General features: G+C 65.5%; 92 protein-coding genes and 3 pseudogenes (2 of these 95 cut by a window edge). 44 read left to right on the top strand and 51 right to left on the bottom strand.

Annotated features, from left to right (window positions below; genetic code table 11):
- The 3 genes from ABC728_RS02820 to ABC728_RS02810 all read right to left on the bottom strand — a co-directional run.
- Nucleotides 1-127, bottom strand: partial view of a PepSY-associated TM helix domain-containing protein gene (locus ABC728_RS02820; RefSeq protein ID WP_416619741.1) — the 5' portion only. 1,274 nt of this gene lie to the left of the window's left edge; only the first 127 of its 1,401 coding nucleotides appear in the window; it begins with the start codon at nt 125-127; its stop codon lies off the left edge, out of view.
- 16 nt (nt 128-143) lie between these two features.
- The gene (locus ABC728_RS02815) at nt 144-2,342 is read right to left on the bottom strand and encodes a TonB-dependent receptor (RefSeq protein ID WP_416619742.1); all 2,199 of its coding nucleotides are present in this window, start codon (nt 2,340-2,342) and stop codon (nt 144-146) included.
- A 125-nt stretch (nt 2,343-2,467) separates the two neighbouring features.
- A complete protein-coding gene (locus ABC728_RS02810; protein ID WP_416619743.1) occupies nt 2,468-2,857 on the bottom strand; it encodes a hypothetical protein in 390 nt (129 codons plus the stop codon).
- Between the two features lie 18 nt (nt 2,858-2,875).
- On the opposite strand from ABC728_RS02810, the gene ABC728_RS02805 reads away from it, so the two are divergent.
- The gene (locus ABC728_RS02805) at nt 2,876-3,142 is read left to right on the top strand and encodes a hypothetical protein (protein WP_416619744.1); all 267 of its coding nucleotides are present in this window, start codon (nt 2,876-2,878) and stop codon (nt 3,140-3,142) included.
- A 409-nt stretch (nt 3,143-3,551) separates the two neighbouring features.
- On the opposite strand, the gene ABC728_RS02800 is transcribed toward ABC728_RS02805, so the two are convergent.
- The 8 genes from ABC728_RS02800 to ABC728_RS02765 form a co-directional block, all read right to left on the bottom strand.
- Nucleotides 3,552-4,139 (bottom strand): NADPH-dependent FMN reductase, encoded by a 588-nt coding sequence (locus ABC728_RS02800; protein WP_416619897.1) that lies wholly within the window; start codon nt 4,137-4,139, stop codon nt 3,552-3,554.
- Between the two features lie 10 nt (nt 4,140-4,149).
- Complete coding sequence (locus ABC728_RS02795; RefSeq protein ID WP_416619896.1) at nt 4,150-5,700, bottom strand: spinster family MFS transporter; 1,551 nt, start codon at nt 5,698-5,700, stop codon at nt 4,150-4,152.
- Between the two features lie 25 nt (nt 5,701-5,725).
- Nucleotides 5,726-6,655 carry an electron transfer flavoprotein subunit alpha/FixB family protein gene (locus ABC728_RS02790; RefSeq protein WP_416619895.1) on the bottom strand — a complete coding sequence of 310 codons (930 nt, stop codon included), beginning with the start codon at nt 6,653-6,655 and terminating at the stop codon, nt 5,726-5,728.
- A gap of 5 nt (nt 6,656-6,660) precedes the next feature.
- Entirely contained in the window at nt 6,661-7,404 is a 744-nt protein-coding gene (locus ABC728_RS02785; protein ID WP_416619894.1) for an electron transfer flavoprotein subunit beta/FixA family protein, read from the bottom strand.
- A gap of 32 nt (nt 7,405-7,436) precedes the next feature.
- The gene (locus tag ABC728_RS02780) at nt 7,437-9,068 is read right to left on the bottom strand and encodes a carboxylesterase/lipase family protein (RefSeq protein ID WP_416619893.1); all 1,632 of its coding nucleotides are present in this window, start codon (nt 9,066-9,068) and stop codon (nt 7,437-7,439) included.
- A 36-nt stretch (nt 9,069-9,104) separates the two neighbouring features.
- Nucleotides 9,105-10,637 carry an MFS transporter gene (locus ABC728_RS02775; RefSeq protein ID WP_416619892.1) on the bottom strand — a complete coding sequence of 511 codons (1,533 nt, stop codon included), beginning with the start codon at nt 10,635-10,637 and terminating at the stop codon, nt 9,105-9,107.
- A gap of 94 nt (nt 10,638-10,731) precedes the next feature.
- Nucleotides 10,732-13,368, bottom strand: coding sequence for a TonB-dependent receptor (locus tag ABC728_RS02770; RefSeq protein ID WP_416619891.1), 2,637 nt, complete (start codon nt 13,366-13,368; stop codon nt 10,732-10,734).
- Nucleotides 13,369-13,745: 377 nt separating this feature from the next.
- Nucleotides 13,746-14,924, bottom strand: coding sequence for an amidohydrolase family protein (locus ABC728_RS02765; protein WP_416619890.1), 1,179 nt, complete (start codon nt 14,922-14,924; stop codon nt 13,746-13,748).
- A 136-nt stretch (nt 14,925-15,060) separates the two neighbouring features.
- Between ABC728_RS02765 and ABC728_RS02760 the strand changes: the two genes are divergently transcribed.
- Nucleotides 15,061-16,440 carry an MFS transporter gene (locus ABC728_RS02760; protein ID WP_416619889.1) on the top strand — a complete coding sequence of 460 codons (1,380 nt, stop codon included), beginning with the start codon at nt 15,061-15,063 and terminating at the stop codon, nt 16,438-16,440.
- Here the strand turns inward: ABC728_RS02760 and ABC728_RS02755 are convergent.
- Genes ABC728_RS02755 through ABC728_RS02745 form a run of 3 tightly spaced genes read right to left on the bottom strand, consistent with a single transcriptional unit; the run spans nt 16,437 to nt 19,226 of the window.
- A complete protein-coding gene (locus tag ABC728_RS02755) occupies nt 16,437-17,309 on the bottom strand; it encodes a crotonase/enoyl-CoA hydratase family protein (protein ID WP_416619888.1) in 873 nt (290 codons plus the stop codon). The genes ABC728_RS02760 and ABC728_RS02755 overlap by 4 nt on opposite strands.
- Nucleotides 17,302-18,234, bottom strand: a complete 933-nt coding sequence (locus tag ABC728_RS02750) for a hypothetical protein (protein ID WP_416619887.1) — start codon at nt 18,232-18,234, stop codon at nt 17,302-17,304. The genes ABC728_RS02755 and ABC728_RS02750 overlap by 8 nt, the downstream gene beginning before the upstream one ends.
- Nucleotides 18,231-19,226, bottom strand: coding sequence for an NAD(P)H-dependent flavin oxidoreductase (locus ABC728_RS02745; protein ID WP_416619886.1), 996 nt, complete (start codon nt 19,224-19,226; stop codon nt 18,231-18,233). The genes ABC728_RS02750 and ABC728_RS02745 overlap by 4 nt, the downstream gene beginning before the upstream one ends.
- Before the next feature lie 261 nt (nt 19,227-19,487).
- On the opposite strand from ABC728_RS02745, the gene ABC728_RS02740 reads away from it, so the two are divergent.
- Entirely contained in the window at nt 19,488-20,393 is a 906-nt protein-coding gene (locus tag ABC728_RS02740) for a TetR/AcrR family transcriptional regulator (RefSeq protein ID WP_416619885.1), read from the top strand.
- On the opposite strand, the gene ABC728_RS02735 is transcribed toward ABC728_RS02740, so the two are convergent.
- From ABC728_RS02735 to ABC728_RS02725, 3 genes are all read right to left on the bottom strand, one after another.
- A complete protein-coding gene (locus tag ABC728_RS02735; RefSeq protein ID WP_416619884.1) occupies nt 20,323-20,958 on the bottom strand; it encodes a TetR/AcrR family transcriptional regulator in 636 nt (211 codons plus the stop codon). The two genes, ABC728_RS02740 and ABC728_RS02735, sit on opposite strands and share 71 nt — an antisense overlap.
- A gap of 81 nt (nt 20,959-21,039) precedes the next feature.
- Nucleotides 21,040-22,038 carry an NADPH:quinone oxidoreductase family protein gene (locus ABC728_RS02730; RefSeq protein WP_445376322.1) on the bottom strand — a complete coding sequence of 333 codons (999 nt, stop codon included), beginning with the start codon at nt 22,036-22,038 and terminating at the stop codon, nt 21,040-21,042.
- Entirely contained in the window at nt 22,038-22,829 is a 792-nt protein-coding gene (locus ABC728_RS02725; protein ID WP_416619882.1) for a tyrosine-protein phosphatase, read from the bottom strand. The genes ABC728_RS02730 and ABC728_RS02725 overlap by 1 nt, the downstream gene beginning before the upstream one ends.
- Before the next feature lie 52 nt (nt 22,830-22,881).
- Between ABC728_RS02725 and ABC728_RS02720 the strand changes: the two genes are divergently transcribed.
- Nucleotides 22,882-23,751, top strand: coding sequence for an acyl-CoA thioesterase (locus ABC728_RS02720; RefSeq protein WP_416619881.1), 870 nt, complete (start codon nt 22,882-22,884; stop codon nt 23,749-23,751).
- Nucleotides 23,752-23,915: 164 nt separating this feature from the next.
- Here ABC728_RS02720 and ABC728_RS02715 read toward each other — a convergent pair.
- Nucleotides 23,916-24,389 (bottom strand): annotated as a pseudogene (locus tag ABC728_RS02715) (MaoC family dehydratase).
- Between the two features lie 226 nt (nt 24,390-24,615).
- Complete coding sequence (locus ABC728_RS02710; protein WP_416619880.1) at nt 24,616-25,986, bottom strand: TetR/AcrR family transcriptional regulator; 1,371 nt, start codon at nt 25,984-25,986, stop codon at nt 24,616-24,618.
- Nucleotides 25,987-26,167: 181 nt separating this feature from the next.
- Between ABC728_RS02710 and ABC728_RS02705 the strand changes: the two genes are divergently transcribed.
- The 3 genes and pseudogenes from ABC728_RS02705 to ABC728_RS02695 all read left to right on the top strand — a co-directional run bounded on the left by ABC728_RS02705 (nt 26,168) and on the right by ABC728_RS02695 (nt 28,780).
- Nucleotides 26,168-27,190, top strand: coding sequence for a phosphotransferase family protein (locus ABC728_RS02705; protein ID WP_445376321.1), 1,023 nt, complete (start codon nt 26,168-26,170; stop codon nt 27,188-27,190).
- Between the two features lie 24 nt (nt 27,191-27,214).
- Nucleotides 27,215-27,979, top strand: coding sequence for an SDR family NAD(P)-dependent oxidoreductase (locus ABC728_RS02700; protein WP_416619878.1), 765 nt, complete (start codon nt 27,215-27,217; stop codon nt 27,977-27,979).
- Nucleotides 27,976-28,780, top strand: a pseudogene (locus ABC728_RS02695) (SDR family NAD(P)-dependent oxidoreductase). Before ABC728_RS02700 ends, ABC728_RS02695 begins: the two are co-directional and overlap by 4 nt.
- Nucleotides 28,781-28,842: 62 nt before the next feature.
- On the opposite strand, the gene ABC728_RS02690 reads toward ABC728_RS02695, so the two are convergent.
- A complete protein-coding gene (locus ABC728_RS02690) occupies nt 28,843-30,597 on the bottom strand; it encodes a class I adenylate-forming enzyme family protein (RefSeq protein WP_416619876.1) in 1,755 nt (584 codons plus the stop codon).
- 191 nt (nt 30,598-30,788) lie between these two features.
- Between ABC728_RS02690 and ABC728_RS02685 the strand changes: the two genes are divergently transcribed.
- Genes ABC728_RS02685 through ABC728_RS02670 form a run of 4 tightly spaced genes read left to right on the top strand, consistent with a single transcriptional unit; the run spans nt 30,789 to nt 35,563 of the window.
- Nucleotides 30,789-32,840, top strand: a complete 2,052-nt coding sequence (locus ABC728_RS02685) for a 3-hydroxyacyl-CoA dehydrogenase NAD-binding domain-containing protein (RefSeq protein ID WP_416619875.1) — start codon at nt 30,789-30,791, stop codon at nt 32,838-32,840.
- Nucleotides 32,833-33,240 carry a VOC family protein gene (locus tag ABC728_RS02680; RefSeq protein ID WP_416619874.1) on the top strand — a complete coding sequence of 136 codons (408 nt, stop codon included), beginning with the start codon at nt 32,833-32,835 and terminating at the stop codon, nt 33,238-33,240. Before ABC728_RS02685 ends, ABC728_RS02680 begins: the two co-directional genes overlap by 8 nt.
- The gene (locus ABC728_RS02675) at nt 33,240-34,424 is read left to right on the top strand and encodes an acyl-CoA dehydrogenase family protein (RefSeq protein ID WP_416619873.1); all 1,185 of its coding nucleotides are present in this window, start codon (nt 33,240-33,242) and stop codon (nt 34,422-34,424) included. Before ABC728_RS02680 ends, ABC728_RS02675 begins: the two co-directional genes overlap by 1 nt.
- A gap of 2 nt (nt 34,425-34,426) precedes the next feature.
- Nucleotides 34,427-35,563, top strand: coding sequence for an acyl-CoA dehydrogenase family protein (locus ABC728_RS02670; RefSeq protein WP_416619872.1), 1,137 nt, complete (start codon nt 34,427-34,429; stop codon nt 35,561-35,563).
- Between the two features lie 75 nt (nt 35,564-35,638).
- On the opposite strand, the gene ABC728_RS02665 is transcribed toward ABC728_RS02670, so the two are convergent.
- From ABC728_RS02665 to ABC728_RS02650, 4 genes are read right to left on the bottom strand one after another with little or no spacing between them, the layout of a single operon-like run.
- Nucleotides 35,639-36,718, bottom strand: a complete 1,080-nt coding sequence (locus ABC728_RS02665; protein WP_416619871.1) for an acyl-CoA dehydrogenase family protein — start codon at nt 36,716-36,718, stop codon at nt 35,639-35,641.
- A gap of 3 nt (nt 36,719-36,721) precedes the next feature.
- Nucleotides 36,722-37,918 (bottom strand): acyl-CoA dehydrogenase family protein, encoded by a 1,197-nt coding sequence (locus ABC728_RS02660; protein ID WP_416619870.1) that lies wholly within the window; start codon nt 37,916-37,918, stop codon nt 36,722-36,724.
- 17 nt (nt 37,919-37,935) lie between these two features.
- Complete coding sequence (locus ABC728_RS02655; RefSeq protein WP_416619869.1) at nt 37,936-39,141, bottom strand: thiolase family protein; 1,206 nt, start codon at nt 39,139-39,141, stop codon at nt 37,936-37,938.
- 30 nt (nt 39,142-39,171) lie between these two features.
- On the bottom strand, nt 39,172-40,437 hold the full coding sequence (locus ABC728_RS02650; RefSeq protein ID WP_416619868.1) for an acyl-CoA dehydrogenase family protein: 1,266 nt from the start codon (nt 40,435-40,437) through the stop codon (nt 39,172-39,174).
- Between the two features lie 189 nt (nt 40,438-40,626).
- Here ABC728_RS02650 and ABC728_RS02645 point away from each other — a divergent pair.
- Nucleotides 40,627-41,708, top strand: a pseudogene (locus tag ABC728_RS02645) (Zn-dependent alcohol dehydrogenase).
- Between the two features lie 19 nt (nt 41,709-41,727).
- The gene (locus ABC728_RS02640) at nt 41,728-43,134 is read left to right on the top strand and encodes an aldehyde dehydrogenase family protein (protein WP_416619865.1); all 1,407 of its coding nucleotides are present in this window, start codon (nt 41,728-41,730) and stop codon (nt 43,132-43,134) included.
- Nucleotides 43,135-43,588: 454 nt separating this feature from the next.
- On the opposite strand, the gene ABC728_RS02635 is transcribed toward ABC728_RS02640, so the two are convergent.
- The 4 genes from ABC728_RS02635 to ABC728_RS02620 all read right to left on the bottom strand — a co-directional run bounded on the left by ABC728_RS02635 (nt 43,589) and on the right by ABC728_RS02620 (nt 51,210).
- On the bottom strand, nt 43,589-44,302 hold the full coding sequence (locus ABC728_RS02635) for an extensin-like domain-containing protein (RefSeq protein WP_416619864.1): 714 nt from the start codon (nt 44,300-44,302) through the stop codon (nt 43,589-43,591).
- A gap of 117 nt (nt 44,303-44,419) precedes the next feature.
- Nucleotides 44,420-47,884, bottom strand: coding sequence for an autotransporter outer membrane beta-barrel domain-containing protein (locus ABC728_RS02630; RefSeq protein WP_416619863.1), 3,465 nt, complete (start codon nt 47,882-47,884; stop codon nt 44,420-44,422).
- A 158-nt stretch (nt 47,885-48,042) separates the two neighbouring features.
- Nucleotides 48,043-49,185 (bottom strand): hypothetical protein, encoded by a 1,143-nt coding sequence (locus ABC728_RS02625; protein ID WP_416619862.1) that lies wholly within the window; start codon nt 49,183-49,185, stop codon nt 48,043-48,045.
- Nucleotides 49,186-49,350: 165 nt separating this feature from the next.
- Nucleotides 49,351-51,210, bottom strand: a complete 1,860-nt coding sequence (locus ABC728_RS02620) for an ATP-binding protein (RefSeq protein WP_416619861.1) — start codon at nt 51,208-51,210, stop codon at nt 49,351-49,353.
- Nucleotides 51,211-51,649: 439 nt separating this feature from the next.
- Here ABC728_RS02620 and ABC728_RS02615 point away from each other — a divergent pair, with 439 nt between their 5' ends.
- Entirely contained in the window at nt 51,650-52,381 is a 732-nt protein-coding gene (locus ABC728_RS02615) for a fimbria/pilus periplasmic chaperone (protein WP_416619860.1), read from the top strand.
- A 6-nt stretch (nt 52,382-52,387) separates the two neighbouring features.
- The gene (locus tag ABC728_RS02610) at nt 52,388-54,967 is read left to right on the top strand and encodes a fimbria/pilus outer membrane usher protein (protein ID WP_445376255.1); all 2,580 of its coding nucleotides are present in this window, start codon (nt 52,388-52,390) and stop codon (nt 54,965-54,967) included.
- On the opposite strand, the gene ABC728_RS02605 is transcribed toward ABC728_RS02610, so the two are convergent.
- The 3 genes from ABC728_RS02605 to ABC728_RS02595 form a co-directional block, all read right to left on the bottom strand.
- Nucleotides 54,933-56,333 carry an amidase gene (locus tag ABC728_RS02605; RefSeq protein WP_416619858.1) on the bottom strand — a complete coding sequence of 467 codons (1,401 nt, stop codon included), beginning with the start codon at nt 56,331-56,333 and terminating at the stop codon, nt 54,933-54,935. The genes ABC728_RS02610 and ABC728_RS02605 overlap by 35 nt on opposite strands.
- A gap of 78 nt (nt 56,334-56,411) precedes the next feature.
- Nucleotides 56,412-58,013 carry an MBL fold metallo-hydrolase gene (locus ABC728_RS02600; protein WP_416619857.1) on the bottom strand — a complete coding sequence of 534 codons (1,602 nt, stop codon included), beginning with the start codon at nt 58,011-58,013 and terminating at the stop codon, nt 56,412-56,414.
- On the bottom strand, nt 58,010-59,542 hold the full coding sequence (locus ABC728_RS02595) for a thymidine phosphorylase family protein (protein ID WP_416619856.1): 1,533 nt from the start codon (nt 59,540-59,542) through the stop codon (nt 58,010-58,012). Before ABC728_RS02595 ends, ABC728_RS02600 begins: the two co-directional genes overlap by 4 nt.
- 378 nt (nt 59,543-59,920) lie before the next feature.
- On the opposite strand from ABC728_RS02595, the gene ABC728_RS02590 reads away from it, so the two are divergent.
- The 3 genes from ABC728_RS02590 (at nt 59,921) to ABC728_RS02580 (ending at nt 65,405) form a co-directional block, all read left to right on the top strand.
- Entirely contained in the window at nt 59,921-62,944 is a 3,024-nt protein-coding gene (locus ABC728_RS02590) for a ligand-binding sensor domain-containing diguanylate cyclase (protein WP_416619855.1), read from the top strand.
- A gap of 161 nt (nt 62,945-63,105) precedes the next feature.
- Nucleotides 63,106-64,281 carry an alpha/beta hydrolase gene (locus tag ABC728_RS02585; protein ID WP_416619854.1) on the top strand — a complete coding sequence of 392 codons (1,176 nt, stop codon included), beginning with the start codon at nt 63,106-63,108 and terminating at the stop codon, nt 64,279-64,281.
- 206 nt (nt 64,282-64,487) lie between these two features.
- Nucleotides 64,488-65,405: a LysR family transcriptional regulator gene (locus ABC728_RS02580; RefSeq protein ID WP_445376254.1), complete on the top strand. Its 918-nt coding sequence runs from the start codon at nt 64,488-64,490 to the stop codon at nt 65,403-65,405.
- A 65-nt stretch (nt 65,406-65,470) separates the two neighbouring features.
- Here ABC728_RS02580 and ABC728_RS02575 read toward each other — a convergent pair whose 3' ends face one another.
- The 7 genes from ABC728_RS02575 to ABC728_RS02545 form a co-directional block, all read right to left on the bottom strand.
- Nucleotides 65,471-65,665, bottom strand: a complete 195-nt coding sequence (locus ABC728_RS02575; protein ID WP_416619852.1) for a hypothetical protein — start codon at nt 65,663-65,665, stop codon at nt 65,471-65,473.
- A 308-nt stretch (nt 65,666-65,973) separates the two neighbouring features.
- The gene (locus ABC728_RS02570; protein WP_416619851.1) at nt 65,974-66,468 is read right to left on the bottom strand and encodes a YciE/YciF ferroxidase family protein; all 495 of its coding nucleotides are present in this window, start codon (nt 66,466-66,468) and stop codon (nt 65,974-65,976) included.
- Nucleotides 66,469-67,090: 622 nt separating this feature from the next.
- Entirely contained in the window at nt 67,091-67,582 is a 492-nt protein-coding gene (locus ABC728_RS02565) for a ferritin-like domain-containing protein (RefSeq protein ID WP_416619850.1), read from the bottom strand.
- Between the two features lie 174 nt (nt 67,583-67,756).
- The gene (locus ABC728_RS02560) at nt 67,757-68,656 is read right to left on the bottom strand and encodes a manganese catalase family protein (RefSeq protein WP_416619849.1); all 900 of its coding nucleotides are present in this window, start codon (nt 68,654-68,656) and stop codon (nt 67,757-67,759) included.
- 280 nt (nt 68,657-68,936) lie between these two features.
- The gene (locus tag ABC728_RS02555; RefSeq protein ID WP_416619848.1) at nt 68,937-70,088 is read right to left on the bottom strand and encodes an esterase-like activity of phytase family protein; all 1,152 of its coding nucleotides are present in this window, start codon (nt 70,086-70,088) and stop codon (nt 68,937-68,939) included.
- Nucleotides 70,085-71,089 carry a LacI family DNA-binding transcriptional regulator gene (locus ABC728_RS02550; protein ID WP_416619847.1) on the bottom strand — a complete coding sequence of 335 codons (1,005 nt, stop codon included), beginning with the start codon at nt 71,087-71,089 and terminating at the stop codon, nt 70,085-70,087. The genes ABC728_RS02555 and ABC728_RS02550 overlap by 4 nt, the downstream gene beginning before the upstream one ends.
- Before the next feature lie 97 nt (nt 71,090-71,186).
- Nucleotides 71,187-73,556: a TonB-dependent receptor gene (locus ABC728_RS02545; protein WP_416619846.1), complete on the bottom strand. Its 2,370-nt coding sequence runs from the start codon at nt 73,554-73,556 to the stop codon at nt 71,187-71,189.
- 330 nt (nt 73,557-73,886) lie between these two features.
- Between ABC728_RS02545 and ABC728_RS02540 the strand changes: the two genes are divergently transcribed.
- Nucleotides 73,887-75,140, top strand: coding sequence for a NupC/NupG family nucleoside CNT transporter (locus ABC728_RS02540; RefSeq protein WP_416619845.1), 1,254 nt, complete (start codon nt 73,887-73,889; stop codon nt 75,138-75,140).
- Here ABC728_RS02540 and ABC728_RS02535 read toward each other — a convergent pair.
- Entirely contained in the window at nt 75,118-75,987 is an 870-nt protein-coding gene (locus tag ABC728_RS02535; RefSeq protein WP_416619844.1) for a carbohydrate kinase family protein, read from the bottom strand. The two genes, ABC728_RS02540 and ABC728_RS02535, sit on opposite strands and share 23 nt — an antisense overlap.
- A 128-nt stretch (nt 75,988-76,115) precedes the next feature.
- On the opposite strand from ABC728_RS02535, the gene ABC728_RS02530 reads away from it, so the two are divergent.
- From ABC728_RS02530 to ABC728_RS02495, 8 genes are all read left to right on the top strand, one after another.
- Nucleotides 76,116-76,766: a hypothetical protein gene (locus tag ABC728_RS02530; protein WP_416619843.1), complete on the top strand. Its 651-nt coding sequence runs from the start codon at nt 76,116-76,118 to the stop codon at nt 76,764-76,766.
- A gap of 10 nt (nt 76,767-76,776) precedes the next feature.
- Nucleotides 76,777-77,718, top strand: coding sequence for a nucleoside hydrolase (locus tag ABC728_RS02525; protein WP_416619842.1), 942 nt, complete (start codon nt 76,777-76,779; stop codon nt 77,716-77,718).
- A 51-nt stretch (nt 77,719-77,769) separates the two neighbouring features.
- Nucleotides 77,770-80,379, top strand: a complete 2,610-nt coding sequence (locus ABC728_RS02520) for a LuxR C-terminal-related transcriptional regulator (RefSeq protein WP_416619841.1) — start codon at nt 77,770-77,772, stop codon at nt 80,377-80,379.
- 205 nt (nt 80,380-80,584) lie between these two features.
- The gene (locus tag ABC728_RS02515) at nt 80,585-81,661 is read left to right on the top strand and encodes a Rieske 2Fe-2S domain-containing protein (protein ID WP_416619840.1); all 1,077 of its coding nucleotides are present in this window, start codon (nt 80,585-80,587) and stop codon (nt 81,659-81,661) included.
- 78 nt (nt 81,662-81,739) lie between these two features.
- Nucleotides 81,740-83,815 (top strand): TonB-dependent receptor, encoded by a 2,076-nt coding sequence (locus ABC728_RS02510; protein ID WP_416619839.1) that lies wholly within the window; start codon nt 81,740-81,742, stop codon nt 83,813-83,815.
- 72 nt (nt 83,816-83,887) lie between these two features.
- Nucleotides 83,888-84,463 (top strand): DJ-1/PfpI family protein, encoded by a 576-nt coding sequence (locus ABC728_RS02505; RefSeq protein ID WP_416619838.1) that lies wholly within the window; start codon nt 83,888-83,890, stop codon nt 84,461-84,463.
- Nucleotide 84,464: 1 nt separating this feature from the next.
- Nucleotides 84,465-84,905 carry an SRPBCC family protein gene (locus ABC728_RS02500; RefSeq protein WP_416619837.1) on the top strand — a complete coding sequence of 147 codons (441 nt, stop codon included), beginning with the start codon at nt 84,465-84,467 and terminating at the stop codon, nt 84,903-84,905.
- A gap of 24 nt (nt 84,906-84,929) precedes the next feature.
- Nucleotides 84,930-85,241, top strand: a complete 312-nt coding sequence (locus ABC728_RS02495; RefSeq protein WP_416619836.1) for a 2Fe-2S iron-sulfur cluster-binding protein — start codon at nt 84,930-84,932, stop codon at nt 85,239-85,241.
- A gap of 5 nt (nt 85,242-85,246) precedes the next feature.
- On the opposite strand, the gene ABC728_RS02490 is transcribed toward ABC728_RS02495, so the two are convergent.
- Nucleotides 85,247-85,873: a LysE family translocator gene (locus ABC728_RS02490; RefSeq protein WP_416619835.1), complete on the bottom strand. Its 627-nt coding sequence runs from the start codon at nt 85,871-85,873 to the stop codon at nt 85,247-85,249.
- Nucleotides 85,874-85,930: 57 nt separating this feature from the next.
- Between ABC728_RS02490 and ABC728_RS02485 the strand changes: the two genes are divergently transcribed.
- Both ABC728_RS02485 and yddG read left to right on the top strand, forming a co-directional pair.
- Nucleotides 85,931-86,404 carry an Lrp/AsnC family transcriptional regulator gene (locus tag ABC728_RS02485; RefSeq protein ID WP_416619834.1) on the top strand — a complete coding sequence of 158 codons (474 nt, stop codon included), beginning with the start codon at nt 85,931-85,933 and terminating at the stop codon, nt 86,402-86,404.
- Complete coding sequence (yddG, locus tag ABC728_RS02480; protein ID WP_416619833.1) at nt 86,401-87,303, top strand: aromatic amino acid exporter YddG; 903 nt, start codon at nt 86,401-86,403, stop codon at nt 87,301-87,303. The genes ABC728_RS02485 and yddG overlap by 4 nt, the downstream gene beginning before the upstream one ends.
- A 12-nt stretch (nt 87,304-87,315) precedes the next feature.
- On the opposite strand, the gene ABC728_RS02475 is transcribed toward yddG, so the two are convergent.
- Nucleotides 87,316-88,101 carry an FAD binding domain-containing protein gene (locus tag ABC728_RS02475; RefSeq protein WP_416619832.1) on the bottom strand — a complete coding sequence of 262 codons (786 nt, stop codon included), beginning with the start codon at nt 88,099-88,101 and terminating at the stop codon, nt 87,316-87,318.
- A gap of 4 nt (nt 88,102-88,105) precedes the next feature.
- Nucleotides 88,106-88,582: a (2Fe-2S)-binding protein gene (locus tag ABC728_RS02470; RefSeq protein ID WP_416619899.1), complete on the bottom strand. Its 477-nt coding sequence runs from the start codon at nt 88,580-88,582 to the stop codon at nt 88,106-88,108.
- 274 nt (nt 88,583-88,856) lie between these two features.
- Between ABC728_RS02470 and ABC728_RS02465 the strand changes: the two genes are divergently transcribed.
- Nucleotides 88,857-90,911, top strand: a complete 2,055-nt coding sequence (locus tag ABC728_RS02465) for a S9 family peptidase (RefSeq protein ID WP_416619831.1) — start codon at nt 88,857-88,859, stop codon at nt 90,909-90,911.
- Nucleotides 90,912-90,956: 45 nt separating this feature from the next.
- Here the strand turns inward: ABC728_RS02465 and ABC728_RS02460 are convergent, their stop codons facing one another.
- The 3 genes from ABC728_RS02460 to ABC728_RS02450 all read right to left on the bottom strand — a co-directional run bounded on the left by ABC728_RS02460 (nt 90,957) and on the right by ABC728_RS02450 (nt 96,315).
- A complete protein-coding gene (locus ABC728_RS02460) occupies nt 90,957-92,246 on the bottom strand; it encodes an MgtC/SapB family protein (protein WP_416619830.1) in 1,290 nt (429 codons plus the stop codon).
- Between the two features lie 349 nt (nt 92,247-92,595).
- Nucleotides 92,596-92,934: a PilZ domain-containing protein gene (locus tag ABC728_RS02455; protein WP_416619898.1), complete on the bottom strand. Its 339-nt coding sequence runs from the start codon at nt 92,932-92,934 to the stop codon at nt 92,596-92,598.
- A gap of 159 nt (nt 92,935-93,093) precedes the next feature.
- Complete coding sequence (locus tag ABC728_RS02450; protein ID WP_445376253.1) at nt 93,094-96,315, bottom strand: TonB-dependent receptor; 3,222 nt, start codon at nt 96,313-96,315, stop codon at nt 93,094-93,096.
- 282 nt (nt 96,316-96,597) lie between these two features.
- On the opposite strand from ABC728_RS02450, the gene ABC728_RS02445 reads away from it, so the two are divergent.
- Genes ABC728_RS02445 through ABC728_RS02435 form a run of 3 tightly spaced genes read left to right on the top strand, consistent with a single transcriptional unit; the run spans nt 96,598 to nt 99,106 of the window.
- Entirely contained in the window at nt 96,598-97,368 is a 771-nt protein-coding gene (locus ABC728_RS02445) for a metallophosphoesterase (RefSeq protein ID WP_445376252.1), read from the top strand.
- Between the two features lie 26 nt (nt 97,369-97,394).
- Nucleotides 97,395-98,567 (top strand): 5'-nucleotidase C-terminal domain-containing protein, encoded by a 1,173-nt coding sequence (locus ABC728_RS02440; protein WP_445376251.1) that lies wholly within the window; start codon nt 97,395-97,397, stop codon nt 98,565-98,567.
- Complete coding sequence (locus tag ABC728_RS02435) at nt 98,564-99,106, top strand: nucleoside 2-deoxyribosyltransferase (RefSeq protein WP_416619827.1); 543 nt, start codon at nt 98,564-98,566, stop codon at nt 99,104-99,106. The genes ABC728_RS02440 and ABC728_RS02435 overlap by 4 nt, the downstream gene beginning before the upstream one ends.
- Nucleotides 99,107-99,226: 120 nt before the next feature.
- Here ABC728_RS02435 and ABC728_RS02430 read toward each other — a convergent pair whose 3' ends face one another.
- Nucleotides 99,227-99,454, bottom strand: coding sequence for a hypothetical protein (locus ABC728_RS02430; protein ID WP_416619826.1), 228 nt, complete (start codon nt 99,452-99,454; stop codon nt 99,227-99,229).
- A gap of 347 nt (nt 99,455-99,801) precedes the next feature.
- Here ABC728_RS02430 and ABC728_RS02425 point away from each other — a divergent pair, with 347 nt between their 5' ends.
- The gene (locus ABC728_RS02425; RefSeq protein ID WP_416619825.1) at nt 99,802-100,419 is read left to right on the top strand and encodes a DedA family protein; all 618 of its coding nucleotides are present in this window, start codon (nt 99,802-99,804) and stop codon (nt 100,417-100,419) included.
- Between the two features lie 98 nt (nt 100,420-100,517).
- On the opposite strand, the gene ABC728_RS02420 is transcribed toward ABC728_RS02425, so the two are convergent.
- Together ABC728_RS02420 and ABC728_RS02415 are read right to left on the bottom strand one after the other, a co-directional pair.
- Entirely contained in the window at nt 100,518-100,727 is a 210-nt protein-coding gene (locus tag ABC728_RS02420) for a hypothetical protein (RefSeq protein ID WP_416619824.1), read from the bottom strand.
- A gap of 166 nt (nt 100,728-100,893) precedes the next feature.
- Nucleotides 100,894-101,346, bottom strand: coding sequence for a MaoC family dehydratase (locus tag ABC728_RS02415; protein ID WP_416619823.1), 453 nt, complete (start codon nt 101,344-101,346; stop codon nt 100,894-100,896).
- Nucleotides 101,347-101,549: 203 nt separating this feature from the next.
- Here ABC728_RS02415 and bfr point away from each other — a divergent pair, with 203 nt between their 5' ends.
- From bfr to ABC728_RS02375, 8 genes are all read left to right on the top strand, one after another.
- Nucleotides 101,550-102,023, top strand: coding sequence for a bacterioferritin (gene bfr, locus ABC728_RS02410; protein ID WP_445376250.1), 474 nt, complete (start codon nt 101,550-101,552; stop codon nt 102,021-102,023).
- 133 nt (nt 102,024-102,156) lie between these two features.
- Nucleotides 102,157-103,164: a glycosyltransferase family 2 protein gene (locus ABC728_RS02405; RefSeq protein WP_416619821.1), complete on the top strand. Its 1,008-nt coding sequence runs from the start codon at nt 102,157-102,159 to the stop codon at nt 103,162-103,164.
- A 223-nt stretch (nt 103,165-103,387) separates the two neighbouring features.
- Nucleotides 103,388-103,942 carry a dTDP-4-dehydrorhamnose 3,5-epimerase gene (rfbC, locus tag ABC728_RS02400; RefSeq protein WP_416619820.1) on the top strand — a complete coding sequence of 185 codons (555 nt, stop codon included), beginning with the start codon at nt 103,388-103,390 and terminating at the stop codon, nt 103,940-103,942.
- A 29-nt stretch (nt 103,943-103,971) separates the two neighbouring features.
- Nucleotides 103,972-105,036, top strand: coding sequence for a dTDP-glucose 4,6-dehydratase (gene rfbB, locus ABC728_RS02395; RefSeq protein ID WP_416619819.1), 1,065 nt, complete (start codon nt 103,972-103,974; stop codon nt 105,034-105,036).
- Entirely contained in the window at nt 105,036-105,926 is an 891-nt protein-coding gene (gene rfbA / locus ABC728_RS02390) for a glucose-1-phosphate thymidylyltransferase RfbA (protein WP_416619818.1), read from the top strand. The genes rfbB and rfbA overlap by 1 nt, the downstream gene beginning before the upstream one ends.
- Nucleotides 105,927-105,930: 4 nt before the next feature.
- On the top strand, nt 105,931-106,809 hold the full coding sequence (gene rfbD / locus ABC728_RS02385) for a dTDP-4-dehydrorhamnose reductase (RefSeq protein WP_416619817.1): 879 nt from the start codon (nt 105,931-105,933) through the stop codon (nt 106,807-106,809).
- 5 nt (nt 106,810-106,814) lie between these two features.
- A complete protein-coding gene (locus ABC728_RS02380) occupies nt 106,815-107,930 on the top strand; it encodes a glycosyltransferase family 4 protein (RefSeq protein ID WP_416619816.1) in 1,116 nt (371 codons plus the stop codon).
- Nucleotides 107,931-108,004: 74 nt separating this feature from the next.
- Nucleotides 108,005-108,898, top strand: coding sequence for a Wzz/FepE/Etk N-terminal domain-containing protein (locus ABC728_RS02375; RefSeq protein ID WP_416619815.1), 894 nt, complete (start codon nt 108,005-108,007; stop codon nt 108,896-108,898).
- 36 nt (nt 108,899-108,934) lie between these two features.
- Here ABC728_RS02375 and ABC728_RS02370 read toward each other — a convergent pair whose 3' ends face one another.
- Entirely contained in the window at nt 108,935-110,248 is a 1,314-nt protein-coding gene (locus tag ABC728_RS02370) for an MFS transporter (RefSeq protein WP_416619814.1), read from the bottom strand.
- Between the two features lie 110 nt (nt 110,249-110,358).
- Here ABC728_RS02370 and ABC728_RS02365 point away from each other — a divergent pair, with 110 nt between their 5' ends.
- Complete coding sequence (locus ABC728_RS02365; protein WP_416619813.1) at nt 110,359-110,925, top strand: TetR/AcrR family transcriptional regulator; 567 nt, start codon at nt 110,359-110,361, stop codon at nt 110,923-110,925.
- Between the two features lie 33 nt (nt 110,926-110,958).
- Here ABC728_RS02365 and ABC728_RS02360 read toward each other — a convergent pair whose 3' ends face one another.
- Nucleotides 110,959-111,825: a universal stress protein gene (locus ABC728_RS02360; protein WP_416619812.1), complete on the bottom strand. Its 867-nt coding sequence runs from the start codon at nt 111,823-111,825 to the stop codon at nt 110,959-110,961.
- Between the two features lie 153 nt (nt 111,826-111,978).
- Nucleotides 111,979-113,607 carry a bifunctional aminoglycoside phosphotransferase/ATP-binding protein gene (locus ABC728_RS02355; protein WP_416619811.1) on the bottom strand — a complete coding sequence of 543 codons (1,629 nt, stop codon included), beginning with the start codon at nt 113,605-113,607 and terminating at the stop codon, nt 111,979-111,981.
- A gap of 209 nt (nt 113,608-113,816) precedes the next feature.
- Between ABC728_RS02355 and ABC728_RS02350 the strand changes: the two genes are divergently transcribed.
- Nucleotides 113,817-115,343, top strand: partial view of a phosphoenolpyruvate carboxylase gene (locus tag ABC728_RS02350; protein ID WP_416619810.1) — the 5' portion only. It continues 1,509 nt past the right edge of the window; 1,527 of the gene's 3,036 nt are visible here — the first part of the coding sequence; the start codon lies at nt 113,817-113,819; its stop codon lies beyond the right edge, outside the window.

Below are 115,343 nucleotides of genomic sequence, written 5' to 3'. Positions count from 1 at the left end.
ACAGATAGATCGCCCCGGTGATCGCCAGGATCAGCAGGAAAGGCGCCGTGACCAGCCCGGCATAGAAATGCCAGCGCCAGACGGCGCGGTAGAGCGGACCATAGGGTCTGTTATCCACCTTGGCCATGACGCCCTCCCCGCGCTCAGAACCTGGCCGTCAGGGTGACATCCACCCCACGCGGCGCGCCGATATAGACATTGGTGCTGGCATAGCCCGAATATTCACCATAGAAGGCGTCGGTCAGGTTGCGCCCGCGCACCGACAGGCTGACCTCCTCGGTCAGGCGATAGGTGACGGATGCATCCAGCAGCCAATGGCCGCGCACGAAGATGCTGTTTGCCGTGTCGGTGTAGAAGCCGCTGGCATGGCGGACGAAGGCGCCGAAACTGACCGGCAGCCCTTCTAGGCTATAGAGTGCCGATGCATTGAAGGTCGTGCTGGGAATGTTGGAGGGTCGGTTACCCGCCCGGCTGACCGGCCGGCCGCCGACCAGCTCATTCAGTTCCTCATATTCCGCATCGGTGTAGGAGACACCGGCCGACAGACGCAGTTGGTCAGTGACGGCGGCACTGGCCGTCATTTCCACGCCCTTGGCCGCCAGTTCGCCCCCCTGCACGGCGAGCGACGGGTTGGCGGGATCGCGGGTGACGATGTTCTTCTGGCTGATGCGATAGGCCGATCCGGTCAGGCTGGCCCGGCCTGCCAGCGCGTCGGCCTTGAACCCCGCCTCCACCGATGTGCCCTTGGTCAGCTTGAAGGCGGCATTGGCCAGCGACAGGGTCAGCATGCTGCCCACCGGCTGTGCCGCCGTGGTGTACTGGCCATAGAGCGTGATGCCCGGCGTCACGTCATAGGTGGTGCCCATGCGCCAGGAGAAGGGATCGTAATCGGCATCGGCACCGGTGATGGCGTTGCCGGCATTCAGGTTGGTGATGCCGCGGGCCAGCGCGATCTTCTCGTACCGCGCGCCGGCCAGCAGCAGCCATTGCGGCGTCAGGTTCAGGGCGTTCTCCGCGAAGATCGCCTTGGTGGTCAGGCCGCTGTCGAACACGACATTCTGGCTGGCATAGACGCCGTCACCCGCCGGCACGGCACCCACAATCGGATTGTAGAGATCGACGGCGGAGAGGCCGCCCACCAGGCTCTGCTTGCGCGGATTGATGAAATCCGTGTCGTTATATTCACCGCCGATGGTGAAACGGTTGCGCAGGCCCGCGATCTCCCCCTGATTGGACAGGGCCAGCCGCTCGTTCCAGAATTCATGATCGTGATAGATGGCCTGGAGCGAGCGGGCGAAGCTGCCATTGGGGAAGGTGGCGGTCGGGGCCGTGAAATTCTGATCCCCGCTCAGCACGAAATCGCGGGTCGCTTTGTACCACATCAGGTCATTGGACAGGGTCCAGCCATCGGCAAAGCCGTAATCCACGCGCGAGCGCAAGGTCGTCTCGTCCGCCCCGGAATAGGAACCCTCGGGATTGTAATTCTCCCGGCGCAGCGCCTTGTCGATCACCAGGCCGTTGGCGGCGCGCAGGGCCTTGCTGGGATCGCGGGCCACGGCGGCGGAGACCAGCGGCACCCCCTGATATGAGCTTTCGTACTTGTCATTGTAATGATCGACGGCCAGCAGCACCGACAGGTTCTCCGCCGGCCGGTAGAGCAGGCTGCCGGTCAGGCCGCTGGAACGGGTGCGGTTGTCCTTCACGTCATAGAGGCTGTCCGATGTCATCCGGCTGGCATCAGCGCGCACAGCCACATCATCCGACAACTTGACATTGACGCCACCGGCCAGGGTCAGCGTATCGAAGCTGCCATAAGCGGCCATGGCGTCGACATGGTTTCCATCCAGGCTGGGCTTGCGCGTCACCTTGTTGATGACACCGGCCAAGGCGCCCTCGCCGACCAGCACGGAGGCCGGCCCCTTGATCACCTCAATCCGGTCGAAATGCCAGCTATTGCTGTCGCGCGTGACCATGGTGGAACTGGAAACCCGCACCCCGTCCTGAAGGATGGAGACGGTATTGCCGGAAAAGCCGCGCATGGAGACGACGGCGGGATTGCCCGGCACATTGCCGGCAATGGCGCCCACGACATCGGCAAAGGCCTCACGCGAGGTGCGCAGGCCGCGGACCTGCAGATCCTCCTGGGTCAATACCTCTACTGTTGCCGGCGTCTCGCGCAGGGTCAGGCCCAGGCGGCTGGCGGTCGCGGTGGGCAGGTCCAGCCTGGCCACCTCGCGCTCACCGATGACGACCACAGCGGACTCCTCCGCATCGGTCACGGCCAGAGCGGCGCCGGTTAGGGCCAGGGTGGAGGCACCCGCGACAAGCAATTTCTTCAGCATGACATGATCCTGTGCATCCGCAGGCCGATCAAAGGCGCGGACGATCGCCGTCACCACGGGACGCAGCCCGATGCGCGACGGCGGGACCGGAGATGGTCCCGTTTATGGAAGGAAGCGAAGGTCTGTCAGGCGAAGAATGGCGGCGCCCGGGCTCCGGGCGGTGCGCAAAGCAGAGAGCGGACACGGGGGCCGACGGCGATGGTCCGATGGCGCACGGCACGCGGCGCCAGCCACAGCAGAACCAGCACCAGGGCCAAAAGCGGCACCAAGCCGCCAGCAATGGCGAAGGCGCAGAGCCCGTCCTGCCGCGTGTCGGCCGGCGCCTGCGTATCGTCGGGCAGTGTCAGGTTGCCGCCATTGCCCGAGCAGATGACCAAAAATCCGCGCCCGTCCGCTGGATCAAGATTGGGCATGTAGCCGCCGGGGATCATGCCGCGCAGCAGCAGAGCGCATAGCAATACCCATACGGCGATTTGCCGTACCAGATGGGTGTCTATGCGGGCCTGCTTCGTCATGGGTTTGTTGTGGGCGCAATGCGCAAACGGGTCAAGCATGACGCCTGCGGCCTCAAGCCGCGCCAGCATGAATCACCGGAGGCCGGCAATAGCTGCAAAAGCAAGACCGCCGGCAAGATGCTGATCTTGCCGGGACCTGTGATCGGCCGTCAGGCCGAGAACTCCCGACGAACAATTTCCGCACCCGCACCCAAGGCATTCAGCTTGCCTCTCGCCATGCGGCGGGACAAGGGCGCCATGCCGCATTTGGTGGAAGGCCAAAGCTTGTCGGCACCGACGAACTGAAGTGCCCTGCGCAGGGTATCATACGGATTCGGATTGGATCATTCGGCGGGCCACCGGTTGAATTTGGTATTGGCGGCGAGGATCTGGGGATTTTGGGAGAGGGCGGCACACCGCGCGTCGAGCGGGTCGGACAATTGGTCGAGATGATCGAAAGCCACAGGGTGGAGATATCGCGCGGTACAGGCTGATGCAGGCTCATACCAACTTGCGATGAGTAGAACGCATCGCAAGTTGGTCCGGCGGCGACTGCCACAGCACCGCTCGTGCGGCGTCGCCCGCGCCAACGAATGTTGGCGCCGGCAATTGAGGGCGGTGACCAGAACCAATAGGTTCTGGTCACCGCAAAATAGTATCAGATGCCCCATCCGGAAACGGCCCCCGCTTTCATGCAGCAAAATAGACGGTGATTTCAGGCCGCCGGTCGGGCGAACCGCATCAACTGGACCGCCTGCGCCTTTACCTGCGTCAGAATATCGGCATCCACCAGCATTCCGTCCGCATCAAACGGCTTCTGCGCCATATTGTTGACCGAGATGCCCAAGGGCGTCGGCCATCCCCGCAAGGCATGAATGGTGCCGCGCAGGCCGGTCAGGGTCACGCCACCCGCCTGCCAGCCGGCCGCCACCACGACCAGCCCCACTGCCCGCCCGTCCAGATAGGTGCGGGCATCCATGCGCAGATCATCCAGCAGATCGACGGCGTTCTTCACTAGGCCGGACACCCCGCCATGATAGCTGGGCGATCCGATCACCATACCATCCGCCTGCCGGACGGCGTCCACCAGGGCGAGTTGCCCCGGGGTGCGGCCGGGATGGTCGGGGGCGTAGTGCGGCAGGGCGGCTAAGGCGGCCCCGTCGAACAATCTTGTGTCCGCGCCCAGTTCGGCAGCGGCGGCAAGAACCGCCGCCACCAGCCTTTCACAGGAGGAGCCGGCGCGCGTGGTGCCGCCGATGCCCACGATCAACGGCCGTTTCAGGGACGCTGACTGATCATTCATCGCTGACAATTCACTTACTCTCATCGACCAGGATCACGTTCTTGCGGGCTTCCGCCGCCGGCACCAGGCGCCACGCGAAGAAGCCTGCCAGGCAGGCGATCGGCACCGATGCCAGCAGGGACATCAGACCCACGGCAAGATCGCCCGTCAGGTGCGAGATGCGACCGGCCAGATAGGGCCCCATGGCCAGACCCAGCAAGGTCGTACCGACGAAGAAGATCGCCGTCGCCCCACCCCGCATGCGCGGCAGCACCAGATCTTGGGTCGTTGCCGCTGCGGCGCCCAGGGCACTGCTGGCAGTCATGACGATCAGCACATTCATGACGAAAAACACCGCCGGACTGCCGGTAGTGAAGGCGGATACGATGAAGATCGGCGGTACGATCGAACCGAACAGCAGGACGATGATGCGTCCAGCGGCATGGCGCTGGCGCAGCCAGTCGGCCACCCGGCCGCCCAGCGTCACCCCGACAAAGCCGGCGACCGCCGCCGGCAGCCCGACCAGCAATCCAACCTCGTCGGCGGACAGGCCGAAGGTGCGGCGGGCATAGCTGGGGGCGAAGCCGGAAACGGCATAGCTGATGAAGGCGTTCAGCCCATAAGCAACCACCACACAGACAAAGGCTCGGTTGCCAAAGGTAAGCGCGAAGGTGGTCGGATCGCGGTCGCGCAGGGCACTGGCCCAGGAATAGACCGCATAGAGGCCGATGCCGACCGACGCCCATTGCGCCGGCGGCTCCTGCAAGCCGATGGTCAGCAATGCCACGAGAAACGCGATGATCAGCAGTGCGGCCAGATTGCCCAGCAACGCCCGCCACCCCCGCCGTGCCGCCCCGATCACGGTGAAGGGGGGAATGGTATTGACCAGTTCCTGCATGAAGCCATCGGCGGATGGTGGGGTCTGCGCCACTGTCACGCCTTCCGACTGGCCCCGCAACGGCTCGCGCATCGTGGCGACCAGAATGGCCAGCAACAGGCCCGGCACGCCCACAGCCAGGAACGCCGCCTGCCAGCCCGCCAGCCCCAACGGCCCGCTGCCGGCCGGATATGCCGCGTTCCATTTCTCCACGATCAGCCCGCCGATGAACAGCGACAGACCACCGCCGATATAGATACCCGACGAATAGATGGCCAGTGCGGTCGCCCGCAGGCGGCGGGGAAACCAGTCGGATATCAGGGAATAGGCGGCGGGGCTGGCCGTCGCCTCCCCGATCCCCACGCCGATGCGCGCCGTGGTCAGCGACAATCCTGACCGCGCGAAGCCCGACAGGGCCGTCATTGCCGACCAGAGCGCCAGGCCCAGCGACATCAGCCGGACCCGGCGCCAACTGTCGGCCAGCCGGCCCAAGGGGATGCCGAACAGCGCATAGAACACGCCGAACGCCGTGCCATAGAGAAAGCCGATATCGCCATCGGTCAGGTTCAGGTCGCGTTTTATGTCATCAGCCAGGATCGCCAGGATCTGCCGGTCGATGAAATTCAGCACATAGACCAGGAACAGGATCGCCAGCGCGTAATAGGCATAGAGATCGACCCGTGTATCGTCGGTTTTCGCCGTCATCGGCTTCTCCAGGGCGGCGGAAGGATTAGAGCTTCGCGGTCAGTTCGGGGACGATCTTGAACAGATCGCCAACCAGGCCGATATCGGCAATCTGGAAGATCGGCGCATCCCCATCCTTGTTGATGGCGATGATGGTCTTGCTGTCCTTCATGCCGGCCAGATGCTGGATGGCACCGGAAATGCCGATGGCAAGGTAGATGTCCGGCGCCACGATCTTACCCGTCTGCCCGACCTGATAATCATTGGGCACATAGCCGGCATCGACCGCAGCACGCGAGGCACCTACCGCCGCCCCCAGCCGATCGGCCAGCGGCATGATATGATCGGCAAAGGTCGGCGCATCCTTCAGGGCGCGACCGCCGGAAACAATGATCCGGGCACTGGTCAGTTCCGGCCGTTCCAGTTTGGCGATCTCCGCCCCGACAAAGCGCGACTGACCCCGATCACCCGTGGCCTGGACAGGCTCCACGATCCCCGCCCCGCCTTCGCGCGGGGCCTTGGCGAAGGCGGTACCGCGCACGGTAATCACCTTCTTCGCATCCAGCGCGCGAACGGTGGCGATGACATTGCCGGCATAGATCGGCCGGGTGAAGATGTCGGGTGCCTCCACCGACAGGATGTCGCTGACCTGCATGACGTCCAGCAGGGCCGCGACCCGTGGTGCGATGTTCTTGCCGTGGCTGGTGGCCGGTGCCACAAAGGCATCGTGATCCTGCATCAACGCGACCACCAGCGGCGCCAGATTTTCTGCCAGCCCATGGGCAAACGCGGGATCGTCGGCGACCAGGACCCTGCCCACCCCGGCAATGCGGGCCGCCGCGAGTGCGACCTCACCCACGCCATGACCGGCAACCAGCAGATCAACCCCACCCAGCTGTGCGGCGGCGGTGACGGCGGACAGGGTGGCATCCTTGATGGCCCCGTCTTCATGCTCAACCCAGACAAGCACCTTCATGATCGTCAAACCCCCAGCGCCTTCAGCTTCGTCACCAGTTCATCAACATCGGCAACCTTCATCCCTGCCGCCCGCCGGGCCGGCTCCGCCACCTTCAGCAGTTGAAGCCGCTGCTGGAGGGTGACACCGAGTTCGGCGGATGTGCGTATGGCCAGCGGCTTCGATTTCGCCTTCATGATACTGGGCAGCGCAGCATAGCGCGGCTCGTTCAGGCGCAGGTCGGTGGTGATGATGGCAGGCAGGGACAGGGCCACCGTCTCCAGCCCGCCATCGACCTCACGCGTCACGGTCACCGTTCCATTCGCCACCGCAACCCTGCTGGCGAAGGTTGCCTGAGGCAGGTCCAGCATGGCGGCCAGCATCTGACCGGTCTGGTTGCAATCATCATCGATGGCCTGTTTGCCCAGGATGATCAGATCCGCCCCCTCTTCGGCCTGCAGCTTTACCAGAAGCCGGGCAACGCTCAGGGGTTCCACCTCCTCGTCAGTCTGGACCAGGATGGCGCGATCCGCACCCATGGCCAGGGCCGTGCGCAATGTCTCCTGCGCCTTGGCGGGACCGACCGACACCACGATGATCTCGGTGGCGATGCCCTTTTCCTTTAGCCGGACGGCCTCCTCCACCGCGATCTCATCAAACGGGTTCATGCTCATCTTGGCGTTCGTCAGATCGACGCCCGTCCCGTCCGGCTTGATCCGGGGCTTCACATTGAAATCAATCACCCGCTTCACGGGCACCAGGATCTTCATGTCGTTCGTTCGCTTCCTCGAAGACACGGTCATCAACCGAAGACGCCGCCGGACGGCACGTCCTTCAGCAATTCCCGCACGCGGGCGCGGGGATCGGCGACCACCTCCGTCTCATTGTCCAGAACAAGCGTCAGGCGACGGTCGGGCCCATAGGCACCCCATTGTGGCAGGCGTTCATTGTTGGGATCGCCATTTGCGGCGAAACTGGCCCAGGCCGACGCCAACCGGTCTGCCATCTGGCGGCTGGCCCGGTCGGTCCCGGTCAGGGCACCGCGCACATTGTGAAGGCTGGGCGCCACATCGACACCGTGAACGGCGCCATAGCGCCCATCGGTGGCCGGGCTGGCCCAGTTCCATAGATAGGTCCAGACCGGCGCGCCGCCGGCCGCCGCCTTGCGCTCGGCCTGCTGAAAGGCGAAACGGCGGAAACTGAGATCGGTCTCCAGCCGCGCCTTCAGGATGAAGGACGACGCGCCGGGCGTTTCCTCCCGGTAAAGCGCCAGAATGTCATCCGCCTTTTCGCCCACGCGCTTGCGGGCGAAAGCCAGAAGCTCGGCATCGGTCAGACCGAACTCCACCATGCGGAAGGTCCGTTCATCCAGCACGGTAGAAATGATCATCGGCACATCATGCGAGATGGCCGGCGCGGTCGGGTCGAACGGGTGGGCAGGGATCGCCTCCCCGCCCACCACCGGGGCGAGTGCCATCGGTGCCTCTCCCCGTGCCCGATCTTCGGCTTCCACCAGGGCCTGGGCCTGAAGAAGAGCGGTGAAGGGCAGGTCCTGAAGACGGCGAAGGTCGCACGGTGCAATATCCAGCGCCTTCAGCAAACGCATCGTTGCCTTGTCGGCAGCCTCGCGCTCCACGGCACGCATCATCGACCCGCTCATCACCCCGGCGCGGTGGAACAGCCCCTTGGCGGCAGGCATGCCCAGCAGCATGCTGGTCTTGGCCCCGCCGCCGGACTGCCCGAACACCAGGACGCGGGCCGGGTCGCCGCCGAACTGGGCGATATTCTCCCGCACCCAGCGCAAGGCGGCGACGATATCCAGCATGCCGGCAGCACCGGAATCCGCGAAATCGCCCCCGCCACCGGCAGTACCGGACAAATGGAGATAGCCGAAAGCGCCCAGCCGGTGGGTGACGGAAACCACCACCGTGCCGGCGAAACGGGCCATCATCTCCCCATCCATGCCGGTGGAATTGCCAGATCCGGCATAGAAGCCGCCGCCATGCAGCACCACGATCACCGGCTTCTTCGCCTGTGCGTCTATCGACGGTGTCCAGACATTGACGCGCAGGCAATCCTCACTGGGACCGCTGGGCTGCAGATCCATGGAGATCAGGTCGGCATAATCATGCCGGCGGTCGGCTGGCACCTGCGGACAGACATCGCCATAGGCGAGCGCATCCTGGATCCCGGTCCAGGTCGGCGGCGGGGCCGGCGGCATGAACCGGTTGCGGCTTTGCGTAGAGGCCGCATAACGGATGCCCTTGAACACGGCCACCCCGCCCGACAGCAGGCCACGAAGCTTGCCCTGCGCTGTTTCCACGACGGGAAACATCGGCGGCAGCGCCCCTGCACGCCCGGCCAGCACCAACCCAACCCCCGCAGCGCCCACACCAAGGGCGTGCCGGCGCGTCACCCGGTTTTCACCGCTCATATCGCTCTCCTTGAAGGCACGGTTTCCGTCATCCGCTCAGCGGATGGGACCACCGGAGAAATTGTCGGCTTCCTGGGCCCGCGCCTGTGCCGTGCGGGCCTTCAGGATTTCCACGTTGCGTTCATGACGCTCCCGCGTGATCGGGTAAAAGGCCAGGAAGGCGCTGCCGATAAGCCACAGTCCGAAGGACGAGACCATGTAATGGACCGCCAGACCGTCGATCATCGCGGGCGTCACCTGCGCGGGGTCGACCTTGGCGGGAAAGTCTGACCAGGTCAGGATCAGGCCACTGACCACCAGGCCCAGCGCCGTGGAACATTGCTGCATGAAGCTGGCAGCTGCAAAGAAGGTGCCGGCGTCGTGCCGACCGGTGGCGACCGCACTGTCCTCCACCACATCGGCCAGCATGGAAGAGGTGTTGATCAGCGAGATCGCCACCATTGCCCCATAGATGGCCCCGATGACAAACAGGGTCGGCAGCAGCAGCGGATCGCCGGGCGCATAGAACAGGCCGAGATAGGCCAGCAGCAGCGGTGACAGGCCGATGGCGACACCGAGAATGGCGAAGAGCAGCGAACTGGTCCGCTTGCCCAGCCATTGCGACATCACCGGTGCCAGTGGTGCTGCTATGGTGGCGGCCACCACGCTGTCGATGGTGAGCACCGCGATCTGCGAGGCATCCAGCCCGAACAGGTAGGTGTTGAAATAGAGCGCGCTGGCCGCGTAAAGCCCGATGGCCGTGAATTTGAAGATGCCGAAACCCAGGATGGAGAGAAAGGCGCGGTTGCGAAACGCGCTCGCCATCTCCTTGAAATGGCGTCCCATTCCGCCGGCGCCATCCGCCTTGTCCGCCTGACGCAGGAACGGGATGCGATCATGGGTGCCCAGCCCGCAGACCAGGATCGCCATGAAGATCATTACCGACCCCAGAATAGCGAAGCCGCTATAGCTGTCGGGGTTCAATTGCCCGCGCGGAAATTCCGGCGTCGGTGTGAAGAAGACCAGCAGCGCGGCGGCACTGAACCCATATTGACCGATATAAAGGAACCAATAGCGCAGCGAGAACAGCCGTGTACGCTCCCGGTAATCATCGGTCAGTTCCGCCGTCATCGCCTGGGTGCAGATCTCAAACGCGCTGATGGACACGCGCGTGACCATGGCGGTGAGGAAGACCCACAGCCCCGCCTGGCCACCCGTTAGGTCAGCCGGCGGCGTCCAGACCATCAGGAAGAAGATGGGCGTGGGGATCAGGGCCGCATAGATGAAGGGATGGCGCCGGCCCCAGCGGCTGCGCGTCACATCGGACAGCCGGCCCAGGAACGGGTCGATCAGCGCATCCATCAGCAGAGTCGCCGCCAGCGCCGCCGAGACGATGCCCGCCGGAATCCCCAGCACTTGATTGTAGAAGAACATGAGATAGGCGGAAAAGGAGACGTTCTTGACGCCGCTGGCGACGGCGCCTGCGGCATAGGCAAGGCGTGTCCGCGCCGTCAGTGCCGGTGCCATCGCCCCCTTCACCGTCATCGGTCGGGCCTGGGGGACCGCGCTATCATCCATCTGCAAAGCCATGGCAACATTCTTCCGATTGATGGACGGGGCCTGCCCGCCAAGGGACAGGCCCGGTCGCAACGCGCCGGCGGGAGTGGCCCCCGCCGGCCGACGATCAGAACTCCTTGGTCACACTGATGCCGAAGGTCCGGGGCTCCAGCAGATAGAGCCGGCGCGTCAGGCCCAGCGAGGCACTGTTGACGCCCACCGAGGTGATCGCATCCTTGTTGAACAGGTTCTTCGCCCAGGCCTGGATCGTCACCTGCGCCGTCGGGTTGGACAGGGTCAGCGTCGCGTTGACGTTGCTCCAGCCCTTCGCCTTATTATCCTGGTTGTTGTAGATGTCGCCGAAGACCGAGCCCTGATAGTGGAAATCAGCGCGCGGGCTCAGCGTCCAGTCGGGCATCAGCTCAAAATCATACTGGGCGCCGAAGGAGATGGTCCATTTCGGCGAGGTCGGCAGCGAATTGCCGGTAATGTCCGACACCACACCGAAACTGGTCGGCAATCCGAAGTTGGTGGCGAAGGCGCCATTGGGGGCCGCCGCCGTCGGGCAGGCACCCACCAGGGCGGATGCCGGCACCAGACCTGCATTGATCGCCGAAATCAACCGGGCGACACCAGCCGCCGGACCGACGCAGGCAATCGAAGTGTTCTTCAGCGCGACCAGCGTCGGATCACCACCGGTGATGTTGTAGGGATCGACTGACCGGTTGTTCGGGCCCCTATTGACCTTGGTCTTCAGATAGCCGGCATTAAAATAGAGCCCTAGTTCACGCAGCGGGTAGAAGATCGATTCCAGCTCCAGCCCATAGAGTGTTGTGTTGATGTTCTTGGTGACTGTGGTCAGGCCTTCGGAAACCGAATACTGGTAGTCGTTATATTTGTAATAGAAGCCGTTCGAGTTCACCGTCAGGCGCCGGCCCATGAAGGTGTTCTTCGACCCCACCTCGAACGCATCCACCGTTTCCGGTGCGAAGGCGGAATTGGGGTCGCCGGTGGTGGGGGCATTGAAACCACCGCCCTTATAGCCGCGCGAATAGCTGGCATAGAGCATATTGTCCTTCGTCGGGTTCCATTCGGCGATGGCCCGGCCCGTCCATTCCTTGAAACGCGCCTCCTGCAGCACCCCGGTGGTCAGCCCCCGGCCCGACGTCAACAGCGCCAGCGGCGTCTGTGGCTGTTCCTTGACGTCATGGGTGTAGCGGGTGCCCAGCGTGATCTGGAACTCTTCCGACGGACGTACATACAGCTCACCGAACCCGGCCTTGGAGGTCAGTTGGTAGCGTGAATGGCTGAGATAGTAATTGTGGCCGGTCTCGTCGGGCGTCCGGCCCGGATCGACATAGGCCGTCGGCACCGCCGTCTTCACATAGAGCGTCTGGCCATTGGCGAAGAAGTAGATATCATTATGCCGCTTGGCCTTGTAGTAGAATGCGCCCAGATTGAAATCGACCATGCCGCCATAGTCCGATTGCAGCCGGAATTCCTGGCTCCACTGCTTCTGGCGCAGGACATTGTAATTGTTGGCCGTCAGGAATTGCGACGGGCCGATCTGCGGATCATCGAATACGCTGCCAGGGGTCAGTGGCCGCACATTGAACGGCGTCGTCGCCTGCGGCAGGCCATTGCTCTGGATGGTCTTGTCGAGATTGTGATTGGTGATGGAGGACAGCGACAGTTCCTCATTCAGATCCCATTCCAGGGAGAGCTGATAATTGTCGCTGTTCACATCATTGGTGGGATCGATGCTCATCGCCATCTTGCGCAGGTCATCCGGCTGGACGACCCCGGCATTCACGTCCCCACTGATATAGCCCGTCAGTGTCGCCAACTGACCGGACAGGGTAGCGCCGGAATTGTTGGTGCCGCGCAGCGCACCGGCGGCATAGATGCTGGCCTGGGTGCAGCCTTCGGACAGGAAAGCGCGGGCCACGGGGCTGTTGATGGTAACACCACCCACGGAGGCCGGCCCCGGATCGTTGATACAGGCCTGCCGGACACCGTAACGGCTGTCATTCTCGGAGAAATGCTCCCAGATGCCGGTGACGCGGAACGTCTCCGTCGGCTCCACCCGTAGCGAGGTGCGCGTGCTCCACAGGGAACGCTCATCGATCTTGTTGCCGGTATGGACATTTTCCATGGTGCCGTCACGGTCCACATAGAAGCCGGCGACGCGAAAGCCGACCTTTTCGTCCGGTGACAGGTTCAGCGCGCCCTTCAGACGCACCATGTCGTAATTGCCATATTCACCGGTCAGGCTGCCGCCATTGGTACCAAGCTCCGGCTTATTGGTGATGATGTTGATGACGCCACCGGTCGCATTGCGTCCATAAAGCGTGCCTTGTGGACCGCGCAGCACCTCCACCCGTTCGACATCATAGAACTCGGCATCGGTGATGCGGGCGCGGTCGATGGGAGCATAATTCTCCGCCACACCCACACCCTGGTCGCCGGCCGTGGTCACCAGCGTATAGCCGATACCGCGGATTTGAAAATTGCTGGAGCCATAGAGCTGCTGGCTGTAGTTCAGGTTCGGCACCTGAAGCGCCAGGTTGGCAGCACTGTCCAGACGGGCGGCTTTCAACGCTTCTTCGGAGAAAGCCGAAACGGCGATGGGCACATCCTGAAGCGCCTCTGACCGGCGCTGCGCCGTGACAATGATTTCTGCCAAGAGATCGTCACCGGTACCGGCCAGCGGCGCGCCCTGCGCCAGGGCGGACCCGGCATGGACCAGACATGTCGATGCCATGAGAAACCGCAAACATCCGCGGATCATCGTTTCTTCCTCCCTTATTCCGCACAAGTTGGTCAAGTGCGGTTAAGATCACCATGCCATCATTGGTGAGGAAGTCAACTTTAACATACCCAAATTTCAAATTATTTTGACGCGCCCATCCGAAGCGCATGCCGAAACGCGAAAAACCCCTCGCCCAAGCCTGCCACCCCAGGCTCTCTGGCTGAAACCCGCAGGATTGAGCAGTGCGGCATAATTCGGCGCCCCACTCTGATCGGCCTCGCACCATCATTCGACAGGAGGGCGAAGAACGCCCGCCAGACCGCACCATACCGCAGAGACAAAAATGGCCCGCCGAAGCGGGCCATCCTTCACTGCACCGGACGCGATGATTATTCCGCCGCCACTGCTGCGGGCGTGGAAACCCGATACATCATGTGATCGTAGTTCGTGCGATAGAACATGTCCTTCGCCGCCTCGTCCAGGTCGCCCAGCGACGCCTCGAACAGGGCGATCGGATCACGCGTACCCTCCGGATGGGGATAGTCGCTGGAGAACAGGAACAGTTCCGGCCCGGCATCCCGGATCATGCGGCCCACATCTTCCTTGGGGAACGGCGTGAAGCGCACGGAGCGGCGGATCTGATCCGACGGCTTTTCCTTCATGGCCTGCAGGTACACGTCGCTCTTCTTGAAGCTTTCATAGCCATGATCAAGCATGCGCAGGAATTCCGGCACCCAGCCGGCACCACATTCCAGCACGCCGCCGCGCAGACCCGGGAACCGCTCCAGCACCCCGTCATAGACCAGGGCCGTCAGGAACTCCTGCGGCGCGTACCACAGGGTCATGAAATCCGGGAAGCGCAGATTCTCACCACCACCATGCAGGTCGGCCGCCCGCGCCCGGCCATTATTCATATAGGCTTCCGGCGGCTTGCGCGTGCCGGGCCCGATATGCAGCATGAAGGGGATGCGATTATCCTCCAGATATTTCCAGAACGGGTCGTAGTCCGGATGCCCCGGTGAACGGTCGCCCGCCGGCGAGGCGGAGAACATGACCGCGCCCGCCCCCTTGGCATGGGCGAAACGGACCTCATCCAGCGCACGCGCGGGATTGTCCAGGGGTGTATAGGCCACGGCGATCATGCGCTTGTCGGCGTTGCAGAAATCAATCTGCGCCAGGTTCAGGGCGCGGGCGGCAGCATAGGCCTGCTCCTGCGACTGCGCCCGGCTGATGGCGGCCAGCCCGAAAGTCGGGAAGATCAACTGGCTGGCAAAACCCAGCCAGTCCAGTGCCTCCACCCGCTCCTCCTTGTCGAAGCCGCCATAGCCCAGCCAGCCCTTGTCGCCGCCGATGATATTGGCCGCCGCCTTGGCGCGCGCCTCCGGGTCGTTTTTCCGCGCCACGGCCAGATCGATCATCTTGGTGATGCGCTCTCCACCCTCACGCTTGGAATAGACACCCGTGTATCTCTCCTTGAACTCACCCTCCAAATAGGGGGTGAGCCAATCCTGCGTTTCCATCGTATGCGAGTCCGCATCGTTGATAATACGGCCATTTGCATAGGTCATGTCGCTTCCTCCCATCATTCCGCCATTCACAATGGCTATCGAAAGCTTCCATCTATTAGTTTGCTTGTCAATTCGAATCTGATAGGTGTTCACGACCCCGCCAGGGGCAATCCAGCGTGCGGAAGGTGGAGCGGTGATGCGTGTCAGGGCTGATGGAACCAAGGTCGCAAAACATGACGACGGTGGCGGCGCCATGCATGCCAACCCCACCAATCAACAGGAACAGGACACCGATTTCGTCACCGCCAATCTGGGCCGGAACTATCGTGCCAACCTGTTCTACGGCATGCTGGGACAGACGGGTTTCCGGCTGATCTACGCCCCGACCTTCATCCCCGCCTATATCCACCAGCTGACGGGATCGGATGCGCTGGTGGGCAGCGGGGCGGCCCTGCTGCAACTGGGCATGGTGTTCTCACCCATCTTCAGCGCCTCGCGCCTGGAACGCCAACCGCTGATCCTGCCGCACGCCATGCGCACCGGTACCGCCATGCGCGCCGTGATCCTGGCGCTGGCCGTGACCGGCTGGTTCCTGGATGGCTGGGCGCTGCTCTCCCTGACGCTCGCCTGCCTGTTCCTGCTTGGCCTGTTCACCGGCGCACAGCGCGTGGCCTTCCAACTGCTGATGGCCAAGGTCATTCCCGTGGACCGCCGGGGCCGATTGCAGGCCTGGCGCAATTTCACAGGCGGCATCATTGCGGCACTGCTGTCCTATGCTGCCGGTCATTGGCTGATCGAGCGCAACGCCCTGGGCAACGGCTATGCCACCACCTTCTTCCTGACCTTCGTGCTGACCAGTGCCGGTCTGGTGATCCTGACAAAGCTGCTGCGGGAGCCCAGCGCGCCGGTGCCGCGTCTGCCCACCCGCTTCATCGACCGGCTGCGCCAGTTCCCCGACCTGCTGGCCGACAGCGACTACCGGCATTTCCTGGTGGCGGAGGCGTTCTGCGTGCTGGCCCGCATCGCGTCGCCCTTCTTCATCCTCTATGCCGGGCAGCGCATGGGCATGGATGGAAAGGTCATCGGCAGCCTGGCCTTCTGCTATCTGGGTGCCGATACGCTGGCCAACCTGCTCTGGGGCTATATGGGCGACCGCACCGGCTATCGCGCCACCTTGATCGGCTCCATCCTGATCTGGATGGCGGCGATCATCCTGCTGATGAGTGTGGAGGCTTCGTGGGCCGCCTATCTGTGCTTCTGCGGCCTGGGTGCGGCGTCCGCCGGCTATCTGATGAGCCAGCAGACCATGGTGCTGGAATTCGGCGCCCGCAAGGAAGCGGCGATGCGTCTGGGCCTATCCACCACCCTGGAAGGGGCGGTTGCCGCCATCGGCCCGCTGCTGGGCGGGGTCATCGCCGCCCTGGCCGGCTATATGCCCCTGTTCGCAACGGCGCTGGCCTTCCTGGCCATCGCGCTGGTCCTGCTGGTCTTCGGGGTACGGGAACCGCGCCTGCGCCGGGCCGAATTCCTGGCCCGGACGCAGGCGGCTCCCGACTGGTCCGATACGCCGCCTTAAATAAAGGGCGGCTCCTCTGCCCAGGGGAAGAAGCTGGGCATGTCCGTCGATACCCGGTCGGGGAACAGGGCCGGCCGCTTTTCCAGGAAGGCCCCCACCCCTTCGCGGACATCGGCGCTGCGACCGCGCGATTGCAAGGACCGGCTGTCGACGCGATGGGCCATCATCGGGTGTGGAGCGCCCAGATTCTGCCAGATCAACTGACGGCTGAGCGCCACGGAAACCGGGGCGGATTTCGCCGTCAACATCCTGGCATGGGCCAGGGCCGCCGACAGCAGCGCATCCGGGGCGTGTACGGCCTGCACCAATCCCGCCGCCAACGCCTCTTCCGCACCGAAGACCCGACCGCTATAGACCCACTCCAGAGCTTTTGGCACGCCCACCAGTCGCGGCAGGAACCAGCTTGAACAAGCCTCCGGCGTGATGCCGCGCTGGGCGAAGACAAAGCCGAAGCGCGCCTCGGCCGAGGCGATGCGCACATCCATGGGCAACAGCATGGTGGCCCCGATCCCCACGGCCGCCCCGTTGATGGCCCCGATCAGCGGCTTCAGGCTGCGGAACATGCGCAGCGTCACCCGCCCGCCCCCGTCGCGGCGCACGCCATCGACATCGATATCCCCAGCCCGGCCGCCGGGCTTGTAATTGAACGTCTCCCCGCCCCGGCCCAGATCGGCGCCCGCACAGAAGGCGCGGCCGGAACCGGTGATGATGACGGCACGCACATCATCATCGGCGTCGGTCCGGTCGAACAGGTCCAGCAGGTCCTGCATCATGGCCAGCCCGAACGTGTTCATCTTGTCGGGGCGGGAGAAGGTGGCGATGGCGATGCCATCCTCGACGCGATAATCAAGGGTATGGAAGTCAGTCATGGGCCGCGGCTCCATAAAGGTCCTGGAATTCCCGCTCATAGGCGGCATAGGAGGATTTGAGGCTGGCGGTATTCAGCAGCATTTCCGCCACCGGCATGTCGGTGCCCGCCTGGTAAAGGCGGGTCCGCACCCACATGCTCTCGGTCTTGCGGCTGCCGCTGAGTGCCACGATCTCGCGATCAAGCTCATAGGCTTCTCCCACGCGAACCGGGCCCGCCAGCAACCGGATTTCCTGATCGGCGAACAGGCCGACGCAGGGACCTCGCGCAGGAAATGGCTGTTCACGCGCGATATGGTTCATCAGCACGCTCAGCATCTCGAACGGCACGATCCGGTCATAAAGCGGCGAGGGTTCGGTGATCCGGCGCAGCTTGTCGGCCAGGGTGAACGGGTACAGTTCGCCCATATGCTGGTCGGCCGCCATCGACACCGCTAGCCGGCCGGTGCGCATGCCGATGGTGACATCGCGCAGGATCACGGGGTTTTCCGGGGGACGCAGCTGCGCCATCCGTGCTTCCAGGGCGCTGGCCGGTGGTGTGAGACCAATGGAAACCGTGCCCGCCAGCACTTCAGTGCCATCACGCTTTTCCATGCGGATCCGGGCGATATCGTCCCCATCCGGCGTCAGCAGGGCCCGGACCTCCTCCCCCTCGAATACCGGATTGCGGTAATGGGCGGAGATGCAACCGGTCTGAAACCAGCGGTCGCCCCATAGCGCATGGCACAACGGATCGAACTGGCTGAAGTGGGTCGGTCCCTCGATGGTGCCGGCCTTGAAGCCCAGCGTGCGCGCCGTCGCGTCATCATGGATGGAGGCGCGTCCATCATAGGATTGGGCATCCAGCATCTGCCGTGGCCCCCGCCAGGGGCCGGACAATTGCCCGTCCTCCCCGCGCCCGACCGGTGTATCGAAGGCGGCCTTCATGACGCCACCCCGCTTGCCGCGCCGAACAGGCCAGCAAGGCGACCCTCCAGCAGTGATCGCGCCTCACCGACAATGCGGGTCACCAGCTCGCCGACACTGGGAATATCATGGATCAGCCCCTGCGCCTGACCCGCCCAGTAGAGGCCGGCCGTCAGGTCACCCTGTTCCATCACGGCCCGGCCGCGCTGGCCCGCCACCAGATGCGCCACATCCTCGAACGTGGCGTCGGGGCGGGAAAGGATCGCCACCACCTCATCTGATACCGGGTTACGGCCCACGCGCGCCGTATTCTTCAGCTTGCGGAAGATCAGGTTCGTATCGCGCTCGTCGCTGGCTAGGATCTTCTGCTTCACATTTTCATGGATGGCGCATTCCCGGGTCGCCAGGAACCGTGTGCCCATATTGATGCCGTCGGCACCCAGGGCCAGTGCGGCCAGCAGGCCGCGCCCATCCGCGAACCCGCCGCTGGCGATCATCGGAATTTTCAGCTTGTCGGCTGCCGCCGGGATCAGAACCAGGCCGGGAATATCATCTTCGCCCGGATGGCCCGCACATTCGAACCCGTCGATGGAAATGGCATCCACGCCCATCCTTTCAGCGACCAGCGCATGACGGACGGCGGTGCATTTATGGATGACGCGCACGCCGGCCGCCTTCAGGTCATCGACATGTTCCTGTGGCCGATGACCGGCCGTCTCAACAATCGTCACCCCGGATTCGATGATGGCTCGGCGGTATTCCTGATAAGGCGGCGGGCGCATGGTCGGCAGGATGGTCAGATTCACCCCGAACGGCTTGTCCGTCAGATCGCGGACCCGCCCGATCTCCCGTGCCAGATCTTCCGGGCTGGACTGTGTCAGCGCGGTCAGGAAGCCCAGCGCGCCGGCATTGGCAACGGCCGCCACCAGCGGTGCCCGCCCGACCCATTGCATTCCCCCCATGACGATCGGGTGGTCGATCCCGAACGCCTGCGTGAATCGTGTTCGCAGCATTCACTGCCCTTCCCGTATTTTTGGATGGTCGACGGCCCCGATGTCGGGCCAGAATTGATCAACACACTATTAGTGAAGGATCAATCCAGCACAATCAATGATATTTCGGCATAAATCCACTGCTTTTCAGCCGAATCGACCCCTGACACGGGCACAAACAAAGCCGGCGGTCATCTGCCGGCTTGCCTGGACCGGGGCTTTCATGACAAGAGTGCCCCCTGGCAACGCAGCAAAGATCAGCCGATGACACGGGCGGAATTGATGGACCTTGTGTGGGGCGCGCCCCTTGCCGCCGTGGCCACCGATGTCGGCCTGACGGCGAACGGTCTGGCCAAGCTGTGTGACCGGCTGGCCATTCCAAGGCCGGGCCGCAATTACTGGCACCTGCCGCCGGACGAACGGGCCCGTCACCGCCCCGCCCTGCCCGCCGCCCCCCTGGATGCGGGGGAGACGGTGCTGCTGGGCGGGCCGCGACAGAACCGGCGGAGCCGCACCCGCCTGACCATCGAGGAGCGGCGCGAACAGCTGCTGGACGCCGCCGCCCGCGTCGCCACGATGGAGGGCGTCAACGAGGTCAGCCTGAACCGCATCGCGCGTGAGGTGGATATCTCCGAGGCGCAGGCCCATAACTGCTTCGGCAAGCGTATCGACCTGCTGATCGCACTGACCCGCCGCGAACTGGCCGCCATCGAGCAGACGCGGCGCGGCGTCATCTCGCGGGGCGACGATCCGGTCACCTCCGTCGTGCTCTCCACCATCTTTTATCTGGAAGAGGCGGAGACACGCGGGCCGCTGTTGCAGGCATTGCTGCGGGTGCGGGAGATCAAAATGGCGTTGAGTGAGGAGCGGGCAGAGCTGCGCCGGCAGGCCCGCGCCCCGGTCCTGGCCTCCATGCGCGCCCGCTACGGCATGTCGGAAGCCGAAGCGGAGGGGGCGAATGCCATCCTGTCGGCCATCGCCCTGCGGGCCGGTGCCATGCTGGCCACGCGGCGGATTGACCATGGCGTGGCGACGCGGCTGAGCCTGGCCATCATCCTGGCCGGCATGCGCAGCAATGCCGGCGGATCGCTGCTCGCCACCCCGGCGGAGGCATTGCTCAACCCGGCCGACCGCTCCCCGGTCGCGGCACCTGCGCGGCGATCGCGGCGCCCATCAGCCGATCACTGAGCGCCTCGGCCTCCGGTACCGTCAGAACCTGCATGCGGACATGCTTGCCCGCTTCCTCCGGAATCACGGCCAGCAGTTGCACCAGGGCCACCGCCTCATGCGCCGGCATATGCAGGTCCAGGCGTGCGGCCCGCGCCAGCGCCCGATAGAGCCGCCCGCGCAGGCGCGACGCCGCCCCTTCCAATTGTCGGGCCAGCGGTTCATCGCGAACCACCAGTTCCAGGGCCGCCCCATATTGGGCGACATGGCGCAGATAAAGGCGGGAGACGGCGCAGGCCCGCTCCACCAGCGCCCCCCGGCTGGCCGCCTGCACAATTCCATCGGCCAGCAGCCGGTCGACATGCTGCTGCAGCACCGCATCCAGCAGACGGAGCTTGTCGGGGAAATAGGCATAGACCAGGGCGCGGCTGGCCCCCACCATGTCCGCCACCTCGCGCAGCGACAGGTCGGGAGAGCGGTCGCGGTTGACGATCTGGTCCGCGGCATCGATCATCTGCTGCCGGCGGTCCGTCGCGCTGTGCCGCACCCTTGCTCCCGAACTGGCCGCTTTGCTGGCGTTTGTCATCCGTCCCGGTGCCCCCGATCCCCTGCTGCTGACTAGCATGGGGCCGGGGTGGATTCAATCATCCGGCTTGGTTGTATCCGGTCACGCCACCTCGACGACAACCTTGCCCACTGCCCGACGGTCAGCCAGCCAGCTTATGGCCTCGCCAGCCTCTGCCAAAGGCCAGGTCCGGTCGATGCGCGGGTTGATTTTGCCGTCCTGCCACCAGCGGAAAAGCTGGGCCACATGCGCCCGGTTGCGGTCGGGGAAGCGCGCGGCGAAGCCGCCCCAGAACACGCCCCGCACGTCGCAGCTTTTCAGCAGGGTCAGGTTCAGCGGCAGATGCGGGATGCCGGCGGGAAATCCCACCACCAGATAGCGCCCTTCCCAGGCGATGGCGCGCAAGGCCGGATCACAGTAATCGCCCCCGACGGGATCATAGATGACATGGGCGCCGTCGGGCCCGACAGCATCCTTGAAGGCCTGCGCCAATTGCTTCGATGCCGCCTTGTCGAACGGGGCCCTGCCATAGATCAGGGTCTCGTCGGCCCCCGCGTCCCGCGCCGCCTGCGCCTTTTCAGGCGAGGAGATTGCAGCCACGACACGCGCGCCCAGCGCCTTGCCGATCTCCACCGCAGCCAGACCGACTCCACCGGCAGCGCCCAGCACCAGCAGGGTTTCGCCCTTCTGCAACGCCCCGCGATCCGCCAGCGCATGGATGGTCGTGCCATAGGTCATCAGCAGCGCGGCACCCTGCACCGGGTCACGGTCCGGCGGCAGGGCAAAGGCCTTGGCCGCGGGCAGCAGCATATATTCGGCAAGGCCGCCATAGCCGGTCACCGCGATCACCCGGTCACCGGGCGTCCAGCCCTCCACCCCCTCGCCGACGCCCGCGACCTCACCACAGATCTCACTGCCGGGCGCAAAGGGCCGCTCGGGCTTGAGCTGGTACTTGTCCTCGATGATCAGCACATCGGGATAGTTGATGGCGCAGGCCAGGACCCGTACCAGCAATTCACCCTTGCCGGGCACCGGTACCGGCCGGTCGGCCAGCACCAGGCTGTCCGGCCCACCCACCGTCTTTGACAGCAACGCCTTCATCATTCCCTCCCCTTTTCCATTGGTTCCAGAAGCTGGGCGCGCAGGCGCGCGATCAGCGGTTCGTCGATGCCGATGCCGGCCAGATAGGCATTCATCGAGCCATATTCCCGGTCGATGGCATCCAGTGCCGCGACGAGATATTCCGGCCGCGCCTCCGTCATCACCGCCAGAGCGTCGGCCGGATACTGTTCCCGGAAGCGGGCTACGGACGGGTCCCGGGCCATGCTGCGCACCATCGCGCCTTCCAGCCGGCGCGCGTGGGACGAGGCGGCGTAGTCGATCAGGATGGCTGAGCGGTCACAGTCCAGCGCCGACAGCAGCAGGGCCACCGCCATGCCGGTGCGGTCCTTGCCGGCCGAGCAATGAATGATGCAGGGAAAGGCCCCGTCGGCGATGCGCCGCAAAATCTCACCAAAGACATGTCCCATGGTGCGCGGCAGCTCAGCGTAGAAATCCAGCATCAGCGTCTGCGCCCCCACCATAGTCGCGGGATAGTCAGCAGCCATATCCACCAGACGGCGCTTGTGCCCCGGCCGGAAGACATGGGTCTCCACGCCGACGCCGGTCCAGCATGTCGGATCGGCCTCCCGCTCCCGCCGGGACCGCAGATCGAAGATCGCGCGCAAGCACAGACCATCCAGGATCGAAAGATCATCTTCGTTCAGAAGAGACAGCCTGTCGGACCTGAATATCTTACCAAAGCCAACAACTGAAGAACCATTACAAATAATCCCGCCAATATCTCTGAAATTGACAGCTCCAATGATTTTTTTAATATCTCTGTTTGACATTGCACTTATCCATTAAATATTTTCACATCATCACATGAACTGGACAGGTACCATGATGCAAAATGAATGGGGGACCCGTGTCCGGTCGTTGGTCGAGCCGGCTCCAATCGCGACAGACACCTATCAGGGGACGCATTTCGAAGGATTCGCGAGCCGGATCTTCGGCGGGCAGACCATCGCCCAGGCGCTGATGGCCGCCAGTCTGGCGGAGGATCAGGGCAAGCTGGCCCACAGCCTGCACGCCTGTTTCCTGCGGGCGGGCGATCCCGGCAAGCCAGTGCATTATCAGGTCACCGATCTTGTCGCGGGACGCAGCTTCGCCAACCGGCAGGTGATTGCCCGGCAGGAGGGGCAGCCCATCCTGGTCATGCTGGCCGGCTTCCATCGGGGGGAGAGCGGTCGCAGCCATCAGATTGCCATGCGTACCATGATGGTCCCGGAACAGGCCGTTGAACGGTTGGCCGCCTGGCGCGCCACCGCCGATGAACGCGGCCGCCTGTTGACGGAACGGCTGGACGGGCGACCGATGGCGATCGTGCCCATCGATCCAGACGCGCTGTTCGGTGCGCAACCGCAGCCGCCGCAATCGGCCTGGTGGATGCGCATGCGCCATCCTGTCGGTGCCGACGGGGCCCTGCAGCGCGGGTTGCTGGCCTATGCGTCCGACATCATGCTGCTGCGCAATGCCATGCTGCCCCATGGCGTGCGCCCCTTCACACCCGGTGTGCAAAGCGCCAGCCTGGACCACGCCATCTGGTTCCACGACACGCCGGATATGGATGACTGGCTGCTGTTTGAAACCGACAGTCCCTGGGCGGGTGGTGCGCGCGGCCTGAGCCGGGGGCATTTCTTCACAACCGCCGGAAGGCTGGTAGCAACCGTCACCCAGGAAAGCCTGATGCGGATGCCGGGGCGGACCTGATACCGTCGCCTTGAAAGATTGACCGATAGTCAATCTTTCAAGCCCTTCAATCGCCAGCGCCCACATCCGTGGGCTTCGGCTACGCCGCACGAGCGGCGCGGTGCCAGTCGGCACCGAACCGACGGCCAAACATTTTAACCGTCGGTATGACCCCGTCCGGCGGCTCATGCCTGCGGACCTGAGGCCAGCACCATCCGGCTGAGCCAGCGCGCGCACAGCACAGGCCGGTCGGCACCTTTGGCGATCATTTCGACATCCAGCGCCTGCTGCCACTCCCCCGGTCGCTTCTCCGCCAGTTCCGTCACGGTGAACAGGGCGCGCACCAGGCTGCCCGCCCGGACCGGCGTGATGAAGCGGATGCGGTCAAAGCCGTAATTGATGGCCATGGTCAGCGCCGGGATCACGGGCCGGTGGGATGTGGCATGCAGTTGTGGCAGCAGCGACAGCAGCAGAAAGCCATGGGCGATGGTGCCGCCGAACGGGGTTTACGATGCCCGCGCCGGATCGACATGGATGAATTGATGATCGCCGGTAACGGCGGCAAAGGCATCGATCAAGGACTGATCGACCCGCAACCAGCCTGACCCGTAGTGTAAATTTGCCAGTGCGGCGATGCCGGCCCCTTCCGGATTGCACATACCCAGCCCCCCTGATGTTTTCCGCATCATAGGGGGCAATTTCAGGCAATCTCAACCGATTTTATGATTATAAAAATTTATCAAATAAAATCAATAATATAAAAAATTCTATATCTTCAAACAAGCAAGTTTGACATCCCGGAACCGTTGAAGGCCGGCATGGGACCGCAACGCCCCGGCAGGCACCGGGACCCGACAATTCCAGCCATGTCTCAAGCCCCAGCCCCTATTCCCGCCAGCCCAGCCAGCGGCTGCGCGATCCATCGGCCGCTGGCGCCCCGGCACCCTGCCCCTCGCCGTCCAGGCGCATAACCGGACCGATCCCCGGATCGAACAGGCCGCCCAGCACGGTCGAGGCATAGATGCCGATCGCATCGCGGCGGTTCAGGCGCGAAGCCCATTTGCGCAGGTCAAAGGCGGAGTTCAGCGTGGCGATAATCATCTGACTGGCGATCATGGGATCGACCACCCTGATGCTGCCCTCCATGGCGCCTTCGATCAGGCACCCGGCGAAGCGCACCGCCGTGCGGTTCGAGCGATCGACCACTTCCGCCCGCAGATTGAACGGCAGGGCCTGCAGCGCCGAGGTGCGGGTCAGGGGCCATTGCGCGTCGAACTGGATATCCAGCAGGGTGGCGATCACCGACGACAGGCGCTGCCACTCATCCCCGCCCTGCTCGTTGGCGGCACCCTGGATCTGGGCGACACGGCGGTAGGAGCGGCGGAAGCACTCCAGCACCAGATCATCCTTGGCATCCAGATGGTGATAGAAGCTGCCCTTGGTGACCTTCAATTCCTCGACAATGCGCAGAACCGAGGCACCGCGATAACCGATCTCGTTGATCAGCCGGGTGGCGACGCGCATGAAATTCTCCGTCCCCCCCTCTGCCGCCAATGCCTCCTCCGTCGGGGTGGCATCGGCCAGCAGCACCGGTGTCCAGGCCGCCGTGTCCAGGGCGATCCCCCGGTCCAGAATGTCGAACAGCCGCCGCGACACCCGCGCGAATTCATCCAGCGGATAATGGCTGATCCAGATCGGCAGCCAGAAGATCGTCTCCAGCAGGATATGGGCCCGCGCCGTCGTCACATCCTTGACCACCCCCGCCTCCGGCCCCTCGAAAAAGGCGCGGACATCGCGGAATACCTCCTGGAAGCGACGTTCCAGCGGCAGACGGATATTGTCCTCCAGCGTACGCAGGTCGGACAGGCTGGCCAGCGGACGCGCCTTGCCAAGGATGACATCGGACCGCAGCGCGACATTCAAATCGATGAAGCGGCGCACCCGTGACCTGGGGTCAGGCTCAGCCCCCGCCGCGCGCACCATGGCGTGCAGCCGGTCCATCGTGCGCTCGAACACCGCCGCCGCCAGCAGCTCCTTGCGCCGGAAATAATAGGTGATGCTGGTCGTGTTCAGATCGACCGCGCGCGCCACCTCCAGCAGGGTCGTGCCCTTGGCCCCCTGGCTGTTCATGAAATCGGTGGCCGCGCTGAGGATCTCCTCCCGCTTCTGCTCGAACTTGTGCCGGCTGCGCGGCTTGCGCGCGACGGGCGGCTCCATGCTGTCCTGCTGTTCCATCCGCCTCTTATGCCCAACCATGGCAAGCCGTCCAACAATTAAGAGGATTCAAACGAGTGGTGCGCTAATTAGAATTTTGGGTATGGCATTTTTCGTTGATATTTATAGAGTTTGAAACATAAGGTATCGACAAAACCAAGGGAGGGGCCAGGTGACCACCACCGGCGAACAACAAAGGCAGCCGGACAGGGTGCCCGCGGACATGGATGGTGAAGAGCAGCGGGCTCAACTCGGAACCTGGCTGCAACAGCATGTCGCGGGCTTCGGCACATTGCGGGAAATGGCGAAATTCGCCGGCGGCCAGTCCAATCCCACCTATCGCCTATCCGATGGCGAGGGGGAATATGTGCTGCGACGCAAGCCTTTCGGCACCATCCTGCCATCGGCCCATGCCGTGGATCGGGAATATCGCCTGATCGCCGCCCTGCATCCGACCGGCTTTCCCGTCGCGCGTCCGTTTGCCCTTTGCGAGGATGCGGACGTGATCGGCGCGCCGTTCTATGTCATGGAATGCGTGAATGGCCGCACCTTCTGGGACGCCACCCTGCCCGATGCGGCACGGGAGGAACGACGGGCGATCTATCACGCCACTGTCGACGCGCTGGCCGACCTGCACATGATCCAGCCCGACCGGGTGGGCCTGGGCGATTATGGGGCGGCCGGCAATTACTTCGAACGACAGGTCGGGCGCTGGACCAAACAGTATCGGGCCGCCCAGACCGACGACATCCCTGCGGTGGAACGGCTGATCGAGTGGCTGCCCCGCACCCGGCCCGCGCAGGAGCGGACTGCCATCATCCATGGCGATTATCGCATCGACAATCTGATCTTCGCCAAGGATGCGCCCCGCGTGCTGGCCGTCCTGGACTGGGAATTGTCAACCCTGGGCGACCCGCTGGCCGATTTCGCCTATCTGGCGATGAATTGGGCCATGCCGCGCGGCGACCGGCTGGCCCAGTTAGGCGGGGTCGATCTGGCCGCCCTGGCCATTCCCGGCCTGGATGAGTTGACGGAGCGGTACTGCACCCGCACCGGGCGGAGCTCGATGCCGGACCTCAACTGGTACTTCGCCTATGGGCTGTTCCGCCTGGTCGGGATCGTCCAAGGCATCAGGAAGCGGGTCATTGATGGCAATGCCTCCAATGCAGAGGCGGAGAAGACGGCCGCCCGCGTGCGCCCGCTGGCCGAACAGGCCTGGCGCTTCGCCGAACAGGCCGGCGCCTGAATAACCAACGGGAAGGAAATCCACATGTCATTGTTCGATCTGGGCGGCAAGACCGCCATCATCACGGGTTCCTCGCGCGGCATCGGCCGCGCCATCGCCGAGGAACTGGCTGCACAGGGCGCCAAGGTGGTGATCTCCAGCCGCAAGCAGGATGCCTGTGAAGAGGTGGCGGCGGCGATCAATGCCCGCCACGGTGCGGGCACCGCCATTGCGCTGGCCGCCAGCATCTCGTCCAAATCGGCGCTGGAGGAGATGTTCGTCAGCGCGCGTGAACAGCTTGGCCCCATCGACATCCTGGTCTGCAATGCGGCCAGCAATCCCTATTACGGGTCGATGGACGGCATTTCGGACGAACAGTTCCGGAAGATCCTGGACAATAACGTCCTGGCCAACCATTGGCTGATCCAGTTGGCCCTGCCCGACATGCGCGCAAAGAAGGATGGGGCGATTGTCGTCATCTCCTCCATCGGCGGGCTGAAGGGATCGGACACGATCGGCGGCTACAACATCTCCAAGGCCGCGGATTTCCAGCTGGTGCGCAATTACGCGGTGGAGAATGGCAAGCATAATATCCGCGTCAACGCCATCGCCCCCGGCGTGGTGAAGACCGATTTCGCCCGCGCCCTGTGGGAGGATCAGCGTGTGCATGACGCCACCGCCAGCCGCACGCCGATGCGCCGTCTTGGTGAACCGCGCGACATTGCCGGGGCGGCCGTGTTCCTGTCATCGCCGGCCGCCACATGGATGACCGGGCAGATGGTGATCGTCGATGGCGGGGTGACGATATGAGCGGCCAACTGGACGGCAAGGTCGCCATCGTCACCGGTGCCGCATCCGGCATCGGCCCTGCGTTTCGCTCGCGCCGGGGCGAAGATCGTCGCCTTCGACCGCGCTGACGCCGTGAATGATACCGCGCAGGCCATCCGCACTGAGGGGGGCGAAGCGCTGGCGGTGACGGGGGATGCCGGGTCGGAACCCGACATGCTGGCCCTGCTGGACCGGGCCGAGGGCGCGTTCGGCCGCCTGGACATTTTCCATGCCAATGCCGGCATCACCGGCGGGGCCGCTGGCGGCTTCTTCGACGCCACGCCCGATATCTGGCTGGAGACATTGCGCGTGAACCTGATCGGCCCATTCCTGGCCGTCAAACACGCCGCACCACGCATCGCCCGGACCGGCGGAGGTGCCATTCTTTGCACCGCGTCGGTGGCCGGACTGCGTTCCGGTGCAGGACCGGCGCATTATTCCGCCTCCAAGGCCGGCGTCATCAATCTGGTGCAGACCGCCGCCCAGCAGCTGGCGGGAACCGGCGTGCGGATCAATGCCGTCTGCCCCGGCCTGATCGAAACGGGCATGACCAAGCCCGCCTATGACCGCGCGCGTGCCAGTGGCAAGCTCGACAGGATCGGCCAGTTGAACCCGCTGCTGCGCGGCGGCGAGGCCGGGGAGGTGGCCGAGGCCGCCCTATTCCTGGTGTCCGATGCCGCCAGCTATATCCATGGCCAGGCCATCGCCGTCGATGGCGGCTTGTCGACATCGCACCCCACGGTCAGGCGGCCCGGCGAGAACCGCACTGGGGTCGTCTGGTAACGCATACCGCTGCCGCGCCAGTCGGCGCGGACACCAGCGGTCATTATGCATGACCGCTGGTGTCACTCCGGATCGAACAGCGCGCGCAGCTGCTTTTTCAATATCTTGCCATTGGCATTGCGTGGCAGCGGATCGGCGGCGAAACGGACCTGCACCGGCACCTTAAACGGGGCCAGGCGGGTCCGTACCCAATCCAGGATCTGGACCTCGTCCGCCTCATGGCCGGGCCCCAGATGCACGATGGCAGCCGGTACTTCCCCCAGGGTGCGGTGGGGCACCCCGACCACGGCAGCATCGGTGACGGCGGGATGGGCGAACAGGGCGTTCTCCACCTCGATGCAATAGATATTCTCGCCGCCACGGATGACGATATCCTTGGCCCGGTCCACGATATAGCAGAAGCCCTCATCATCGATGCGGGCCAGATCGCCGGTACGCACCCAGCCATCAATGAAGGTGGCCTGCGTCGCCTGCGGATCGCGCCAATAGCCCTTGGCGATCTGGGGTCCGAAGGCCCACAATTCCCCCACCTCCCCCACCGGCATCTCCATCTGGCCGTCGGGGGCCATGATGCGTATCTCCGACACCGGCAGGGGCGGGCCGCAGCTGTCGGGCCGGTTGACATAGTCCTCCGCCGCATGGGTGGTGACCGTGGCCGAGGTTTCGGTCATGCCCCAGCCGCTGCTGGGCTGGGCGCGCAGATCGCTGTCGATCAGCCGCACCAGTTCCGGTGCCGCCGGCGCCCCGCCATAGGCCATGGATTCGATGGAGGACAGGTCGTATCGGTGCCGGTCGGGATGTTCCAGCAATTGCCAGGCGATGGTCGGCACGCCGCCGGCCACCGACACTTTCTCCCGCTCGATCAGGCGCATGGCCTCCACCGCGTCCCATTTGCGCATCATCACCATCTTCCCGCCGGTCATCAGCATGCTCATCATCGAGGCGTTGCAGGCCGTGACATGGAACAGCGGAATGACAGTCAGGGAGATGCGCGGCCGCGATGGCGGCGGCGTCTCCCCGCGGCGCAGGCTGGACCGGTGGGAGCTGAAAGCATTGGCCAGGCAGCAGGTCAGCGTGCTGCGATGCGTGCCCAGCGCCCCCTTGGGCAGGCCGCTGGTGCCGCTGGTATAGAAGATTGTCGCCTCATCGTCGGGCACCATGGGCACATCTGGCAGATCCCTGTCCGGCAGCAGCGCATAATCGCGCGCCGGCCCGATCAACCCGTCCAGCGCCTCCGCCCCCGCCAGGGGCGCAGACGGCCGTGCCACCCAGACGGTACGAAGGTCCGCAAGCTGGCCACGCAAGGGTTCCACGACACGAAACCGCTGTTCATCGCAGATCAGCAGACAGGCACCGGAATTTTCCAGCCCGTAGCGCAGTTCCTCCCCCTGCCACCAGGCGTTCAGCGGCACGGCAATCGCGCCGATGCTGGTGATGGCGAAGAAGGCGACGGGCCATTCCGGCAGGTTGCGCATGGCAATCGCCACCTGGTCTCCGCGTCCCACCCCGGCCGCCAGCAGCCGCGCCGCCAGCGCCGCCACCGCCCGGAACCAGGCGCCATAGCGGATGCGCTCCTCCTCATAAATGATGAACTCATTATCCGCGAACAGGCTGGCCGCCCGCCGTGCCATGGCGGCCAATGTCGGCGGCTGGTTCTTCCAGGTGCGCATGGGCACGCCCCGCACCTGGATTGTTTCCATCTCAAACAGCATGCCCGGCGCGCACAGACGTTCGGTCGCCGCACGCAGCGACATTGCGGGCCAGGGGCGCGGAGCCTCCCGCTCCGGGCCCGACTGGCCAAAATCCTTCGCATCCATTTATTTTCTTACTTCTGGTTTGTTTTTTGAAGGTCGGCGATGGGAAGCGTATGGCAATTTTTTACGGTTTTCAATCGGATTGTTAGAATTAACTTGATCTCCAATTCCTATTTCTGAAAATAGGGTATGTAAATGGTCGACGACGCGCGCAGGCGCTGTCCGCCGTCCGAACAAAGAGGATGGGAGAGAAAATGGCGCCCGTATCGACAAGGCTTGATGGGAATATCCTGGTCGTGACGGCCGACAATCCACCGGTCAACGCGCTGTCCGCCGCCGTGCGTGGCGGTCTGGCCGATGCCATCGCCCAGGCGCGGGCGGATGCCGGCATCAAGGCGGTGGTGATCCGCGCCGCCGGACGTACCTTCTTCGCCGGTGCCGACATCACCGAATTCGGCAAGCCGCCGGTGGAACCGGGCCTGCCGGAAGTGATCGACCTGATCGAACAATGCGGCAAACCGGTCGTTGCTGCCATCCACGGTACGGCGCTGGGCGGCGGGCTGGAGGTGGCGCTGGGGTGCCACTACCGCATCGCGACCGCAACCGCTTCCATGGGCCTGCCGGAAGTGAAGCTTGGCATCCTGCCCGGAGCCGGTGGCACACAGCGGCTGCCCCGCGTCATCGGTGTGGCCGACGCCTTGCCCATGATCGTCACCGGCGCCCCCATCCCGGCTGGCAAGGCCTTGGCCAAGGGTCTGGTCGATCGACTGACGGAAGACGCCAGTTTGGAAGCCGATGCTATTGCCTTCGCGAACGAGGTGGCAGGCTGCACGGACTATCCAATATCCAGCCGCCGCAGTGACAAGACCGCAGCGACGCCCGCCGGCGTCTTTGAAGATTACCGCGCCGCCAATGCCGCGCGATTGCGCGGCCAGGATGCGCCGCAGGCCTGCATCGAAGCGGTGGAAGCGGCCGTGTCCCTGCCCTTTGCGGAGGGCGCAGCGAAGGAGCGGACCCTGTTCTTGAAGCTGGTTGCGGGGGCCCAGTCCAAGGCCCTGCGCCATGTCTTTTTTGCCGAGCGGGCTGCCGCGAAGATCGATGGCCTGCCGCCGGACCTGAAGCCCCTGGCCATTGCCAAGGTCGGGATCATCGGTGCCGGCACCATGGGCGGCGGCATCGCCATGAATTTCCTGTCCGCCGGTATTCCGGTGGTGATGCTGGAACGTGACCAGCCTGCCCTGGACCGGGGCGTTTCCATCATCCGGAAAAACTATGACGCCACCGCCGCCAAGGGGCGGATGAGTGCTGGGCAGGTAGGCACCGCCATGGGCTTGCTGACCACCAGCCTGGACTATGCCGCCCTTGCCGATTGCGACCTGATCATCGAGGCGGTGTTCGAGACCATGGAGATCAAGCGGGAGGTCTTCGCCCGGCTGGACAAGGTGGCGCGCCCCGGCGCCATCCTGGCCACCAATACCTCCTATCTGAATGTCGATGAGATCGCGGCGGCGACGTCACGGCCCGACTGGGTCATCGGCCTGCATTTCTTCTCCCCCGCCAATGTGATGAAGCTGCTGGAAGTGGTGCGGGGAGCAAAGACGTCACCGCTCGTGCTGGCAACCGGCATGGCGCTCGCCCGCAGGATCGGCAAGATCGCGGTGATGTCCGGCGTCTGCCATGGCTTCATCGGCAACCGCATCCTGGCCGCCCGCACGCGCGAGGCCAATGCCCTGCTGATGGAAGGCGCGCGCCCCGCCGATATCGACCGGGTGCTGACCACATTCGGTCTGCCCATGGGACCGTTCCAGATGGCCGATCTGGCGGGCCTGGACCTGGGCTGGGACCCGGCGAAATCATCGGGCTCCACCATCCGCGAGGTGCTGTGCGAACGCGGCCGGCGCGGACAGAAGACGGGCAAGGGCTTCTATGATTATGACGAAAAGCGCAACCGCACCGCCTCGGCAGAGGTCGATGCCATCATCGCCGAGTTCGCCGCCCGGTCGGGCAAGGAACAGCGGGTGATCGACGATCAGGAAATCCGCGAGCGCCTGCTCTATCCGATGGTCAATGAGGGGGCGTTGATCCTGGAGGAAGGGATCGCGCAGCGCGCATCGGATATCGATATCGTCTGGCTGAACGGCTATGGCTGGCCGGCCTGGCGGGGCGGGCCGATGTTCTGGGCCGACAATATCGGCCTGGATGTGGTCCTGAAGGGGCTGGAAAAGCATGCGCCCCACCTGACCGATTTCCGCCTCTCCGGGCTGTTGCGCGACAAGGCCGCAGCGGGAGGGCGTTTCAATGGTTGATCCACGCACCATCGCCCGGACCAGCCTGGGCTTCTTCAAGCTGGTGGTGCCGGATGCCGAAACGTCGGAGCGGTTCTATGCCGGGACCTTCGGCATGGTGCGGCGCTGGCAGGTGGAGGGGCCGACCTTCCGGGAGATCATGCTGGCCTCGCAGGACAGCGACTTCACCCTGGTCCTGTTCCAATGGCGCGATGGCCGCGCGCTGGAACAGGGCACCGCCCACGGGCCAGTCGGATTCCGCACGCCTGATCTCGACACGCTGCTGCAAGCTGCGCTCGACCATGGTGCCCGATTGAAGCATGGGCCGATCGAAGGCAGCGGCATGAAGGCCGCCTTCCTGATCAGCCCCGACGGGCATGAGATCGAGCTTTTGCAGCGCGTGCAGGCGGAGGCAGCGTGATGTCAGATGATCCGACCGCGTTCCGCGCCGAAACACGCGCCTGGCTGATCGCCAATTGCCCGCCGGAGATGCGCCAGCCGGTGCGGACGGAAGCCGATATCTGCTGGGGCGGGCGCAAGGCAACATTCACCTGCGACGCCCAGAAACAATGGCTGGATGTCATGGGCGCCCGGGGCTGGACCGTACCTGACTGGCCGCGCGCCTATGGCGGCGGTGGCCTTTCCCCGGCGCAGGCGAAAATCCTGCGTCAGGAGATGGCCGGGCTGGGCTGCCGCAACCCGCTGCAATCCTTCGGCATTTCCATGCTGGGCCCGGCCCTGCTTAGATATGGCAGCGAGGACCAGAAGCTGGAGCATCTGCCCCGGATCGCGCGGGGTGAGATCCGCTGGTGCCAGGGCTATTCGGAACCCAATGCCGGGTCCGACCTGGCCAGCCTGGCCACCCGCGCCGAAGATCTGGGCGACCATTTCCTGATCAATGGCCAGAAGGTCTGGACCAGCTATGCCGACAAGGCCGACTGGATCTTCTGTCTGGTCCGCACCGACACGGGTGCCAAGCAGGCCGGCATCTCCTTCCTGCTGTTCGATATGCAGTCCGCGGGGGTGACGACCCGGCCCATTCTGCTGATCTCCGGCTATTCCCCCTTCTGCGAGACCTTCTTCGACAATGTGAAGGTACCCAAGGCCAATCTGGTCGGGCAGCTGAACCGGGGCTGGGACGTCGCCAAGTATCTGCTGGGCCATGAGCGGGAGATGATTTCCGGCATGGGCTCGCGCGGCGGGGAAATCTCCCTGTCGAAGATCGCGCTGGCCGCCCTGGGGGCCGAGGCCGATGGCCGTCTGGCCGATCCCATCCTGCGCGCCCGCATCGCGCAGTTCGACCTGCGGGCTGAGGCGTTCCGCGCCGCGTCCGAACGGTTCATGGATGAGCTGAAGGAAGGCAAGGCCCATCCGGCCCAGCCATCGATGATGAAATATGTCGGCACGGAACTGAACAAGCAGCGCCATGAACTGGCCATGGCGGCCGGCGGATCGCCGTCCCTGGAATGGGAGAGCGACGCCTCCCGCCACGGAGCCGCCGCCCGCGCCTGGCTGCGCACCAAGGCCAATTCGATCGAAGGCGGCACGTCGGAGATCCAGCTCAACATCATCGCCAAGCGCATCCTGGCGCTTCCGGGAGCCTGACAATGCCCCTTTATCTGAGCGACGAGCAGGTGATGCTCGCCGATACCGCGCGCCCGTTCCTGGCCAATCTGGCCCCGGTCGGCCACATGCGCCGGTTGCGCGACAGTGCCGACCCGGCAGGGTATTCCCCCACCTTGTGGAAGCAATTCGCGGAAATGGGCTTCACCGGCATCCTGGCCGATGAAGCCGATGGCGGTCTTGGCCTGGGCCATGTCGAGGCCGGCATCGTGCTGGAGGAAATCGGCCGCAACCTCACGCCTTCGCCCTTCCTGTCGAGCGCCGTGGGCGCCGTCACGGCCCTGAAGGGTGCAACAGCGGAACAGCGCGCCCGCTTTCTGCCCGGCATCCTGGCCGGCGACAGCGTGGCGGCCATCGCCATTGATGAGAGGGCACGTCATAAACCGCAACATATCGCCCTGCGCGCCACCCGCTCCGGCAACGGCTTCCGGCTGGACGGCACCAAGAATTTCGTCCCCTTCGCCCATGTCGCCGACCTGCTGATCATCGCCACGCGCACGAGCGGTAATGATGACGACACGGACGGCATCACCCTGTTCGCGCTGGAGCGGGAACAGGCCGGGATGGCGATGGAGGTGGCGCGGCTTGCCGATGCCAGTTTCGCCTCCCGCCTCAGCTTCCAAGGTGTCCAGGTCGGTGGCGATGCGGTGATCGGCACCGTGGAGGGTGGCCGTCCGCTGCTGGACGCGACACTGTCCGCCTTGCGTACCGGCACTGCCTCGGAAATGCTGGGCGTGGCCGGCGGGGCCACGGACATGACCATGGCTTACCTGCGCGACCGCATGCAGTTCGGGCAGGTCATCGGCAGTTTCCAGGCCCTGCAGCACCGCGCCGCCCATCTCTATTGCGAGTTGGAACTGGCGCGGGCCGCGACCTTGAAGGCGCAGCAATTGCTGGATGAGGGGGCAGACGGCACCGATCGTGCCGCCTGCGTAGCCAAAGGCATGGCCGGCATGGCCAGCCTGCTTGCCGTACAGGAAGGTGTGCAGATGCATGGCGGCATCGGCATGACCGACGAATATGATGTCGGCTTCTTCATGAAGCGCCAGCGTGTGCTGGCCGAACTTTATGGCGACACCGATTTCCACGCCGACCGCATCGCGCGGATGACGGGATATTGAGCGGACCGGTCTCCGAATGAATGGCCCCTCATCATCCCGGCGGCAACCGGGGTGATGAGGGGCCAATGATTGCCCTCAGGCCGCAGCGCTCTCACGCCCCAGCGCGATGAACCGTTCCAGGTGATGATCCTCGTCACCCAGTTGATGGCCGATCATCACCAGCCGCTTGGCATAGTGCGACAGGGGCAGTTCCCAGGTCATGCCGATGCCGCCATGTAGCTGGATGGCCTCCTCTGCCGCCAGGGTGCCGACGCGCCCGATCGTGTATTTGGCGGCGGAGACCGCCTTCTCACGGGTGATCCGCCCCTCCTGGAAGCGCGCTGCGGCATTGATGGCGGCCGAGCGGGCCTGTTCGATCTCCAGCGCAAGGGTGGCCATGCGGTGCTGAAGCGCCTGGAACTTGCCGATGGCGATGCCGAACTGCTTGCGGGTGCGCAGATATTCCAGCGTCTGGTCCTTGACCACATCCATGATGGACACGGCTTCCCAGCACAGCCCCACCAGAGCCACTGCATTCACCGCCTCGATAATCGGCGCTGCCTGACCCGCCTCGCCCAGCAAGGTCGCCGGAACCCCGTCGAGGCGCAGTTCGCCAGCGGCCCCGCCATCGACCAGCGGATAGGATTGGATGGAAAGCCCGCTCGCCCCCTTGTCCACCAGGAACAGGGATGGTCCCTGCGCCGTGGTCGCCGCCACAACGATGTGATCGGCGCTGGCCGCAAAGGGCACAACGGCCTGACTGCCGGACAGCGACCAGCCATCGCCAGCGACAACTGCCCGCAGCGTGGCGGCCTCCAGGGCAGCGGACAGGATCACCTCTCCCGCGATCACCCGTTCAAGCAGGTCGGCCCGTCCCGTGGCGGCCAGGACGCGACCAGCCATCAGCGTACCCAGGAACGGCCCCACCGCCAGTGCCCGCCCCACCTCACCGAACACCACCCCGACATCGAAAGGCGATCCGGCATAGCCGCCGCTTTCCTCGTCAAACAGAGCGCCGATGACACCCAGATCGGCCAGTTGCCGCCAGAGGTCGCGCGACCAGCCCTCGCTTGAGGCGATCACCTGCTCACGGGTTTTCCAGTCGAAATTCCCGGCCAGGAAGCGGCCGAGAGAGTTGACCAGCATCTGCCGGTCTTCGCCCAGTGAGAAATCCATGGCTCACAGCTCCAGAATGGCTTTGCTGATGATTTCGCGCTGCACCTCGTTGGAGCCGCCGAAGATCGAAAGCTTGCGATAGTTGAAATATTGCGACGCGGTCGGGGCGGCGAAATCGGGCCCCACCGGCTGGCCGTTGAACCCTTCCTCCAGTGCCTCACTGACATAGGCCTGGGCATGCACGCCGGCCGCCCGGCGCATCAGGTCGGTGACCTGCTGACGGATCTCCGTACCCCGGATCTTCAGCATGGAGCTTTCCGCCGTCGGCGCATGGCCGGCACCGGCCGCCGCCAGGACGCGCAGATTTGTGGTCTTCATGTTCTCCAGCTCGATCTCCAGCCGCGCCAGGCGGATGGCGAACTGCGGATCATCGGCCAGCTTCCTGCCATTCTTCATCTGCGTGGCCGCCACCTCCTTCAGTCGCTCAAACGCGGCCATGGAGGCGCCGACCCCGGCGATGTTGGTGCGCTCATAGGTCAGCAGGTACTTGGCATAGGTCCAGCCCTTGTCCTGCTCGCCCACCAGATTGGCCACCGGCACGCGGACATCGGTGAAGAAGACCTCATTCACCTCGTAATCGCCGTCCAGCAGCTTGATCGGCCGCACCTCGATCCCCGGCGTCTTCATGTCGATCAGCAGGAAGGAGATGCCCTCCTGCTTGCGCCCGGTATTGGACGTGCGGACCAGACAGAAGATCATGTCGGCATATTGGCCCAGGGTCGTCCAGGTCTTCTGCCCGTTGACGATATAATGGTCGCCGTCGCGCACGGCGCTGGTCTTCAGGCTAGCCAGATCGGACCCCGCCCCCGGTTCCGAATAGCCCTGGCACCACCAGTCGGTGCCGTCCAGGATACGCGGCAGCCAGTATTTCTTCTGCGCCTCGGACCCGTACTTGATCAGCACCGGGGCCAGCATCGACAGGCCGAAGGGCACGATGCGCGGTGCATGGGCCAGTGCAATCTCCGTCTCGAAGATGAAGCGCTGCATGACGTTCCAGCCGGTGCCGCCCCATTCAACCGGCCAGTGATTGGCCAGCCAGCCGCGCCCGTTGAGGATGGCATGCCATTCCTCCATATCGGCCTTGGACAGGCGTTGCCCCTTGCACACCTTGTCGGACAGGCGCGCAGGCAGTTTCTCCTGGAGGAAGGCCCGCACCTCGGCGCGGAAGGCCTCGTCCTCGCTGGTAAAGCTCAGATCCATATCGATAGTCCCCAGGATCAAATGATCTCGAACAGGCCGGCAGCACCCATGCCGCCCGCCACACACATCGACACAACGACATAGCGAACGCCACGGCGCCGTCCCTCGATCAGGGCGTGGCCGACCAGACGGCTGCCGGTCATGCCGAACGGATGGCCGATAGCGATGGCCCCGCCATTGACGTTCAGCCTTTCCGGATCGATGCCCAGCTTGTCACGGCAATAGAGCGCCTGACTGGCAAAGGCCTCGTTGACCTCCCAAAGGCCGATATCCTCCACCTTCAGGCGGGCGCGGGCCAGCAGTTTGGGAATGGCGAAGACCGGGCCGATGCCCATTTCGTCGGGGCCGCAGCCCGCCGTCTGGAATCCCCGGAACACGCCCAGGATGGGTCGTCCCTCGGCTTCCGCCGTGGCCCGGTCCATCAGGATCTGCGCCGACGCCCCGTCGGAAAGCTGGCTGGCATTGCCGGCTGTCACATGCCTTCCTTCCTTGACCTTGATGCCGTCCTTCCAGACAGGCTTCAGCGCTGACAGCCCCTCATAGGTCGTGTCGGCGCGCACGCCCTCGTCATTGGAAAGGGTGACCGTCTCGCGACCAGCCTCGGTCCCATCCTTGTTCCAATTGATCTTCTCTGCCGTCAGCGGCACAGTTTCGGTATCGAAACGGCCTTCGGCAATGCCGGCGGCAGCGCGGCGCTGGCTTTCGGCAGCGAAACGATCCTGATATTCCCGTGACACGCCATAGCGGTCGGCCACGATTTCCGCCGTCTCAATCATCGCCATATAGGCGTCGGGTTCGGCTTCCAGCACGGTTTGCGACCGCCAATCGGGCTTCACCAGGCCTGGCCGCATGGTGAAGGAGACGGACTCCCCACCGCCGGCCAGGGCCACGTCAATGTCGTCGCACATGATCGACCGGGCCGCCAGGGCAACCGTCGTCAGGCCCGACGCGCATTTGCGGTCCAGCGTGAAGCCGGCAACCGATTGCGGCAGCTTGCCCGCAAAGACCGACAGGCGGCCAATGTTGAAGAATTGCTGCCCATACTGGTTGCCGGTGCCATAGAAGATGTCGTCGATACGGGCGGGGTCGATGCCGGCCCGTTCGATGGCGGCATTCATCACATGGGCGGCCAGCACAGCCGGTTCGGTATTGTTGAACGCCCCCCGATTGGCCCGGCCGATTGGCGTGCGGGCGGTGGAGACGATGACGGCTTCACGGCTCATTCTGTTTCCATCCCTTTCTGGCGATCAAGATCAGTGCGCCGCTGCGGGCCGCACTTTCAGATCGGCATATTTGCTGAATTCACTGCGGGCGATGGCGCGGGCATGCACCTCGTCCGGGCCATCGGCAAAGCGCAGGGTGCGGATGCCGGCCCAGGCATGGGCCAGGAAGAAATCCTGCGATACACCGCCGCCGCCATGCGCCTGGATGGCATCATCCAGGATGCGCAGCGCCATGGTCGGTGCCTGCACCTTGATCATGGCGATCTCGGTCTGCGCCGCCTTGTTGCCCGCCTTGTCCATCATGTCGGCGGCCTTCAGGCAAAGCAGGCGGCTCATTTCGATATCGATGCGGGCCTGGGCGACGCGCATCTCCCAGACACTGTGATCGGAAATGCGCTTGCCGAAGGCGACACGGCTGGTCAGCCGGCGCGCCATGGCGGCCAGCGCCTCCTCCGCCACACCGATGGTGCGCATGCAATGATGGATGCGTCCGGGTCCCAGGCGGCCCTGCGCGATCTCGAACCCCCGCCCCTCGCCCAGCAGCATGTTGGAGGCCGGCACCCGGACATTGTCGAGCGAGACCTCGCCATGGCCATGCGGGGAATGATCATAGCCGAACACGGTCAGCATGCGCTCGATCCGCACGCCGGGCGCGTCCAGCGGCACCAGGATCATGCTCTGGCTGCCATGGCGCGAGCCTTCCGGGTCCGACTTGCCCATGACGATGGCCACCTGGCAGCGCGGATCGCCCACGCCCGACGACCACCATTTGCGGCCATTGATCACATAATTATCACCGTCGCGCAGGATCGAACATTCAATGTTGGTCGCGTCGGACGAGGCGACCGTCGGCTCCGTCATCAGGAAGGCCGAGCGGATGTCGCCCGCCATCAGCGGCGCCAGCCAGCGATCCTTCTGTGCCCGCGTGCCATAGCGCAGCTGCACCTCCATATTGCCCGTATCGGGGGCGGAGCAGTTAAAGACCTCGCTGGCCCAGTTGACCCGGCCCATCTCCTCCGCACACAGCGCATACTCAAGGTTCGAAAGCTGCTCACCCTCGAAGGCGAAGCTGTCATCGACATGGGCGCGGCCCGATCGCGGCGGCATGAACAGGTTCCACAGGCCGGCGGCACGCGCCCTGGGCTTCAGCGCCTCTATGACCGGAACCACCTGCCAGCGCTCCGCGCCATGGGCCTGCGCCTCATATTCCGCTGCCCGGGGCCGGATTTCCGCTTCGATGAAATCACGCACCCGGTCGCGGAAATGCCGCTGCCTCTCGCTCAGCTCGAAATCCACGATCCCGCCTCCCGATCTTGTCTGTTGGGCGCCGCACGCGGGCGCCATCCCCTTGTGGCGCCGGCCCGCCCCTTCTTGCAAGTCAAAAACATACGCTATTTTCAAATTTTGTCATCTTGTTGTTTCTTTTTGCGCTTGGAAAGCGTTCCGCATTTAGTAATCTGTGGCGAACAAGCCTGGGAGAGAAACGTGAAAGCTGCCATTCTGCGCGCCGTGGGAAGCCCCCTATCCATCGAGGATGTGGCCATTTCCAAGCCCGGCCCGCGCGAAGTGCTGATCCGCACCGTCGCGACGGGCGTCTGCCATTCGGACCTGCATTTCTATGAAGGCCATTACCCGACGCGCCTGCCCACCATCCTGGGCCATGAAAGTGCGGGCGTGGTGGAGGCGGTGGGCAGCGATGTGCGCACGGTCCGGCCCGGCGACCATGTCGTCACCTGCCTGTCGGCCTTCTGCGCCATTGCGAACATTGCGTCTCCGGCCATATCAGCCGTTGCGTCAGCCCGGAAACCCAGCGCGGCAAGGAGGATGAGCCGCGCCTGGGCGGTGGCGACACCCCCATGGCGCAGTTCCTGCACCTGTCGGCCTTTGCCGAACAGATGCTGATCCATGAGAATGCCTGTGTGCGCATCCGCCCCGACATGCCCATGGACCGGGCGGCCCTGCTGGGCTGTGCCGTGGTCACCGGTTATGGCGCCGTGGCCCATACCGCCAATGTCCGGCCGGGCGAAACGGTGGCGATAATCGGCTGCGGCGGTGTCGGGCTGTGCGCCATCAATGCCGCCGCCATTGCCGGTGCCGGCCGGATCATCGCCATTGACCGCATCGCCGAAAAGGAAGCCCTGGCCCGGCAGTTCGGTGCCACGGATTTCGTGAATGCCGCCGATGGTGAGACGGTGGCCAAGGTGCTGGAAATGACGCGCGGCGGCGTTCATCACGCGATCGAAGCCATCGGCCTGCCCAAGACGGTGGAGGACGCCTTCGCCATGCTGCGCCGGGGCGGCCGGGCCACCGTGGTGGGCATGATCCCGGTCGGGCAGAAGGTCAGCGTCAATGGCTATGAATTCCTGGCAGAAAAGGTGCTGCAGGGTTCCTTCATGGGATCGAACCGCTTTCCGGTGGACATCCCGCGCCTGGTTGATTTCTACATGTCGGGCCGCCTGAAGCTGGACGAACTGATTTCGCGCCGTATCCGGCTGGAACAGATCGACGAGGCTTTCACCGAGATGAAGAGCGGCATGATCGCCCGTTCCATCGTCACCTTCGCCTGACCGCCGGAAAGCCGAGACCATGTCCGACCATAAGCTGCTGATCAACGGCGTGCTGCGCGACGGCGCCCGTCATATCGATGTCGTCAATCCGGCCACCGGGGCGGCCTTCGCCACCTGTCCCGTCGCTGATCTGGCCCTGCTGGACGAGGCGGTGGCCGCGGCGAAGGCCGCCTTCCCCGCCTGGTCCGCCCGTCCGCTGGCCGACCGTGCCGGCCTGCTGACCCGTTTGGCCGATGCGATGCAGGCACGGGCAGCGGAGTTCGGCCGGCTGCTGACCCTGGAACAGGGCAAGCCCCTGGACCAGGCCGGCATGGAGATCATGGGGGCCATCTTCACCCTGCGCGCCTTCGCCGGCATGAAGCTGGACCCCGTGGTGCAGAAGGATGATGCCAAGGGCAAGGTCGTGGAAATCCGCCGGCCGCTGGGCGTGGTGGCCGCCATTACGCCGTGGAACTACCCGGTGATGCTGCTGATGAACAAGCTGGGGCCGGCGCTGCTGGCCGGCAACACGGTGGTGGCCAAGCCTGCGCCGACGACCCCGCTGACCAGTCTGCTGTTCGGGGCGCTCTGCGCGGAAATCCTGCCGCCCGGCGTGGTCAATATCATCTGCGACGAGAATGATCTGGGGCAAGCCCTGACCAGCCATCCCAATGTGGCCAAGGTGTCCTTCACCGGTTCCACGGCCACGGGCCGCAAGGTGATGCAGGCGGCGGCGGCAACGCTGAAGCGCGTGACCCTGGAACTGGGCGGCAATGATGCCGCCATTGTCCTGGACGACGTCGACCCGATCGCCACGGCCCGCAAGATCTTCCAGGGCGCGATGGCCAATGCCGGCCAGGTCTGCGTGGTCATCAAGCGCGCCTATGTCCCGGAAATGATGTACGATATTTTCTGCGACGAGCTGACCCGGCTGGCGCAGGCCGCTGTCGTGGATGATGGCAGCCGACAGGGAACCCAGATCGGGCCCGTGCAGAACCGCGCACAGTTTGAAAAGCTGAAAGCCCTGCTGGCCGACAGCGCCCGCGACGGCAAGATCGCCGCCGGTGGCACCGCTTTGGACCGGGAGGGCTTCTTCATTGCCCCCACCATCGTCCGCGATGTCACCGACGATGCCGCCATCGTGCGCGATGAACAGTTCGGCCCCGTGCTGCCTGTGCTAAAATACACGGATCTGGATGAGGTCGTGGAACGCGCCAACGCATCGGACTATGGGCTGGGCGGGTCAGTCTGGGGAACCGACGAGGAACGGGCGGCGGATGTGGCGGCCCGGCTGCAAAGCGGTACCATCTGGGTCAACCAGCATCTGGCGCTGAGTCCGATGATCGCTTTCCGTGGGGCCAAACAATCAGGCATGGGCGCAGAACTCGGGCTGGATGGGCTTAAGGAGTACACGCAGGCCGCGATCCTCAACATCAAGCGCGGGTGATAGCGCCCTGAACTGCGCGGGGTTTGCCGGGAGGTGTCAATCAGCATTGAAGTTTGACCCTGTATAGGCGTCGAAAGTCTTCATCAAATAGCCCTCCTTCGATCGGAGGACTCTACTTTATCCCGGACACATTTCCAGGGAGCAGGTCATCTTGGTATCATACCAACGTGCGATGAGTAGAACTCATCGCACGTTGGTCCGGCGGCGACTGCCACAGCACCGCTCGTGCGGCGTCGCTCGCGCCAACGAATGTTGGCGCCGGCAATTGAGGGCGGTGACCAGAACCAATAGGTTCTGGTCACCGCAAAATAGTATCAATCCTCTACCGGATAGAAATGTCACCGATGTACCATCAGGTATCCTGGGTGGAAGCGTGATGGTGCCTGGGATGATGAGGGGATGCGGGTTGAGGCTTCGGTGACGGCACGGCCCGAAAGCCCGGGCAATGAGCGTTTCACCGGCAGACGCCGAAGCGACCCATGTCGAGATGGAAATGGTCGCGATGCAGTGCGTTATATTCCGGGCCGAGCGCCGTGCGGAAGATGTCACAGGCCCCCTTATGCGCATCACGCCAGAAAAGAGCGCGGGGACCTGTGCCACCTTTTTCACTCCAATCACGCAGCAGGACGGTTTCCCGTCCATCCGCCAGCGTGATGGCCGCAATGTCGATGGCATTGGCGGTCGCGTGCTGGCTGCGCCGCCCCCCCTCCCCGCGGTCGGTGCGCACAGCCCGGCACGCATAGGTACCGAAATGGCGGACGGAGACGGGTGTTGTGCCCAGATGGCGTTCCGCCGACGGGATCAGCACATGGCGTTCATAAAGGGCCAGTCCGGCCAGCACCGGGCAACTGGCCGTCACACGCCCCTGGTAACGCAAGGCGGATTTCTGCAAGGTGGCAGCTCCGGAAAGGCCACATCCCGGCTCCGGCCCGACCCGGTCGGGTACCGGTGACACCGACACGCCGGCCCGTTCCAGCCAGGCAAGGCAGGCAGGCGTATCCTCCGCCAGTCGCGCCAATTGCCAGCTTGTCAGCCATCCGGGCGGTTCCGCGGGGTCCGGCAGAGCCCATGGATTCCAGCGGGCGGGAATGAGCGAGGTCAAGCCGCCCCCCTGCCGGGCGGCAACCAGTCCCAGCCCGGCCAGCGCCAGCAGGAGAAGGATGAGCAATAGCCGTTTCACAGGCCGGGATATGGGGTTGAAAACGCCATCTGGCCAGCACTGTCACCCGCCCTGCCGCCAATGCGCCCGCCGCTCCCCGCTGGCGGCACCCCGAACGGTCAAGGGTCAGCCGAAACGGAGACGAATGCCCAGCGACGCGGTGCGCCCCACCTCACCTTCCCGCCGATCCAGGTCGATCTGGGCAAAGGCTTCAAGCCAGCCATCCTTGCGCGCGGTCAGGCCGGCGCCTATCACGGCGGCGTCACGGCCCCGTGCGGCACCGGCCTGATGGAAACCTGCGCCGTCCAGCCTGAACAGGCTGCGAGCAGCCACGTCCCTGAAATCATGATCCCAGCGCACATGCAGTTCCGGCTCAACTATAAGGTCCGCCGTGCTGCGATATCGTGCCGCCAGCCGAAGACCCGCCTCGGACCGCAGTGCATGCAGGTCCAGGTTGTCCACTGAAAGGTCCAGCGCACCTGCCCCTGCCTCCCTGAACCCTTCGCCCGACACCTGATCGTAACGCAGCCCCCCGGCCGCTTCGAACAGAAGCCCGGCCACAGTCGCGCGGTAACCGGCCGTAAAGCCGGCCCCGAACTGGCTGCCCTTGCCATCCGACAGCGCCAGCCGGTCGATGCTGCCGAAGCGGATGGGCCGCCGGGCATCATGGTCGCTCATGCCGAAAGCGATATCGGCCGTGCCGAACAGGCGCCCGTGGGTTATGCCACCATAGGCCGCGAGCATGTAGCTGTTCATCGTGCTGTCACCCCCGGCCCCGTCCAGGTCAGTCCGGACATAGCCGATGGCGGCCCCCAGCCGGGAATTGCCGGGCGCCGGCACATCGAACCCCGTGGTCAAGCCCACCTGATCGCGATCCAGGCCACTGCCGTTGCGGGACCCCAGATTGATGCGGGCCCAAAGATTGGCGGCATTCGCCGCGGCGCTGTCGGACAGGCGCACATCATTATCCGTCCCGTCGATCTCTGGCAGCGCCTGCCCCGTGCCGGATACAGCCCCGCGCCGCAACAAGGCCTGCCGGTCAGACAGGATGTCGCTGAACATCCGAGCCGCGTCCAGCCCGCCACGCACCATATCAGGATGAAGTGCGCCGCCCATCGTCGTCAGCGCGGCCGGGATGGCGGCAGGGGCGGTACGGTAGAGCGCTTCGAACAGCACGCCGCGGTCATTCATCTGGCGCGTGCCCGCCGCAGGCCGGAGAGAATCAAGCGACGCCCCAACAGATCGCTGGCCTTCGTCCAACCCACCGATACCGGCATAGGATGAAGGCGTGACCAGTAACGCCACATCCGTCGATCCATACGAGAGATCGAGGCGGGCACCGGCGGGCAGCCCGCCGGCCGGCTGGTTCAATCCTGTAAATCCGCCGGTGATGCCGCCTGCCGCCTGAAGGATCGTGAAGCCCTGGCCCAGGGCTGGCGTGAAAGAGGTGGCATCGGCTTCGGCGAAGCCGCGAAGCACCGCTGTCACTATGCCATCCGCAGCAAAGCCGCCGGACACGACAAGCCGGTCATGTCGCCCTTCGCCTGCGCCCGCCACGGGACCGTCGATCTCGACACGCAGATCCGCTGTGGCAACACTGACCACATCGCCCCGGATGGTCAACACGCCCGGAGAACGACCAGGAGACAGGGTTCCCGCATTCAAGACAGAACCGGTCACGGTTCCTGACCCAGAAAGAGCCGAACCGGTCACAATCGTCAAGGATGTTGTTTCCAGGCTGCCATTGACCTCCAAGGTGCCGGCTGCGACTTGCGTGCCCCCCGTCAGCCGGCTTTCCCCGGACAGGGTCAAGATGCCGACACCTTGCTTCAGCAAGGTGTCGTTGCCCGTCAGGCTGCCTGTGAAATCCAGCGCGTCGCTGCGATCGAACGTCACCACGCCCTTGGGGCCGGGCAGCAGGTCGGCCGCATACCAGGCAACCCCCTCATAGGCATAACCATCGCTGGTGAACCCTTCCGTCAGGGAGGGGCTGTAGAGATGATTGCCGGTATTGGCGGAAAAGAACCGGTGGATGGGAGCCGCCCCCGGGGCCGCATGGCCCATCGCCCTGAACACGACACCTTGATCCTGGTAACCGCTGCCCGGCAGCAGCAGCCGCTCGATTTCCACGGCATCGGCGGTATAGACATGGTCACCGGCCGCGGCGGAATAGAATTCCCGCACCGCAAGGGTGGCCTGGCTGTTGCCGTCATTGGCGAATGGCACGCCTTGCTCGCCATAACCCTGGGCCAGCAACGAAGCCGCCCGGTTGGAACTGGCCGTCAGCACGGTATCGCCCGTACCGGCATGATGCAGGCGAAAGATGACGGGCAGATTGTCATGCCGGTCATAGGCGGCCACCTGCTGTGCTGCGTAGCTGACGGTCGTCAGCCTGTCGAGGCTGTCTGTGATGGCCAGGGTCTGTGTCGCCGCGGGCCTGGTATAGATCGTACCAGTCACGGGTGTCCGACCGGGACCGCCGGGGGTGTAGATGTCGCTGTAGCCGGCCTCCGCCGCGGTGGGGATCTTGACGTTCAGCAGGCTTCTGACCGCCGCGTCATCCCCTGTCAGGATGATGTCGATGTAATTGTCATTGTCGGCCAGATAATAGGGAGCCGGGATGCCGGCCGGGGGAACCCCAAGATCGGCCAGCCCCACCACCTTCACTATCCCAAGCCCCGGCCCCAGGTCATAGGCCACGCCGTCTTGCGTGATGGTGACCAGCCGGCCCTCCGAATCCACGGCCTGAAGCTGGAAGAACCGGGAAAAGTCGCCGGGCCGGATGGCCGAGACACCGTCGGGGGAAAAGCCGCCATTGGTCAGCAGGCGCAGGCGATAGGTGGCTGCCCCCTGATAGAGAGTGGCACCGTCATTGGTCACCCCTCCCATCAGCGAGACGGGGCCGCTGTCCCCCACGGCAGAGAAACGGCTGAGCTTGGCCGCCAGCAGGCTCGGGCCGGTGACATAGGGATTGCCGCTGGCCGCGGTCATCCCCACCGCCGATTGCAATCCATCCGGCCCGACCAGCATCAGGGGCTTGTCATCGGACACAATCTCCACCGATACCGGATGGATGGCCCCCTCGGTCCCCGGGGTCAGCCTGTTGCCGAATTCCCCGAACACCACAACGACGTTGCGCTCGTTATATTCAAGGTTCGGGTTCAAACCGACGGCCTGCGGGGTCACCACTTCTCCGGTATTGAGGCGAATGGCGATGTCGGTCGGGGCCAGTGTGCCCGGCAGGACAGGCAGGCTGAAAACGATGGGCAGGGCATCGCCATGGATCACCTGCGCGCCATAGCCACCCTGGATCAGGCTGGCAACCGGCGTGGCGGCGGTCAGGGCCCGCAAGGGCGGCTGGGGCGTCAGGGTCGCGAAATCCGCGTTCACCCCGGCCCCGGCTGCCACGGCCAGCCCCAGGGTCGACGCTCCCCCCAGGCCCGGAATGCCGATGATCCCCTCAAAGCCGAAATCGGCGGACAATATGCGGGCCGTCGTCGACCAGATGTCCGAATTGATGACGACCTCGCGCTGAAACTCGATATAGGCAGGCGACACTATCGGCGCCGCCGCTTCCATCGCCCCGTCCATTTGACTGACCCACCCCGTTCAGATCAATGCTTCAACCGATGCCCCGTGACAGGCCCCGGATATGTCCCCGTTGCAGCCAATATCATGAAGATCGACATCTGTCAGCGTCCCAGCGCGGGAACAGAAAAGGGGGGTGTCAGAAGCGCGCCGCAACCGGATCAGGCGGCCCGGGGCACGCCGCCGCGGATGCCCCGCCCCGTCATCATGAACAGAAGGCCGGATACCAGGACAATGGCGGCCCCCGCCACGCCCACCAGCCCATAGCCCCCCTTCCGCAGGCAAACCTCCGCCAGCAGCGGCCCCCCGGCAACGCCGAGCAGCAGAAGCGCCGGCCCGCGGGACGGCAGACGGCCCGTCGGGTCCAGGGTGGCCAGGATCGTGAAGACATAGGGGATGATGGCGATCGTCAGGGACTGGATCATTACGGCGCAGATGGCGAAGATCAAACCGTCCTGCGTGCGGACCGCCATGATCAGCACCAGGGCCAGGGCAAGCGGGATCACCATCAACGGACGGACAAGCCCGAAACGCAGCCCCGCCATCTTGGCGGCCACCGCGCCCATCATGCCGCCCATGGTGGCAAGCGCCATCAGTCGGCTCATGGCCGGCGGATCGATGCCCAGCCGGCTGCCGATCGCCACCTGATGCTGATAGAAGGATGCCTGCCCGACGAAGAACAGAATGAAGGCCAGGGCCGTCGCCGGACCACGCCAGCCGATCGCACCATCTGTCGGCGCCCCCGGCGCATCGCGGGGGCTGCGTCCGGACAGGGACAGCCGGTGCATAAGAAGGGCCGCCAGCAAAGCCAGGACCGACAGGATCAGGAAGATGGCCCGCAGGCCGAACAGGTCGATGATGGTCCCCGCCGCGAAGTAGAAGCTGGCGGCAAAGGCCACCTCACAAATCTGGGCCGTGGCGTAATTGCCCTGGACGGCATGGGAACGTGCCAGCAACGCATTGGCGGCGTTCAGCATCAGACCATGCCCGACACCAAGCCCGATGGCACCGGCGGCAAACAGCCAGGGGGCATGGCCCGCCGCCATGAAACCCGCGCAGATCGCCGCGAACAGGGCGGCGGCCCTGGCCAGTTCCTCGCATGAGACACGGCGGAACAGGTAGGGGGCGACCAGGTTCGACATGGCAGCCGCCCCAAGCTGGCAGGCGCCGACCACACTGCCCCACCATGGCTCCACCGGCAGCAGCCCTTGCACCGAGGTGATCCACAGGGCCATTGCCGTGGTGGCGGAGAAGCCGACGCTGTTCACGACGGCAAGGCTCAATACGCGCTGGGTTGGCGACATCGTCTCCGCTTTCCGCATCCGCCCCGCCGGGCGGGGCCACACCCCGCAAAGGCTACGGCCGGCATGCGGAACCGGACAGGACCGATCAGGGTAGCCCGGGCTGAGATAAGGGTGGCGCGGGCAGAAGGCGGGGTAGGATTGCAGAACGCAGAGCGGGACAGCGGCCTATGCCGCCGGCTTGGACATCCGGGACAGCACACTGGACAGGGCGGCGCCCACATCCTCCAGCCGGAAGGGCTTGGGCAGAAAGGCCTGGATACCGGCATCGCGGCATTGCTGCCTGATATCGGCCGTCAGATTGGCGGAAAGGGCCACGATGGGCACGCGACCGCCCGAGCCCGGCAGGCTGCGCAGACGGCGGGCCGTCTCCAGCCCATCCATCTCCGGCATGGACAGGTCCATGACCACGGCGTCCACGGGGCGACGGCGCACGATGGACAGTGCCTCCGCCCCATTGGCGGCCTGCATCACCTCCGCCCCGTACCGCACCAGCAATTCCGTCGTCACCAGACGGTTCATCTCATCATCTTCCACCAGCAGGATGACGGGCCGCTCTCCCAGCCCGGCACCGTACAAATCCGCAACCGGCACCATGGTGGAAGTCATCGCCGCAGGCTCCATCATCCGGGGCGGCGTATCGGGCTGCTGCACGGTCAGGGCCACCAGCGGCAGGCACAGGCTGAACTCGCTGCCCTGTTCGGGGCCGCTATCCACGGTCAGGACACCGCCCAGCATGTCGGTCAGCGATCGGGCGATGGCCAGCCCCAGGCCCGTCCCGCCAAATCGCCGGCTGATGGAATTGTCGGCCTGGTTGAAGACGTTGAATATCTGCTCCAGCTTGTCGGCCGGAATGCCGATGCCGGTGTCCGTCACCTGGAAGCGCACCCAATGCGCGTCCCCCTTTCCCTTGGATGCGCTGGCGTGGCCCCTGGGCGGGGACGCAACCCGGTCCACGGACAGCGTCACCTGCCCCCGCTCGGTGAATTTCACGGCATTGTCCAGCAGACAAAGCAATATCTGGCGCAGACGCTTGCCGTCGGTGACGACACCAGACGGCACGCCATCGCCCGTGCGCAGGCTCAATACCAGGCCCTTGCGTTCCGCGCGCGGCCCGACACTGGCCATCAGGTCGCCCAGCAGCAGGCCCAGATCCACGGGGCCAGACACCATCTCCAGCCGCCCGGCCTCCAGCTTCGCCATGTCCAGCACATCATCGATCAAGGACAGCAGCGTGGCACTGGACCCGCCCATCACCTCCAGCAGGCGAATCTGCGCCGCGTTCAGATTATGCGTTTCCAGGATCTGCAGACAGCCCTGGATGGCGTTGATGGGCGTGCGGATCTCGTGGCTGATGGTAGCCAGGAATTCCGACTTGGCCCGATCGGCGGCCCGCGCCTGCTCGGCCACAGCCTCTGCTGCCCCCCGCTCGGCCGCCAACTGCCGCACCAGCCGTGACAAAGCGGCCGCGACAGCGCCTGTGGCGAAGGTGACGACCAGAACGGGTTGGGCCAGCCAGGCGACCTGATTGCCCAGATTTTCCAATGCATATGTATCGGCCGGGCGCGTGATGACGACATCGGCCAGGAAGAAGGCCATCATCAGCGCCGCCCCCAGGAAGGCGGCAATCATCGTCCATTCCGCCATTCGCCGCGGCCGCACCCGCCAGATGGACAGGACCCCGGCCCCACAGGCCGCCAGCACGAAACTGCCATTCACCAGTTCGCGCAGCACTGCGTCGCCGCGCGCCAGCGTCACTGCCGTGACGACCGCCACCATGGCCCCCATCGAAAACCAGCGCCGCCAGGCAAAACGCTGCCCCGCGTAAAGCGCCGCGCCATGCGCCAGCAGATAGAAGGCAAGATTGTACAATGTGCTGGCCATTGTGGCCAGGAAGCCGGTGACCAGCGTATGCGGCGGCGGGGACGGGCCCATCAGCGGCATGAGCAGCAGGGCCACGGCAAAGCCGGCGCACCAGAACAGTGCATAGCGTTCCTGCCGGCCATGCAGCCAGATGACAGCCAGCAAGGCGCTCGCCCCCAAAAGGGGCGCCGCATTAACCATCATCAAGGCGTGATCGAGAGTCATTTCCGCAAGTCAGCGCAAGTGCATAAACGCTAGATTGATTTGGCTGCCCATCCTGCAACAACGTCACTGATTCCGCAATCACCAGCATAGGCAACCAAAAAGATTCCGTGACTATTGCTTTCGGGGCCAATTTGTTTTTCCGGCCATGAACCCATTAACATGAATTTTCCCCAATTTTCAGCCCGTGACACGGCGTGACCTATCCGATTGCACGCTGGTTACCACACAAGCACCCTGGCAAGACATGATCCTCATCACAAGCGCGCGACCGTGACAGGCTGCCTTGTTTGAATTGTGGCAATCAACCAAGTCTTGTGATTCAAAGGCCTGAGCAGAAGATGTATTCCTTCCGCACAATCCAACGATCCGGGGCCGAGCCATGACCAGATATATCCAAGCGACGCTGTTGGCAGCGGGCCTGCTGCTGGCCACGGCCATGCCTGCCGCCGCCTTCCGCCTGATCCCCATCGAAATGGAATTCGCGCCGTCGGGCCGCGGTGCCACGCAGATATTCCGGATCGAGAACGATACCCCCAACCCCATCGCCGTGGAGATCCACATCACCCCGCGCAGCCAGGGGGCCGACGGGGAGGACCTGCCGGCCGAACGGTCGGAGGATTGGATCATCTTCCCCGAACAACTCGTGCTGGAACCCAACCAGAACCAGTCGGTGCGCGTGCAATGGACGGGTGATGCCAATCCATCCCATGAACTGGCATTCCGGCTGGTGGCCGAACAGTTGGACGTCGATATCGGCCGGCCACCGTCCCAGGGCGGCCAGGTGCGGCTGCTGGTGCAATACAAGGCGTCCCTTTATGTGGTGCCGCCCGATGCGCGACCTGCCATCAATGTCGTGGAAGCCGGCCCCCACCAGTTGTCGGACGGCGTCGTCATGCTGGTTCGGGTCCGCAATGACGGCACGGCACACAGGATCCTGAAGGATCCGACCCTGACGATGGAGGCCGGCGGGCGGTCCGTCTCCATCCCCGCCGAGCGGCTGGGCGGGCTGGCCGGAGAGAACATCCTGCCGGGCGTCACGCGGGACTTCCTGCTGCCCTGGCCCGAGGGATTGCCGGTCGGGCCGCTGAAGGGCCGGCTGTCCCTGCCCTGACCCGTTATGCGCACCGGAAAGCCTCCGTCTGGGGGCCGTCGTCCGGCGGCCCGTATCCTGCCTCTGCTGGCCTTGGCGGCCTGCGGGCCGGTGCTGGCCGCCCATGGTGCGGAACCGGCACCGGCCGCGCAGCAGCCGACAGCGGCAGAGCTGTTCCAGCGGGCGTTCGGGCAGCGCAAACCGGCCCCCCGTACCCAGAAGACCGACCTGCCCGTATTCTTCGACGGGTTCGAGGTGGGACAGGTGCCGGCCATCGTGGCGCTGGACCCGGCGGAAACCCTGGTGGACCTGACCCGGCTGGCGGAATTGCTGCGCCCGCTGGCCCAGGACGCCCCCATCGCCGATCTGCTGGCCCAGGCCGGACCGGACGGGCATGCCTACCCCACCCGCATGGCACGCGCCGGCATCCAGCTTGCCTATGATGGCGGGGAGCAGGTGGTGAGGGTCACCATTCCCGCCGCGGCGCGCAAGCAGCGCGACCTGTCCGTGCTGGAACGCGGCGCGGCGGCGCGGGCCTACACCGTCATTCCGCAGGCGGATTTATCGGCGCAGATAAACATGCGCGCCGCGCTCGACTATCTCTCGACCCCTTCCGGCCTTGGCGACAGCGGGTGGGGGCCGCTGTCGGTCGTGATGGAACCAGCCGTCAACTGGAAGGGCTGGGTGGTGGAGGCAGAGGTCTATTACCGCGAGAACGCCATGCACACCCTGTCGCGCGGACCCGTGCGGCTGGTGCGTGATTTCACGCAGAGCGGCATCCGGGCCCAGCTAGGCGACCTGTCGGTGCCCGTCACGGGCAATCAGGTGGGCCGTGCCATGGCCGGCCTGTCGGTCGCCCGCAATTTCTCCATCCGTCCCTACGACCTCGTGCAGCCGGGCGGTGCCCGTGAATTCATCCTGGAAAACCCATCCATCGTGGAGGTCATCGTCAATGGCCGGCCCACCCGTTCCTTCCGGCTGGAAGCCGGGCCCTACAATCTCAACAATTTTCCCGGGGCATCCGGCACGAATGATGTGCAGATCCGCATCACCGATGCGTTCGGCCGTGAGCAGACGATCGACTTTCCCTTCTTCTTCGACAGCCAGTTGCTGGCCGCGGGTGTGCAGGAGTTCGGCTACAGTCTGGGGGTGCCGTCGCAGGTTGTGGACGACCGCTACCGCTATGCCGAAAGCGACCCCGTCTTCACGGGCTATCACCGCATCGGTGTGACCGACAACCTGACCATGGCCTTGGGCGCACAGGTGGACCGGACCGAAGCGGCCCTGACGGCGGAAGCGCTGCTGGCCACGGGCCTTGGCACGTTCGGGCTGGAACCCGCCGCCTACCTGCGCCGCCGCGATTGGGAGCCCGATGAAACGGCAGCAGCCAGAAAGCAAGGATATGGTGGAACGTTACGATACCGATCCTATACTAACGGCACCTCTATCCTGGACCATCAATCCATCACGGCGCAGGTAAGCTGGTACGATGCGAATTATCGCAGTTTCGGTTCCACCTTCGTCAACGATACCAGGCTGGATGCCTCCATGCGGATCAGTCAGGCCCTGTTCGAGGACCTGACGGCATCGCTGGGGGGCCGTTACCGTCAGACGCGGACAGACAATCAGGAAGACAGCTATAATGTCGACCTGTCCCTGCGCCGGCGCCTGTTCGATACGGGCACTGTCGATCTGACCTTCAGCCACGGGCGCGACAGTTTCGGAGGCAAGGAAACGGGGCTGTACCTGACCACCCGTTTCACCTTCGACAAGGGGCGGCAGAGTGCCGGCCTCAACCTGGATACGATCAGCCGGCAGCAGCGGCTGGACTGGCGTTTCCAGTCGCTTTACACGGTGGACGCCCTGTCGGGCGGGATGGAATTGCTGAACGGACCGGGTTCGGTCGGCGACCGGGTACAGGGCAATGTCAGCTACACCCACCAGCAATTCGAGGCGCAGGCCAGACACGACCTTGTCCGGCGTGGCCTGAACGATATCAAGGGGCTGGAAAACCGCACCCAGTTGACGGCCGCCACAGCCCTGGTTTTCGCAGACGGGTATTATGGCGTGACACGGCCCGTCACCAACAGCTTCGCCATCATCGCCCCCCATCCCCGCCTGGCCGGCATGGATATCGGGGTCGATCCCATAGACGACCGCTATGCAGCGGAAACGGACTGGCTGGGTGGCCCCATCGTGCCCAACATCACGGCCTATCTGGTACGGCCCATCCTGCTGGATGTGCCGGACGCGCCGGCCAACTATGACCTGGGCGAGGATCGGCCCGCCGTCCAGCCGGGGTATCGCTCGGGAACGGTCGTGCCCATCGGCACCAACGCCGTCGTCAGCCTGACCGGCACGCTGACCGGTCCGGACGGTATGCCGGCCGCCCTGCTGTCGGGGGTGCTGATACCGCAGGGCATTGATGGCGCACGGGAAATCGCCTTCTTCACCAACCGCAGCGGCCTGTTCCGCATCGACAGCGTGCGACCCGGCGACTGGCTGTTGTCCATCCACGGGAGCGACAGCCCGCCCACCCCCATCCATGTCGCTGCCGATGCAGAGGGAGAGATCAGGCTGGGGCCCCTGGTGCTGTCCCCGCCCTGACACCTTCTGCCGTCGCGGCAGCCAGCGCCGGCAGGTCGGGTCGGCGGTCCGCCCAGTCCGTGACGCGCTGATAGCCATGCCCCAGCGTGACCAGCATGGCTTCCCGCCAGGGCGTGGACAGAATCTGCAACGATACAGGCAGCCCTTCCGCCGTCTCTCCGCAGGGCAGCGCCAGCGCCGGCAGGTCCAGCCAGTTGGCCATGCGGACATACCGGCTGAAGGGCAGCTTCCCCTCATCCAGATCGGCCAGCCCGGGGGCTGGAACGGGCACGGTCGGCGTCAGCAGCGCATCGAACTCCTGTGCCCAGGCATGGAAAACGGGCTGATCCCGACCACGGGCCTTCAATATCTTGGATATTTCCGCATCCGGAATGTCAGCACCCCCGCGCAATCGGGACAGGACACCCTTATCTATTTCGGTTTCGTAACGATCAACACGATCGCGCCATATCCGCCAGGCGCGGCCGGCCATCAGCAGTCCCGACGGTTCGACACAGGCTTGCGGTGAGAGAGGTGGTGCCGCCTCCACCAGCCGGGCGCCCAGCCCTTCCAGCCGGGCCAGGGCGGCGAAATAGGCGGCCCCCACCACAGCATCGACACCATCCAGATAGCGGTCGGGCAGCACAGCCAGCCGGGTGCCGGCCACCGGCGCGGCCAGGGCGGCGGCGGCATCGAAGACAGCCTGCCGGGCCAGCCGTGGCGAAGGGTTGGCCGGGCCGGCGGCCGGGTCGGCCAGAACGGCCAGCAGGTGCGCCACCTGCTCCACCGTCCGGGCCATGGGGCCGATCGTATCCAGTTCCGGGCAGAGCGGCAGACACCCCGCCATGGGCACACGCCCGCCCGTGGGCTTCAGCCCCGTGACATTGTTGAGGGCGGAGGGAATGCGGATGGACCCGCCCGTGTCGGTGCCCAGCGCGGCATCGGCCAGACCCGCCGCCACGGCCACGGCCGATCCGCTGGAAGACCCGCCGGCCACGCGGACGGTGGCGGCATCCCACGGATTGCGCGGCGTGGCCGTGGCCCGGTTGACGCCCCAGGTACCGAAGGCCAGTTCGACGGTGTTGGCCTTGCCCAGCACCAGCATGCCGGCCCCGGAAAGGGCGGCGACGGCCGCCGCATCCGCCCCCGCGTCCCCTACCACGGGCGTGCGGCATCCCCCGCCGGTGGGCAGGCCCCACACGTCCAGCACATCCTTCACGGCCAGCGTCCGACCCGCCAACGGTCCTCCCATCCGCGGAGCCCGGTCCTGGCCCCACGCCCGTTCGCGCACCCATTCGGGCTCGACCAGCGCGAAGGCGCGAAGATGCGGATCGAAGCGTGCGATCCGGGCCAGCGCCTCTTCTGCCCGCGCGGCGAAATCAGGCATTCCCGTCCCCCTGGCTGTCATGTGAAACCGCCTGATCAATAGCGGCAGACAGCGCGGGCGGCCAGCCCTGCCATGCACCTATGTTGCCATGCCCAAAGCCGCCTTGACCCGGGCCAGCAGTTCCGTCCGCGCCGCGTCGTCCTTTTCGCCCCGGACCTTCTCCGACAGGGCCAGCATGGTGGCGGCATAATCATTGTGCCAGTCGCGGGCGGGCGGGGCTGCCCGGCGGGGAGCCGTGGGATCGGTCCGGCGGGCGCGACGGCCGGTCAGTTCCCATGTGCTGTCCAACTCCGGCACATGGACCTTGGCGCCGTCGATCCCTGTCGCCTCCAGCCCTTTTTTCAGGGCCAGCCGCTCCTGTTCCTCCCCATGCACGACGAAGATGCCGCCCGCCACGGGCAGACGGTCCAGTGTCCAGCGCAGCAGGCCGGACCGGTCGGCATGGCCCGAATAGGTATCCAGCGTGCGGATCTTGGCCCGGACCTGCACCTCCTCCCCATGGATGCGCACACGGGAAACGCCTTCCTGCAGCAGGCGCCCCAGCGTGGCGGGCGCCTGATACCCCACCAGCAGCACCGTGGCCGACTGGCGCCACAGGTTGTTCTTCAGGTGGTGTCGGATACGTCCGGCCTCGCACATGCCGCTGGCGGCGATGATGATGGCCTCGCCCGTGATGCGGTTCAGCCGTTTGCTGGCCTCCACATCCTCCGTCAGGTGCAGGTTGCCGCGGGAAAAGGGCGGTGGCGTCCCCTTTTCGTTGATATCGGGGAGATGGCGGTCGAACACGCCGGTGACGTTGATCGCCAGCGGACTGTCCAGGAAGACGCTGACCGGCCGCAGCGCCCCCTCGTCGAACAGCCGGTCCAGATCGTAAAGCAGTTCCTGGGTGCGTTCCACGGCAAAGGCCGGGATCAGCACCGGCCCCCCGCGGGCAAGCGCCGCCGTCAGTTCGGCCCCCAGCATGGCGCGCCGCTCATCCGCCGTCACGATCGGCCGGTCACGGCCGCCATAGGTGGATTCCACCACCAGCCAGTCAGGCCGCGCCGGGCCATGCGGGTCGGGGTGAAAGGGCTTGTCACCCGGCCCGATATCACCGGAAAACAGCAGGCGCACGGGCCCGTCGGCACCGGGCAATTCCAGCTCGATCGAGCTGGACCCCAGAATATGCCCGGCATCCCAGAACCGGGCGCGCACGCCGTGCTCCACATCGATCCAGACGTCGCGGTCCACAGGCTGGATGCGAGACAGCACTTGTTCGGCATCCGCCCGCGTGTAGATCGGCTGCACCTCCCGGCTGCCGCGCTGGCGGTTGCGGCGGTTCAGGCGCCGCACCTCGGTTTCCTGGATGAACCCGCTGTCGGGCAGCATGAAGGTCAGCAGGTCGGCCGTGCCGCTGGTGGCGATGATGCGGCCGGTGAAGCCATGACGATACAGTTTGGGGATCAGGCCGCTATGGTCGATATGGGCGTGGGTGAGCAACAGGACGGAGATATCCGCCGGATCGAAGGGAAAATCGCGGTAGTTCAGTTCCTGCACGCTCTTGCTGCCCTGGAACATGCCGCAATCGACCAGCAATGCTCCACCCTGATGACGCACCAGGAAACAGGAACCCGTGACGGCACCCGCCGCCCCGTGGAACGTGATGGAAAGGTCTGCACTGCCGTGCTTGTCGACGCTCAATGGATGTCTCCCAGGGCGCTGGCGGAACCGTTGCCGTTATTGCCGTTGACGTGATAGCCCGACGCCTCCGCCGCCAGCCCGCAGGCAAAGCGGAATTCCACCTCCCGCTCGGCATGGATGCGGTAAAGCGGTTCACCGGCCTGGACAGGGTCGCCCACCTTCTTCAGAAGGTCGATGCCGGCACCGGGGTCAAAGGGGGCACCGGCCAGCCGGGCGATGCGGGCCAGCCGGTAGCAGTCGATGGTTGCGACGCGGCCATCATGATCGGCCACCACCTCCCGCTGGAGCGCCCCCAGCGTGGCGATGCGCGGCGGCGGCCCCTGCAATTCCATGATCCGGCGCATGGCCTTCATCGCGGCGCCGCTTTCCAGCAGGTCGCGCGCCCGCGCCATCCCGGCCCCGCCGCGCAGCGCCGGATCGAATTCCAGGATGCGCCCGGCCAGTGACAGGGACCGTTCGCGCAGGTCTTCCGGGGCCGTGGGGCTGTTTTCCAGCACGGCCATGACGTCGCGCGCCTCCAGCACGGGACCGATCCCGCGGCCCACGGGCTGCGACCCGTCCGACAGGGTCACGCGCAGGTTAAGCCCGATGGCATCCCCCACATGTTCGAACAGCTTGCGCAGCCTTGCCGCGTCGGCAGCGCTGCGCAGCTTGGCGCTGGGACCCACGGGCATGTCGATGACCAGATGCGTGGAACCGGCTGCCTTCTTCTTGGACAGGATGGAGGCGACCATCTGTTCGCGTGTATCGATGTTCAACGGCCGTTCCACGGCGATCAGCACATCGTCGGCGGGCGACAGCTTCACGTGCCCGCCCCAGACCAGGCATCCCTTCACCGCGGCCACGATCTCCCGCATATGGTCCAGGCCCACCTCCACATTGGCCAGCACCTCCATCGTGTCGGCCGTGCCGGCCGGCGAGGTGATGGCCCGCGACGAGGTCTTGGGCATGGGCAGGCCATGGGCAGCCACGATGGGCACCACGATCATGGAGGTGCGGTTGCCCGGAATACCACCGATGCAGTGCTTGTCCACCACCAGCGGCGCGCCTGGCCATTCCAGCCTCTCCCCCACATCGGCCATGGCACGGGTCAGGGCCAGCGTCTCCGCCGTGGTCATGAAGGCACCGCAGCCCACCAGGAAGGCCGCCACCTCCACCTTGCCATAGCGATGATGGGCGATGTCGTCGATGATGGCGCGATAGCCATCACCATCCAGTTCCCGCCCCTCGATCTTCGCCTGCAGCGCGTCACGGCTGCGCGGCGGATGCGGATGGTCCAGGCGGACGATCGTCCCCTCCGGCAGGCCGAAACGGGAGAACGCCTCCTGCGACAGGCCCAGACAGTCCGGGGGCAGGATGGCGGGATCATCCACAAGGTTGAGTGCGGCCACCAGCCGCCGCCCCCCGGCCACCACCTCCACCTTCTCCTGCCCCTCGAACGCCGCGGCGCGGTATGGCGTGCAGGCCCGCGAGAGGAAGGCGACATTCTCCCGGCTGGTGCCTATTGCGATCCTTTTCAACCCAAGCATTCCGGTCCCTTCGTCAGGTGCTTGATATCGCGCCTGCTTTCCATTTCCCGACCGAACCATGATAGCAACGCACCAAGTGCCGGCCATGACATGGATCAAGCTTTTCAATGTTAACGACCCACAACCCGCTGTTGCTTTTCTTTCCCCCTTCGTCGCGCGTCTTCATGTTTTGAAATGCAACCGTCGATATGGCGCATCAGCAATCCAACCTGTCCTTGTTATTTATGCAGAAAGTTGAGATAGGATGGTCGGACAGCATGAAGCGCGGGGTATGCAGACGTGCCTTGGTGGGGCCAGGACAAGGGAAGCGTTTTGGACGGCAACGGGCCGTCTCCTTTCCTTCGGCTGATAGCCATCCTGACATTTCTTGTCGCCTTCTTGCTTGCCGGCCCGGCGACCCTGGCCGCGAACCCGTCCATGGTGCTGATGGACCGGGCGGAAGTGGGGTTCGACAACCTGTCCACAACCGACGGCCTGTCCAACAACACCGTCATGGCCCTGGCCCAGGATGAGACGGGGTTCATCTGGATCGGCACGCTGGGCGGCCTGAATCGCTTCGACGGGTACAGTCTGCGCACCTTCGACCATGACCCTGCCGATCCCGGCACGCTGCCCAACGGCTTCGTGCGGGCCCTGCAGCCGGCGCCCGGCGGCGGTATGTGGCTGGGCACCCATACCGCCGGTGTCGCCTTCTACGATCCGCGGACGGACCGGTTCACGACACTGGGCGCCGGGCCCGACGGGCTTGGCCATGTGCAGGTCTATGGCCTGGCATCGGACGGGGCCGGTGGGGTATGGGTGGCGACCATCGCCGGACTGGACCGCGTGCGGGCCGACATCACGGTGGCAGAGCGGGTCCGGGCGGGACAGGATGGCTTCCCCCCGGGCTATGTGTTCGCCGTTTTCCGGGACAGGGGCGGCACATTGTGGGCCGGCACGGAAAAGGGCATGGCGCGGCGCGCGGCCGGCAGCCGGCACTGGCAGGTGCTGAAGGGGGAGGACGAGCCCGCTGCCCATGCCCTGGAAACCGGGGTCTGGAGCTTCTACCAGGACACGACCGGCCAGGTATGGATCGGCACCAATGGCGGCGGCATCGTCACCGTGCCGGCCGGAGGCGATGCGGCACAGTCGCACCCGCGCCTGACGGGACCCGACACGGGCCTGGGTCGCCACACCGTGCGCGGCATCGTGGAAGAGCGGCCCGGCGTGCTTTGGATCTCGCTGTTCGGCGGCGGTGTGGCCGAATATGATACCGGCCTGGACCGGCTCAGCCTGATACGCGCCGATCCCAATGTCCCGCGGGCGCTGAAGGGGAATTTCACCCGCGCCATCATGAAGGATCGTGGCGACGTCGTCTGGGTCGCCACCAACATGGGGGTGGCCCGCCACAACGCCGTGCCGTCGGGCATCGCCAGCATCGCGACGGGCCGGTCGCGCGGCTTTTCCGGCCGCGACGTCTGGAGCCTGTGGGCGGATGCCCGCAACGGCCTGTGGATCGGGCAGGACGATGGCGGGCTGGACAGGCTGGACCTGTCCAACGGTCGCATCACGCCCTTTGGTCGGTCCGAAAGCGGCGGATTGCCGGCAAGTACCCCCATCTATGGCCTTGTCGGCAATGGCAGCGGGGACCTGTGGATCGGTGCGGCCGGCCTTTACCGGCTGGCTCCGGCCGACGGGGCCGACAGCATCACGGGCATGCCGCTGCCGGGCCCGGTCAATCGCGACGTGACGACCCTGGCATCCACGGGGGACGATCTCTGGATCGGCACCTATTACGGTCTGGCGCGGCAACCGCTGGCCGGTGGCGGTGGACGGCTCTACACGACCGACCCGGCCGATCCGCAAAGCCTGTCCAACAACGAGGTCTGGGCCATCCTGCCCGAGCGCGACGGCGCCTTGTGGGTTGGCACGGCCAATGGCCTGAACCTGATGACCAGGGACGGCAAGTTCAGGCGTATCCACCGCGTGCCCGGCCGCACCGACGGGCTGCCCCACGATTTCGTCAGCGCATTGGTGCATGACAGTCGCGGCCGGCTGTGGGTGGGAACCGTGGGCGGCGGCGTGGCGGTCATGCTGGACGGCCCCACCCAGACCGTCCAGCGATTCCAGACGGTCTCCAAGGCGCATGGATTGCCGAGCAATACCATCGCCAGCCTGGCCCTGGGCGGTGACGGACGCATCTGGGCCGGCACCGACAACGGTCTGGCCGCCATCGACACGGTCGATTTCAGCGTGACGCGCGTCAACCCCGCTTCTATCGGCAATGTTTTCTCCTATCTGCCCGGGTCGGTGACCACGATCAGCGATGGGGGGCTGGTCTTCGGCGGCACGAACGGCCTGACCCTTGTCCAGCCCTCGCTGATCCAGCCGCCCCGCTTCCTGGATGCGCTGGCCGTGACTGCGGTGACGGCCGGCAACCGGGCTGTGAACGCCAGCGCCCTGAACCTGCCCGGCCGCACCCGCGCCATCCGGGTGCCGGCCGACAACCGGCGGCTGGAGGTGGCATTCAGCCTGCTGGACTATGCCAATGCCAGCCAGGTGCATTATGCCTACAGGCTGGAAGGTTTCGACATGGATTGGGTACAGGCGGGGATCGGCCGGCGGGTCGCCTCCTACACCAACCTGCCGCCCGGCAGCTACCGGCTGTATCTGCGGGCGCTGGACGCGGATACGGCCATCGTGTCCGAGCGTGTCGTCACCGTCATCGTCCCCCATGTCTGGCACGAGCGGAGCTGGATCCGGTTCCTCAGCCTGATCGTGCTGCTGTCGGCGGGGGCCGGCATGGTCATGCTGCTGGAACGCAGCCGCATCGCGAAGCTGAGTGAAGCCAAGAGCATGCTGGAGGCACGGGTCGCCGAACGCACGCAAAGCCTGCGCGAAGCCAATGACCGGCTGGCCGAACTGGCCACCCGCGACGCACTGACCGGCATCCACAACCGCCGCGCCTTCATGGAAAGGCTGGACCAGGAATGGAGTGCCAACCTGCGCCATCAACAGCCCTTCTGCGTGCTGATGCTGGACCTGGATCATTTCAAGGAGATCAACGACAATTTCGGCCATCTGGTCGGCGACACGGTCCTGCGTGAGGTGGCACAGCGTATTGCCGGCGCGCTGCGCGAAACCGACCTGCTGGCCCGGTATGGCGGAGAGGAGTTCGCCGTGCTGATGTCGCACACCGATGCCGCCGCCGCCCGCATCGCCGCCGATCGCATCCATGAGGCCGTCGGCGGCGCACCCTTCCGGCTGGAGGGCCTGTCCCTGTCCGTCACGATCAGCATTGGTGTGGCCCAGGCGGACCCCGCACGGGAGACGCAGACACGGATGTTCAACCGCGCCGACGCGGCCCTTTACGAGGCGAAGTCGGCCGGCCGCAACCAGGCGGCGGTGGCCGCCGATCCCTGATCGGATCCGTCATCCGCAGCCATGATCGGCCGCTGATACCAACGGGCATTGTCCATGCCCTTGTATTACCCGACATGGCGGCACCTTACCCAATGCCACGCGCGGCACCACAACCCGCCACCTGTACCCTGGCCCTTCAATAAAAACACCAGGAGGGTTGCATGCGCCATCGATCGATCATCCCCGCCATTCTTTTCCTGCTCCATGCGGGTATCGCCGTACCGGTCCATGCGGCCGGGGAGGCCAGGGAAGCCGAAATTGCGGAACTGGCCCGCAAACCTGACGCCTGGTTCCTGGATCAGGTGGGCGGCAAGCGCGCGGTACGGGACGGCGAGCCCCTGGATGTCCGGGTGCAGTATCTGTTCAAGCAGGAATACGGCGCCGAAGCGGAAGCCGAACAGACCGATGAGCCGGCGGCCGACCCCGGCGCCACGGCGGAGGAGCTGGCCGCCATGCGCCACGATGCCAACCTGCGCTGGATGCAGCATACCCTGCCCGGCCCCGCCATGGACTGGGTCCGGGATGCGGCGGTGCCGGCACGCCATGGCGGACAGATACCGGTCCGCATCTATCGGCCCAAGGCCGGGGGGACGCTGCCGCTGCTGGTCTATTACCACGGCGGTGGCTGGCTTTTCGGTGATGTCGGGGCCGTGGATCGCGCCATCAGCCGGCTTGCGGATGAGGCGCAGGTCGTCATCGTTTCCGTCGATTACCGCCTCGCACCTGAACACCCCTATCCCGCCGCATGGGAGGATGCGGAGGACGCCTATGCCTGGGCCAGCGCCAATGCCGGGACCTGGGACAGCGACCCGTCCCGCATCTGTGTCGGCGGCGATAGCGCCGGGGGTAACCTGTCCGTGGCCGTGACGACCCGGCGTCAGGCATCCGGCAAGCCCGCCCCCGCCTGCCAGTTGCTGTATTATCCGGCCGTCGACAACCGGTCGGTGGAAACCATGGTGGAGACCTACGCTTCTTTCCGGCTGTTCGGGGAGGGGTTCGGCCTGGATTACGCCTTCACCGAATATGTGCTGTCGCGGGTGTTCCCCGGCCGGGATCTGGCCTTGCCCGAAATCTCCCCGCTGCTGGCGGCCGATGTCAGCCGGATGCCACCGACGCTGCTGGCGGCATCCGGCTTCGACACGCTGCGCGACAGCAACCGGGCCTATGCCCAACGGTTGGAAAAGGCGGGCGTCCGCGTGCTTTACCGGGAATTTCCCACCCTGCCCCACGGCTTTCTGCAATTGACGGCGATCACGCCGGCCGCCGGGAAGGCGGCATCGCAGACGGCGCAGGAATTCGGCCGGCTGATCCGGGAGGCACCCGCCATCCCGCAATGATGCCCTGGCCGGACGCGCCGGCATCGCACTGACTGTTTGACGTGCCAACCGTAGAAGGGGCGCCGCTGCAAGGTCCGGTCGTGCGCCAGGACGAGACACTGAAATCCGTGCCGGCAGGGGTGGGCGCATCGCTTTGCCCCTCCCGCACCCCATGCACACAGGATAGGGTATGGCCGGTCTGATACCGGAACGGCATGGGGTGGCATGTGAACCTGCGGCAGCTTTCCTATTTCGTGCGCATCATCGAACTGCAAAGCCTGTCGAAGGCCGCCGCCGTCCTGCGCGTGGCCCAACCGGCGCTTTCGCGGCAGATGCGGGCGCTGGAACTGGATCTGGGCACGGATCTGCTGGTGCGCCATGGATGGGGCGTGACGCCGACGCCAGCCGGACAGGTGCTGGCCGACCATGCGAGGCGGCTGCTGCGGGAAACCCAGGTCGCGCGCGATGCCGTCACGGCCCTGTCGGCCGAACCCGCCGGCAGCCTGAGCTTCGGCGTGTCCAGTTCCCTGGCCCTGCCCCTGCTGCCACGCCTGTCGGCCTGGTTCCTGGAACATCACCCCAAGGTCAGCCTGCAATTGCTGGACGGGTTCAGCGCCTCCATCCATGGCTGGGTCCTGTCGGGCCGGCTGGACGTGGCCGTGCTGTACGAGGACCGGTCGCCCGGCCCGCTGGTGACCACGCCGTTGCTGCGCGAACCGATCCTGGTGGTCGGGGCGGCCGGACGGCTGACGGCACCCGTACCGGTCAGCGCCGGCGATCTTGGGGCGCTGCCCATGATCCTGCCGGCGCGGCCAAACCGGCTGCGCCTGCTGCTGGACCAGTTGCGCATCGATCACGGGCTGGAACTGAATGTGCGGGTCGATGTGGACAGCCTGCCGGCCCTGCTGGAGATGGTGCGGTCGGGCCAGGGCTATACGCTGCTGCCCTATTCGGCCGTGCAGGGCATGGTGACGGACGGACGACTGACCGCCGCCCCGCTGGACCCGCCCGTGCTGAACCGCACCCTTGTCATGGTCCGGCCGCTGGACCGCGTGCCGACGGCCGCCACCGACATTCTTGAGCGTGCAATCCGCCGCATCGTCGTGGAAACAGCCCCTGCCTTGCGCTGGGAGCCGTTGGTCTGATCGCGTGCCCGCCGGATATACCCAATGCCCGTGTCCCGTCGAGGCGTGCTGACCAAGAACTGGTATCAGTCCGGGGGGCCGCGTTTGGCACCGGAGGGTAAGCCGGAAGCCGTGTCCGACGCTCTCTTGTTCCAGTCGATGGGGGGCGGTCGCTTGGTACGACGGCGTGTATAGACATAAATCATGACGATGGCGAACAGGATGGGCGCCCCTACAAGAAGGACAAGATAGGCCCAGTCGGCAGCATTGGTTCCACTCATGATCTACACTCCGTTCCTTCATGCTTTGCAGGAATGGGACTGGGGGATGGGGCCGAGACACGGGACGGCACCCCTTTCCTCTCCCGCCGCCAAACGGTTGGCGACCCAGACGGTTGGCGGCCCAAGCGGTTGGTGACCCAAGCGGTTGGTGACCCAAGCGGTTGGTGACATTGTGTGCGTCTGGTAAGCGGCAGGAGAAAATGCAGGCCGATGCGCCATTTTCCCACCTTTTCACCAGCAACGGCGGGCTGGAAGCCGGGACCGTCGAACCCGGCACATCGGCCAGCCCGACGGTCCCGGCCAGGGCATCACGCCGCCTTGGCGTTGACGCGGGCCGTAGCCAGCTTGCTCAGAGCGGAGTCCGTGCGCTTCTCCTCCGCCAGTGTTTCCTCCAGCAGGGAAGCAGCGTCGGTCAGGCCCAACTGACCCGCCCAGGCGATCAGCGTGCCATAACGGCTGATCTCGTAATGCTCCACCGCCTGCGCCGCGGACAGGATTCCGGCGTCCAGCGCTTCGCTGTCGGCGAAATCCTCCATCACCTCCTTGCTTTCGTCGATGATGCCGACGATGGCGTCGCAGGTCTTGCCGCGCGGTGCCTTGCCGATCATTTCGAACACCTGCTCCAGCCGTTCGATCTGGCCTTCGGTCTCCGTGCGGTGCTGCTCGAAAGCCTGGCGGAGCTTCTCGGCGTTGGCCTTGCGCGCCATCTTTGGCAGGGCGCGCAGGATCTGCTTCTCGGCAAAGTAGATATCCTTCAGCGTTTCATAGAACAAGTCGTTCAGGTCCTTAGGCTGCTTGGTCATTGGACTGCTCCTGATTGTATAGGGTTCTATGAGGATTGCCTGGGGTCCGGGGCCGGATTTACCGCCATGCAGACCGGTCAAAACCGGACGCCCTCGCCCACGGCGCTGGTGTGGGACCTTTCAGCTTACTCTGCACAAGACTGCTTCCATTCCGCCACCCATGACGATGGCCGGGGTCCCGTTGGAAGGACAGAGCGCCCGCCATTCTTGACCCCGGCTTTCGTCGGGGTGACGGCGACATTCAAGGACAAGAAGTGTAACTTGTCGAAACCGTTTGAAACTCACAGACCGGCGATAACGCCGTCACGACACCGGAAGTTCCGTCCGACACTTATACCGGCGGCCGAAAATCTTGACCGATGGCCAAGATTTTCGGCACCTCAAGCGCCGGGCCGGCAGTCACCGGCCTATACCCAGTCCCGGTGATCCCAACCGATCACCGGTATGTCAATCGCCGGTGCCCACATTCGTGGGCATGGCGACGCCGCATGTGCGGTGCGGCGGTGGTCGCCGCCGTACCGGATCCCGGTGAGTTGCACCCACCGGGATCCGGCATTCCACAGAAAGGCAAGTTTCCTTTCGAAACACGCAGGGCGTGATCCGTCATGCGCAGACCGGCGGATCACCGCTTGTTGCCGGTCATGAGATATTCGCCCAGGATGGTGGGCAAGTTGTCCTGCATCCATTCCGCCATTCGCCGTTCCTCGTCCAGGATGCGTTCCAGCGTTGCGGCGATCCCTGTTTCCCCGGCGGCTTCCGCCGCCATGACAAGGATCTTGTAGTTGATGATCTCGTAATATTCGAAAGCCGCGCCGAACACTGCACCCTTCACGACCTCGTCTGAAGCAAAGACGCCGGAGAAGGCCTGTGCCGTTCCGGTGATGGCACCGATACCCGTCTTCAGCATGGACGTGTCGGCATTGAGCTGATGCAGGCACTGCTCCACCAGCACCGCCTGGTTGCGCGTCTCCGCCACATGCTGCAGCAGACGTGCCTTCAGCACTGGATAATCCTCCAGGCGGTCGGCCATGTTCGACAGCATCTTCTCGGCCTGCACTTCCATGGCGTAGGCATCGCGCAGCCAATCGACGAGATGCTCATGCGTGGTCTGCATGACATTGTCTCCTGTTCGACAGATGGATCACAGACGGGCTCCGGGATAACGGCCGGGGATGGTGTGCGTGCCTGCGCACAGCCCCTGCTTTTCGGGGTTACCCGGATCGATATCGCAAGCCCGAAAAAGGGGGTATCACGCCCCCTGGCAGCAGGCTCAACGCGCCCACATTCCTCAGGACAATGGACGGCCGCCGATGTCCAGTTGGGCGCCGCTGCCCAGCTCCGCGCCCGTCAGCGGGTTGCCATCGGCGCGGGAGGCCGTGCGTTCCATCATCCGGTTGAGCGCGCGGGAATCCGATGCGCTCAGCTTCACCGACGCCTCGCCGGAGCCCCCATCCACGGCAGCCATCCGGTCCGGATCGCTGATGAATTCCCAGTCCTCGCCCTGGTTCCAGGGGCCACGGGTATCCCCTTCCCCCTGGCTGGAATTGTAATAGCTGTCGGTGAATTTCGGATCGCCCGGCAGCTTGCCGGGGGGGAAGTTATCCTCAATGGCGTAGAGCGCCTTCTCGAAGGATTTCTGGTGCGCGATCTCCCGGGTCATCAGAAAGGTCAGCGCGTCCTTCACGCCCGCATCGTCGGTGATGTTGATCAGCCGCTCATAGATGATCTTGGCCCGGCTTTCTGCCGCGATGTTGGACCGCAGGTCGCAGGTCGGATCGCCCCGGCTGTCGACATAGGCGGCGGTCCAGGGCACGCCGGCGGAATTCACCAGCGACGGACCGCTGCCATAGAGCACTGAAAGCGTATGGCTCTCGCCACCGGCCGTCAGGCTGGTCAGCAACCCGGCGCCCGCATCCACCCCTTCGGCCAGACGCCCGCGCGTGCCCTTTCCCAGCATGGCGATGATGGAACCGATGACCTCCAGATGGCTCAATTCCTCTGTGGCGATATCGATCAGCATATCCTTGCGGCCGGGGTCGTCATCGCCCAGTCCCTGGGTGAAATAGCGCATCGCCGCGGCCAGTTCCCCGTCGGGGCCACCGAACTGTTCCAGCATCAAGCTCGCCAGCTTCGGATCGGGGGCGCCGACGCGCACCGTATACATCAGCCGTTTATTGTGCATGAACATGGGTTCTGTCCTTCGTGGGATAGGGTGCCGATCAGGAAACACCGGCACTGGCCCCAACAGGAACGGGCTGTAAACGTTCCGGGGTGATCGCGGGCGCCCCCATCATGTTCGCAGGAATATTTTCAAAACCCTCAAGATCAATAGAAAATTACCAATAAAAATAGCTTTTAAAATCAATATATTGCCATTTCTCCACCGCAGTTTCTGTACAAGCTTTATTTACAATATCAGGTGACCGCGCAATTATCTGTTTAGACGCATGTCACAGACGGCCCTCGCGTCAGGACCCGCAGCGCGGCACCCCATCGACGGCGAACAGCAGGAAGTGGCTGCGCTGGCCGGGATGGAAATTATCGTCGGACGCCAGCAGCAGCAGACACTGGCCGGTTGAAGGATCGGCGAACAACGCCATGGCTTCCAGATTGTCAGGCGCGCGGCCCTCCAGCCGGCCGAAATCGAACACAAGGCGTTTCCCAACGGGCCGGGCCGGCGGTGCCCCGGCCAGCGATACGACCTGGCCGACATCCCCGGCGCTGGCAAGATCGGCCAGATAGAGCCGGACATCGAACGCAAAATGGCCATCCGCCGCCTGGATGCCGGCCCGTTCCAGGATCAGCAGCCTTTCATCGTCCAGCAATGCGATCTCCGATATGCCATTATCGGCGAACTTGCCCGCCGGGCGTGCCGGAATAGGGTCCAACCGGTAGGCATATTGCCGGCGCAAGGTGCCATCACGCGACAGGCGGCTGATCCGTGTCCATCCCCCTTGCTCGGGCGTGGGGATGGGACCGTCCTGGATCAGTGGCGCCTCCATGGCCAGGAAAAGATCGCCGTCACGGGCCAGGGCCAGCCCCTCCAGGGTCATGTTGGGGCGCGGCCCCTGTCCGCCGGCCGTATCGAACCGCCAGGCCGGCGGCAGCGGCAGGGTGCGAACGAACCCGCCATCCGTCCGGCTTTGCGTCAACTGCGGGTCGCCTCCGGCCGCCGGATCGCCCTCGCTGGTCCAGAACAGGTCACCGGTGAAAGGGTCCAGGCGCAGCGTCTCGGCATCCATGGCCGGCCGGCCCCCACCCGGCGGCGGAAAGACCGCCCCGTCCCCATCACGCAGGGCAATGGCCGACAGCAGGTCGACCGCGTGGATACCGTTCGCATCGACATCGATGCGCGCCGTCAGGAAACGGGCAGGACCCCGTTGCGACCGGTCGTCGCTGATCAGGTACCAAAGGCCCGTGCGTGGATCGCGATCGATCCCGGAAATCCCGCCATAGGGCACACCCGGCATGCCCTGGCCGCCCAGATCCAGACCATGCGGGATATCATAATGCCCGATATAGCGCAGATGCGGGCCGGATGGCATGAAAGCACAGCCGGACAGCAGCCACAGCAGGGCCGCCAGGGCCACCCAGGCCGACAGGGGGAACCGGCACCTCATGGCTTGCGCACCAGACCGGTGGAACCGCGCGCCACCAGGGCGACGTTGAACACGACGCGCCGCCGCGTCTCCCCGCGCTGGGCGATGCGGTTCAAAAGAATGTCCACCGCTTCCACGGCCATTTCCTCCACCGGCATGTCGATGGTGGACAATGGCGGATTGTGCAGGGGTGCCCAGGGAATGTCATCGAACCCGATGACCGACACATCCCCCGGCACGGACAGGCCCCGGGCCTGCAAATGCCGTATGGCCCCGATGGCGATCAGGTCGGCCCCGGCGATGACGGCCGTGGCTGTGCGTGCGTCCAGGGCTTCCATCACGGATGGCTCCAGATCCAGCGAGAAAGCGTTGTCGACATGCCAGGCCAGCCGCCCGCGCTGCCGGATGACCCCGATGGCCGCATCGGCCCGTGCCCGCGCGCTGGATGCGGCATGCGGACCGGATATGACGCCGATATCGACATGGCCCAGCGACAGCAGATGGTCGGCCGCCAGCCGGCCACCCTCGGCATAGTCGGCCTGGATCACGTCATAGCCCGGCAGCGCCCGGTCCAGAACCACAGCCGGGATGCCCTCGGCCAGCATGGGCAGCGCCCCGTCATCGGCGATGGGAAACCAGACAAGCCCATCGACCCCGCGCCCGGCCAGAAGATCGATGGCATGACGTTCGGCCTCCGGCTCGCCTTCCGTGTCGGTCAGCAGCACGCTGTAACCATGGCCGCGGGCCGCCTGGATCACGGCCTGGGCCAGGGCCGGAAAGAAGGGATTGGTCAGGTCGGGCAGCACCAGGCCGATGGTGCCGGTGCGACCCGTCTTCATGGCCTTGGCATTCTGGTTGGGCCGATAGCCCAGCCGCGCCGCCACGGCCAGCACATGCTCGCGCGTCTGGTCCCCCACCGACCCGGTACCGTTGATGGCATAGGACGCGCTGGCCAGGGACACGCCCGCCGCCTTCGCCACCTCTTTCAACGTCGCCCGGCGGCCGGGCGCCTGCTTCGACATGGGGTTGCACCCGCGCTTGTGAAAGACCACGGCACCGGGCGGGGGTATCCCCGCCCGGTGCCGAGACCAGGATAACGGAGCCCGCCGCCGGCTTCGATCAGAATTGCGCGCGGATGGAGAAGGTCAGCGTCCGCGGCGCACCGATGAAGTAACGGTCCAGCGTGCGGATGCCGGGCCCGCTGCTGAGCCCGTATTCGGGCTGCGTCGCCGTGGCACCGGAGACAGAGGCGATATAGTGCCGGTCGAACAGATTGTCGGCGTTGAATTGCAGGCGCACATCGGGCAGGCCCAGTGCCTCAAGCTCATACTGCGCCGTCACGCCGAACAGCGCATAGCCGCCCAGATATTCCACCCCGGCTTCCTGGAAGGTGCCGGGCCAGACGATATGGCCACCCAAGCGGCGCCCGACATAGCGGCCGTTGGCCTCCAGCCGCAATCCGTCCAGCGGGGTCCAGCCGGCCTGCGCGAACAGCGAATGGCGGGGAATGTCGCGCACCGCAGCACCGCCGATGATGGCCAGCGAGGCCAGCGCCCGCCGTTCCGCGCTGCCCGCCGCCGGATCATCGTGGCGCGCCCGCTGATAGGAATAGGAGGCGTAGAGATCGACATCCCCGAAATCGTGATAGCCCGTGACCTCCACGCCTTGCGTCTTCTGGCCTGCCGTGTTGGCCGCGCGGGTGGCGACATTGCCGCGGATCACCTCGTCCACATCCAGCGGCACGCCCGGATCGCGCGGCACAATGCCAATATTGTTCTTCAGCTTCACCTGATAGGCCTGGATGGAGAAAGCGCTGTCGCCCTGGACATAGCGCAGGCCGATATCGAGATTCTCCGTTTCCACCGGCGACAGGTCGCCGGGATTGATGGCGGCCGTTGACCCCAGGAAGGCATCCTCCGGAATGCCCGCGAAATTCTGGGCATAGCCGCCGAACAGTTCCACCGCATCGTCCAGCCGGTAGGAGGCGCCGAACTTGGGATTGATGTCGGAATCCTGCGAGAATTTCAGGCGTGCCTGATATTCCAGGGGCGAGCGGGCATCATAGGTGATGTCGTAATAGGTGAAACCCACATCCAGCTTCAGCCTGTCATCCAGGAACCGCATCTGGTCCTGAACATAGAGCATCAGCGTCTCTACCGAGGCATAGCGGTCATATTCGACATAGTTCAACCGTGCCCGGTCATAATCGATGGAACCGGCGGGGTTGGTGATGGGATGGAAATTTCGCGTCTCCGAGCTGTCGCCGCCTTCCCACCACAAACCGATGCGCGGCGAATGGCCGGGGAACAGGTCACGCGCCTTCAGTTCACTGGTCACGCCATACCGTTCACGGTCGCGCGGGGTGACCCGCATGTCGGCCGGCCCGCCCACGGCATTGCTGTCGCGCAGGGTGGTCAGGGCCGGGCGGACAGCACCGCCATTGGCATTATAGCCCGTGACGGCCCGCGGATCCCCGCCCGCCAGGATGCGGGACCGGTCCTGATAGCGGAAGCTTTCGCCGTCCAGCGTCTGGTAATAGGGATTGATCGACAGGGTCAGGCTGTCGGTCAGCACCAGCCGGGCATTGACATAGGCCAGCCAATCCTCCCGCGTGCCGCCCAGCGCGCCGCCGAAATCCACATCGCGGGCCGGGATGCCCGTCAAGGCGTCACTGGCCCGGTCGTTGCGGCGGTCCGCCAGATATTCGGTCCTGGTGACGATGTTGAAATCATTGTCGGTCTGGTCGTTGTAGGAGACGCGGGCGCTGATGGACGACCCCTGCTCGAACTGCTTGACGGCCTTGAATTCGACATGCTGCCGTTCCGACCCGCGGCTGTTGCGGCCGGCCCAGATGTCATTGCGCTGGTCGGATACCGACAGGTAGGCCGACAGGCCGGGCGCCACCTCGCCCGTATCCACACGGCCATAGATCCGGCGGAAATCGAAGGAGCCGAGGCCCGCCTCCACCGTCGCCCCCGCCTCACGCCGGGGGTTGTCGGTGATGAAATCGATGAAGCCACCCAGGGCGAAACGCGACGGCGCGCCGATGTCGCCAGCACTCTGCGATACGTCGATGCGGGCGACATTGCTGCTTTCGATGAAACGCTGCGGCGGCGACCCGCCGTTGAAACGGCTGTCTCCGGTAGGGATGCCGTCCAGCGTCAGGCCGATCTGCTCGTCGGTCAGACCGCGCAGATAGATCTCGAACGAGAAGCTGCCGCCGCGCGCATCCCCGGTGGACACCTGGATGCCCGGCACCTTGACCAGGCTTTGCGTGATGTCGGCACCCAGCGGCCGGGTGGCGATGTCATCAGCCCCCAGCGCAAAGGCCGCACGGGTCAGGCCGGAGCCGAAGCGCGTGGCCGTCACCACGATCTCCTCCAGCGGGCCGCCGGCCGCCTCCTGCGCCTGCACATCCCCATGGGCGATGGTTGAACCGGCCAACGCGCACAGGGCCACCGACAGCGATCGGACCATCCGTTTCGTCATCTCAAAACACCCTTCCCCTCGATCATTCCCGGGCCGCTTTGGCCGGATGAAAAGTGAAACGTTTCATAACTGATTTCAATGACGAATTTTTTACACTCATCCAGATTTTCTGCCCTGTGTCCTTCCTGCCCGTTCATTCCTCTCCTGGGCGCAACCCGCCGGAGGCGGCCCGATGGGTCACGGAAAGGAACCGTTCGGCCCTGATCATTCACCCTATCTCCTTATCAGGAAAAGGATTTTTACATATCCGCTTGGCATCGTCACGTATGCAGTTTACATGAAACGTTTAAGTGCGGTAGCCTTCGACAATCCCCTGCGACATGGTGAGGCATGATGGAAGAGAGCGTGCGCGCGCTGGCCGGCATGGCTGGGTTCATTGCCCTGTGCTGGCTGATCTCCGAGGCGCGGCGGCAATTCCCCTGGCGGGCCGTGCTGGTGGGCCTGTCGGTGCAGGTGGGGCTGGCCCTGCTGCTGACCCAGGTGCCGGCCGTGACGGCGTTCTTCGCCGGCATCGCGCATGTGGTGGATGCCGTGCAGTCGGCCACCCAGGCCGGCACCATGTTCATGTTCGGCTATCTGGGCGGCGGCGAGCAGCCGTTCCGGGTAGAGCCGGGGGCCTCCACCTTCATCTTCGCCCTGCAGGCCCTGCCGGCCATCCTGCTGGTCGGGGCGCTGGCCGCCCTGCTCTGGCACTGGCGTATTCTGATATGGGTGGTGCGGGGGGCCGCCTGGCTGTTCGGGCGGGTGTTCGGGGTCAGCGGCCCCGTGGGGGTCTCCACGTCCGCCTGCATCTTCCTGGGCATGGTGGAAGCACCGATGCTGGTGCGCCCCTATCTGTCGCGCCTGTCGCGCGGGGAATTGTTCATCATCATGGTGGACGGGCTGTCGGTGATCGGCGGGTCGATGATGATCCTGCTGGGCACGCTTCTGGAATCAAAGGTTCCCAATGCCTTCAGCCATCTGCTGATCGGGTCGCTGATCGCCACCCCCATGGCCATCACGCTGGCCCGCGTGATCATCCCCGCCACGGGCGACGGGCCGCCGCCGGAACCCATGGCCCTGGACACCCATTACCGGTCCAGCCTGGAAGCGCTGACCATGGGCACGTTGCAGGCCGTGAAGATGGCCGTCAACATCACGGCCCTGCTGATCGTCTTCGTGTCGCTGATCGCGCTGGTGAACAAGGGGCTGGCACTGCTGTCGCCGGGCGACGTGCCGCTGACCCTGTCGCTGATCCTGGGCAAGCTGCTGGCGCCGGTGGCCTGGGCCATGGGCGTGCCTTTGGCGGATGTGGAACCGGCGGCGGCCCTGCTGGGCACCAAGCTGATCACCAACGAGGTCGTGGCCTATAGCGACATGATGGCCCTGCCGCCCGATGCGCTCCAGCCCAAGACCGTGCTGATGATGACCTATGCGCTCTGCAGCTTCGGCAATATCGGCTCGGTCGCCATCCTGATCGGCACCTTGTCCTCCATGGCCCCGGACAAGGTCGGGGAGGTGGTGCAGCTAGGGTTCAAGGCGCTGCTGGCCGCCTTCCTCACCACCTGCATGACCGGTGCGCTCATGGGGTTGCTGCTGGGCTGATCCGGGTGGCCAGCAGGGCGGCGGCGGCCTGCATGCCCGCCTGGGCGGCGGCGGCCGGCGATGCCCCATACAGCAGCGCTGCCAGCGTCGCGCCGGCGAAGCTGTCACCGGCGCCCGTGGCGTCGGTGACGGCCAGGGTCCGTGTGGTGGGAAGCGTCACCCCGTCGCCGTCCACCCCGACCATAACCCGCACCCCCTCGCCGCCGTGCGTTTCAAACAGGGTCTGGCCGGACGGGGGCCGGCTGCCGCCGCACCCATCGCGGGCGGCTTCCAGCCAGGCGCGTTCGCCTGCGTTGCAGAACAGCCAGTCGGCACGGGCTGCCAGCGCGCCGGCCAGGTCTGGCGGGAAACAGACCGGATCGGGTTTCACGATCCAGGCCAGCCGCGCATCGGCTGGAAGATCGGCCAGTATGGCCCGGTTGACCGACGCCGGCCCCGCCGTCAGCACCAGCAATGCCGCGCCATGCAGCAACCCGCGTTGCATATCGGACAAAGCGGCCGCCCCCGCCTGCAGCAGACAGCCATGGCTGCCATCGGCATGATAAACTAGAAGGCAGCGCGTCGTCGGGCCATCCGTGTCGGCGATCCCATCCGGCCCCAGCCCGGCCTGCGCCGCGGCCTGGCGGTAAAAGGCGCCGTCGGCGTCGCCCCCCACCCAGGTCAGCGCCCGGACCCCGTGCCCCGCCCTGGCCAGTTGCCGCCCGGCATAAAGCACGGCACCCCCTGCCCGCGGCCAGGCCCCATCCGGGGCGGCGCGCATGGCCATGGTGCCCTGCCCGTCGAACCGGCCCTGGGCATGCACGACATAATCCACCGTGGCATAGCCGCTGATCACCACCTGCGCCACCGCACCCTCCCTGCACCAACCCCCCATACGGCACGCGCCGACACCGATGGGCATAGCATTGATGAAAGTTGACTTAAACGTTTCATTTGTCCATTCTGCGCCAATCCCGTCCCTTTCGGAACCCCTCCATGCCCAAGCCCCTCTTCATCGCCTTCACCGGTGCGGACGATGCCGCCCTGCTGCCCGGCATGCAGGACCTGTCGGCACGCTACCCGATCGAATGGGGCATTCTGGTCGACAGGGACAGGCACGGCGTGCCGCTGTTTCCGGCCAGCGAGGTGCGGGCCGCCTTCCTGGCAGCGGATGGGCTGCGGCTGACGGCCCATGTCTGTGGCACCTGGGCGCGGGAGATCGTGACCGACCCCGATACGGCTGGCTTCGATCCCGCCGGGTTCCGGCGGGTTCAGGTCAATCACGGGTTCCAGGGCAGTGACGCCCCGCAGGTGGACCGCACGGGCCGGTTCGCCCGGCGCCACGGGATGCGCGCCGTGCTTCAGTGCGGCGGCGCGTTCCCGGCCGATGCGCAGGTGGACTGGCTCTACGACGTGTCATTCGGCACAGGCCGCCGGCCCACGCACTGGCCGCCGCTGCCGGCCTCCAATGCGCCTTTCTGCGGCTTTTCCGGCGGCATCGGCCCGGACAATGTGGCCGGCCTGCTGGCGGGACTGGAGGTGCCGGCGGGTGCGGATTTCTGGATCGACATGGAATCGGGCGTGCGCCGGGACGGCCGGTTCGACCTTGCCCATTGTGCCGCGGTCTGTCGTGCCGTCTATGGCTGAGGCCCCCGCCATGTCCCCGGCCGTCAAGATCATCCTGGATACCGATCCCGGCATCGATGATGCCATGGCCATGGCCATGCTGGCCGGCCTGCCGGAAATCGAACTGCTGGCCATCACGACGGTGTTCGGCAATGCCGACATCGCCATGACGACGCGCAACGCCCTGTTCCTGCGCCGGCATCTGGGCCTGAAAGCACCCGTCCACCAGGGGGCCGCGGGGCCGCTGGCCCGTCCGCGGGGGCCCGGGGCGCTGCATATCCACGGGGACAATGCGCTGGGCGGTATTGCCCTGCCGCCGGATACGGGGGAGCGGCCCGACGGGCTGGACGCGCCTGCCCATATCGCCAGCCTGCTGCGCCGCCATCCGGGCGAGGTCACGATCCTGGCCATCGGACCGCTGACCAACCTGGCGCTGGCGCTGCGCCGTGACCCGGCCATCGCGGGGCTGGCCCGGCAGGTGGTGGTCATGGGCGGGGCTTTCGGCACCGATGGCCGCTGGGGCAACGTGACCCCCACGGCCGAAGCCAATATCCACAATGACCCGGAGGCCGCGGGCGCGGTGCTGGCGGCCGGCTGGCCCGTCACGCTTGTGGGGCTGGATGTCACCGCGCGCTGCGTCCTGACCACGGGCCGGGCCGCGGCACTGCGCAACCGGGGCGCGACTGCCGCCATGCTATGGCAGGTCTCACGCTTCTATGCCGCGGCCTATGCCCGGTATGACGGGCTGGACGGATGCTGCCTGCATGATGTGGCGGCCGTGGCGCTGCTGGCTGCGCCGGAGCTGTTCACCTGCCAGACGGGCCGGGCACATGTCGTGCTGGACGGGCCGGAAACCGGGCGCACCCTGCTGGACCCGGCGCCGGACGGCCGGCACAGCGCCTGCATCGGCGTGGACGCGCCACGGCTGGTCGATCTGTTCATGGCGACCGTGATGGGGCCGGCGGGGACATGATGGCGCACATGCTTTAATCCCCCGGCGGGATTGTTGTATGGTGCGCGCCAAATGACCACCGCCGACGACTGGTTCCTGCAATCGAAGCTGAGGCCGCCCCGGATTCCGGGCGATACGGTCGACAGGCCCCGTCTGTCCGCGCTGGCCCTTGGCCCGGCGACGCCGCGGGCCGTCCTGGTCAGTGCGCCGGCCGGCTTCGGCAAGTCGACGCTGCTGACACAGGTCCATGCCCGTTTCACGGCCGACGGGGTCACGTCGGGCTGGGTGCAGCTTGACGAGCACGACCGCCATCCGCAACGCCTGGCCGCCGCCATGCTGATGGCCCTGCGTGAGGCGGGGGCCGATTTCGTCCCGGCCCATGCCTATGCCAGCGACCCCACGGCCGATGCCGACGACCTGCTGCGCCGGCTGATCGCCGGCATCACGGAACGCGGCCAGCCCGTTGCCCTGTTCCTGGACGATATCCATCGTTGCCAGTCAACCGGCACCGCCCGGCTTCTGCAGGCCCTGCTGGACCGGCAGCCGGAAAACCTGTCGCTGTTCCTGTCCAGCCGCGTGCGGCCCGGCCTGCGGCTGGCCCAGCACCATGCCACGGGACGACTGGTGAACGTGGACCACCATGCCCTGCGTTTTTCCTGCCAGGAGGCCGGGTCGCTGTTCGGCAATGTGCTGGACGGGCAGGAACTGGGCCTGCTGGTGCAGCGGACCGAAGGGTGGGCCGTGTCGCTGCGGCTGGCCCGGCTGTGGATGAGCCGCGCGGCCGCGCCCGATGGCGGCTCCGTCACCCGCTTCACGGGCCGAAGCAGCAACATGGCAGAATATTTCGCGGAGGAGATCCTGCAGGACCTGCCACCCGAGCGTCAGGATTTCCTGATGCGGACCAGCATCCTGGAACGGATCGGTGGCGAGGTGGCCGCCGAATTGACGGGCATGCCCGACAGTTGGGCCATCCTGGACGAGCTGGAGCGCCACGACCTGCTGTTGGTCCCCCTGGATGCCGATCGCAACTGGTATCGATATCACAATGTCCTGTCGGACTTCCTGCGCGACCGGCTTCGGCGCCTGCAAGGGGCAGCGGCGGTCAAGGCGCTGCACCGCAAGGCGGCATGCTGGTTCGCGGCCAGCGGGGTGATGGCCGATGCCGTGCATCATGCCCGCGCCGCCGGGGATGAGGAACTGGCACTGGATCTGGTGGAGCGGGCCGGCGGCTGGCGCCTGGCCCTGCGCGGCGGCATGCACGGGCTGCGCAGCCTGGAAGGCCTGGGCGCCGGGCGGCTGGCCGAGTTCCCGCGCGTGCGGCTGGGCCAGATCTATCTGCTGGCCCAGGACGGGCATGTCGCCCAGGCCCGCGCCGCCTTTGGCGAACTGGACCGTGCCACGGGCGGCTTCCGCAACGGGCCCGACGCGGCCCGCCTGTTCGCGGAAAGCCGGGCCGTGGAAAGCATCCTGCGCATCTATGAGGACCGGCAGGTCTCGCTTGCCGACGTCCTCATGCTGGATGACATCGTCCGGCGCGAGGGGCCGGGACCGGGCGATCTGCACCTGCAGGTCACGCTGACCAGCCTGCGCATCATCGCCCTGTTCGATGCGGGTGATTATCGCGCCGTCACCCGCGACGGGGAACAGGCGGCACTGGGTCAGCGGCAGCAGGGCGCCCCCTATGCCGAAATCTACCTCTATGCCTATATCGGGCTGGCCTATCTGTTCACGGGTGCCGTGCTGCAGGCGCGGACGGCCTTCCGCACCATGCTGGACCGGGCCAGCAGCGTCTATGGCCCCGACAGCAATCAGGCAACCACGGCCCGGCTGCTGCTGGGGGCCGCACTCTATGACGCGGGGGAGGCGACCGACGCCGCCGCCATGTGCCTGCCGGCGTTGCAAGGCGCGGACCGGCTGGACGCCTGGTTCGAGGTCTATGCCGCCGGCTATCTGACGGCTGCCGGACTGGCCGCCGATGCCGGCGATGCGGCCGGCGGGCTGGATATCCTGGGCCAGGGGCTGGTGACGGCCAGACGGCGCGGATTGGGCCGGCTGGAAGCGCTCCTGTCCATCGCCCGCATCGACCTGCTGACGGCCGCCGGGGAACTGGCGGCTGCCCGCGCCGCGCACGAGGCCATCCGGCCGCATCTGGTGTTTGAAGGGACGCCGCTGCGCCTGACCGCGCCCCGCATCTTCGCCCATGCCCGGCTGCTGCTGGCGGAAGGCCAGGCCGTCCCGGCCCTGGCAGAGGTGGAGGCCCTGCTGCCGCTGCTGCACCATGCCGGCCTGATGCAGTGGGAGGTACGGGCCCGTCTGCTGCGCGCGTCGGTGCTGGATGCCCTGGACCGCCCGGCAGAGGCGAAGGAGGAACGCGCGGCAGCCGAGGCCCTGGCCGGGGGCCAGCCGCTGCGCGGCTTGGCACGGTCCCGCGCAGGGGTGACCACCGCCGTCCTGCCCGCACCCGCAACCACCAACCCGCCGCCGGGCGGCCTGTCGGCACGGGAATGGGAAGTGGTGGTGGAGCTGTCGGGCGGCTGCTCCAACAAGGAGATTGCCCGCCATCTGGGCATTACCGAAGGCACGGTGAAGAACCACCGCAAGAATATCTATCGCAAGCTGGGCACCAGCAGCCGGTCCCGCATCGTGGCGCTGGTCCAGGGCGGCGGGGCGCCCCTGCCGTAACCCCAGCCGCGGAGATGCAGCGGAGATGCCACGGCACACATCGCCGCGCGCCCGCTCCTGTTCCTGCCACCATCCCCTGTGGGGACATCCCCCACTAGCCCCGGCGGTGACCTGATTGCTGTCCCCACAGGGGACATGGCCGGTGCTGCCTCACCCTCATTACTCTGCCCGCCAAAGCATGCGGCAGAACAACGGTGAGGCGACAATGTCGGACCTGGACAGGCTTTACGATCGGATCAATGAGGAAAACCGGCCTCATCTGGAAGGAGCATTCCCGCGCGAGCAGTCGATCGACCGCCGGCGGCAAGGCCGCGGGGTGATCTTCGAAGGGGATGACGGCGTCTTCACCCAAAGCTGGTTCCCCATCTGCCGGTCCAGCGAACTGCCGGCCGGCAAGGTGCTGGGCAGCAATTTCCTGGACGGGCAGGTGGTGGCGTTCCGCGATGCGGACGGCATCGCCAATGTCGTCAGCGCCTATTGCCCGCACAATGGCGCCAATCTGGCCCAGGGCGACCTGGTAGGGGGGGAGTTGCGCTGCGCCTTCCACCACTGGTGCTTCGACGGCAAGGGAAGCTGCACCCGCACGGGCAGCGGCGACCCCGTGCCGCCCCGGGCCAAGCTGTTCAAATATCCGACCGTGGAGCGCTACGGCCTGGTCTGGGCCTTCAATGGCGAGGAACCGCTGTGGCACCTGCCCGACCTGGGCCTGCCGGACGAGGAACTGACCTTCCATGCCGACATCCCGCATATCGACCTGCTGGCCGATCCCTGGGTGTTCATGTGCAACACGCTGGATTTCAACCATGTGAAATGCCTGCACGGCATTGATATCGATGGGGATGACCCGGCCGAGGACATCGTCTGGGCGCCGCATTCCGTCTCCTACGACCTGACGGGCATCTTCCGGGAGACCGGGGCGCGCATCAGCTACAGCCTGGCTATCCACGGGTCGAACATCTTCCTGCAGACGGGCGAGGCCAACGGGCGCTGGTTCGCGTTCCTGTTCCCGCTGGGGCTTCTGCGGCCTGGGACACAGCGCTGCTATTTCATCATCGCCACGCGCAAGAGCGATGGCACGCCCGAGGATGATGCCAAGGTCCAGGAGACGCTGGATTTCGCCATGAAACTGGAACGGTTCGTGGTCAGCCAGGATATCGGCGTGCTGAACTCCATCCGCTTCACGCGCGGACAATTCACGCGCTCCGACAAGGCGCTGAGCAAGTTCCTGGACCATATCGCCCGCTTCCCGCGGGCCCATCCGGGCGCCGCCCATATCCGCTGACGCCCCCGGACCCCACCGGTCCGGTCACAAGAATGGCCGCCGCAAGGGCGGCCGCGTTACAGGAAGAGGCCTCATAAGATGAAGAAGAATTGCGCACGCGGGCTGCTGCCCGCGCTGGCCATCCTCGCCCTCGCCCCGCCGGCCACGGCGCAGGGCGCCATGGGTAGAGAGCCGCGAAGCGCCACGGCTTTCGAGCTTGAGGAGATCGTCGTGACGGCACGCAAGCGCGTGGAGCGCCTGCAGGATGTGCCCGACAGCATCACCGCCCTGTCGGCCTCGGCCCTGGAGGAGCGCGGCGTGGAAGGCATCGGCGATGTGCTGGATTTCGTGCCGGGCCTGTCCATGGCCCAAGGGCAGAATCCCGGCACGGTCACAATCTCCGCCCGCGGCATCAGCCAGGTGCGCAACGGCGAGGCGCCGGTGGCCATCGTCATCGACGGCGTGCAGCTTTCCAGCCCCAACCAGATCACGCAGGAACTGTATGATCTGGAGCGGGTGGAGGTGCTGAAGGGACCGCAAGGGGCGCTTTACGGTCGCAACGCCATTGCCGGCGCCATCAATATCGTCACGCGCGAGCCCGGCAACGATCCGGAATTCACCGCCCGCGCCGAACTGGCCAACGGTGGCGACCGCAAGTTGCGCCTGGCCGGGTCCGGCGCGCTGGTGGAGGACAAGGTGCTGGTCCGTGCCTCTCTGGGCTGGCGCAATTTCGACGGGCTGATCCGCAACCGCACGCTGGATCGCAAGGCGGACTTCCAGGAGGAATGGACGGGACGGGCGCGCGTCATCGTGAAACCCACGGATGATGTCTCCATCGACCTGCGCGGCTCCTTCTCCAACCTGGAGGCAGGCGCCGCCTATTACGTGGCCCTGCCTGACGGTATGCCCAACAATACCAGCATTCCCGTTCTGGCCGATGTGCTGGGCGACGGTTTCCGCCGGCTGCGGGATGTTTCGGCCAAGCTGGATTACGAGGTGGGCGGCGGCACGATCACGGCCGTCACCGCCTATTCCTCCACCCATGAATTCTTTCACGAGGATCTGGACTGGCTGCCGCAATCCATCCTGGAAGCGTCGCAGGATCTGCGGGTCGAGGCGGTCAGCCAGGAATTGCGCTTCACCTCCGACGCCACGGGCCCGCTGCGCTATGTGGTGGGCGCCTATTGGCTGGACACCGACCGCGAGGTGCGCACCGAGGTGTTCGCCAATGTCGGTGGCAGCATGCTGAGCGTGGCCGACACGCCGGAGGCCAACCGCAACCGCGCGCTGGCCGGGTTCGGCCAGTTGAATTACGATATCGCGGAAGGCACCGAACTGACGTTGGCCATGCGCTACGACACGGATCGCCGTCGCCAGACGGACCCGCGAACAGGCATCACCCGGCAGAAAAGCTTCGATGCCTGGCAGCCAAAGGCATCCATTTCATACCGGCTGGATGCGGACATGATGGCCTATGCCACCTGGGCCAAGGGCTTCCGATCCGGCGGTTTCAACGCGCCCAGCGGCGTGTTCGCACCCGTGTTCCGGGCAGAAGATGCCAATTCCTATGAACTGGGCCTGAAATCGGAGATGCTGGACCGCCGGGTCGTCCTGAACCTGTCGGCCTACAGCACGAAATATGATAACCAGCAGACCTTCCTGCTGGACGCCACGACCGGGGCGCAGGGCATCGTCAATATCGCCAGGGCCACGGCGCGCGGACTGGAGGCGGAACTGACCGCCCGCCTGGCACGCGGGCTGGACGCCAACGCCTCCGTCAGCCTGATCGATAGCGGGATCGACGATTTCGACGGCACCGGCCTCTACAAGGGCAATCAGGTGCCCTATGTCAACGGCTGGTCCTATGCGCTGGGGCTCAGCTACACCACCGACCTGCCGGGCGGCAGTTCGCTGACCAGCCGCGTCGATTACACGGCCAATGGCGACCTTTCCTTCCATGTCGACAATGACGACAAGCGGTCGCCCGTGCATCTGGTCGATCTGCGCCTGTCCTGGGAAACCGGGCCACTGACCCTGACCGGCTATGTGAAGAACCTGTTCGACGAACGCTATTCGGTGGAGTTCTTCGCACGGGAATTCATCGGCACCGCGCAGGATATCCGCTGGCCGAACGAGCCGCGCCGCCTGGGCCTGGAAGCCGTCTGGCGCTTCTGATCCCCCCCCTCCGGAAACCACCAACAGAGGCCCCCCGCCATGTCGGGCAAGGGGGGCCGGGAGAGATGATCCATGTCGCCCAAGAACATCCTGATGCTCGTCGGGGATTTCGTCGAGGATTACGAAGCCATGGTGCCCTTTCAGGCGCTGACCATGGTGGGCCATCATGTCCAGGCCGTCTGCCCCGGCAAGCGGGCCGGCGACTGGGTGGAAACCGCCGTGCATGATTTCGAGGGATTTCAGACCTATACCGAGAAGCGGGGCCACCGTTTCCTGCTGAACGGCGATTTTTCCGGCGCCCGGCCGGAGGATTTCGACGCGCTGTATCTGCCCGGCGGGCGGGCGCCGGAATATCTGCGCATGAAGGAGGAGGTGCAGGCCCTGATCCGTTCCTTCTTCCAGGCCGGCAAGCCCGTGGCCTGCATCTGCCATGGCGGGCAGTTCCTGTCGGCGGCGGGCGTGCTGGCAGGACGGCAGGTCACCTTCTATCCCGACATCCGGCCGGAAGTGGAACTGGCCGGGGCCACCTGGATGGACGTGCCCATGGATACGGCCGTGGTCGATGGCAACCTGGTCACGGGCGGCGCCTGGCCCACCCATCCCGACTTCCTGGCCAAGTTCCTGGCCGTGCTGGACGGGGGCCGGTGACATGCGGGTGGAGATCGACATTGCCCGCCGCATGGAGGCCCCGGCCGACACGGTCTGGGCCCTGGTCGGTGCCTTCGGGTCCGACGCGCTGACCCATGGCTATGTGAAGCGGGTGGAGGTGGAAGGCGAGGGCCTGGGGGCCGTGCGTACCTATCACACCGTGGAACGGCTGGGTGGGGCGCCCGTGCGCCAGCGGCTGGACATCCTGGACCCGGTGGACCGCGTCATCGGCTATCGCATGATCGACAATGGCAATGTGCCCTGGACGGATTATGCCGGCACGATCCGCGTCACACTCTGCGGCCCCGAAGCCTGCGCGGTGTCGATGCACCTGCATTACATCCCGTTCGGCGCGGACGAACAGACCTGCCGCGCGCTGTCGCGGCAGAATGTGGATGCCTATTTTGCCAACCTGGACCGGGCCCTGGGCCTGGATGCCTGACCGCCGCCTTCCGGAGCCATGCCGATGCCGACCGTGACCGTCACCACCCCGCATGAGGGAACCCGCCGGGTGGAATTGCAAACGGGCACCAGCCTGATGGAAGGGCTGAAGGATGCCGGCATCGACATCGCCGCCATTTGCGGCGGGGCCTGTTCCTGCGCCACCTGCCATGTGCATCTGGACCCGGCCCGGATGGCGGACCTGCCGCCCGCCGGGCCGGAAGAACAGGAACTTCTGGGGGATTTGGACGATTATCGCCCGGACCGGTCACGCCTTTCCTGCCAGATACCGGTTACAGATGCGCTGGACGGGCTGTCGCTGTCGCTGGCCCCGTAAAGGGTTCACCCTACCCAGGCCGCGCCCAGCGTATAGATGCCCAGCAGGCCCAGCACGACGCCGGTGCCGATATTGATCCAATGCACGGTCCGGCCCGTGACGCGGCGGCGCAGCAGGGTGACGCCGCCGCACAGCACCACCCACCATAGCAGCGATCCGGCGAAGATGCCGGCCACCAGCGTCCCATCCTCCGCCGGTCCCCTTGTATTGCCGAAGCCGATGACGATGGCGCTCATCCCCAGGATGGTGACCGGGTTGGTCGCAGTCAGGAAGAAGCCGGTGAAGGTGGCGGCGGTCAGGTTGCCCGCCACCGGTTCCGCCGCCAGGGGCCGCGGCTCACGCATCAGGCTGTGGACGGCGACGGCCAGCAGGAAAGTACCGCCCAACACCTGCAACAGCCGCATATTGCCCGTGATCATGTCCAGCACGGCCGTAATGCCGAAGGCGGCCACGGCGCTGAAGGCCGCGTCCGCGATGGCCGCCCCCAGCCCCGTCGCCAGCCCCGTGGACAGGCCGCGTTCCAGTGACCGGCGGATGCAGAGCAGCCCGATCGGCCCCACGGGGGCGGCGATGATCACCCCCAGCACGACCCCGCGCCAGAAAATCCCGATATCGTCCAGCAATTCCAGCACCTTCCCCGCGCCAATCGGTTGGCGCAGGGACCGACATCCGGTTAGGATGCGGCCACCATGCCCGACCGCGCCCCCTCCCCGCTCGACCTTCTTGACGATATCGGCCTGCATCTGCTGCGTGAGCTGCAGCGCGATGCCCGCCAATCCTTCGCCGATCTGGCACGCCAGGTGGGGCTGACCCCTCCAGCCGTCGCCGAACGTGTGCGGCGGATGGAAGCCACGGGCCTGATACAGGGCTACCGGGCAGAGGTCAACCGCGCCGCCCTGGGCCTGAAGCTGACAGCCTTCGTCCGGGTGCGCACCTATCCCGGCCACGACCGGGACCTGGAAATTTTCGCCCATGACCGGCGGGAGGTGCTGGAGTGCCATGAGGTGGCGGGAGAGGACAGCTACATGCTGAAGGTGGCCGCCATGGACGTGCCGCATTTCAACCGGGTGCTGACCGCCATATCGGCCTTTGGCGCGACGCACAGCACGATGATCCTGTCCACCAAGACAGGCCCCCGACCGTTGGAGCCCTTCGAACCATGATTGCCGTGACCGGTCCCGTCCAGACCCCCACCAGCATCCGCCGGGCCACGCTGGTCGGCGGCACCGCCATCCTGATGTGGTCCACTTTGGCGCTGTTGACGGCGCAGGCGGCACCGGTGCCGCCCTTCCTGCTGGTGGCGCTTTCCTTTGGGGTCGGCGGGATGGTCAGCCTTTGCGTCATCCTGGCCACGCGCCGCCCGCTGCTGGCGGTGCTGCGCCAGCCGGCGCCTGTCTGGCTGCTGGGGATCGGCGGGCTGTTCGGCTACCATTTTCTCTATTTCCTGGCACTGCGCACCGCCCCGGCGGCCGAAGCCAACCTGATCAACTATCTGTGGCCGCTGCTGATCGTGCTGTTCGCCGGCCTGTTGCCGGGGGAAAGACTGGGTCGCGCACAACTACTGGGCGCCGTGACCGGACTGGCTGGAACGCTGCTACTGGTCACGGGCGGGCGCGGTTTGGCGGTGGCGACTGAACATCTGCCGGGATACCTTTCGGCCCTGGCCTGCGCCGTAACCTGGGCCGGCTATTCGGTGCTGAGCCGGCGGTTCGGCGCGGTGCCGACGGAAATCGTCGCCTTCTTCTGTCTTGCCACGGCCGTCCTGGCCGTTCCCTGCCACCTGCTGTTCGAACAGACATTGTGGCCAGCCGGACCGGGGGGCTGGCTGACGGTGCTGGCCATGGGCGTGGGCCCGGTGGGGCTGGCCTTCTTCGTCTGGGACCATGGGGTGAAACGGGGGGACATCCAGACCCTGGGCGCCTTGTCCTATACCACCCCGCTGCTGTCCACGGCCTTGCTGATCGCAGCCGGACGGGCGGGGTGGAACTGGCCGGTGGCCGGCGCCTGCCTGCTGATCATGGGCGGCGCCATCATCGCCGGCCGCAGCCTGCGCCGGGCCTGATACCCCTTTCCTTTACCCAACCGCCCGGCGCACCAGCACGCCTGCCAGATGCGCCCGGTATTCGGCCGATGCGTGCATATCGGCATTCAGGCCATTGGCCGGCAGGGTCAGGCCGGACAAGGCGGCGGGGGAGAAATCGGCGGCCAAGGCCGTTTCCGCAGCGGTCCAGCGGAATACGCAATCGGCAACGCCCGTCACGGCCACGCGCACCTGCCCGCCGCGCCGCACCACGAACGCGCCGGCCAGGGCATAGCGGCTGGCTGGATGCGGGGCCTTGGCATAGCACGCATGGTCGGCGGCCGCGACCCCGATGGCCGTGACGATCTCGCCCGGTGCCAGGGCTGTTTCGAACAGGCCCGTGAAGAAGTCGCCGGCCGCGATGTCCCGCCGGTCGGTGTGGATGACGGCATCCAGTGCCAGCAATGCTGCGGGATAATCGGCGGCGGGATCGGCATTGGCCACCGATCCCCCGATGGTGCCGCGGTTGCGCACCTGGGGGTCACCGATATGCGCCGCCAGATCGGCCAGCCCCGGCAGCACGGCACGCACGGCGGCACTACCGGCCACGGTGGCATGGGTGGCCATGGCACCGATGCGAACCCGCCCCTCCGTCGCCGTGATGGCCCGCAACGCCGGAATGGCGGACAGGTCCACCAGCAGGGAGGGCTGGGCCAGCCGCTGCTTCAGCGTGGGGATCAGGGTCTGGCCGCCGGCCAGCGCCCTGGCATCCTCATCCTGCGACAGGAGAGCCGTGGCATCGGACAGGCTGGCGGGGCGGCGATAGTCGAAATCATACATCGCCTCACCCTTCCTGCATGGCACGGGCACCGGCGCGCACGGCCTTCACGATATTCTGATAGCCCGTGCAGCGGCACAGATTGCCTTCCAGGCCGGACCGGATCGTCACCTCCTCCAGGTCGGGGGCGGTGCGGGCCAGATCGATGGCGCCCATCACCATGCCGGGCGTGCAGAAGCCGCATTGCAGACCGTGATGCTCCCGGAAAGCCGCCTGCATCGGGTGCAATGTGCCATCCGCGCCGGCCAGTCCCTCGATCGTCAGCACATCGGCCCCGTCGGCCTGCACCGCCAGCACGGCACAGCTCTTCACCGACCGGCCGTCCAGATGCACGACACAGGCCCCGCACTGGCTGGTGTCGCAGCCGATATGGGTACCCGTCAGGCCCAGCACATCGCGCAGCAGATGCGCCAGCAACAGCCGCGGTTCGACGGCACGGGTGACGGACGCGCCATTGACGGTCAGCGAGATTTCGACGGGCATCATCTCCCCCCAAAAGGCCGGTTCAGATTGGCAAATTCTTGTTTTCATTCGCTTTTCAGACACCAAGCCTAAACATGCCGGCCGGTCCCGTCAAGCCGGTCGGCCAGGATCGGCAACGGGGGCGCCGGCCCCTGCGCCGATGGTTGCATCGGACGGCACCGCAATGCCTATCCCGTGCAATCGTCACCGGTTGGTAACGCTTCTGTTACAGCGCTGTACCCCCTTTGGCCCGGCTGGCATCTTTGCGTGCAAATCCGGATGGATGGAGGATTTGATGCGATTGTGCAATTTGGCGCGGGTCCGGCTGGTATTGACGGCCGCAGCGCTGGTGCTGGCCGTTCCTGCCGGGGCGCAGGATGGCAAGGTGATGGGCGCCACGGAGATGTGGGGGCTGAAGCGCCTGTCCTCCCCCGCGCTGTCACCGGATGGCAGGACCGCCCTGGTGACGGTTTCCACCTTCGACCTGAAGACCGACAAGCGCGACGCCGATCTGTGGCTGTTCCCCGTGGAAGGCGGCCCGGCCCGGCAACTGACCACCGACCCCGCAGCAGAAGGCGACGCAACCTGGAGCCCGGACGGCCGGTTCGTCGCCTTCGTCGCCAAGCGGGACGACGACAAGGCGCCGCAGCTCTACATCATCCCCGTGGCGGGGGGCGAGGCCCGGCGGCTGACGACCGTACCCACGGGCATTCGCACGCCCAAATGGCTGCCCGACAGCCAGGGCCTGGTCTTCCTGTCGCGTGTCTGGCCCGAGCTGACCGGCTGGGAGGAGCAGGAAAAGCGCCTGAAGGAGCGTGACGAGAGCAAGATGACGGCGAAGGTCTGGGACAAGGCGCCGCTGTCCTATTTCGACCGTTACCTGGACGACCGGGAAAATCATCTCTACGTCACCGACATCACAGGGGCGGCACCGCGCGCGCTGACGGTGAACACTGGTGTTTCAGTCCATTACAATGAAGGTTCCGCCCCGTTCGACATCGCGCCCGACGGCAAGGAAATCGCCTTTCCCGTCAATGTCGACAAGGTGGGCAACCGGCCCAATATCGACCTGTTCACCCTGCCACTGGCCGGCGGTACGGCACAGAACATCACGGCCGCCAACGTGACCGGTCCCGACAGCGGCCCCGCCTATTCCCCGGATGGCAAGTATCTGGCCTATCGTCAGCGCACGATCTACGGTTTTTATGGCGAGAATGCCCGCCTGATGGTGCGCGACCGTGCCACGGGTGCCGTGCGCGATGTGACGGAGGGGTTCGACCGGTCGGCGGATGATATCGTCTGGGCCCCCGATTCCAGCGCCATCTATGGCTCGGTCGACGATGCGGCCACCCAGCGCGTCTACCGCTATGATCCGCGCGGCCGCGCGGCACCGCGCCGCCTGACGGAAGGTGGCGGCGACGTCACTGATATCGATGTGGCCGGCCGGTCCATGATCGGCCTGCGCCAGTCGCTGTCGGCCCCGGCGGAACTGATCGCCATCGACCCGCGATCGGGCAAGGTGCGGGAGATTTCGACGGCCAATGGCACCGCCCTGGCCGGTTTCACGCTGGGCAAGGTGGAAAGCGTGACCTACAAGGGCGCCAACGACGCCGATATCCAGATGTGGGTCGTCTATCCGCCGGGTTTCGACCCGTCGAAGAAGTATCCGGCCCTGATGCTGGTCCATGGCGGGCCGCACAACGCCATTTCCGATGCTTTCTCCTACCGCTGGAACGCCCAGGTCTTCGCGGGCTGGGGTTATGTCGTCACCTGGCATAATTTCCACGGGTCGAGCGGGTTCGGCCAGGCCTTCACCGACAGCATCAACCCCGAATGGGGCGAGGTCCCCTATCAGGATACGATGAAGGCCGCCGAATGGCTGGCGGCCAGGCCGTTCATCGACAAGGACCGCATGGCTGCGGCGGGCGCCTCCTATGGCGGCTATCTGACCAGCTTCATCCTGGGCCGGGAACATCCGTTCAAGACGCTGGTCATCCACGCCGCCGTTTATAACCTCTATACCCAGTACGCCGCCGATTTCAGCGGCAGCCAGTCGCGGTTCAAAGAATATTGGGAAGACCCGGCAGTCATCGCCCGCAACTCACCGCACATGCAGGCCGGCAATTTCCGGACACCGACCCTGGTGCTGCACGGGGAACAGGACCTGCGCGTCCCCATCAACCATGGGATCGAGCTGTTCAACACCCTACAGCGGCGCGGCGTTGAAAGCCGGCTGGTCTATTTCCCCGACGAGAACCACTGGATCCTGAAGCCGCAGAACAGCATCTTCTGGTATGCCGAGGTGGAACGCTGGCTGAAAGCCCATGTCGCGCCGGGTGCCACGCCCTGACATTGGGGGACAGCATCCTGGAAAGGCCCGCTCCGGCGGGCCTTTCTACACCAGCCAGAAAAGGCCACCACCGGCCAGTACGGCCAGCAGGCTGGGCCCCCCGGCCAACAGGCCCAGCCGCGTACCGCCGACGGACCCCGCCATCACGGCCTTGGTGATGGTGTTGACCCCCATGGCCAGCAGGATCGCCATGATGGCCAATGACACGCCCTCCGGCTGGCCACCGCGGCGTGCCATGGTGATGGTGATGGCATCGACATCGGCGATGCCCGATATGGCCGCGGCCAGCAGCAGGCCTGTATCCCCCACGAAGCGCTGGATCAGTTCCGCGCCCAGCATCACCACGGCGATGAAGGCCGCCAGTTTCAGCGCCGTGCCCAGTTCCAGCGGGTTCGACAGGGAAAGCGCCGGCGCCTTGTCCTCCCCTTCCACCTGTTTCTCCGCCTTGCCCTTCCCCAACCGGTCGCGCAGCAGCAGGAAGGCGGTTGCCGCGCCCAGGACGGCCAGGCCGCCCGCGGCCGGAACAGCCAGCGGCATGACCAGGGCGCGGTTCAGCAGCCCTACGACCAGCAGGACCCGCACCAGCATCACCATGCCGGCCACCAGCACGCCCGCCGCCAGCAGGGGGGCCGCCTTCTCCTGCGTCTTGGCCAGACGGGCCAGCGTCAGGGTCGTCGCGGTGGAGGAGGCAAGTCCCCCGGCCATGGCAGCCACCAGGATACCGCGCTTTTCCCCCAGCAGCTTCACCGCCACGTAGCCACCAAAGGAAATCGCCGCAATCAGCACGGCCAGCAGCCAGATCTCCGACGGGTTCAGCACGCCCCAGGGATCGACAGGCTCGTGCGGCAGGATGGGCAGGGCCAGGAAGCTCATGGTCGCCAGGATCAGGACGGCCCGGATCTCCATCCACTGCAATTGCCGCAGCCATTGATGCAGGGTCTGACGCAGGGCCAGCAGCACCGTGGCCGCGACCCCCACCGCGACAGCCACCCGCAATTCACCGCTGACGGCATAGGCCCCGACCAGGAAGACCAGCAGGCCGGCCACCACGCCCGTGACGGAATTTCGCCCTTCCGCCCGCGATTCCAGAAGATGAAAGGCCGTGAAGGCGATGGAGAAGGCCAGAAAGGCCAGGCCCAGGAACAGCAGATTGTCGAAGCCGATGGCCAGCAGACCCGTGACACCGCCCAGCAGGCCGACCAGCGCGAAGGTGCGCAGCCCCGCTGCCCGATGCCCGTCCGGCATCTCCCGCGCCTGCCAGCCCCGTTCCAATCCCACCAGCAGGCCGACCGCCAGGGAGACGGCCAGCCGCATCAACAGATCCAGTTCGTCCACCGCAGCCTACCTGTTCCACCCCGTCCGACGCGGGCTGAAGGATGCGATGGCCCCACGGCCGGATGCAAGCCGATCAAGCGGATTAGCACGCCATACGGCGGATCGGAAAATCTGCCTATGCCACGGGGCGATGAGTGGAACTCATCACAACTTATACCAACTTGCGATGAGTAGAACTCATCGCAAGTTGGTTCGGCGGCGACCGCCACAGCACCGCTCGTGCGGCGCGCCCGAGCCAACGAATGTTGGCGCTGGCGATTGAGGGTGGTGATCAGAACCTATAGGTTCTGATCACCACAAAATAGTCCTATACCGGATCCCGGTGAGAGCAACTCACCGGGATCCGGTATTAGGCCCGTGCCAGGGAATGGTTGAAAAGTTCCAGCAAAAGGGGGAAGGCGGCCAGCCGGTCCACGAGCATGACACCCAGTGCCGCGCCCGGCCCTTCGTCGATGTAGCGGACGATGACGGGCAGCCGGGCCCAGCTATGCCCATCGGGTCGCAGGATGGTGATATCGACGCGCTGTCCAATGAGGAAGCCATCGTCGCCATCCTCCGTCCGCACGCGCAAACCCCCGAAGGACCAGTCCAATAATCGCGCGGGTCGCCCGGCCACCATCAGGTAAATGGGTTCCGTGGGAATGCGGGGATGTGTCCGACGTTCTGCCGGGCTGGTCGATATAGCCATCATGATGAACAATTTATCAACAAGCCGCCCACCGGATAAGTGCCCATAGGGAATAGATCGGGAAGCCGCAGCCCCTTCCGCAACATGCGGGCAAAGAAAAGGAGCGACCCGGAGGCCGCCCCTTTCCCATGAGCTTCAAGTTTCCGATCCGTCGCCCGATCAGAACTCGTAACGCACGCCAACCTGGATCTGCCAGACAGAGGATTTGGCGTTGGCATTGATCGACGGCTCGCGCAGCGGGCCGGTGTAGGTGTACTTGCCATCGGCACCGACCGACGGGGTCAGGACCGGCGAGACACCGGGGAAGCCCACCTGCTCCAGACGGCCCCACTTGCTGTTGATCAGGTTGCCGACATTGCGGATGTCCAGCGTGACCGCGGCCTTGTGGCCCTCGAAGAAGGCCGGGACCTGCTGCTTCATGGCCAGATCGATCTGGTGGACCCACGGGCTGCGGTGCGAGTTACGCGGCACGATCTGGCCACGATACTTCTCCAGGCCGTTGCGGGCGATAAAGTCGTTCAGGGCCTCGCAGGTCAGGCCACCGGCGAAATTCACCTCCGCGCAGCTTCCCGGGACGTAGAAGAGCTGACGGTTGCGGCTGTTCTGGCGCGGATCGTTGAAGTTGGGTCCACCACCGAAGAAGGTGTAGCTGTAGGGACGACCCGTGCGCAACTCGCCGACCACACTGATTGTGGACAGCAGGTCGGTGAACCATTCCTTCTCCCACGTGGCCGCATAGACGATGCGGTGCTTGATCTCGTAGTTGGAGGTGGAAAGTTCCGGATCGTTCATGTCGCTGACGGCGACATTGTCCCAGTTCGACAGCGCGGTGGAGCTGGTGGCCGGGTTGACTTCCTTGGCATCCTGATAGGTGTAGCCGACGAAAGTGGTCACGTCGCCATAGTCGGTGTCCCACCGCTTGTCCAGCATGGTGGAGATGGACAGGCGGCTGCCCTTGCCGGTGGAGTCCAGGATCAGGTCGTTACCCGACGGCGCGCCCGTCATCAGCACGTAACGCGGACGGCCATCCGGCAGCGTGCCGTTCTGGACATAGCGGCCGTTGCGCCACAGGGCGGCGTCACGGGTCTTGGCATACTGGCCGCTGGCGGTCAGGCGCCAATCATCGCCGAAGCCCGGAATGTCGAAACGGTGTTCGACGGTCAGGGCGAACTGCCACTCCGAGGGGATCTCGAAGCCCGGAGCAATCGCGTTCACGTCGCCCTGCCCGGAAAGCTGACCCTGGCGGGCCAACAGCTCGGCCGGCAGGTTACCCGTCACATTGTCCAGCACCGCCGAACCCAGCGTGGTGGAAGCGGGGACGCCCGGGCTCAGGGTGAAGGTGCCGTTGGCATTGCGCGTGACGGACTGGTTGGACGTCAGCACGCCGGTGTTGGAGAAGCTGTTGGACACCCAGACGTTGGGCGAACCGCCGCCGAAGATGCCAGCACCGCCCGACAGGGTGGTATCGTCATTGACCTGATACTTGAAGCCGACGCGCGGCGACCACAGGTCCAGCCCGTCCAGCGTCCGGGTATTGTCATAGCCGTAGCGGTTCGTGAAGACCTGGTTCAAGGCCGGCTTGTCGCTGGATTCCCACCAGTCGTAGCGCAGGCCATAGGTCAGCTCGAAGTCCGGGGTAATGTCCCACTTGTCTTCCAGATACAGCGAATTCGTCTTGTAGCCGAAGGTGGCCGCCGCATCGTCGGCATTGTTCGACAGCGCGTTGTTGTAGCGGAACGACGCGGCGCGGCGCGCCTCGAAATCGGCAATGCTGTCGAAGGCATAGAAGCCGCGGCTGGTCGACACGAACAGGTTGAAGATGTCCAGCTCTTCACGCTCGTAACCGAAGGTCAGCGTGTGGTCGCCCCACAGATACTCACCCTTGGCCTTGTAGGTGTTCAGATCGTTGGTGAGCGCGTTGGCGTGGCGGAACTCGTCGGGACCGATATTGATGACGGTGCCGGCAGCCGTCTTGATTTCCATTTCGGGGAAATCGACGCCGCGCAGCGAATTCTGGCCCGTGACCACTTCCTTGCGGCCGAACTTCAGCTCGGTTGAGAAATTGTCCGTCCAGTCCGAATAGAGCTGGGCGGTGTACTGGTCCATGGTCACCGAACGGTCATAAAGATGACCCAGGGTGGCGATGGTGCGGCCGGACACGCTGTTGCCGGTGTCGGAGGTCTGGTTGCCCTTGGTACGCTGGTAGCTCACCGTGGCGCGGTGGCCCTCGGCAATGTTCCAGTCGATGCGGGCCAGGATCTTCTCATCCTTTTCCGGCAGCGTGGCGCCCAGGGCGCCGGCATCGTAATTGTAGACACGCTGCGCGATCCCAAGCACCTGGTCATATTCGGCCTGGGTCACACCGGGGATCTTGATGGGGGCGGCGCCGTCCGACGGGCCGTATTCCTGCGGCGTCTGGGCGTCCAGCTTCTCGTAGGAGCCGAAGAAGAACAGCTTGTCCTTCACGATCGGACCACCCAGCGTGCCGCCGTAGGTCTTTTCCTTGAAGTTGAAGGTGTAGCGGTTGCTCTTGCTCTTGTCGCCCGTCAGATCGCTGTCGGTATAGTAATAGAAGGCCGAGCCATGGAAATCGTTCGTGCCCGACTTGGTCACGATGTTCACCAGACCGCCCTGGAAGCCGCTATATTCGACATCGAACGGGTTGGTCACGACCGATAGCTGCTCGATCGCATCCAGGGAGATGGGGGCGCGCTGCGTCGGATAACCGTTGTTGTTCAGGCCGAAATCATCGCTCTGACGAACACCGTCAACCGAGATCTGGTTGAAACGGGTATTGGCGCCGCCGATGGAGATGGCATCCAGGTTCGTGGCATCCAGCGAGACACGCGGATCGAGGCGCAGCGTCGACTTCAAGTCGCGGTTGACGGTCGGCGCGTTGCGGATCTGGTCCTCACTGAAGGAACGGCCATTGCCGACCACGGCGGTGCCGACCCGATCGCCGGTCACGACGATCTCTTCGATGCTGTCGCTGCCCGTCAGCGCCAGATTGAGCTGGAACGGCTCGCCCAGGCTGATGAACACGCCTTCGATGACCTGCGGCGGCACGCCTTCGGCGTTGAAGCGGACATTGTACGGGCCGCCGACGCGCAGACCCGCGGCGTTGAAGCGGCCCTCGGCGTTCACCGTCGCCGTGGAGCGCGTGCCCGACGGAACGTGCGTGATCTCAACGACGGCACCGGCGGCCGGCAGGCCCTCGGCGGTGGTCACGTAACCCGACATCGACGAAGTGGTCTGCTGCGCAACGGCGGGGATCGCCCATGCGGAAGCGATGGCCAGCGCGGTGACACCCGCGCCGAATTTCAATGAAGAGGTGTGGCGACGGAACACAGCCGCCACCTTCTTGTTGTTTACGATGGTCATATGTAGAGCCCCCAATAAGCCGGACCAGTTCGCGCGGACAACACCAGATGCCCGTGTCGGTTATGTAAGGAATAAATTACAGTTCCATGACACGCACCCGTCGGGCTATGCCTTCGGCGGGTTGAACGGCTATATCTCGGCCAGCGTATCATTAGCGCCACAGTTTCGCGGTGCAGCATGCCATCAAGAGGGGACACAGGTTTCAATCCTGAAAGAATATTAACCCTCTGTGCTGCACCGCACCCGCCATACACGACCATGCCTTCTGGGGGAGCTTCGCCCGTGATTCGTATCCTGCGTTCCGCCTTCCTGTCATCCACCCTGTTCATCGCCATGACGGGCGCGGCCGCCGCCCAGAAGGTGGAACTGCAAGTCCTGGCAACCACCGACTTGCATATGTACTTGGAAGATTACGATTATTACGCCGACAAGCCGGACGAGAGTGTCGGGCTGGTCCGCGTGGCGCCGTTGATCCGGGCGGCACGCGCCGCCAACCCCAACAGCCTGCTGGTGGATAATGGCGACCTGATCCAGGGCACGCCCATGGGCGACTGGGTGGTGCGTGAGCGCGGCGTCGCGGCGGATCAGCCCGCGCACCCGGCCACGGCCGCCCTGAACCTGCTGGGCTATGATGCCGCCGTGCTGGGCAACCACGAATTCAATTACGGGCTGGAAACGCTGCACAATGTCTATGCCGGGGCGCGGTTCCCCGTGCTGGCCGGCAATGTGTTCAAGGTAGATGGGGACCAGGACCCCGACAATGACCCCACCCTCTATCCCGCCTATGTCATCCAGGAACGCGATCTGGTGGATGACAAGGGTGCCCGACAGAAGGTCAAGGTCGGCATCCTGGGGCTGCTGACGCCGCAGATCATGGTCTGGGACCGCGACAAGCTGGAAGGCCGCGTCACCACGCGCGACATCGTGGACATGGCCACTCTATATGTGCCGCGCATGAAGGCGGATGGGGCGGACATCGTGCTGGTCCTGTCACATGCCGGCATGTCCTATACCCCGCGCCAGGGGGGGAGGAGAATGCCTCCAACTATCTGACCGCCATCGACGGCGTGGATGCCGTCGTGACGGGCCACAGCCATCGCGTCTTTCCCAGCCGCGACTATGAAGGGTTGCCCGGTGTCGACCTGAAGAAGGGCACCGTGAATGGCAAGCCCGTCGTCATGGCCGGTTCCTATGGCAGCCATCTGGGCGTCATCCGCCTGACACTGGAGAAGGATGGCCGGGGCTGGCGTGTCGCCGACGGCAGCAGCAGCGTGCAGCCGATCCAGCCGCGCCAGGGCGACCGCACGGCCGCCGCCGCTCCGGCTCCCGACGGGGAAGTGCAGGCCCTGCTGGAAGCCAGCCACCTGGGCACCCTGGAATATGTGCGCCGCGCCGTGGGCCGGTCCACAGGCCGCATCCACAGCTATTTCTCCTTCCTGGGCGATTCGGCGGGGGTGCAGCTTGTGGCCGAAGCGCAGCGCGCCTATGTGGCCAAGGCGCTGGCGGGCACCGAACATGCCAGCCTGCCCATCCTGTCGGCGGCGGCCCCCTTCAAATCCGGCGGCCGGCCCGGCGTCGGATTCTATACCGACATTCCGGCCGGCGACGTCGCCATCCGCAATGTCGCCGACCTTTACCTCTATCCCAACCAGATCGCCGCCGTGCGGCTGACGGGCGCCCAGGTGCGCGACTGGCTGGAAATGTCCAGCCGGGCGCTGATGGTCATCGATCCGAATGCAAAGGTGGCGCAGCCGCTGGTCAATACCCGGGTGCCTGCCTATGTCTTCGACATCATCGACGGCGTGACCTATGCGATTGACATCACCCAGCCCGAACGGTTCGACCGCGAAGGCAAGCTGGTGAATGACAAGGCCCATCGGATCAGGGATCTGGCTTTCCAGGGCCGCCCCATCGACGACAAGCAGGAATTCATCGTCGTCACGAACAATTACCGCGCCAATGGCGGCGGCAGCTTCCCCTGGCTGGATGGCAGCACCGTCATCTATCAGTCGCCCGACACGGTGCAGCAGGCCATCATCGATTACATCCGCGCCAAGGGTGTGGTGGAGCCGTCGACCAACGGCACCTTCCGGCTGGCCCCGCTGCCGCCCACGCTCATGCTCACCTATCAAAGCTCGCCGCTGGCCCGCGAACTGCTGCGCGAACAGCCGGCCCTGACCTATCAGGGTCCGGGAGAGGATGGGTTCGCTCTTTACAAGATCGATCCGGTGAAGCTGGGAGGCGGCAAGTGACACAAGGCCCCCGCCCCCGGCTCTATCTGGCCGGACCGGATGTCTTCCTGCCTGATCCCATGGCGGCCGCGGCCGCCATGAAGTCGATCTGCGAGGGGTTGGACCTGGAAGGCGTCTTTCCCACCGACAATGCGTTGAGCCCGATGGCCGGGGAAGGCGGCGCCGCCTTCGCGGCCCGCATCCGCGCCGCAAATCTGGCACTGATCCACGCCGCCGACGGGGTGATCGCCAACTGCATGCCCTTCCGCGGGCCGTCGGTCGATGATGGCACAGCTTATGAGATGGGCTTCGCCGCCGCCCTCGGCAAACCGGTCTTCCCCTGGTCCGGGGACATCCGCCCCCTGCTCCAGCGTACCCAGGCACGGCAATATCTGGCGCATGACGGCCGGGTGTGGCGCGATGCCGACCAGATGGAGGTGGAGGAGTTCGACCTGCCCGTCAACCTGATGCTGGTCGATCCCGCCACGGGCCCCGTCGCGCCCAGCTTCACCGAGGCTGCACGGTCCGCCGCGCGCTGGTTCCGGTCTGCGGCGAATTGACGCCGGCTTCCTGGCGGAACCACCTCCCCCCGGCATCAAATGCCGGGGGGGTACATGCAAAAAGGCCGGGCGGACATGCCAGCCGCACGGCCTCAACCGTCAGAAATGTAAATGGAAACCTCAGGCCGCGTGCTGGCTCGGCCCCAGGCGGCGAAAGCGCGTGGCATCCAGCACCACCTCCAGTGCCAGGGAGAGGCGGTCGCTGTTGCGGCCATTGACGAGAAACTCCACATGCACCGGACGGGCGGCGTGCTGGTGGACGGCATGGACCAGCAACCGCCGGCGCGGCGACTTGACTTCTTCCAGCCATTCGCCCGGCTTGGGGGCTTCCGCTGAACGTCTGGACATCACCATTGCCTCAATCTCCTGAACGGCCCGCCCCTGTTTCCAGGTGAAACGGGCCAGAAACCCGACCTTCCCGCTGCCCGCACCGTCCACATTCCGCTGTTGCGACAGGGTGCTTGTGCTGCTGGTCCGGCAAGGAACCTAATGTTGCGGCATGATACCGCAAATTTGTTCAAAAGGAATAGACCATCTGGCGTAATCCCGCTTCGTCGCCATGCGATCGCATGCATGTTTCCACCCGGCCGTCAGCGCAGTCCGGCCTGATCCCGCCTTTGCCATGGCGGGACGGGCTTCGATGCGCTACAGGTTCGGCATGCAAATGACTGCCGTTGGACCTGGAAATCTGATCGATGTTCGATAATCTGTTGGGGCTGGTGGAGCAGATGGGCTATTTCGGCCTTCTGCTGCTGATGTTCCTGGAAAATGTCTTTCCGCCCATCCCGTCCGAATTGATCATGCCGCTGGGCGGGTTCCTGGCGGCCCAGGGCAAGATGGATCCGTTCCTGGTGGTGCTGGTCGGCACGGCCGGGTCCGTGCTGGGTGGACTGCCCTGGTATTATCTGGGCCGCTTTTTCGGCCATGACCGGCTGATCGCCCTGTCGGAACGGTTCGGCTTCATCATGACGATGGACCCGCCCGATGTGGAAAAGGCGTTCAGCTGGTTCTCCCGCCATGGGGCCAAGGCCGTGCTGTTCGGCCGGCTCATCCCTGCCATCCGCACACTGATCTCTGTGCCGGCCGGCATGGCCGCCATGGGCATGCCGAAATTCCTGCTGTTGACGACCCTGGGTTCACTGGTCTGGACATCGATCCTGACGGGTGCCGGCTATGCCCTGGAAAGTCAGTATGAGGTCGTGGAATCCTATGTCGATCCCGTGTCGAAGATCGTGGTCTATGGCGTGATCACCGTCTATTTCGGCCGCCTGGGCTGGCGCCTGCTGCGCGGACGCAGGACCGGCAACCGCTGAGCCGGCATCCGGTGATCGGTGTTGCGGTCACCGGACACCCCGCGCGATGACACGCCCCATGACGCGCCCGGCGCCGGGATGGCGGCGGGTCATCCGCATCAGCGCACGCGGCGGAAACGATGGATATCGGCCAGGGCGAAGATCGACAGGCTGATGCGGTGGACAGGGTTGCCGTTGATGGCCAGTTCCACGTTCGGCGCCTTGACGCCGGGCTTGGCATGAACGGCCATGATCTGCAGGCGCCGGCGGGGCGGCACCAGTTCCTCCACCCATTCGCCTGGAGAAAAATCAATCATTTCACGCGCCATGATGGCTCCCACTGAACCCGACGTTGCGAGGATATGCCATGTCCCGCGCCGTTGGGAAGCGGCAACAATGCCGGTCTCAAATGCCGGGGAGTATTGGACAGGGGATACCCCTGTCCTTTCCCGCTCTTTGTTCGAGGGCGGCGAATAAACCGCTGCCCGTTACACCTCATGACCGCGTGCGCACCATGCCGATCGACTGGACGGACAAGACGACTTCGTCCTTCTGGTTGAGAAGTTCTGTATGTTGCCTGATCGTTCCCATCTCCGGGCGCGAGCGGGAACGCTTCACTTCCAGAACAGTTACACGGGCGCGCAAACGGTCACCGGGCCGCACAGGCTTCAGCCAGCGCAATTCATCCAGCCCCGGCGAGCCCAGCGACGTTTCCGGTGACAGCATGTTGTCCACCAGCATGCGCATCATGAAACCGGCCGTCTGCCAGCCGCTGGCGACCAGACCGCCGAAATGCGTCTGGCGTCCGGCCTCGTCGTCCAGGTGAAAGGGCTGCGGGTCGTATTCGCGGGCGAAGCTGACGATCTCCTCCGCCGTCACCAGCCGGTCACCGAATTCCAAGACGAGACCGGGGGTGAAATCCTCCAGGTAACGGACGGGACGGGTCATCGCATATTTCTCCCAAGATCGTTCGCAAAGGGCTGGCACGCGACTGCTTATCAGTCACATTTCCCTTCAATTGCAATACGTTATCACAAGACAACAGGTTTCAGGCGTGGCAGTATCACCCTTGGAATTTCCACCTTGAACCACTCCCGGCCGACCTCTTCGGCCGTCCGTTCATCCTTACAGGCAACGCAGCGAAGGCTACCATGCAAGGCGACACCACCGTCATCCGCCATCTCAACACCATCCTGGTAAACGAGCTGACGGCCATCAACCAGTATTTCCTGCACGCCCGCATGCTGAAGAACTGGGGTTTCCTGCGCCTGGGCAAGAAGGTGTATGAGGAGTTGATCGGGGAGATGAAGCATGCCGACCTGCTGATCGAGCGTGTGCTCTTCCTGGAAGGGCTGCCGAACCTGCAGGACCTGCACAAGCTGATGATCGGCGAGGATGTACCCGAATGCTTCAAGGGCGACCTGTCGATCGAAACGCGCAACCGAACCGAACTGCTCGAAGCCATGCAATATTGCGAGTCGGTCCGCGACTATCAGTCCAAGGAAATCTTCCGCCGCATCCTGGAGGATACCGAGGAGCATATCGACTGGCTGGAAACCCAGCTGGGCCTGATCGACAAGGTCGGCATCCAGAATTACCTGCAGGAGCAGATGGGGCCGGAATAAGCGGCGGCGGCCGACGGCCGATCCCGATGACCCCAAATTGCCATGGCCATGCGGCCATCGGATGCGGATAGTATGGCGGCGCCGATCCCCCGCGGTCGGCGCCGTTTCTTTTACGCAGCCGGTTGCCCGCTCCATGTCCCTGCCCGCCCCGCCCGCCGATCCCGTGACCTGGATCATCATCCTGAACTGGCATGGGGCGGACGATACGATCGCCTGCATCGACGGGGTTCGTGCCCTGACCGGGGGGCGCTGGCGGCTGGCCGTCTGCGACAACGCCTCCACCGATGACAGTCTGGAACGGCTGGAAGCAGCCCTGCGGCAACGGTTCGGCGACGGGCTGGGCATTATCGACCAATCATCCGTCGACCAGCCATCCAGGGACGAGGCGGTGCCGGACCGCGATGTCTGGCTGGTGCGCAATACGGCCAACCACGGCTATGCCGGCGGCAACAATGTCGGCCTGCGGCTGGCCTTGCGCGACCCGGAGATGGGTTTCGCCTGGGTGCTGAACAACGATACGGTTCCCGAATCGGGGGCGCTGGCAGCATTGCTGGCACATGCCGCGGCCCATCCGCGTCAGGGGATCATCGGGTCCACCCTGCTCTATGCCGACCGCCCCGGCGTGATCCAGGGCGCCGGCGGCGCCTGCTACAACCGCTGGACGGGGCTGGTGCGCCATCTGGGCCTGAACGAGCCGCGTAGTACCGCGAAAGACTATGCCGGCACCCGGTTCGATTATGTGATCGGCGCGGCCATGTTCATCCGCCGGGCCTGGCTGGAACAGGTGGGGCTGATGGACCCGGGCTTCTTCCTCTATTTCGAGGAGATCGATTATTGCCGGCGCGGGCGGCATCTGTTCGACCTGGGCTATGCACCGGACAGCATCGTCCTGCACAAGGAGGGCGGCACCACGGGCGGTCATCGCCATGAGATCAGCCTGTTGGCCGATTTCTACAATCTCCGCAATCGCCTGCGTGTTACCTGGCGCCATTTTCCCTATGCCATGCCCACCATCCTGGCCGGGCTGGCCGTGACGGCCCTGAACCGGCTGCGCCGGGGACAGGCGGACCGGCTGCCCATGATCTGGCGCATCCTGTGGAATTTCCGCCATATCCGGTACGAGGATGTAAGGCGGGCATGAGCAGGGCCGCCATTGCCTGTGCAGCATGAAACGTGCATAAGGGCAAAGGCCGCCGCCCCCCTGCTGGCGGCTGGCGGAACCCTGCCCGGGGCGAGGGGCGGGGTTTTGGACAATCACAGCCAGGGTGCCCGGAACGGCCATCATTCCGTTGCCGCCACTCTGGCCCATCAAGAAGGAAAACGGACGTGCCCTTCCGCTTCTCCCGTTCGCCGGACACCGCCCGATGCAAGTGACCCGTTTCGATATCCAGGGCCCCGTCCTGCTGACCCCGGCGCGCTTCGGCGACCATCGCGGCTTCTTCAGCGAGACCTACAGCCGCCGCCGCTTCGCCGAGGCAACCGGCGAGGATGTCGAGTTCGTGCAGGACAACCATTCCCTGTCGCGGGATGCCGGGACGCTGCGCGGGCTGCATTTCCAGCGCCATCCCACGGCACAGGGCAAGCTAGTCCGCGTCGTGCGCGGTGCCCTTCTGGACGTGGCCGTCGACCTGCGCCACGGTTCCGCCACCTTCGGCCGGCATGTCAGGGCGGAGCTGACGGCCGATAACGGCGCGCAGCTCTGGGTGCCCGTGGGCTTCGCCCATGGCTTCTGCACCCTGGTGCCCGATACGGAGGTTGTCTACAAGGTGACCAGCTATTACAGCCCCGCCGACGATGGCGGCGTGATCTGGAACGATGCCGATATCGGCATCGAATGGCCGTTCCCCGCAGACAAGCTGGTCCTGTCCGACAAGGACACCAGGCTGCCGCGACTGGCCGACCTGCCGCCCCTTTTCTGATCAAGATCTTAGAGCTTGCGAGCCAAGGCATGACCACGCTTTCCCCCAAACTGATCCTCGTCACCGGGGGCGCCGGCTTCATCGGGTCCGCCTTCATCCGCCACGCCGTGGGCGTGAAGGGTTGCGCCGTCGTCAATATCGACAAGCTGACCTATGCCGCCAACCCGGACAATGTCCGGGCGGTGAAGGACAGTCCGCTCTATCATTTCGAGCAGGCGGACATCTGTGACCGTCCGGCCATGGATGCGATCTTCGCGAAATACCAGCCGGACGCCATCGTGCATCTGGCCGCCGAAAGCCATGTCGACCGGTCCATCGACGGGCCCGACGCCTTCATCCAGACCAATGTGGTGGGCACCGGCGTGCTGCTGTCGGCGGCGCGCGATTACTGGCAGGGCCTGGACGGCGTGAAGAAGGACGGCTTCCGGTTCCATCATGTCTCCACCGACGAGGTGTTCGGCAGCCTGGGGGAGGAGGGTTTCTTCACCGAGACCACGCCCTATGCCCCGCGCTCCCCCTATTCGGCATCCAAGGCCTCGTCGGACCATCTGGTCGATGCCTGGCACCATACCTATGGCCTGCCGGTGGTGCTCACCAACTGTTCCAACAATTACGGGCCGTTCCATTTCCCGGAAAAGCTGATCCCGCTGATCATCCTGAACGCGCTGGAGCGCCGGCCCCTGCCTGTCTATGGCAAGGGCGACAATGTGCGCGACTGGCTCTATGTGGAAGATCACGCCCGCGCCCTGTGGGAGGTGCTGACCCGCGGCCCCGTGGGCGAGCGGTTCAATATCGGCGGCAACAACGAGAAGACCAACCTGGAGGTCGTGGAGCGCATCTGCGATATCCTGGACGAGTTGCGCCCCGGCGAGGGCCGCCGCCGCGACCTGATCACTTTCGTGAAGGACCGGCCGGGCCACGATCACCGCTATGCCATCGATGCGTCCAAAATCCGCGCCGAACTGGGCTGGGAGCCGGAGGAAAGCTTCGAGACGGGTCTGGCGCGTACCGTGCGCTGGTATCTGGACAATGAATGGTGGTGGGGCGCGCTGCGGGAAGAAGCGCATAAGCGCCGTGGAGAGGGGAAGAAGTAATGGGCAAGCGCAAGGGTATCATCCTGGCCGGCGGTTCCGGCACCCGTCTCTATCCCATCACCATGGGCGTGTCGAAGCAGCTTCTGCCCGTCTATGACAAGCCGATGATCTATTATCCGCTGTCCACCCTGATGATGGCGGGTATCACGGACATCCTGGTCATCTCCACCCCCCACGACCTGCCGCAGTTCAGCCACCTGATGGGTGACGGCTCGCAATGGGGTCTGAACCTGTCCTATGCCGTGCAGCCCAGCCCCGACGGGCTGGCCCAGGCCTTCATCATCGGGCGCGGCTTCGTAGGCAACGACGCCGCCGCCCTGGTGTTGGGCGACAACATCTTCTACGGCCACGGGTTCGAGACGCTGCTGGCCAGTGCCGACGGGCGGGACGACGGGGCGACGGTCTTCGCCTATCATGTCAACGATCCCGAGCGGTACGGCGTGGTCAGCTTCGACGGCAACGGCAATGCCTTGACGATCGAGGAGAAGCCCAAGACGCCGAAATCCAACTATGCCGTCACGGGCCTCTATTTCTACGACAATGCCGTCGTGGACATCGCCGCCGCGATCAAGCCCTCGCCCCGCGGGGAATTGGAGATCACGGACGTCAACAATGTCTACCTGCAGCGCAATGCCCTGCGGGTGGAGCGCATGGGCCGGGGCTATGCCTGGCTGGACACGGGCACGCATGACAGCCTGGTCGATGCGACCCATTTCGTCCAGACCGTGGAACGCCGCCAGGGGCTGAAGGTCTGCTGTCCGGAGGAAATCGCCTTCCGGCGCGGGCTGATCAATGCCGAGCAGGTCGAGAAGCTGGCCAAGCCGCTGTTGAAGAACGAGTACGGGCAGTATCTGATGAAGGTGCTGCGCGAAATCCAGACGGAGGTCTGAGCCCATGAAGCTGCTGGTGTTCGGCCGCGGCGGCCAGTTGGCGCTGGCCCTGCGCGACCAGGGGGCGGCCCAGGGCCACGAGGTGGTCTGTCTGGGCCGGGAAAGCCTGTCCATCGCCGATGGCGGGGCCGTGGCTGCGGCCGTGCGCGGGCATGCGCCCGACCTGATCGTCAATGCCGCCGCCTATACGGCCGTGGACAAGGCGGAAAGCGAGCCGGAAGAGGCCTTTGCCGTGAACGAGGCCGGCACCCGCAACATCGCGGTTGCTGCGCGGGCCGACGATATCCCCTTCCTGCATGTCTCCACCGACTATGTGTTCGATGGATCGGGCGACCGGCCCTGGCGGGAGGACGACCCCACCGGCCCGCTGGGCATCTATGGCAAGTCGAAACTGGCCGGTGAGCAGGCGATGGCGTCGGCGGGCTGGGGCCGCAGCGCCGTGCTGCGCACCTCCTGGGTGTTCAGCCCCTATGGCGCCAATTTCGTGCGCACCATGCTGCGGCTGGGGGCCGACCGGCCGGAATTGCGCGTGGTGGCCGATCAGCGGGGCCGCCCGACCGGTGCGCACGACATCGCCGACGCCCTGCTGCTGATGGCCCCGCATGTGGCCGCCGGCACCGCGCAGGGCCTCTATCATTTCGGCGGGGCGGCGCCGACCACCTGGCATGGTTTCGCGCAGGCCATCTTCGCCGAAGGGGTCCGCCATGGCCGGCCCGTGCCCACGGTCCATCCCATCGCGACGACGGATTATCCCACGCCGGCGGCACGGCCGGGCAATTCGGTGCTGGATTGCAGCCGGTTCCTGGCCCTGCCGGGCGCCCGGCTGCCCGACTGGCGGCCGTCGCTGGCCCGGGCCGTCGATGCGCTGCTGGCCATGGGCTGAACGCCTTGGCCCTGACTGTCACCTTTTCGCACGATATCTTCACCTCGCAGGCCGTGGGCGGGATATCGCGCTATTTCTGTGAGCTGGCGCTGGCCTTGCGGGCCGACGGGGCCGATATACGCATCCCGGCCGGCCGCTACCTGAACCAGCACCTGCGGGATATGGCACCCGCCTGCTCCCCGGGCATGCTGCGCGGCCGCCATGTGCAGCGGGGCCGGATGCCCGTCCAGGCACTGCGCCTGCTGAACGAGGGGTGGGCGGCGCTGGCCACACGTGGCGGCGGCATCTTCCACCGCACCTATTACCCGCTGGTCGATCTCATGCCCCTGCGCCGTCCGCTGGTGACGACGGTGCATGACATGGTGTGGGAGATGTATCCCGGCGAGGCCCGGTCCTATCCCATCAACAGCCGGCTGAAGCGGCGGGCCGTGGCCAGGGCCGACCTGATCATCGTGCCGACGGTCGCGACAAAGCAGGATTTGTGCCGGCTGTGGGATGTGCGGCCCGACAATGTCTATGTCGTCAACCACGGTTTCACCCCGCTGCCCGCCCCGGATGCCGAGGGACCGGCCGCCGCCCGTGTACACGCCGCCCCTTATGTCCTGTTCGTGGGCCGGCGCGGCGGTTACAAGAATTTCGCCAATTTCCTGGCCGGCTATGCGGCCAGCCGGCTGCCGGCCGACGGTGTGGACCTGCTGTGTTTCGGCGGCGGGGCTTTCGGCCCGGCCGACATGGCATTGGTCGCCGGGCACGGGCTCACCGATCGCGTGCGCTGGATGGGGGGCGACGACATCACCATGATGCGCGCCTACCGCGACGCGCTGGTCTTCATCTATCCGTCACGCTGCGAGGGATTCGGCCTGCCGGTGCTGGAGGCGATGGGGGCCGGCTGCCCCGTCGCCCTGGCGGCGGAGGCCGAAGCGCTGGTGGAAGTGGCCGGCGGTGCCGCCGTCACCTATGACGCCGACAGCCGGGACGCAACCGTATCCATGCTGGAAAGCCTGGCGGAGGATGGCGAAAGGCGCCGCGCGCTGGTGCTGCGGGGCCGGCAGCGGGTGGGCGACTTCGGCTGGCAGCGTTGCGCACGGGAAACCGCCGCCCTTTATGCCATGCTGGCATGATGGACAGCAGCCGTCATTGATCGTAGGGTCGCGCCGGACGGCAACCGGCATCGGACAGGACCGGAGGAAAGCAAGTGACCATCGATACCCAGACCACATCCCGCCCGGCCGCCGCCGGCCCCGGTGACGACGTGATCTATATCGGCGATGTCATCCTGTTCTATCTGCGGCGCTGGCCGTTGTTCCTGGCCGTCTGCGGGGCGACCGTGGCGCTCGCCGTCGCCTATGTCCTGCTGTCCACGCCGGTCTACAAGGCCTCCGCCACGCTGGCGCCGCCCTCCTCCTCCGGCAATGGGGGCAAGGCCAGCGCGCTGAACCTGCCTTTCGGCCTGGGAGCCGCCCTGGGCGATGGCGGCGGGTCGACCATGCACAAGCAGTTCCTGCAGACCATCACCTCATACGACATCGCCGTGCGCCTGGCCGCCGACAAGGCCATGGCGGAACGCATCGTCCAGCCCGACGATCCGGGCACGGCGATCACGCCCGGCCTGATGGGTGACAAGCTGAAAAGCCTGCTGTCGGTCAACAAGCTGCGCAATACCCCGCTGGAGGACACGACCTTCACGGAGATCAGCTTCCGGCACGAGGATCCGGCCTTCGCCGTCCAGGCCCTGCAGCGCATCTTCGCCCTGTCCGACGACATCATCCGCACCCAGGTGCGCGAAACCAAGACGGCCCAGCGTGACGCGCTGCTGCGGTCGCTGGAACTGACCAGCAATGCCTATCAGCGCGAGGCGCTGGTGAAGAACCTGCTGGAAGTCGAGCATGAACTGATGACCAGCATGACCGACGCCCCCTTCAGCTATCGCGTCATCGAAAGCCTGCATGCCGGTGAGCATCCCGTGGCGCCCCGCCGCGTGCTGGCCGTGGCGGGCGCCCTGGTGGCCGGCGGGCTGATCGCCTTTGCCCTGGCCAGCATCCAGCTTTTCAACGCCTACCGCCGTAACCGGGGCCGCATCCTGGCCTGACGGCCGCCCTTGCGGTTTCGTCCCGGGGCGCCGGTATCAGGCCGGGGCGTCAGCCGGCGCCTTGCGCCCCATGGCAGGGCACAGCAGGGCGGCACCCAGGCAGAGCAGGCCCGCGACATAGAAGGCCGGCAGGTAGCTGTCCAGGGCCGTGCGCGACCAGCCGGCGCCAAAGGCAGCACAGGCCGCACCCAGTTGGTGTCCCGCAAAGACCCAGCCGAAGACCATGCCCGCCTTCTCCCGCCCGAATCGCTCGGCCGTCAGCTTCACCGTCGGCGGCACGGTGGCCACCCAGTCCAGGCCGTAGAAGACGGCAAACAGCGACAGACCGTAGAAGGTGAAATCCGAATAGGGCAGATAAAGCAGGGAAAGCCCGCGCAGGCCGTAGTACCAGAACAGCAGCCAGCGATTGTCGTAACGATCCGACAGCCAGCCCGACAGGATCGTACCGATGAAATCGAAGATCCCGATCAGGGCCAGCATGCCGGCAGCCTGTACGGCGGGAATGCCGAAATCGACGCAAAGCGGGATCATGTGTACCTGGATGAGACCGTTGGTGCTGGCCCCGCAAACGAAGAAAGTGGCGAACAGCACCCAGAACACGCGGGTGCGCGCCGCCTCGCGCAGCGTATCGATGGCAGCCCACGCGACCGATGCGGCGGGCGCCGCCGGGGGCTGCGGTGTTCCCGGCGGCTCGCCATAGGCGGTCAGCCCGACATCGGCGGGCCGGTCCCGCATCAGCAGCACGACCCCCAGGGCCGCGACCGTGATCAGCATGCAGACCATGCCCAACGCAAGGCGCCAGCCCATCTGTTCGGCCAGCCAGGCCATCAGGGGGATGAAGACGAGCTGGCCCGTCGCCGTGCTGGCCGTCAGCAACCCGATCACCAGCCCGCGCCGATGGGTGAACCAGCGGGTGGCGATGGTGGCGCCCATGACCAGTGCCGTCATGCCCGTGCCGATGCCGACCACCACGCCCCATAGCAGCATCAGTTGCCAGAGCTGGCCCATGCCCAGCGACAGCAGCATGCCCCCATTGATGACGGCAAGCGAGGTCAGCGCCATGCGGCGCACCCCGAACCGGTTGATCAGTGCCGCCGCGAACGGCCCCATCAGGCCGAACAGCACCAGCCGGATGGCCAGTGCCGCCGAAATCTCCGACGCGGTCCAGCCGAATTCCTGCTGCAGGGGCAACAGCAGCACCCCCGGCGCCCCCAACGCCCCCGCCACGGTCAGGGAGGTGAGGAAGCTGCTGGCCACGACGACCCAGCCATAATGGATGTTGCGGGCGGCCAGCCTGGCCGCCAGACGATCTGAGAAACTCACAACCTGCCCCCCGGGAGACCGGCCCATGATTGGACTGGTATTCATGATAGCTGTAATGATAAATTATTCATGATGGCAATCATGAATGCCGTCAAGTGCCTTGCAGGCGGCACCCAAGGGATGGACGGAGATGGGTCATGCGCGTATCGAAGCAGAAGGCCGGTGAACACCGGGATGCCATCCTGAATGCCGCCTCGCGCCTGTTCCGGGCCCGCGGCTTCGACAAGGTGGGCGTGGCGGAGGTGACGCAGGCCGCCGGCCTGACCCATGGCGGCTTCTACGGCCATTTCGCATCGAAGGAGGCGCTGGCTGCGGAGGTTTGCGACCGGAGCTTCGACAATGCCGTGCGGCGGCTGGCGGCATCCGCCACGCTGGAGGATTATATCGATTATTACGTCACGGTGGAGCATCGGGACCGCGAGGGGCCCTGCCCCATGGTGGCGCTGGGCGGGGATGTCTCCCGCCTGACGGGTCCCGTGCGTGAGCGGTTCACACAGGGGCTGGCCCGCTATGTCGCGGCCGTGCGCGAGCGGTTGCCGGCCGATGATCCGGATGCCGGAGAACGGGCGGCAGCCCTGGTTTCCCTGCTTGTCGGCGGGCTGTCGCTGGCCCGCGCCGCCGCCACGGCCGACCCCGGCCTGTCCGAACGGCTGCTGGACGGGGTGCGGGCACAAGCCAGGGCAATGGTAAGCGACCGGGGATAGGGAGGAGCCGCCGCCCCATCCCCTGGCGGTCGATCAGTGGGCCAGCAACAGCGGCAATGTCGTCTGGTTCAACATGGCGCGCGTGACGCCGCCCAGGATCAGTTCACGCAGCCGGGAATGGCCATATCCGCCCATGACCAGCAGGTCGGCACCGACCTCCGCGCACCGTTCCTGCAATTGGGCGGCGACACTGCCGCTGCCATCCAGCTTGTGATAGGTGGCGGGGATGCCATGCCACGCCAGATATTCCACCACCGGTGCGGCCTCGTCCGCGTCGGTGCGCAGCGTGTCCACGCCCAGCACATGCACGGCATCCGCCTTCTCCAGCAGCGGCATGGCCAGCGCCAGGGCCCGCGCGCTCTGCGCCCGGCCGTTCCAGGCCAGTGCCACGGTGCGGCCCAGGACCGGCGTGACCCCACCCTCCGGCGCCACCAGCACAGGCCGGCCGCTTTCCAGCAGGGCCGCCTCCAGGCCGACCAGGACGGCGGTGCGATCCTCGTTCGCCACCGACGGGAAGACGGTGATGTCGGACAGACGAGCCGCCGCCGCCATCACATCCTCGGTCACGCCGGCCGCCTCTGCGAAGGAGGCGCTGACCCGGTCGGTGCCGGGGGGGCGGTCGCAGACCGCGCCGCCGACGGCGGCCAGCGCCTGCTCCAGCGTGGCATGGGCCTTGGCGGCATGGACCTGGTTTTCCTGCTCCAGCGATTTCAGCAAGTCCTGGATCAGGGCACCGGACAGGCCCTCCCCCACCATGGGCATGACATCGCGCGGATCGGCCTTCAGATAAAGGGCGGTGACATTGCCCTTCGCCGGGGCGGCCAGGGTCAGGGCCGCGGAAAGGGCCGCGGCATCGCGGGCGCCGCCGGTGACGAAGCAGGTTATCTTGCGATAGGCCATGGTCTGGTCCCCCCTCGGGCTGTCATGTGGCACGGCGCCACAGGATAGGCATTCCGGTATCCAGGATGCGCCCCCGCCCTGGGGGTGGCATTGACATGGATCACCTGCCGGTCTGACCAGGGTAACAGATGCGGCAGGCGAACGTTGCCGCCGTCAGGACCGGGCGTTCTCGACATGCCGGCGGGCGATGGCGACGGTCTGCTGCGGGTCGCCGCCGGCGGGTATCACCTCCCACCGCATGTCGCCCAGATCATAGGCCGCCTGCCGCCGCAGCACATCGGCCGTGGCGTCGGATGCATCATCGCGGCGCCGGGCGACACGGGCCAGCGCCACGGCCTGGTCGGCCACCAGCCAAAGGCCGGAGAAGGATGCCCCTGCCGCCCGTGCCACGGCCTCCACGGCCCGGCGCTCGTCGGGCCTTGCATAGACACCGTCACAGACGACGCTGTGACGACCCTCCAGCACCAGCCCGGCACGGCCCGCCATCTCGGCATAGGTGCGGGCCGAATGCTCGGGCGTATAGAAGCTTTCCGGCAGGCGCTGCGTCTCCCGCGTGCCTGCCAGATGCTTGCGCAGCACGTCGCTGCGCAGCACCACGGCACCCGGCGCCGGGCCCAGCACGGGGGCCAGGGCATGGGCCAGCGTCGTCTTGCCCGTGCCGGACAGGCCGCCGATGGCCACCAGCCCCGCAGAAGGCGGGTCGAGCAGCCGGTTGGCCAGTTCCAGATAAGCCGCCGCCTCGGCCCGCATGCTGGCGGCCGTCGCGGCATCCGCCTGTCCTGCCGCCGCCGATGCCGTCAGATGGGCACGAATACCGGCACGCACCGACATGAACAAGGGCAGCAGCGACAGGCCCGCCAGATCACCGGTCAGGTCCAGATAGCGATTGAACAAGATATTGGCCAGCCCGCGCAGCCGCCGATGCTCAAGGTCCATCAGCAGGAACGCCAGATCGTAGAGCACATCGGTCACGGCAATGCGGTCGCCGAACTCCACGCAATCGAACGGCACGGGCCGACCGTCCAGCATCACGATGTTGCGCAGGTGAAGGTCACCATGACAGTGCCGGATATAGCCGGCGTCACGCCGCCGGTCGATCAGGCCGCTCCCCGCTGCCAGGGCCGTTTGCGAGGCGGCTTCCAGCCGGTCGACAGCGTCGGCATCGAACAGGGCACCATGGGCGCGCATCGCCTTGATGTTGGTCCGGGCCAGATCGGCCATCTCCTCCGCCCCCGGCGCCCCGGGACGGGGCTCCGCCGCATCATGGAAGGCGGCGATGACCCCGGCCAGATCGCGCATGATGGCACCGGTCAGCGCGCCATCCGCCGCCATCCGATCCAGCAGGGCCGATTGCGGGAAGCGGCGCATGGTGACCAGATATTCAACCACCGACGCATCCGGCCCGCCATCGGCGGCAACCGGGGCATCATCCACCAGCGTCACGCCGCCATTCTCCCGCCGCACCAGCCCGCCGACACCAAGATAAAGGTCGGGAGCCGTGCGCCGGTTCAGCACCAGTTCCGCCTGACAGGCATCCAGCCGCTGCGACAGGGTCCCATAATCGAAAAAGGGATAGGTGACGGCCCGCTTCATCTTGTAGGCGCGATCGCCGGCCATGAAGACACGGGCCGCATGGGTGTCGATCCGTTCTACCGCCGCGCCCTCGCCCGGCCCGTGGGTGCGCGCATCGGACAGCAGGGCGACGGCCTGCCGCTGGCCGGCTTCCGGGTCGTTCCGTTCCATATCCGGCCCTGCGCTGTGCATATGCAACACCCCAGCCATATCCGCATTCCTAAGCGAACGACGTTACAAGTAATCTATCGACTGCCTGCCGGTCCGCAATTATTCTAACGCTTCGTTGCGGACTGCAATGCGGACTGAAGATGTCCGCCATTACCCTTTCGGGCGTTGACACAGGTAATGGAGTTACACCAACCTGCGACGCTGCGCCGCAGCACGAACGACGATAATCACCATCAAGGGAAGCCCCCATGCCGCTGGACCCCGCCATGCCCCAAGCCGCCGCCCCGTCCGACCTGGAAGCCCTGGCCGCGACGACCGGCAAGGGGGCGCTGCTGTCCGGCAAACAGGCCCGTTTCCCCGCGCCGAAGGGGTTGGACGTGCAGGCACTGGCCACCGACCTCATGTCCCAGCTCGACCGGTTCACGGCAGAGGCGGGGCACGACCCGTTCGCCAACCCGGTGATGCTGCTGGCGCTGGACATCTCCCGCCGTCTCTCCTCAGGTGAATTGTCGGCCGGCGCGCTGGAACAGTTGGTCCAGTATCTGTCGGCCGAGGGTTTCCTGGCGCGCGCCGCCCGCCTCTCCAATTATTTGGGGGAAGCGGCACCGGAAGCCAATGCCAGCCGCATGGAAGAGTTGCTCGACGTCGCTGCCGACGGCAGCGGCGGGGAGCCGCTATCCTTCGAGGGTTTCAAGAAGCTGGTCGAGAAGGAGGTGTTCGGCATCGTCATCACGGCGCATCCGACCTTCAACCTGTCCGGGGCCCTGATGACCGCCATGGCCTGTCTGGCCACGGGCCGCGATGCGCAGGGCAACACCCTGACCGAGGAGGGGCGGGAGGCCCTGATCCGGCGCATGGCCAATGCCGAGCATGCGCCGGAGGAAATGACCCTGGCGCGCGAGCATGAATTGTCGCTGGACGCCATCGCCAACATCCAGACGGCCATCCGCACGCTCTATCGCGCCGTGCTGCGGGTGGGCCGCCGCCATTATCCGGACCGCTGGACCGAACTGACGCCGCGCCTGCTGACGGTGGCAAGCTGGGTCGGCTACGACCTGGACGGCCGGTCCGACATCCGCTGGTCCGACACGCTGCACAAGCGGCTGATCGTGCAGCAGCGGCAATTGCGCCATTACCTGTCCGCCCTGCGCGACATAAGGGCCGGCGCGCCGGCGCTGGAGGATCTGCGCCACACGCTGGCCCTGATCGAAAGCCGCCTGGCCCTGGCCCTGAACCAGGTGACGGACGAGATCGCGGCCTTCGGCGGGTCGGAGGCGCAGGACCTGGACCATCTGCGCCGCATCGCCAAGCGCATGCATGAAGGGCTGCCGCTGCGTCTGGTCGATGCGTCCGAAGCGATCGAGTTCGTGGACCGCGCCATCCGCCTGTCCGCCACGATCGAGGGGGAAAAGGCGCTGGAAACGGTGGAGGCGCTGGCCGTGCTGCGGGCCGAGCTGTCGGCCTTCGGGCTGGGCATGGCCCATACCCATGTCCGGCTGAACAGCACCCAGGTCCACAACGCCATCCGCAAGGCCATCGGGCTGGAAACGGCGGCCGACGACCCGCGCTACCGCCAGTCCTACCTGTCGAGCGTGACCGAGCTTCTGGACAAGGTCGAGCCGGTCTCCATCAATTTCGGCAGTGTCGTGGCCGAACGGACCAGCGCCAAGCGCCTGTTCATGGTCGTGGCGCAGATGCTGAAATATTCCGATGCGCGCACGCCCATCCGCTTCCTGATCGCCGAGTCGGAAAGCGCCTTCACGGTGCTGTCCGCG

It is taken from the genome of Niveispirillum fermenti (genome assembly GCF_052474395.1).
This window is presented reverse-complemented; position numbering and strand designations above follow the sequence as displayed.

Bases quoted from the DNA above. Each gene is read 5' to 3' on its own strand.
- ABC728_RS02815 (WP_416619742.1), bottom strand. From the start codon at position 2,342: ATGCTGAAGAAATTGCTTGTCGCGGGTGCCTCCACCCTGGCCCTAACC.
- ABC728_RS02810 (WP_416619743.1), bottom strand. From the start codon at position 2,857: ATGACGAAGCAGGCCCGCATAGACACCCATCTGGTACGGCAAATCGCC.
- ABC728_RS02805 (WP_416619744.1), top strand. From the start codon at position 2,876: ATGCGCAAACGGGTCAAGCATGACGCCTGCGGCCTCAAGCCGCGCCAG.
- ABC728_RS02800 (WP_416619897.1), bottom strand. From the start codon at position 4,139: ATGAATGATCAGTCAGCGTCCCTGAAACGGCCGTTGATCGTGGGCATC.
- ABC728_RS02795 (WP_416619896.1), bottom strand. From the start codon at position 5,700: ATGACGGCGAAAACCGACGATACACGGGTCGATCTCTATGCCTATTAC.
- ABC728_RS02790 (WP_416619895.1), bottom strand. From the start codon at position 6,655: ATGAAGGTGCTTGTCTGGGTTGAGCATGAAGACGGGGCCATCAAGGAT.
- ABC728_RS02785 (WP_416619894.1), bottom strand. From the start codon at position 7,404: ATGAAGATCCTGGTGCCCGTGAAGCGGGTGATTGATTTCAATGTGAAG.
- ABC728_RS02780 (WP_416619893.1), bottom strand. From the start codon at position 9,068: ATGAGCGGTGAAAACCGGGTGACGCGCCGGCACGCCCTTGGTGTGGGC.
- ABC728_RS02775 (WP_416619892.1), bottom strand. From the start codon at position 10,637: ATGGCTTTGCAGATGGATGATAGCGCGGTCCCCCAGGCCCGACCGATG.
- ABC728_RS02770 (WP_416619891.1), bottom strand. From the start codon at position 13,368: ATGGCATCGACATGTCTGGTCCATGCCGGGTCCGCCCTGGCGCAGGGC.
- ABC728_RS02765 (WP_416619890.1), bottom strand. From the start codon at position 14,924: ATGACCTATGCAAATGGCCGTATTATCAACGATGCGGACTCGCATACG.
- ABC728_RS02760 (WP_416619889.1), top strand. From the start codon at position 15,061: ATGCGTGTCAGGGCTGATGGAACCAAGGTCGCAAAACATGACGACGGT.
- ABC728_RS02755 (WP_416619888.1), bottom strand. From the start codon at position 17,309: ATGACTGACTTCCATACCCTTGATTATCGCGTCGAGGATGGCATCGCC.
- ABC728_RS02750 (WP_416619887.1), bottom strand. From the start codon at position 18,234: ATGAAGGCCGCCTTCGATACACCGGTCGGGCGCGGGGAGGACGGGCAA.
- ABC728_RS02745 (WP_416619886.1), bottom strand. From the start codon at position 19,226: ATGCTGCGAACACGATTCACGCAGGCGTTCGGGATCGACCACCCGATC.
- ABC728_RS02740 (WP_416619885.1), top strand. From the start codon at position 19,488: ATGGACCTTGTGTGGGGCGCGCCCCTTGCCGCCGTGGCCACCGATGTC.
- ABC728_RS02735 (WP_416619884.1), bottom strand. From the start codon at position 20,958: ATGACAAACGCCAGCAAAGCGGCCAGTTCGGGAGCAAGGGTGCGGCAC.
- ABC728_RS02730 (WP_445376322.1), bottom strand. From the start codon at position 22,038: ATGAAGGCGTTGCTGTCAAAGACGGTGGGTGGGCCGGACAGCCTGGTG.
- ABC728_RS02725 (WP_416619882.1), bottom strand. From the start codon at position 22,829: ATGTCAAACAGAGATATTAAAAAAATCATTGGAGCTGTCAATTTCAGA.
- ABC728_RS02720 (WP_416619881.1), top strand. From the start codon at position 22,882: ATGATGCAAAATGAATGGGGGACCCGTGTCCGGTCGTTGGTCGAGCCG.
- ABC728_RS02710 (WP_416619880.1), bottom strand. From the start codon at position 25,986: ATGGTTGGGCATAAGAGGCGGATGGAACAGCAGGACAGCATGGAGCCG.
- ABC728_RS02705 (WP_445376321.1), top strand. From the start codon at position 26,168: ATGGATGGTGAAGAGCAGCGGGCTCAACTCGGAACCTGGCTGCAACAG.
- ABC728_RS02700 (WP_416619878.1), top strand. From the start codon at position 27,215: ATGTCATTGTTCGATCTGGGCGGCAAGACCGCCATCATCACGGGTTCC.
- ABC728_RS02690 (WP_416619876.1), bottom strand. From the start codon at position 30,597: ATGGATGCGAAGGATTTTGGCCAGTCGGGCCCGGAGCGGGAGGCTCCG.
- ABC728_RS02685 (WP_416619875.1), top strand. From the start codon at position 30,789: ATGGCGCCCGTATCGACAAGGCTTGATGGGAATATCCTGGTCGTGACG.
- ABC728_RS02680 (WP_416619874.1), top strand. From the start codon at position 32,833: ATGGTTGATCCACGCACCATCGCCCGGACCAGCCTGGGCTTCTTCAAG.
- ABC728_RS02675 (WP_416619873.1), top strand. From the start codon at position 33,240: ATGTCAGATGATCCGACCGCGTTCCGCGCCGAAACACGCGCCTGGCTG.
- ABC728_RS02670 (WP_416619872.1), top strand. From the start codon at position 34,427: ATGCCCCTTTATCTGAGCGACGAGCAGGTGATGCTCGCCGATACCGCG.
- ABC728_RS02665 (WP_416619871.1), bottom strand. From the start codon at position 36,718: ATGGATTTCTCACTGGGCGAAGACCGGCAGATGCTGGTCAACTCTCTC.
- ABC728_RS02660 (WP_416619870.1), bottom strand. From the start codon at position 37,918: ATGGATCTGAGCTTTACCAGCGAGGACGAGGCCTTCCGCGCCGAGGTG.
- ABC728_RS02655 (WP_416619869.1), bottom strand. From the start codon at position 39,141: ATGAGCCGTGAAGCCGTCATCGTCTCCACCGCCCGCACGCCAATCGGC.
- ABC728_RS02640 (WP_416619865.1), top strand. From the start codon at position 41,728: ATGTCCGACCATAAGCTGCTGATCAACGGCGTGCTGCGCGACGGCGCC.
- ABC728_RS02630 (WP_416619863.1), bottom strand. From the start codon at position 47,884: ATGGACGGGGCGATGGAAGCGGCGGCGCCGATAGTGTCGCCTGCCTAT.
- ABC728_RS02625 (WP_416619862.1), bottom strand. From the start codon at position 49,185: ATGTCGCCAACCCAGCGCGTATTGAGCCTTGCCGTCGTGAACAGCGTC.
- ABC728_RS02615 (WP_416619860.1), top strand. From the start codon at position 51,650: ATGACCAGATATATCCAAGCGACGCTGTTGGCAGCGGGCCTGCTGCTG.
- ABC728_RS02610 (WP_445376255.1), top strand. From the start codon at position 52,388: ATGCGCACCGGAAAGCCTCCGTCTGGGGGCCGTCGTCCGGCGGCCCGT.
- ABC728_RS02605 (WP_416619858.1), bottom strand. From the start codon at position 56,333: ATGCCTGATTTCGCCGCGCGGGCAGAAGAGGCGCTGGCCCGGATCGCA.
- ABC728_RS02595 (WP_416619856.1), bottom strand. From the start codon at position 59,542: ATGCTTGGGTTGAAAAGGATCGCAATAGGCACCAGCCGGGAGAATGTC.
- ABC728_RS02585 (WP_416619854.1), top strand. From the start codon at position 63,106: ATGCGCCATCGATCGATCATCCCCGCCATTCTTTTCCTGCTCCATGCG.
- ABC728_RS02575 (WP_416619852.1), bottom strand. From the start codon at position 65,665: ATGAGTGGAACCAATGCTGCCGACTGGGCCTATCTTGTCCTTCTTGTA.
- ABC728_RS02570 (WP_416619851.1), bottom strand. From the start codon at position 66,468: ATGACCAAGCAGCCTAAGGACCTGAACGACTTGTTCTATGAAACGCTG.
- ABC728_RS02565 (WP_416619850.1), bottom strand. From the start codon at position 67,582: ATGCAGACCACGCATGAGCATCTCGTCGATTGGCTGCGCGATGCCTAC.
- ABC728_RS02560 (WP_416619849.1), bottom strand. From the start codon at position 68,656: ATGTTCATGCACAATAAACGGCTGATGTATACGGTGCGCGTCGGCGCC.
- ABC728_RS02555 (WP_416619848.1), bottom strand. From the start codon at position 70,088: ATGAGGTGCCGGTTCCCCCTGTCGGCCTGGGTGGCCCTGGCGGCCCTG.
- ABC728_RS02550 (WP_416619847.1), bottom strand. From the start codon at position 71,089: ATGTCGAAGCAGGCGCCCGGCCGCCGGGCGACGTTGAAAGAGGTGGCG.
- ABC728_RS02545 (WP_416619846.1), bottom strand. From the start codon at position 73,556: ATGACGAAACGGATGGTCCGATCGCTGTCGGTGGCCCTGTGCGCGTTG.
- ABC728_RS02540 (WP_416619845.1), top strand. From the start codon at position 73,887: ATGATGGAAGAGAGCGTGCGCGCGCTGGCCGGCATGGCTGGGTTCATT.
- ABC728_RS02530 (WP_416619843.1), top strand. From the start codon at position 76,116: ATGCCCAAGCCCCTCTTCATCGCCTTCACCGGTGCGGACGATGCCGCC.
- ABC728_RS02525 (WP_416619842.1), top strand. From the start codon at position 76,777: ATGTCCCCGGCCGTCAAGATCATCCTGGATACCGATCCCGGCATCGAT.
- ABC728_RS02520 (WP_416619841.1), top strand. From the start codon at position 77,770: ATGACCACCGCCGACGACTGGTTCCTGCAATCGAAGCTGAGGCCGCCC.
- ABC728_RS02515 (WP_416619840.1), top strand. From the start codon at position 80,585: ATGTCGGACCTGGACAGGCTTTACGATCGGATCAATGAGGAAAACCGG.
- ABC728_RS02510 (WP_416619839.1), top strand. From the start codon at position 81,740: ATGAAGAAGAATTGCGCACGCGGGCTGCTGCCCGCGCTGGCCATCCTC.
- ABC728_RS02505 (WP_416619838.1), top strand. From the start codon at position 83,888: ATGTCGCCCAAGAACATCCTGATGCTCGTCGGGGATTTCGTCGAGGAT.
- ABC728_RS02500 (WP_416619837.1), top strand. From the start codon at position 84,465: ATGCGGGTGGAGATCGACATTGCCCGCCGCATGGAGGCCCCGGCCGAC.
- ABC728_RS02495 (WP_416619836.1), top strand. From the start codon at position 84,930: ATGCCGACCGTGACCGTCACCACCCCGCATGAGGGAACCCGCCGGGTG.
- ABC728_RS02485 (WP_416619834.1), top strand. From the start codon at position 85,931: ATGCCCGACCGCGCCCCCTCCCCGCTCGACCTTCTTGACGATATCGGC.
- yddG (WP_416619833.1), top strand. From the start codon at position 86,401: ATGATTGCCGTGACCGGTCCCGTCCAGACCCCCACCAGCATCCGCCGG.
- ABC728_RS02475 (WP_416619832.1), bottom strand. From the start codon at position 88,101: ATGTATGATTTCGACTATCGCCGCCCCGCCAGCCTGTCCGATGCCACG.
- ABC728_RS02470 (WP_416619899.1), bottom strand. From the start codon at position 88,582: ATGCCCGTCGAAATCTCGCTGACCGTCAATGGCGCGTCCGTCACCCGT.
- ABC728_RS02465 (WP_416619831.1), top strand. From the start codon at position 88,857: ATGCGATTGTGCAATTTGGCGCGGGTCCGGCTGGTATTGACGGCCGCA.
- ABC728_RS02455 (WP_416619898.1), bottom strand. From the start codon at position 92,934: ATGGCTATATCGACCAGCCCGGCAGAACGTCGGACACATCCCCGCATT.
- ABC728_RS02450 (WP_445376253.1), bottom strand. From the start codon at position 96,315: ATGACCATCGTAAACAACAAGAAGGTGGCGGCTGTGTTCCGTCGCCAC.
- ABC728_RS02430 (WP_416619826.1), bottom strand. From the start codon at position 99,454: ATGTCCAGACGTTCAGCGGAAGCCCCCAAGCCGGGCGAATGGCTGGAA.
- ABC728_RS02425 (WP_416619825.1), top strand. From the start codon at position 99,802: ATGTTCGATAATCTGTTGGGGCTGGTGGAGCAGATGGGCTATTTCGGC.
- ABC728_RS02420 (WP_416619824.1), bottom strand. From the start codon at position 100,727: ATGGCGCGTGAAATGATTGATTTTTCTCCAGGCGAATGGGTGGAGGAA.
- ABC728_RS02415 (WP_416619823.1), bottom strand. From the start codon at position 101,346: ATGACCCGTCCCGTCCGTTACCTGGAGGATTTCACCCCCGGTCTCGTC.
- bfr (WP_445376250.1), top strand. From the start codon at position 101,550: ATGCAAGGCGACACCACCGTCATCCGCCATCTCAACACCATCCTGGTA.
- ABC728_RS02405 (WP_416619821.1), top strand. From the start codon at position 102,157: ATGTCCCTGCCCGCCCCGCCCGCCGATCCCGTGACCTGGATCATCATC.
- rfbC (WP_416619820.1), top strand. From the start codon at position 103,388: ATGCAAGTGACCCGTTTCGATATCCAGGGCCCCGTCCTGCTGACCCCG.
- rfbB (WP_416619819.1), top strand. From the start codon at position 103,972: ATGACCACGCTTTCCCCCAAACTGATCCTCGTCACCGGGGGCGCCGGC.
- rfbA (WP_416619818.1), top strand. From the start codon at position 105,036: ATGGGCAAGCGCAAGGGTATCATCCTGGCCGGCGGTTCCGGCACCCGT.
- rfbD (WP_416619817.1), top strand. From the start codon at position 105,931: ATGAAGCTGCTGGTGTTCGGCCGCGGCGGCCAGTTGGCGCTGGCCCTG.
- ABC728_RS02370 (WP_416619814.1), bottom strand. From the start codon at position 110,248: ATGGGCCGGTCTCCCGGGGGGCAGGTTGTGAGTTTCTCAGATCGTCTG.
- ABC728_RS02365 (WP_416619813.1), top strand. From the start codon at position 110,359: ATGCGCGTATCGAAGCAGAAGGCCGGTGAACACCGGGATGCCATCCTG.
- ABC728_RS02360 (WP_416619812.1), bottom strand. From the start codon at position 111,825: ATGGCCTATCGCAAGATAACCTGCTTCGTCACCGGCGGCGCCCGCGAT.
- ABC728_RS02355 (WP_416619811.1), bottom strand. From the start codon at position 113,607: ATGGCTGGGGTGTTGCATATGCACAGCGCAGGGCCGGATATGGAACGG.